General features: G+C 72.0%; 100 protein-coding genes and 1 pseudogene (2 of these 101 only partly in view). 44 read left to right on the top strand and 57 right to left on the bottom strand.

From position 1 onward, the window contains the following. From ACFVWY_RS02660 to ACFVWY_RS02675, 4 genes are all read right to left on the bottom strand, one after another. Positions 1-410, bottom strand: the 5' end (the start) of a protein-coding gene (locus ACFVWY_RS02660; RefSeq protein WP_389866568.1) for a trypsin-like peptidase domain-containing protein. The gene continues 3,898 nt to the left of window position 1, outside the view; only the first 410 of its 4,308 coding nucleotides appear in the window; the start codon lies at positions 408-410; the stop codon falls past the left edge of the window. A 366-nt stretch (positions 411-776) separates the two neighbouring features. Continuing rightward, complete coding sequence (locus ACFVWY_RS02665; RefSeq protein WP_389866571.1) at positions 777-1,235, bottom strand: hypothetical protein; 459 nt, start codon at positions 1,233-1,235, stop codon at positions 777-779. 23 nt (positions 1,236-1,258) lie between these two features. Next, a complete protein-coding gene (locus tag ACFVWY_RS02670) occupies positions 1,259-2,080 on the bottom strand; it encodes a class I SAM-dependent methyltransferase (RefSeq protein ID WP_389866573.1) in 822 nt (273 codons plus the stop codon). Positions 2,081-2,251: 171 nt separating this feature from the next. Continuing rightward, positions 2,252-3,124: a prepilin peptidase gene (locus tag ACFVWY_RS02675; protein WP_389866575.1), complete on the bottom strand. Its 873-nt coding sequence runs from the start codon at positions 3,122-3,124 to the stop codon at positions 2,252-2,254. 103 nt (positions 3,125-3,227) lie between these two features. On the opposite strand from ACFVWY_RS02675, the gene ACFVWY_RS02680 reads away from it, so the two are divergent. Further along, a complete protein-coding gene (locus ACFVWY_RS02680) occupies positions 3,228-3,611 on the top strand; it encodes a DUF192 domain-containing protein (protein ID WP_389866577.1) in 384 nt (127 codons plus the stop codon). 39 nt (positions 3,612-3,650) lie between these two features. On the opposite strand, the gene ACFVWY_RS02685 is transcribed toward ACFVWY_RS02680, so the two are convergent. Beyond that, positions 3,651-4,235, bottom strand: coding sequence for a helix-turn-helix domain-containing protein (locus ACFVWY_RS02685; protein WP_389866580.1), 585 nt, complete (start codon positions 4,233-4,235; stop codon positions 3,651-3,653). Positions 4,236-4,456: 221 nt separating this feature from the next. Between ACFVWY_RS02685 and ACFVWY_RS02690 the strand changes: the two genes are divergently transcribed. From ACFVWY_RS02690 to ACFVWY_RS02710, 5 genes are all read left to right on the top strand, one after another. Next, positions 4,457-5,605 (top strand): zinc-binding dehydrogenase, encoded by a 1,149-nt coding sequence (locus tag ACFVWY_RS02690; RefSeq protein WP_389866581.1) that lies wholly within the window; start codon positions 4,457-4,459, stop codon positions 5,603-5,605. Further along, complete coding sequence (locus tag ACFVWY_RS02695) at positions 5,602-7,029, top strand: APC family permease (protein ID WP_389866584.1); 1,428 nt, start codon at positions 5,602-5,604, stop codon at positions 7,027-7,029. The genes ACFVWY_RS02690 and ACFVWY_RS02695 overlap by 4 nt, the downstream gene beginning before the upstream one ends. Positions 7,030-7,233: 204 nt before the next feature. After that, a complete protein-coding gene (locus tag ACFVWY_RS02700) occupies positions 7,234-9,240 on the top strand; it encodes a hypothetical protein (protein WP_389866586.1) in 2,007 nt (668 codons plus the stop codon). A gap of 72 nt (positions 9,241-9,312) precedes the next feature. Then, positions 9,313-9,897, top strand: coding sequence for a hypothetical protein (locus ACFVWY_RS02705; RefSeq protein WP_389866589.1), 585 nt, complete (start codon positions 9,313-9,315; stop codon positions 9,895-9,897). A gap of 20 nt (positions 9,898-9,917) precedes the next feature. Continuing rightward, complete coding sequence (locus ACFVWY_RS02710) at positions 9,918-10,367, top strand: DUF3592 domain-containing protein (RefSeq protein ID WP_389866590.1); 450 nt, start codon at positions 9,918-9,920, stop codon at positions 10,365-10,367. 54 nt (positions 10,368-10,421) lie between these two features. On the opposite strand, the gene ACFVWY_RS02715 is transcribed toward ACFVWY_RS02710, so the two are convergent. The 3 genes from ACFVWY_RS02715 to ACFVWY_RS02725 form a co-directional block, all read right to left on the bottom strand. Continuing rightward, positions 10,422-11,150 (bottom strand): Imm52 family immunity protein, encoded by a 729-nt coding sequence (locus ACFVWY_RS02715; protein WP_389866593.1) that lies wholly within the window; start codon positions 11,148-11,150, stop codon positions 10,422-10,424. A 58-nt stretch (positions 11,151-11,208) separates the two neighbouring features. Next, positions 11,209-13,602: a Tox-REase-5 domain-containing protein gene (locus tag ACFVWY_RS02720; protein WP_389867085.1), complete on the bottom strand. Its 2,394-nt coding sequence runs from the start codon at positions 13,600-13,602 to the stop codon at positions 11,209-11,211. Between the two features lie 175 nt (positions 13,603-13,777). Further along, positions 13,778-14,371, bottom strand: a complete 594-nt coding sequence (locus ACFVWY_RS02725) for a hypothetical protein (RefSeq protein WP_389866595.1) — start codon at positions 14,369-14,371, stop codon at positions 13,778-13,780. 287 nt (positions 14,372-14,658) lie between these two features. Between ACFVWY_RS02725 and ACFVWY_RS02730 the strand changes: the two genes are divergently transcribed. Next, positions 14,659-15,162 (top strand): DinB family protein, encoded by a 504-nt coding sequence (locus ACFVWY_RS02730; protein ID WP_389866598.1) that lies wholly within the window; start codon positions 14,659-14,661, stop codon positions 15,160-15,162. Between the two features lie 22 nt (positions 15,163-15,184). On the opposite strand, the gene ACFVWY_RS02735 is transcribed toward ACFVWY_RS02730, so the two are convergent. Beyond that, on the bottom strand, positions 15,185-16,054 hold the full coding sequence (locus tag ACFVWY_RS02735; protein WP_389866601.1) for an LLM class F420-dependent oxidoreductase: 870 nt from the start codon (positions 16,052-16,054) through the stop codon (positions 15,185-15,187). Between the two features lie 1,007 nt (positions 16,055-17,061). Between ACFVWY_RS02735 and ACFVWY_RS02740 the strand changes: the two genes are divergently transcribed. Beyond that, positions 17,062-19,425 (top strand): MFS transporter, encoded by a 2,364-nt coding sequence (locus ACFVWY_RS02740; RefSeq protein WP_389866604.1) that lies wholly within the window; start codon positions 17,062-17,064, stop codon positions 19,423-19,425. A 105-nt stretch (positions 19,426-19,530) separates the two neighbouring features. Beyond that, positions 19,531-20,103 carry a dihydrofolate reductase family protein gene (locus tag ACFVWY_RS02745; RefSeq protein WP_389866606.1) on the top strand — a complete coding sequence of 191 codons (573 nt, stop codon included), beginning with the start codon at positions 19,531-19,533 and terminating at the stop codon, positions 20,101-20,103. Between the two features lie 202 nt (positions 20,104-20,305). Here ACFVWY_RS02745 and ACFVWY_RS02750 read toward each other — a convergent pair whose 3' ends face one another. Next, the gene (locus ACFVWY_RS02750) at positions 20,306-20,806 is read right to left on the bottom strand and encodes an ATP-binding protein (protein ID WP_389866609.1); all 501 of its coding nucleotides are present in this window, start codon (positions 20,804-20,806) and stop codon (positions 20,306-20,308) included. Positions 20,807-21,126: 320 nt separating this feature from the next. On the opposite strand from ACFVWY_RS02750, the gene ACFVWY_RS02755 reads away from it, so the two are divergent. Beyond that, a complete protein-coding gene (locus ACFVWY_RS02755) occupies positions 21,127-21,978 on the top strand; it encodes a DUF5753 domain-containing protein (protein WP_389866610.1) in 852 nt (283 codons plus the stop codon). An 11-nt stretch (positions 21,979-21,989) separates the two neighbouring features. Further along, positions 21,990-22,181 (top strand): hypothetical protein, encoded by a 192-nt coding sequence (locus ACFVWY_RS02760; protein ID WP_389866613.1) that lies wholly within the window; start codon positions 21,990-21,992, stop codon positions 22,179-22,181. A gap of 72 nt (positions 22,182-22,253) precedes the next feature. Here ACFVWY_RS02760 and ACFVWY_RS02765 read toward each other — a convergent pair whose 3' ends face one another. The 14 genes from ACFVWY_RS02765 to ACFVWY_RS02830 all read right to left on the bottom strand — a co-directional run bounded on the left by ACFVWY_RS02765 (position 22,254) and on the right by ACFVWY_RS02830 (position 34,250). After that, entirely contained in the window at positions 22,254-22,901 is a 648-nt protein-coding gene (locus ACFVWY_RS02765) for an OmpA family protein (protein ID WP_389866616.1), read from the bottom strand. Positions 22,902-22,908: 7 nt separating this feature from the next. Then, entirely contained in the window at positions 22,909-23,523 is a 615-nt protein-coding gene (locus tag ACFVWY_RS02770) for a hypothetical protein (RefSeq protein ID WP_389866618.1), read from the bottom strand. Between the two features lie 31 nt (positions 23,524-23,554). Next, a complete protein-coding gene (locus tag ACFVWY_RS02775; protein WP_389866620.1) occupies positions 23,555-24,169 on the bottom strand; it encodes a pilus assembly protein TadG-related protein in 615 nt (204 codons plus the stop codon). Further along, complete coding sequence (locus ACFVWY_RS02780) at positions 24,169-24,399, bottom strand: Flp family type IVb pilin (protein ID WP_376683531.1); 231 nt, start codon at positions 24,397-24,399, stop codon at positions 24,169-24,171. The genes ACFVWY_RS02775 and ACFVWY_RS02780 overlap by 1 nt, the downstream gene beginning before the upstream one ends. A gap of 266 nt (positions 24,400-24,665) precedes the next feature. Continuing rightward, positions 24,666-25,763, bottom strand: coding sequence for a response regulator (locus tag ACFVWY_RS02785; RefSeq protein ID WP_389866622.1), 1,098 nt, complete (start codon positions 25,761-25,763; stop codon positions 24,666-24,668). 52 nt (positions 25,764-25,815) lie between these two features. Next, entirely contained in the window at positions 25,816-27,132 is a 1,317-nt protein-coding gene (locus ACFVWY_RS02790; RefSeq protein WP_389866624.1) for a sensor histidine kinase, read from the bottom strand. Between the two features lie 50 nt (positions 27,133-27,182). After that, positions 27,183-28,070: a DUF5936 domain-containing protein gene (locus ACFVWY_RS02795; protein ID WP_389866627.1), complete on the bottom strand. Its 888-nt coding sequence runs from the start codon at positions 28,068-28,070 to the stop codon at positions 27,183-27,185. 14 nt (positions 28,071-28,084) lie between these two features. Next, positions 28,085-29,023 carry a type II secretion system F family protein gene (locus ACFVWY_RS02800; protein WP_389866629.1) on the bottom strand — a complete coding sequence of 313 codons (939 nt, stop codon included), beginning with the start codon at positions 29,021-29,023 and terminating at the stop codon, positions 28,085-28,087. A gap of 10 nt (positions 29,024-29,033) precedes the next feature. Then, complete coding sequence (locus ACFVWY_RS02805; protein ID WP_389866631.1) at positions 29,034-30,371, bottom strand: CpaF family protein; 1,338 nt, start codon at positions 30,369-30,371, stop codon at positions 29,034-29,036. A 57-nt stretch (positions 30,372-30,428) separates the two neighbouring features. Then, positions 30,429-30,827 carry a TadE family protein gene (locus ACFVWY_RS02810; protein ID WP_389866633.1) on the bottom strand — a complete coding sequence of 133 codons (399 nt, stop codon included), beginning with the start codon at positions 30,825-30,827 and terminating at the stop codon, positions 30,429-30,431. Further along, positions 30,824-31,294: a TadE/TadG family type IV pilus assembly protein gene (locus tag ACFVWY_RS02815; protein WP_389866634.1), complete on the bottom strand. Its 471-nt coding sequence runs from the start codon at positions 31,292-31,294 to the stop codon at positions 30,824-30,826. Before ACFVWY_RS02815 ends, ACFVWY_RS02810 begins: the two co-directional genes overlap by 4 nt. Before the next feature lie 3 nt (positions 31,295-31,297). Next, the gene (locus ACFVWY_RS02820; protein ID WP_389866637.1) at positions 31,298-32,593 is read right to left on the bottom strand and encodes a CpaE family protein; all 1,296 of its coding nucleotides are present in this window, start codon (positions 32,591-32,593) and stop codon (positions 31,298-31,300) included. A gap of 7 nt (positions 32,594-32,600) precedes the next feature. Beyond that, positions 32,601-33,308 carry a Flp pilus assembly protein CpaB gene (gene cpaB, locus ACFVWY_RS02825; protein ID WP_389866640.1) on the bottom strand — a complete coding sequence of 236 codons (708 nt, stop codon included), beginning with the start codon at positions 33,306-33,308 and terminating at the stop codon, positions 32,601-32,603. A gap of 75 nt (positions 33,309-33,383) precedes the next feature. Beyond that, complete coding sequence (locus ACFVWY_RS02830) at positions 33,384-34,250, bottom strand: hypothetical protein (RefSeq protein WP_389866643.1); 867 nt, start codon at positions 34,248-34,250, stop codon at positions 33,384-33,386. A 748-nt stretch (positions 34,251-34,998) separates the two neighbouring features. On the opposite strand from ACFVWY_RS02830, the gene ACFVWY_RS02835 reads away from it, so the two are divergent. After that, positions 34,999-36,735 carry a chitinase gene (locus ACFVWY_RS02835; RefSeq protein ID WP_389866645.1) on the top strand — a complete coding sequence of 579 codons (1,737 nt, stop codon included), beginning with the start codon at positions 34,999-35,001 and terminating at the stop codon, positions 36,733-36,735. A 201-nt stretch (positions 36,736-36,936) separates the two neighbouring features. After that, positions 36,937-39,210, top strand: a complete 2,274-nt coding sequence (locus tag ACFVWY_RS02840) for a protein kinase (RefSeq protein ID WP_389866647.1) — start codon at positions 36,937-36,939, stop codon at positions 39,208-39,210. Positions 39,211-39,567: 357 nt separating this feature from the next. Here ACFVWY_RS02840 and ACFVWY_RS02845 read toward each other — a convergent pair whose 3' ends face one another. The 3 genes from ACFVWY_RS02845 to ACFVWY_RS02855 are packed head-to-tail and all read right to left on the bottom strand — an operon-like array spanning position 39,568 to position 41,744. After that, the gene (locus ACFVWY_RS02845) at positions 39,568-39,978 is read right to left on the bottom strand and encodes a RidA family protein (RefSeq protein WP_389866650.1); all 411 of its coding nucleotides are present in this window, start codon (positions 39,976-39,978) and stop codon (positions 39,568-39,570) included. Positions 39,979-39,984: 6 nt separating this feature from the next. Next, a complete protein-coding gene (locus ACFVWY_RS02850) occupies positions 39,985-40,743 on the bottom strand; it encodes an IclR family transcriptional regulator (protein ID WP_389866652.1) in 759 nt (252 codons plus the stop codon). Continuing rightward, positions 40,740-41,744 carry a sugar kinase gene (locus ACFVWY_RS02855; RefSeq protein WP_389867087.1) on the bottom strand — a complete coding sequence of 335 codons (1,005 nt, stop codon included), beginning with the start codon at positions 41,742-41,744 and terminating at the stop codon, positions 40,740-40,742. Before ACFVWY_RS02855 ends, ACFVWY_RS02850 begins: the two co-directional genes overlap by 4 nt. Before the next feature lie 404 nt (positions 41,745-42,148). Between ACFVWY_RS02855 and ACFVWY_RS02860 the strand changes: the two genes are divergently transcribed. Together ACFVWY_RS02860 and ACFVWY_RS02865 are read left to right on the top strand one after the other, a co-directional pair. Next, positions 42,149-43,474 (top strand): amino acid deaminase, encoded by a 1,326-nt coding sequence (locus ACFVWY_RS02860; protein WP_389866654.1) that lies wholly within the window; start codon positions 42,149-42,151, stop codon positions 43,472-43,474. A 37-nt stretch (positions 43,475-43,511) separates the two neighbouring features. Beyond that, positions 43,512-45,140: an amidohydrolase family protein gene (locus ACFVWY_RS02865; RefSeq protein WP_389866657.1), complete on the top strand. Its 1,629-nt coding sequence runs from the start codon at positions 43,512-43,514 to the stop codon at positions 45,138-45,140. Positions 45,141-45,147: 7 nt separating this feature from the next. Here the strand turns inward: ACFVWY_RS02865 and ACFVWY_RS02870 are convergent, their stop codons facing one another. Beyond that, the gene (locus ACFVWY_RS02870) at positions 45,148-45,984 is read right to left on the bottom strand and encodes a siderophore-interacting protein (protein ID WP_389866660.1); all 837 of its coding nucleotides are present in this window, start codon (positions 45,982-45,984) and stop codon (positions 45,148-45,150) included. Between the two features lie 94 nt (positions 45,985-46,078). Between ACFVWY_RS02870 and ACFVWY_RS02875 the strand changes: the two genes are divergently transcribed. Beyond that, entirely contained in the window at positions 46,079-46,906 is an 828-nt protein-coding gene (locus ACFVWY_RS02875) for a TetR/AcrR family transcriptional regulator (RefSeq protein ID WP_389866662.1), read from the top strand. A 195-nt stretch (positions 46,907-47,101) separates the two neighbouring features. On the opposite strand, the gene ACFVWY_RS02880 is transcribed toward ACFVWY_RS02875, so the two are convergent. After that, positions 47,102-47,968, bottom strand: coding sequence for a serine protease (locus tag ACFVWY_RS02880; RefSeq protein ID WP_389866665.1), 867 nt, complete (start codon positions 47,966-47,968; stop codon positions 47,102-47,104). 410 nt (positions 47,969-48,378) lie between these two features. On the opposite strand from ACFVWY_RS02880, the gene ACFVWY_RS02885 reads away from it, so the two are divergent. The 5 genes from ACFVWY_RS02885 (at position 48,379) to ACFVWY_RS02905 (ending at position 53,699) form a co-directional block, all read left to right on the top strand. Continuing rightward, positions 48,379-49,590: a pyridoxal phosphate-dependent aminotransferase gene (locus ACFVWY_RS02885; protein ID WP_389866667.1), complete on the top strand. Its 1,212-nt coding sequence runs from the start codon at positions 48,379-48,381 to the stop codon at positions 49,588-49,590. A gap of 77 nt (positions 49,591-49,667) precedes the next feature. Further along, complete coding sequence (locus ACFVWY_RS02890) at positions 49,668-50,066, top strand: hypothetical protein (protein ID WP_389866669.1); 399 nt, start codon at positions 49,668-49,670, stop codon at positions 50,064-50,066. 184 nt (positions 50,067-50,250) lie between these two features. Then, positions 50,251-51,354 carry a hypothetical protein gene (locus ACFVWY_RS02895; RefSeq protein WP_389866670.1) on the top strand — a complete coding sequence of 368 codons (1,104 nt, stop codon included), beginning with the start codon at positions 50,251-50,253 and terminating at the stop codon, positions 51,352-51,354. Between the two features lie 28 nt (positions 51,355-51,382). Then, complete coding sequence (locus ACFVWY_RS02900) at positions 51,383-53,065, top strand: substrate-binding domain-containing protein (protein WP_389866672.1); 1,683 nt, start codon at positions 51,383-51,385, stop codon at positions 53,063-53,065. Then, positions 53,052-53,699 carry a hypothetical protein gene (locus ACFVWY_RS02905; RefSeq protein ID WP_389866675.1) on the top strand — a complete coding sequence of 216 codons (648 nt, stop codon included), beginning with the start codon at positions 53,052-53,054 and terminating at the stop codon, positions 53,697-53,699. Before ACFVWY_RS02900 ends, ACFVWY_RS02905 begins: the two co-directional genes overlap by 14 nt. A 35-nt stretch (positions 53,700-53,734) precedes the next feature. On the opposite strand, the gene ACFVWY_RS02910 is transcribed toward ACFVWY_RS02905, so the two are convergent. Together ACFVWY_RS02910 and ACFVWY_RS02915 are read right to left on the bottom strand one after the other, a co-directional pair. Beyond that, positions 53,735-55,501, bottom strand: a complete 1,767-nt coding sequence (locus ACFVWY_RS02910; protein WP_389866678.1) for an Ig-like domain repeat protein — start codon at positions 55,499-55,501, stop codon at positions 53,735-53,737. 276 nt (positions 55,502-55,777) lie between these two features. After that, positions 55,778-57,601 (bottom strand): phosphoenolpyruvate carboxykinase (GTP), encoded by a 1,824-nt coding sequence (locus ACFVWY_RS02915; RefSeq protein WP_389866680.1) that lies wholly within the window; start codon positions 57,599-57,601, stop codon positions 55,778-55,780. A gap of 212 nt (positions 57,602-57,813) precedes the next feature. Here ACFVWY_RS02915 and ACFVWY_RS02920 point away from each other — a divergent pair, with 212 nt between their 5' ends. Together ACFVWY_RS02920 and ACFVWY_RS02925 are read left to right on the top strand one after the other, a co-directional pair. Continuing rightward, complete coding sequence (locus tag ACFVWY_RS02920) at positions 57,814-58,512, top strand: hemolysin III family protein (protein WP_389866682.1); 699 nt, start codon at positions 57,814-57,816, stop codon at positions 58,510-58,512. A gap of 62 nt (positions 58,513-58,574) precedes the next feature. Further along, positions 58,575-59,237, top strand: coding sequence for a TetR/AcrR family transcriptional regulator (locus ACFVWY_RS02925; protein WP_389866685.1), 663 nt, complete (start codon positions 58,575-58,577; stop codon positions 59,235-59,237). Between the two features lie 297 nt (positions 59,238-59,534). Here ACFVWY_RS02925 and ACFVWY_RS02930 read toward each other — a convergent pair whose 3' ends face one another. After that, positions 59,535-61,550: a thioredoxin domain-containing protein gene (locus ACFVWY_RS02930; RefSeq protein ID WP_389866688.1), complete on the bottom strand. Its 2,016-nt coding sequence runs from the start codon at positions 61,548-61,550 to the stop codon at positions 59,535-59,537. A 196-nt stretch (positions 61,551-61,746) separates the two neighbouring features. Here ACFVWY_RS02930 and ACFVWY_RS02935 point away from each other — a divergent pair, with 196 nt between their 5' ends. Further along, the gene (locus ACFVWY_RS02935; RefSeq protein WP_389866691.1) at positions 61,747-62,313 is read left to right on the top strand and encodes a Uma2 family endonuclease; all 567 of its coding nucleotides are present in this window, start codon (positions 61,747-61,749) and stop codon (positions 62,311-62,313) included. 171 nt (positions 62,314-62,484) lie between these two features. On the opposite strand, the gene ACFVWY_RS02940 is transcribed toward ACFVWY_RS02935, so the two are convergent. The 5 genes and pseudogenes from ACFVWY_RS02940 to ACFVWY_RS02960 form a co-directional block, all read right to left on the bottom strand. Beyond that, positions 62,485-64,158: a DUF262 domain-containing protein gene (locus tag ACFVWY_RS02940; RefSeq protein WP_389866693.1), complete on the bottom strand. Its 1,674-nt coding sequence runs from the start codon at positions 64,156-64,158 to the stop codon at positions 62,485-62,487. A gap of 2 nt (positions 64,159-64,160) precedes the next feature. Continuing rightward, positions 64,161-65,186, bottom strand: coding sequence for a hypothetical protein (locus ACFVWY_RS02945; RefSeq protein WP_389866695.1), 1,026 nt, complete (start codon positions 65,184-65,186; stop codon positions 64,161-64,163). Further along, positions 65,176-66,438, bottom strand: a complete 1,263-nt coding sequence (locus tag ACFVWY_RS02950; protein ID WP_389866699.1) for a DUF3696 domain-containing protein — start codon at positions 66,436-66,438, stop codon at positions 65,176-65,178. Before ACFVWY_RS02950 ends, ACFVWY_RS02945 begins: the two co-directional genes overlap by 11 nt. 451 nt (positions 66,439-66,889) lie before the next feature. Continuing rightward, positions 66,890-67,045: pseudogene (locus ACFVWY_RS02955) on the bottom strand (DUF255 domain-containing protein); the annotation flags it as partial. 144 nt (positions 67,046-67,189) lie between these two features. Next, positions 67,190-69,007 (bottom strand): flavin-containing monooxygenase, encoded by a 1,818-nt coding sequence (locus tag ACFVWY_RS02960; RefSeq protein WP_389866701.1) that lies wholly within the window; start codon positions 69,005-69,007, stop codon positions 67,190-67,192. A gap of 190 nt (positions 69,008-69,197) precedes the next feature. On the opposite strand from ACFVWY_RS02960, the gene ACFVWY_RS02965 reads away from it, so the two are divergent. After that, on the top strand, positions 69,198-70,217 hold the full coding sequence (locus ACFVWY_RS02965) for an SMP-30/gluconolactonase/LRE family protein (RefSeq protein ID WP_389866704.1): 1,020 nt from the start codon (positions 69,198-69,200) through the stop codon (positions 70,215-70,217). A gap of 13 nt (positions 70,218-70,230) precedes the next feature. Here the strand turns inward: ACFVWY_RS02965 and ACFVWY_RS02970 are convergent, their stop codons facing one another. Further along, complete coding sequence (locus ACFVWY_RS02970; protein WP_389866707.1) at positions 70,231-70,821, bottom strand: TetR/AcrR family transcriptional regulator; 591 nt, start codon at positions 70,819-70,821, stop codon at positions 70,231-70,233. A gap of 137 nt (positions 70,822-70,958) precedes the next feature. Between ACFVWY_RS02970 and ACFVWY_RS02975 the strand changes: the two genes are divergently transcribed. Further along, positions 70,959-74,228: a tetratricopeptide repeat protein gene (locus ACFVWY_RS02975; RefSeq protein ID WP_389866709.1), complete on the top strand. Its 3,270-nt coding sequence runs from the start codon at positions 70,959-70,961 to the stop codon at positions 74,226-74,228. A gap of 173 nt (positions 74,229-74,401) precedes the next feature. Here the strand turns inward: ACFVWY_RS02975 and ACFVWY_RS02980 are convergent, their stop codons facing one another. Both ACFVWY_RS02980 and mca read right to left on the bottom strand, forming a co-directional pair. Further along, the gene (locus ACFVWY_RS02980) at positions 74,402-74,638 is read right to left on the bottom strand and encodes a hypothetical protein (protein ID WP_389866711.1); all 237 of its coding nucleotides are present in this window, start codon (positions 74,636-74,638) and stop codon (positions 74,402-74,404) included. A 1-nt stretch (position 74,639) separates the two neighbouring features. Next, positions 74,640-75,521, bottom strand: coding sequence for a mycothiol conjugate amidase Mca (mca, locus tag ACFVWY_RS02985; RefSeq protein ID WP_389866713.1), 882 nt, complete (start codon positions 75,519-75,521; stop codon positions 74,640-74,642). 112 nt (positions 75,522-75,633) lie between these two features. Between mca and ACFVWY_RS02990 the strand changes: the two genes are divergently transcribed. Then, on the top strand, positions 75,634-76,050 hold the full coding sequence (locus ACFVWY_RS02990; protein ID WP_389866715.1) for a DUF4307 domain-containing protein: 417 nt from the start codon (positions 75,634-75,636) through the stop codon (positions 76,048-76,050). 207 nt (positions 76,051-76,257) lie between these two features. Continuing rightward, positions 76,258-76,755, top strand: a complete 498-nt coding sequence (greA, locus tag ACFVWY_RS02995; protein WP_352273436.1) for a transcription elongation factor GreA — start codon at positions 76,258-76,260, stop codon at positions 76,753-76,755. A 102-nt stretch (positions 76,756-76,857) separates the two neighbouring features. Here greA and ilvA read toward each other — a convergent pair whose 3' ends face one another. After that, the gene (ilvA, locus tag ACFVWY_RS03000) at positions 76,858-78,087 is read right to left on the bottom strand and encodes a threonine ammonia-lyase (protein WP_389866717.1); all 1,230 of its coding nucleotides are present in this window, start codon (positions 78,085-78,087) and stop codon (positions 76,858-76,860) included. A 166-nt stretch (positions 78,088-78,253) separates the two neighbouring features. Between ilvA and ACFVWY_RS03005 the strand changes: the two genes are divergently transcribed. The 3 genes from ACFVWY_RS03005 to ACFVWY_RS03015 all read left to right on the top strand — a co-directional run bounded on the left by ACFVWY_RS03005 (position 78,254) and on the right by ACFVWY_RS03015 (position 79,589). After that, the gene (locus ACFVWY_RS03005; protein WP_389866719.1) at positions 78,254-78,751 is read left to right on the top strand and encodes a MarR family winged helix-turn-helix transcriptional regulator; all 498 of its coding nucleotides are present in this window, start codon (positions 78,254-78,256) and stop codon (positions 78,749-78,751) included. A 98-nt stretch (positions 78,752-78,849) separates the two neighbouring features. Beyond that, the gene (locus ACFVWY_RS03010) at positions 78,850-79,344 is read left to right on the top strand and encodes a sigma factor-like helix-turn-helix DNA-binding protein (protein ID WP_389866721.1); all 495 of its coding nucleotides are present in this window, start codon (positions 78,850-78,852) and stop codon (positions 79,342-79,344) included. Beyond that, positions 79,341-79,589: a hypothetical protein gene (locus ACFVWY_RS03015; protein ID WP_389866722.1), complete on the top strand. Its 249-nt coding sequence runs from the start codon at positions 79,341-79,343 to the stop codon at positions 79,587-79,589. Before ACFVWY_RS03010 ends, ACFVWY_RS03015 begins: the two co-directional genes overlap by 4 nt. A 228-nt stretch (positions 79,590-79,817) precedes the next feature. On the opposite strand, the gene ACFVWY_RS03020 is transcribed toward ACFVWY_RS03015, so the two are convergent. Beyond that, positions 79,818-80,963, bottom strand: coding sequence for a cystathionine gamma-synthase (locus ACFVWY_RS03020; RefSeq protein WP_389866724.1), 1,146 nt, complete (start codon positions 80,961-80,963; stop codon positions 79,818-79,820). A gap of 68 nt (positions 80,964-81,031) precedes the next feature. Between ACFVWY_RS03020 and ACFVWY_RS03025 the strand changes: the two genes are divergently transcribed. Together ACFVWY_RS03025 and msrA are read left to right on the top strand one after the other, a co-directional pair. After that, positions 81,032-82,135 (top strand): hypothetical protein, encoded by a 1,104-nt coding sequence (locus ACFVWY_RS03025; RefSeq protein WP_389866725.1) that lies wholly within the window; start codon positions 81,032-81,034, stop codon positions 82,133-82,135. Between the two features lie 88 nt (positions 82,136-82,223). Further along, entirely contained in the window at positions 82,224-82,889 is a 666-nt protein-coding gene (msrA, locus tag ACFVWY_RS03030) for a peptide-methionine (S)-S-oxide reductase MsrA (protein WP_389866727.1), read from the top strand. Between the two features lie 20 nt (positions 82,890-82,909). On the opposite strand, the gene ACFVWY_RS03035 is transcribed toward msrA, so the two are convergent. The 3 genes from ACFVWY_RS03035 to ACFVWY_RS03045 form a co-directional block, all read right to left on the bottom strand. Further along, the gene (locus ACFVWY_RS03035) at positions 82,910-85,069 is read right to left on the bottom strand and encodes a tetratricopeptide repeat protein (RefSeq protein ID WP_389866729.1); all 2,160 of its coding nucleotides are present in this window, start codon (positions 85,067-85,069) and stop codon (positions 82,910-82,912) included. Between the two features lie 96 nt (positions 85,070-85,165). Beyond that, complete coding sequence (locus tag ACFVWY_RS03040; RefSeq protein ID WP_389866731.1) at positions 85,166-85,726, bottom strand: hypothetical protein; 561 nt, start codon at positions 85,724-85,726, stop codon at positions 85,166-85,168. Positions 85,727-86,130: 404 nt separating this feature from the next. After that, a complete protein-coding gene (locus ACFVWY_RS03045; protein ID WP_389866733.1) occupies positions 86,131-87,111 on the bottom strand; it encodes a MarR family transcriptional regulator in 981 nt (326 codons plus the stop codon). Between the two features lie 863 nt (positions 87,112-87,974). Between ACFVWY_RS03045 and ACFVWY_RS03050 the strand changes: the two genes are divergently transcribed. Next, positions 87,975-88,409: a peptidase inhibitor family I36 protein gene (locus ACFVWY_RS03050; RefSeq protein ID WP_389866735.1), complete on the top strand. Its 435-nt coding sequence runs from the start codon at positions 87,975-87,977 to the stop codon at positions 88,407-88,409. Between the two features lie 142 nt (positions 88,410-88,551). Beyond that, complete coding sequence (locus ACFVWY_RS03055; RefSeq protein ID WP_389866737.1) at positions 88,552-88,947, top strand: YrdB family protein; 396 nt, start codon at positions 88,552-88,554, stop codon at positions 88,945-88,947. 112 nt (positions 88,948-89,059) lie between these two features. On the opposite strand, the gene gdhA is transcribed toward ACFVWY_RS03055, so the two are convergent. Next, the gene (gene gdhA, locus ACFVWY_RS03060; RefSeq protein ID WP_389867089.1) at positions 89,060-90,439 is read right to left on the bottom strand and encodes an NADP-specific glutamate dehydrogenase; all 1,380 of its coding nucleotides are present in this window, start codon (positions 90,437-90,439) and stop codon (positions 89,060-89,062) included. A 209-nt stretch (positions 90,440-90,648) separates the two neighbouring features. Then, positions 90,649-90,831, bottom strand: coding sequence for a hypothetical protein (locus ACFVWY_RS03065; RefSeq protein ID WP_389866739.1), 183 nt, complete (start codon positions 90,829-90,831; stop codon positions 90,649-90,651). A 296-nt stretch (positions 90,832-91,127) separates the two neighbouring features. Between ACFVWY_RS03065 and ACFVWY_RS03070 the strand changes: the two genes are divergently transcribed. Next, positions 91,128-92,669, top strand: coding sequence for a hypothetical protein (locus tag ACFVWY_RS03070; protein WP_389867091.1), 1,542 nt, complete (start codon positions 91,128-91,130; stop codon positions 92,667-92,669). A 245-nt stretch (positions 92,670-92,914) separates the two neighbouring features. On the opposite strand, the gene ACFVWY_RS03075 is transcribed toward ACFVWY_RS03070, so the two are convergent. Together ACFVWY_RS03075 and ACFVWY_RS03080 are read right to left on the bottom strand one after the other, a co-directional pair. Further along, a complete protein-coding gene (locus tag ACFVWY_RS03075; RefSeq protein WP_389866741.1) occupies positions 92,915-93,934 on the bottom strand; it encodes a carbon-nitrogen hydrolase family protein in 1,020 nt (339 codons plus the stop codon). Between the two features lie 475 nt (positions 93,935-94,409). Beyond that, on the bottom strand, positions 94,410-94,922 hold the full coding sequence (locus ACFVWY_RS03080; protein ID WP_389866743.1) for a hypothetical protein: 513 nt from the start codon (positions 94,920-94,922) through the stop codon (positions 94,410-94,412). A 63-nt stretch (positions 94,923-94,985) separates the two neighbouring features. On the opposite strand from ACFVWY_RS03080, the gene ACFVWY_RS03085 reads away from it, so the two are divergent. After that, positions 94,986-95,582, top strand: a complete 597-nt coding sequence (locus tag ACFVWY_RS03085) for an RDD family protein (protein ID WP_389866745.1) — start codon at positions 94,986-94,988, stop codon at positions 95,580-95,582. 332 nt (positions 95,583-95,914) lie between these two features. Here ACFVWY_RS03085 and ACFVWY_RS03090 read toward each other — a convergent pair whose 3' ends face one another. Then, on the bottom strand, positions 95,915-97,177 hold the full coding sequence (locus ACFVWY_RS03090; protein WP_389866747.1) for an Ig-like domain-containing protein: 1,263 nt from the start codon (positions 97,175-97,177) through the stop codon (positions 95,915-95,917). 276 nt (positions 97,178-97,453) lie between these two features. Beyond that, positions 97,454-97,855 (bottom strand): hypothetical protein, encoded by a 402-nt coding sequence (locus ACFVWY_RS03095; protein ID WP_389866749.1) that lies wholly within the window; start codon positions 97,853-97,855, stop codon positions 97,454-97,456. 107 nt (positions 97,856-97,962) lie between these two features. Between ACFVWY_RS03095 and ACFVWY_RS03100 the strand changes: the two genes are divergently transcribed. Together ACFVWY_RS03100 and ACFVWY_RS03105 are read left to right on the top strand one after the other, a co-directional pair. After that, a complete protein-coding gene (locus ACFVWY_RS03100) occupies positions 97,963-98,286 on the top strand; it encodes a hypothetical protein (RefSeq protein WP_389866751.1) in 324 nt (107 codons plus the stop codon). Positions 98,287-99,092: 806 nt separating this feature from the next. After that, the gene (locus tag ACFVWY_RS03105) at positions 99,093-103,121 is read left to right on the top strand and encodes a CARDB domain-containing protein (protein ID WP_389866753.1); all 4,029 of its coding nucleotides are present in this window, start codon (positions 99,093-99,095) and stop codon (positions 103,119-103,121) included. Between the two features lie 150 nt (positions 103,122-103,271). On the opposite strand, the gene hutH is transcribed toward ACFVWY_RS03105, so the two are convergent. The 5 genes from hutH to ACFVWY_RS03130 form a co-directional block, all read right to left on the bottom strand. Next, positions 103,272-104,822: a histidine ammonia-lyase gene (gene hutH / locus ACFVWY_RS03110; protein WP_389866755.1), complete on the bottom strand. Its 1,551-nt coding sequence runs from the start codon at positions 104,820-104,822 to the stop codon at positions 103,272-103,274. 77 nt (positions 104,823-104,899) lie between these two features. Beyond that, complete coding sequence (locus ACFVWY_RS03115; RefSeq protein ID WP_389866757.1) at positions 104,900-106,057, bottom strand: diguanylate cyclase domain-containing protein; 1,158 nt, start codon at positions 106,055-106,057, stop codon at positions 104,900-104,902. 114 nt (positions 106,058-106,171) lie between these two features. Continuing rightward, a complete protein-coding gene (locus ACFVWY_RS03120; RefSeq protein ID WP_389866759.1) occupies positions 106,172-106,984 on the bottom strand; it encodes an enoyl-CoA hydratase/isomerase family protein in 813 nt (270 codons plus the stop codon). 90 nt (positions 106,985-107,074) lie between these two features. Further along, positions 107,075-108,247: an adenylate/guanylate cyclase domain-containing protein gene (locus ACFVWY_RS03125; RefSeq protein ID WP_389866761.1), complete on the bottom strand. Its 1,173-nt coding sequence runs from the start codon at positions 108,245-108,247 to the stop codon at positions 107,075-107,077. Positions 108,248-108,499: 252 nt separating this feature from the next. Further along, entirely contained in the window at positions 108,500-109,366 is an 867-nt protein-coding gene (locus ACFVWY_RS03130) for a biotin--[acetyl-CoA-carboxylase] ligase (protein WP_389866762.1), read from the bottom strand. A gap of 155 nt (positions 109,367-109,521) precedes the next feature. Between ACFVWY_RS03130 and ACFVWY_RS03135 the strand changes: the two genes are divergently transcribed. From ACFVWY_RS03135 to ACFVWY_RS03150, 4 genes are all read left to right on the top strand, one after another. Continuing rightward, entirely contained in the window at positions 109,522-111,105 is a 1,584-nt protein-coding gene (locus tag ACFVWY_RS03135; protein WP_389866764.1) for an acyl-CoA carboxylase subunit beta, read from the top strand. A 14-nt stretch (positions 111,106-111,119) separates the two neighbouring features. Further along, positions 111,120-111,350, top strand: a complete 231-nt coding sequence (locus tag ACFVWY_RS03140; protein WP_389866765.1) for an acyl-CoA carboxylase epsilon subunit — start codon at positions 111,120-111,122, stop codon at positions 111,348-111,350. Positions 111,351-111,422: 72 nt separating this feature from the next. Then, the gene (gene mmpB / locus ACFVWY_RS03145; protein ID WP_389866767.1) at positions 111,423-111,551 is read left to right on the top strand and encodes a morphogenic membrane protein MmpB; all 129 of its coding nucleotides are present in this window, start codon (positions 111,423-111,425) and stop codon (positions 111,549-111,551) included. A gap of 143 nt (positions 111,552-111,694) precedes the next feature. Beyond that, positions 111,695-112,306 (top strand): Maf family protein, encoded by a 612-nt coding sequence (locus ACFVWY_RS03150; protein ID WP_389866769.1) that lies wholly within the window; start codon positions 111,695-111,697, stop codon positions 112,304-112,306. Positions 112,307-112,358: 52 nt separating this feature from the next. On the opposite strand, the gene ACFVWY_RS03155 is transcribed toward ACFVWY_RS03150, so the two are convergent. Further along, the gene (locus ACFVWY_RS03155) at positions 112,359-112,811 is read right to left on the bottom strand and encodes a hypothetical protein (RefSeq protein ID WP_389866771.1); all 453 of its coding nucleotides are present in this window, start codon (positions 112,809-112,811) and stop codon (positions 112,359-112,361) included. A gap of 409 nt (positions 112,812-113,220) precedes the next feature. Between ACFVWY_RS03155 and ACFVWY_RS03160 the strand changes: the two genes are divergently transcribed. Next, on the top strand, positions 113,221-113,500 hold the 5' end (the start) of the coding sequence (locus ACFVWY_RS03160) for an acetyl/propionyl/methylcrotonyl-CoA carboxylase subunit alpha (RefSeq protein ID WP_389866772.1). 1,475 nt of this gene lie beyond the right edge of the window; 280 of the gene's 1,755 nt are visible here — the first part of the coding sequence; the start codon lies at positions 113,221-113,223; its stop codon lies off the right edge, out of view.

Below are 113,500 nucleotides of genomic sequence, written 5' to 3' on the forward strand. Positions count from 1 at the left end.
GCGCGCAGGGTGCCCCGCACCCAGACGCCGTGATCCGCGCCGTTCGGGTGTCCGAACGCACGGAACGGGTGTCCCCAGACCGCGGTCCCGTCGACGAGCCTCACCGGCCTCGCGCCCTCGACGGGCCGGTCCAGCCGCAGCAGCGCGACATCGGCTCCCCCGTGGCGCCAGGAGACCACGCTCGCCCGCGCGGAGGGACGGGCGGACAGGAGCGGGAAGTCGAGGTTCACCGGCCCGCGGGGGGCCTCGTCCACGGACGCCGGGAGACCGAGGGCCTCTTCGACGACGTGCGCGCAGGTGCACACCAGGTCTGCGGCGACCAGGAATCCGGCACCGGCCACGTCTCCGCCGAGGGAGTACATCCGCACCTGCGAGGCCCCCAGAACGTCACCCCGCAACTCCGCGGCCATGGCGCTGCTCCCTTCGCGTCCGGACAACGTACCTACGTTCCACCGCCGTTGGGGGAAAGACAACGCGCCGCGCTGGTACGGCTGTTGAGCCCTGAGGTACGCGCCGGACGAGAGGAGCGGGCACCGTCCGCGGGCACGTCGCCCTCAGGCGGACCACGGAGACCGGCCTGATCGCCGACGCCCCGCTGCCCGACGGGCCTGCCGGGGACGCGGCCTGGGCCCCGGGCCTCTGGCGGACGGCCCGTACGCCGGCGCGACCGCGCCGAACGGCGCGGGCGCGTGCGTGCCCTCGCCTCACCAGCGGCGCCAGCCGGTTCGTGGCCGCCGTGGACGCGGCCCGAAGGGCTCCGCACGCCGTCCGGGGGCTCAGGTGGGGGACGGGGCGCCTCGGTGGCCGCGGGTGAAGCGGATCGCCACGGTGTCCCCGCCGCCGACCACGAAGCTGCCGCCCTCGCAGCGGATGACGGCCTCGCGCACCTGGCCGTTGGTGTCGCCGCGCTCCTCGGTGCGCAGGACGGTCCAGCCGCCGTCGGGCGGCCCCGGCAGGCCCGCCGGAGCGGCGAACTCCCACTGCCCCGACGGTACGCACCAGTCGGGCAGCCGCGGCCAGGCGCCCGGCCCGACCCGCAGGCTCCCGTCCGAGGCACAGGTCAGCAGCAGCGACTGGCCGTCCGCGAGCAGGAACTCGGCGGCCTCCGGCTCCGCCAGCAGCCCCTCGGGACGGTAGAAGACACCGAGCACCCCGACGATCCGCGCGCCGCTGAGCCAGTCGGCCCTCCGCTGCCGCGGAACCCGCGGCAGGCCCTCCTCGTTGTCCGCCCTCATGGCCGACTCCCTCCCCCAGGCGCTCACCGTCCAGGGTCGCACCCTCCGGCCCCCCGCGCCGGGTCCGCCGGTTTGCGCGCCTCGATCAGGAACCGGGTGGTGTGGGCGGTGAACGGCCCCCGGGTCTCGATCAGATGGTGCAGTTCGGCGAGCCGGGGCCGGTACTCCTCGACGGTGAAGCCCGGCACCATCCAGATCACCTTGCGCAGGAAGTAGACGACGGCGCCGATGTCGAAGAACTCGGTACGCAGCCGCTCGGCACGCAGGCCGACGACCTCCAGCCCGGCCGTCCGGGCCGCCGCGCGGGCCTGTTCGGGGTCGCGGGCGCCGCGCACCTCGGGGGGCTGCGGTCCGAGGAAGTACTCGACGAGCTCGAAGACGCTGGCCGGGCCGACCTGTTGGGAGAAGTAGGTACCGCCGGGGGTGAGCACCCGGGCGATCTCCGCCCACCAGGTGGTCACCGGATGGCGGCTGACCACCAGGTCGAAGGCGTGGTCGCCGAAGGGCAGCGGGGGTTCGTCCGGATCGGCGACCACGGCCGCTCCGCGCGGGTGCAGCAGCGCGGTGGCGCGGGCGACGTTCGGCGGCCAGGACTCGGTGGCGACGGTGAGGGGCGGGAGCTTCGGTACGGAGGCGAGCACCTCGCCTCCGCCGGTCTGGACGTCGAGCGCGGCCGTGGCCCGGCCCATGCGCTCCGCCATGGCGCGGGCGTACCCCCAGGAGGGGCGCTGCTCGGTGGCCCGGCCGTCGAGCCAGGAGAAGTCCCAGCCGTCGACGGGGGCGGCGGCGGCCTCCGCGACGAGTGCCTCGAACCGTGCGCGTTCTGTTTCGGGTGCTGCGGCCATACGGGAATGGTGTCAGCGGGGCGCCGGGCGGCGCGACTCATATGTGGCGCGACTCGCACGCGGCACGGCTCATACGCGGCACGACCCATACGCGGCACGGCTCGTGCGCGGCACGGCTCGTGCGCGGCACGGCTCGTGCGCGGCACGGCTCGTGCGCGGCGCGGCTCGCGGTCAGGCGGCCAGGGCGCCGAGCAGGATGCCCAGCAGCGCGCCCGTGATCATGAAGGGGCCGAACGGAATGCCGGTCTTGCGTCCGGCCCGCCTCAGGACCATCAGCCCGAACCCGTACGCCGCGCCGAGCAGGAATCCGGCGAAGCCCCCGGCGAAGACCATGGCCCAGCCGTACCAGCCGAGGACCATGCCCAGGGACAGGGCGAGTTTGACGTCGCCGAAGCCCATGCCGTTCGGGTTGATCACGAAGAGCAGGAAGTAGAAGCCGCCGAGGGCGGCGCCGCCGAGCAGCGCGGAGAGCCAGGAGCCCGCGTGTTCGGGGAGGAGCGCCGCGAGGCCGAGGAGCACGGCGGCGGCCCCGGCCGCGGGCAGGGTCAGCCGGTCGGGCAGCCGGTGGACGCGGCGGTCGATGGCCGCCAGGAGTACGGCGACGGGGGCCAGCAGCAGCCAGGCGGCCAGTTCCGGGCGGGTTCCGGTGGCTGCCGCGAGGGCCGCGCAGGACACCGCGGTGACGACGGGGACCAGGACGCCGGGGGCGTACCGCGCGGGGTGGCGCGTGGCGCCGGGACGGGCGGCCGGCCCGGCGGGCTGTTCGGCGGAGCCCGCGTCCGGCTGTCCGCCGGAGGCCTCGGCGGGGCCGTCCGCAGGGCTATCGGCGGGGCCGGGGACGGGGACGGCCGGGGCCGTGGCGCAGGCCGCGCAGCGGGTGGAGCCGAGCCAGCCGCGGGCGGCGCCGGTCAGCGCGTGGCCCGCCGGGCAGGCGTCACGCCAGGGTTCCTCCGGTTCCACGGAGAACCGGTAGGCGGCACGCGGGACCAGCAGTCCGGCGACCGCGCCCCAGAGTGCGGCGAGCACTGTCAGCATGGCGTCCACAGGGCGACCCTAGGCGGGGGGCCGGGCGCGGGTCATGGGTCCTGGGGCCCACCGCGTACGGTTCCGGACCCAGCGGCCGTCACCTGGCGCTACCTTCTTGGCCATGGCTCAATGGCGCAATGGCAGAGGTACGTTGACGGTCACCGACGGACAGGGCGGGCGGGGTGAGGCGATACCGCTGCGGATCGCGGCCTCCTACCGGGCCCGCAGCCGCGGTCTGCTCGGGCAGGACGGGATCGACGGCGCCCTGATGATCACCCCGTGCGGGAGCGTGCACAGCTTCCGGATGCGGTTCACCATCGATGTGGCGTACCTGGACCGGAAGTTCCGGGTGGTGGCGGTCCACACGATGAAGCCCGGACGGCTGGGCCTGCCCCGGCTGCGGGCCCGGCACGTGATCGAGTCGGAGGCCGGGACGATGGAGGGGTGGGGCATCCGGCCGGGGGCCGTGGTGACGGTCGAGCAGACCGCGACCGACCGGACGTGACCGGCCGGACACCTCCGTACGACCCGCGCCGGGCCCCTGCTACGGCCTGAGCTTCGTGCGGGAGAGCGGGAGGGCCGGGGCGATCGACCAGAGGACCTCGGCCTCCTGCGCGCCGGGGTTGTCCCAGGCGTGCGCGGCCCGCGCGGAGAACGTCGTGGAGTCGCCCGCCTCCAGGAGCCTGGGCTCGCCGTCCACGGTGAGCCGCAGTACGCCGCGTACCAGGTACGCGAAGACCGTCTCGGCCTCCAGGCTGTACGCGCCGCCGGAGCCGCCGCCGGGCCGCAGGATCGTCCGCATGACCTGGACGTACCGTTCCTCGGCGGGGGTGAGGAGGAACTCCTCGATGCCGTGCCCGCCCATCTCCAGCCGGGCGCCGATACCGCCCTTGACGACGTCCTGGTCCGGATAGTCGAAGAGCGTGGCGATGCCGGTGCCCAGGGCCTCGCAGATACGGATCAGGGTCGGGACGGAGACCGAGGTCTTGCCGCGCTCGGCGAGGCTGAGGAAGCCCTTGGTGACACCCGCCTCCTCGGCGACCTGCGCCAGCGTCAGCCGCTGCGACTGGCGCAGTTCGCGCAGTCGCGGACCGATCGTGGACATGTGGGTGTCAGCGGCTTCGGACATGGCGGACACGCTACCTGTCGGAGAGGTCACGGGCAGTGGCGGGGGAGAAGCAGGTCACAAGGCTGCACAAAGGGTCTTTACCCATCGAGTTTAGTGCTGTAAAACTTGACGAAAGTTTAATGGCGCTAAACAAGACGCCCTGGCGGACCTCCGTGCCGCCCCGACGGCCGTATGCGCCGCCCCTCCCCCGTTCCGTTCCGCACCACCCGAGGAGTAGGCCCATGAGCTCCCCGTCCTTCCAAGAGAGCACCGCGCGCACGGTGCGCGGCGTCGTCTTCCGCTCCCCTGGCCAGGAGGTGACCGTCGCCGATGTCACGCTGGCCCCGCCCGGCCCCGGCGAGGTCGAGGTCGCCGTGACGGCTGCCGGGGTCTGCCACTCCGACCTGCACGTCATCCGCGGCGAGTGGGACCACCCGGTCCCGGTCGTGCTGGGCCACGAGGGCTCCGGCGTGGTCACCGCGCTCGGCGCGGGCGTCACCGGCCTGGCGGTCGGCGACCACGTGGTGCTGTCCTGGGTGCCGTCCTGCGGCGAGTGCCGCTTCTGCCTGGCCGGGCGGCCCGCCGCGTGCAGCCTGGTCGCCGAGGTCGTGGCGCCCGGCGGCGTGCTGTACGACGGGACCAGCCGTCTCTCCGTCGACGGCGAGAGGGCCCACCACTACCTGGGTGTCTCCTCCTTCGCCGAGCGGGTCGTGGTTCCGGCCTCCGGCGCCATCAAGGTCCGCGAGGACGCGCCGCTCGACGTGATCGCCCTGGTCGGCTGCGCCATCGCCACCGGGGTCGGCGCGGTCCGCAACACCGCGGGCGTCGAGGAGGGCGCGACCGTCGCCGTCATCGGCTGCGGCGGCGTGGGCCTGTCCTGCGTGCAGGGCGCACGGCTGGCGAAGGCCGGCCGGATCGTCGCCGTCGACGTCGTCCCGGAGAAGCTGGAGCTGGCCCGCAGGCTGGGCGCGACGGACGCGGTCGACGCCCGTGACGGCGATGTCGTCGAGGCGCTGCGCGCACTGGTCCCCGAGGGTCTCGACTACGTGTTCGACGCGATCGGCAAGATCGAGACCACCGAGCAGTCCATCGCGGCGCTCGGCCAGGGCGGCGCCGCCGTCATCGTCGGCCTCCCGCCGACCGGCCGCACCGCCCGCTTCGACCCGCTCGCGCTCGCCGAGGCCGACCAGCGCATCCTCGGCTCCAACTACGGCTCGGTGGACGCCGCCCGCGACATCCCCGCCCTGGTGGACCTGGTGGTGTCGGGCGAGCTCGACGTGGAATCGATGATCTCGGCGCGGCGCCCGCTGCACGAGGCGGGCGACGCCCTGGCCGACCTCGCCGCCGGTCACGCGCTGCGCCAGCTGCTGATGATGGAGGACCGGACATGAGCACCGCCGGAAAGCAGACCGCCGCCCCGCCGTCCGACGGCCTGGCCCACCGCTCCGTCTCCACCTTCGAGGTCGGTGCGCAGAGCGTCGCGAACGTGGCGCCCAGCGCCGTCATCGCCTTCGCCCCCGCCAGCATGGCGGCCTCCGCGGGCAACGGCGCCTGGTTCTCGTTCTTCCTGGCCATGGCCGCCGTGCTGGCCATCGCGTACTGCATCTGTGTCTTCGCCCGCAGGCGGGCCGGGGTCGGTTCGCTGTACGCGTTCTCCCGGCTCTCGCTCGGGGCGCCCGGCTCCTTCGTGACCGGCTGGGCGCTGCTGATCGGCGCGGTGTGCATCGGTTCGGGTTCGCTGGCAGGCGCCGGGTACTACACGGCGCGCGCCCTCGACCAGATCGGCATCGGGATCTTCACCGGGATCACCGGGCAGATCCTGCTGGATGTGCTGCTGGCCGCCGTCGCGATGCGGCTGACGATCGCCAGTGTGCGGACGGCGGCGCGGGTCGCCTCGGTGCTGGAGGTCGTGTCGATCGTCCTGATCGTGGTCGTGCTGCTGCCCGCGTTCTTCAAGAGCGGCAACATCATCGACACCGACCAGCTGAGCCTGAGCGGTTCCACCCTCGACGGCATCGTCTTCGCCGTGGTGCTGGGTGTGCTCGGCTTCGTCGGCTTCGAGGGCGCCGCCTCGCTGGGCGCCGAGGCCACCGACCCGTACAAGGCGATCCCCCGCTCGGTGATGGGCAGCGCGATCCTGGCCGGGGTGCTCTACATGTTCGCCACGTACGCCCAGGTCGCCGGGTTCGGCGGGGCGGACGCGCTGGGGAAGAGCTCCGACCCGATGGACGAGCTGGCGGAGATGTCCGGGCTCGGCTTCCTGAAGTTCTTCCTGCACGCCGGGTTCGCCGCCTCGTTCGTGGCCGTGGTGATGGCCTGCATCACCGTCGCCGCCCGGCTGCTGTTCGGCATGGCGAACGAGGGCGTGATGCCCGCCCGGCTCGGCCGCGCCCACCCGCGCCACCGCACCCCGTCCGCCGCGATCTGGGTCATCACCCCGTTCGTCGTCGTTCCGGCGGTGCTCGTGGTCGGCGCCGGGACCGCACCGCTGAACGCGACGTCGTACATCGACACCATCGGTGTCTTCGGCTACATGCTCAGCTACACCCTGGTCTGTCTGGCCGCCCCGCTGTTCGTGCGCCGGATCGGGGCACGGGGGCTGCTGGTCACCTGGCTCCTCGGCCTGATCGGGGCCGCCGCGATGGTCTACGTCTTCTACCGCAACCTGTGGCCGGTCCCGGAGTTCCCGCTGAACGTGCTGCCGTACGTGTTCGTCGGCGCGCTGGTCGTCGGAGTCGTCGGTTTCGCCGTCCTGAAGGTCCGCCGCCCGGAGGTCGCCGAGCGCGCCGGAACCTTCGCGGACGATCTGGACTGACCCCCGACGGGGCCCGCTCCCCCGATGCCCCGCCCCTCCCGCACCCCGCGGGCGGGGCGGGGCATCACGCGTTGGGCCCGACTTTGGGGCCAAGGGCCCAGGTCACCCGGCTCGTACACCCGTACGCTCACGGCCACGCCCGCATCCCGAACCGCGGGCTCACGCAGGGCAAGCAGGGCGAGCGGGCGTCGGAGAGGAAGAGCCGTGACTGGTGGCGGGGGCTGGGGAAGTGGAGGCAGGGGCCATATACCTCCCGGGAGCCGGGGCGGTGGCTCCGGCGCGGGCAGCGGAGCGTTCTTCGCGCTGACCCGTAGCTGGGCGGCCGGCGCGCTGGTCTACATCGCCGCCGGATATCTGGTCTCGCGCGGGCTCGTCGAGCTGCTGGCCTCGGACGAACGGCTCTCCAGCTTCGGCTGGCGGCTGGCGCTGCTGCACGTACCCAACGTCATCACGACCCTGGTCACGGTCCTGGCCTCCGCCCGGGTGCTGCCCGAGGAGCACCGCGACTCCCGGGTGAAGTCGCTCAGCGCCGCGCTCGCCGTGCCGGTGGCCGCACTGGTCTACGGACTCGCCGTGTCCTGGCACCTGGTGGGCGTCGAGGGCGCCTTGATGCCGGTCGTGTCGGTGGTGACCGGCGCTGCCGCGGGCCTGGCCGTCGACCGGCTGCTGGAGGACCGCGAGGAGGAGGCGCCCGCCCCGTACCAGCCGTACTCCTGGCGGGACGGCGGGGCCACCGCCATGGAGTACCTCGGGGTGGTCGTCCTGGTGGTCACGCTGATCGGCGCCATGTCGATGGCGGGGGTCGGCGGGCAGATCGGTGAACGCATCCGCTGTGCGATCAGCGCGATGGGCGGCGGCGGGGGCGGCTGCTCCAGCGGCGGCGGCAACGGCACCGACACCACCGCGAAGCCGAAGACGGACGCCGACTACGAACCCAAGATGTGCCAGGTCTCCAGCGTCTCCGACACCGTCGGCGGCAAGGTGAAGATCGGCTGGTTCGAGTGGGGCAACGAGTACGGCTTCCAGCAGAAGGTCAGCCAGGCCAACACCGATGTGAACGGCGACGGCAAGGTCGACGAGAACGACAAGCTCGTCTACATGACGTTCACCGACGCCGCATCGGTCGGCGCCAACGCCTCCACCCCCGGCGTCAAGCTCGGCAAGCTCGGCAAGGCGGACGTCGACGTCGGCGGCGGCATCAAGATCACCAACGGTGACACCTGGGTCTTCAAGAGCGAGGAAGAAGCTCAGAAGATGCGGGACGACATCGAGGAAATGAAGATGTGGGAGACCTCCACCAAGTACAGCGGCGGCTACGGCGGTGGCTGGTACTCCGGCATGAAGTGGGCCGACAAGAAGAAGGACGTCGAGAAGAAGATCGGCGACAAGAAGATCTCGTACTCGACGATCGGCCTCAACGCCTACGCGGACGGCGGACTCTCCATCAGCGCGGGCGACGACTCCAAGCTCGGCGCGAAGCTCGGCGGCAAGGCGAAGTTCTCGCCCGAGGTGACCATCACCAAGGACGACGTGAACGGCAACGAGTCGTACACGTACACCGCCAAGCTCGAACTGGAGGGCAAGGTCAGCGGCACGGCGGGCCCGCTGGGCGGCACGGCGGGGGCGAAGGACAGCCGGACCGGGGCGGTCACCGTCACCCGTGACCAGAAGACCGGGAAGATCGTCCGCATCGACATGACCCAGACCGTCGAGGGCACCTCGACGTCAGACAAGGGCGACGTCAGCGGCGACAACGGCAAGAAGGACGGCGACAAGCGCGGCGGCAAGGTCAGCGGCACCGACTCCTCCGGCGAGACCGGCATCCAGGTCAGGACGAACTCGATCGTCTTCGGCAAGGACACCGACCAGGCCACCGAGGACAAGCGGGCCGTCGCCGAGCAGTGGCTGGACGGCTCCGGCAACAACACCGCCCCCTTCGAGTACCTCTTCGGCGATCACACCATGGAGAACAAGCCGGCCGGGACCGACCCGTTCGAGCAGCTGATGTACCAGGACGGCCTGTCGAGCACGATGAACTACAACGGCCAGACGGACGCCCAGGAGTTCGGCTTCGAGGTCTCGCTCGGCATGAGCCTCGGGTTCTCGATCTCCGACGAGCACAAGAAGGAGACCCTGACGGACGCCCAGTTCCTCGGGGCCCCGCAGGGCGACAAGCGCTCCTATCTCCCGTACAGCTACTGCGCGAAGTAGCGGTACGGAAGGATGGACGCGGAGCACCCCGGCCGCGACCGGCACGCAGGCACGACGAAGAGGCGATGGGCGATGACGACGACACAGAAGATCCACCGGGCGATCGGCGCGACTGCTGCCGCCGCCATCGGCCTCGTCCTGCTCACCGGGTGCGGCGGCGACTCCGCCGCCCTCCCGGAGGGCTGGGACAAGCTCGACACCAAGAGCCTCTCCGTCGGCTACCCCGGCGACCAGGGGTACAAGGAGCAGCCCGAGGCCGAGCTGGCGAAGGGCAACGCGGCCGTCGCGCTGAAGGAGGAGAGCGGGCTGCGCACCGGCATGGTCTCGGTGCAGCTCGACTTCGCCACCGGTGTGGACGACGCGGGCGAGGCCGCGGCCGCGGCGGGCGCCGGCATCGGGGTCGGCGCCACCCGCAAGGCCACCGAGGACGTACGGCTCACGGGTCCGGAGAGCGCCCGCGACGCCCGCCGGATCGACTACGAGTTCACGTCGAGCGGCGAGGACCGGACCCCGGCCCAGGGCACCCGGATGACCGGGGTCGTGGTGGCGGGCGTCGATTCGAAGAAGGTGCCGTTCGCGGTGCGGATCAACGCGGTCAAGGGCACGCTGAGTACGAAGGACCTCGACGCCTTCGTCGACTCGATCACGGTCAAGTAGCGGATCGGGGGCGCTCGTCCATGCAGATGCTGCCCGGCGGCACAGCCACCTTCCTGCTGCTGTTCGGCCTGTTCCTCGGCGCGTTCGCGGTGCGTTCGGCCCTGCGGCTGAGCCGGGTGCTGCGGCTGCTGCGCCACGGCGAACGCGCCGAGGGGCGGTGCGCCGGGCGGCGCACGGTGGACCGCGGGCCGGGCGTGGAGCGCAGCTACGCCACCGAGTACGTCTTCGCCTTCCGTACCGGCGACGGGCGCGACATCGAGTTCACCGACCACGCCCCGGGCCCGTTCGGCTTCGAGGCCGGGGCGCCCGTCCGGGTCAGCTACGACCCGGCCGATCCGGCGCGGCGGGCCACGGTGGCCGGGCCGGGAGCGTGGGGTCCACTGCTGATGCCCGCGCTGTTCACCGGGGTGCTCGGGGCGTTCGCGGTGGGGCTGCTGGCCGGTTTCGCGGCGATGCGGGGCTGGATCTGAGACGGTACGCGGTCTCCGGCCCCGGTCCGCGAAGGACGGGGCCGGGACCGGCGGTCAGAAGCGGTCCCGGTCGAACGGCGTCGGGAGCTTCTCCAGCGCCCCGGCCTCCCGCAGCCGCTCGTTCGCCCCGATGACCGCAGCGGTCTCCGCGGTCTTCGTGCCGCCGTACGTGAGGTCGATGACCAGACCGCCGTGCGCGGTGCGGACGTACGTTCCGGGCAGGGAACCGGGGGCGAGGGCGGCCCGCCCGGCGGAGAGGAAGACCGCCCGGCCGCACCTGGGGTCGCTGTTCGCCAGGTCGAACCGCTCGGCCACCGCCCGGTACTGGGGCCGGTCGTACACCTGTCCGGTGTCGAACTCCCAGATCTCCGCGAGGAGCCGCAGGATCTCCGGGGCTCGGCGGATCACCTGGGCGGTCTCGTCCACCTCGCGCGAGCGGAAGGCGAGCGCGACGGAGTTCACCGCGTACCGCGAGGTGCTGCCCGCGTGGACCGCCAGGGACACGTGCGCCGTACCGGGGTTCCGTGCCCACAGCGACGACGTGTAGCCCGCCACGTCGAGGTCGGGGCCCGTGTTCTTCCGCTCGATGTACTCCGCCAGCGCGGCGGCCGAGGGCTCCAGCACGGGATCGGACGGGAGGTCGTCACCGGCTTCGTGCCACTGGCCGAAGGTCGGCCCGTCGATCTCCCCGAGCGCGGTGAGCGTGCCGGCCCAGCGCTCGGCGATGGCGGGTACGGATTCCCCGCGAGGGCCCCAGAGGCCGTTCACCACGACGTTCAGCACGACACGCTCTCCCTCGGACTCGGGCCCCGGTTCGCAGTTCGCCACCCCCGTCCGGCGCTCAGCCGATCACGTCGCCCGGGGTGTTGATCACCTTAACCGGGATGCCCCGGTCCTCGAACATCTGCCGGGCCGCCTCGGCGACGTCCGGGTCGGACAGATGCCACTCGACCGGCTTGCCGCGGGCCGCGTCGACCTGCCGGGACGCCTGGTCGGCCCAGCGGTTGGCGATGTCGGTGTTGAGCGTCCCGGTGTCGGCGTTGTAGTACTTGGGGTTCTTGTACCCGTACTTCGCCTCCAGGTAGGTGCCCCGCGAGGCGTCCCAGCCGTCGAAGTCGACCGGCTTGCCGGTGAGCTTGTCCAGCGGGACGCGGTACTCCTTGCCGCGGCCCACCTTGGAGATCTGTTCCTGGTAGCGGGCGCCCATCTCGGTCGGGTAGTTCCAGACGCCGGGCTTGATCTCCTGCCAGTTCCCGGTGCCGCCGTCCTTGGACCCGGTCGTCGGGTCCTTGAGGTCCGTGTACCAGGCCGGCTTCGGTTCGTTCTGGCCGGCTTCCAGGGACTTCTTGCGCTTGGCCTCCTTGGCCGCCCTGGCCGCCTCGTCGGCCTGCTTCTGGGCCTCGTCGGCGGCGGCCTTCTTCTCCGGGTCGACCTCGTCGCACGCGCCCATGAGGAAGCCGACGGGCACGGAGCCGGGCGGCGCCGCCAGTACGGCGGTGCCGGAGCCGGACGCACCGACGGCGGGGCCGCCCTCGTCCGCAGCACCCTCCGGGACACCGTAGGGAACGCGGAGACGGCCGCCGATGCCGACGGTGCAGCCCTTGAGCCCGGCCTTCTCGGCGGCTTCGTCGGCGTGCTGCTGCGCTTCCTTCGCGGCCTTCTCGGCGGCGTCGACGTCCCCCGCCTTGGCGGCCTTCTTCGCCTTGCCCGCGGCCTCGCCGGCCTTCTCCACGAACTCGCCGAGCTTGCCGAGTTTCCCGAGCTTGCCCAGCTTTCCGAGCTTGCCGACGAGCTTGCCCTCGCCGTAGCCCGGGATGAACAGCGAGCCGATGTTCCACAGGCCGGTGCCGATCGCCTGGCCCTCGTCGCCCCGGTTCCACATGTCCCGGACCTCGTCGCCGATGAACACGTCGTCGAGGACCGTCAGGCCGGTGCTGCCGGACGCCTTCGTCCAGTCCCAGAGCGCGCCGAGGTAGTCGCCCTTGTCCCACTTGTCACCGGCGCCCTTGGAGTCCTCGCTCCACTGGTCGCCGAGGCTCTTGCCGTAGTCCTTCAGGCCGTCCCAGGCCTTGATGGGGTGCAAGACCGTGTCGATGGTGCCCGTGATGTCGCCCCACAGGCCGTCGCCGATCAGGCCCTCGAAGAAGCCGCCGGTCTGGTGCGCGGCACAGGAGAAGAAGGCGCCGACGCCGGAGGTGCAGCTCTCGCCGGGCTCGTCGTCCCCGTTGTCGCCGCCGCTGTCGTCCTGGTCGTCGCCGCCGTCCGGTTCCCCGGAGCTGTCGGTGTCGTCGCCGCCGTCGTCGACCTGGGTGACGTCGTCACCACCGGTGCTGCCGGAGTTGCCGGAAGCGCTGGAAGCGCTGGAGTTCCCGGAGGCGCCGGAGCTCCCGGAGCCACCCGTGGTGCTGGAGTTGCCGGAGCCACCCGTGGTGCTGGAGTTGCCAGAGGCGCCCGTGCTGCCCGCGGCGCCCGAGGTGCTGGTTCCTCCGGCCGTGTCCGCGCCCCCGGCGGTGTCCGCGCCCCCCGCCGAATCCGCGCCGCCGGAGCCCTTGGCGGGGCCCGCCTCCACGTTCCCGCTGCCGGGCGCCGGGCAGGCGCTCCCGGTGAGGCGGCAGATCGCGTCCTGCATCCCGCCGGTGATCTGGGCGCCGATCCCCGTGACGACGAGCCCGCCGATGAGGGCCACGACGACCAGGACCATGCCCAGGTACTCCATCGCGGTCTGGCCCTCGTCCCGCCGCCACCGGATCATGCGCGCGAGGCTGAACCGCCGGTGCGGCGCGCGCTGCCCGAGGGGAAGGCCGAACCAGTCGCGGGCGCCCGGCCGGAACAGCAGGACGACGACCACGACCGGGATCACCAGCTGGGTGACCCCGCGCGCACCGCCGTCCCCGATGTTCGCCAGGGCGCCGAGGGCGAGCCAGACGTGCACGGCCAGCAGCCCGCGCCGTACCCAGGTCCCGCCGGTCCGTACGTAGAGCGAGAGCACGAAGGCCACCGTGCTCGGCAGCGCCGCGTACAGCAGCAGTCCGAGCAGCTGGCCGTCGATCACGTCGACCGACGACGCCACCGTCAGCACACCGATGCCGCCGAGGGCCGCGGCGGCGAACAGCAGCCGTACGAGGATCAGTACCGCCTGAAGGGGGCGCGGCAGCGACTGCCTGCCTCCGTACCCGCCCGTGACGACGCCGCCACCGGCTCCGGGGCCGCCGCCCGCGACCGCGATTCCACCCATGCCAGACACGACGAGTCCCCCAGCTTGCCGGTGTAAGGCCAGAGTTCAGCCACTCCACGCATCCGACCACACCGGCACCCTTCGGGGCATGGGCCTCAGGGCCCAATGCAAGGCTCAAAGTCACCGATTGCGGCCCGCACGGACCCGAAGCGGCGGAACCGGCCCCCTCCCGCCGTTACCGGACGGGCACCTCGCTGCCGAACAGCATCCAGGGCGACTGGTCGTACGAGGCCACTCCGGCCAACTGCGGCTGGGTCGCGGCGATCTGGTGCCGCACTGCCAGGGTGTCGGGCCAACTGTCGAAGTACGTCGTGCCGTTGATGACGACGCCGCTCCAGTCCGTGGCCCCCGAGGCGCCCTCGCGGTCGACGACGAAGCCGATGCAGAGCACCGAGGCGCGCCCGATCGCCTCCCGGATCGCCCGCGCGGCCACCTCCTGTTCGTCCCGGGTCAGACCGCCGAAGCCGAACTCCAGGGCCACGACCCCATCCCGCATCCGGCGGACCCGCGCGGCCACGCCCGCCCCGCTGTCCACCCACAGCATGAAGTCGACGCTGTCGAGCCGCTGGAGACCGGCCAGGAGGACGAGCTGTTCCCTGGTCACCCACGACGGGGTGCCCCGTGGCCCCGGCCCCGGGCCGAGGAGCGTGATCCGCCGGGTGACCGGATGGCTGAGCCGCAGCCCCGCCGCGTCGAGATCGCTGAAGAGGCACTCGGAGTCCGGGCGGCTCCAGCCGAGGTGGTACGAGTAGAAGAAACCGTCACTCATCGACACATCACCCCATGAAAGACAGGTGGGAGCGTGCAGTTCAGGTGCGCGCGGGCACGCCGGACGGGCGCACCTTCCGGGCGCCTGCCAAGGGGACTCGCAGTTGGTCGTTCACGAGCCTAGCCAGGCACGATCCCCCGGGCGTGGGCCCAGGGGCCCACGGCCGGACCCCAATGCCCGCCCCCGCGCACCGGCCGCCGCACAGCCGCCGCACAGCCCCGGACGGCTCCTCCACGGCGGCGGAATCCGGTGGACAACGGGTACCCCGTCGCGGATCGTGTACGCCGATGACACGCACCGACACGCCTCCCGCCCGGGACGAGCGCACCCAGCTGGCCACCTTCCTCGACTACGCACGCGACACCGCACGCGCGAAGTGCGAGGGCGTCTCCTTGGACAACGCCCGCCGGGCCCCGCTGCCCGGCTCCCCCCTGATGACCGTCGCCGGGCTGGTCAACCACCTGAGCTGGGTCGAGTACTACTGGTTCGAGGTGGTCTTCCTCGGCGGCGAGGACGAAGGGCCGTGGACGGAGGAGGACCCCGACCGCGAGATGCGCGTCGCGCTGGACATGCCGCTCGACGACGTACTGGCGCTGTACGCGGAGCGCACCTCCCGCTACCGGGAGCTGGTCGCCTCCCACGGCCTGGACACGCTGGCGGTACGCCCGCGCGACGACGGCCGCCACCCCGATCTGCGCTGGATCGTCCTGCACCTGATCGAGGAGACCGCCCGGCACAACGGCCACCTCGACCTGATCCGGGAGATCGTCGACGGCACGACCGGCGTGTAGGCCCCCGGCCGCGCCCCGCCGTTCACCCCAGCGCGGTGACGGCGGGGACGAGGTGTTCGGCGACCTGGTGGGTGAAGCTCACCGGGTGCCGGTCGGGCAGCAGCTGGATCTCGGTGACGCCCAGGTCCGCGTACGCCCGCGCGTCGTCGAGGAAGGCGGCCGGCCGGTCCAGCACCGGGCCGTTGTACAGCACGGTCTTGGTGAGGGCCGCGTAGTCGCGGTCCTCTGCGGCACAGTGGGCGCGCAGGACGTCGAGCTTGTGGGCCACCTCGTCCGGGCCGGTGGCGAAGAGGTTGCAGGCGTCGCCGTAGCGGGCGACCAGGCGGAGGGTCTTCCGCTCGCCCCCGCCGCCGATCATGATCGGCGGGTGTCCGCCGATCGGCTCGGGCACGCAGAGCGTCTCGGCCAGCTGGTAGTGCCTGCCCCGGAACGGCCCGTTGTCGTCGCTCCACATCTGAAGGCAGATCCGGATCGTCTCCTCCAGCCGCTCGAAGCGTTCGGCGACCGGGACGACCGGCACGCCGAGTCCGTACTGCTCCCGCTCGTACCAGGAGGCGCCGATGCCCAGCCGGGCCCGGCCGCCCGAGAGCACGTCGAGGCTGGTGACGATCTTCGCGAGGAGGCCGGGATGCCGGTACATCACGCCCGTGACCAGCAGGCCGAGGGGCATGCGTTCGGTCAGCGCGGCCACGTAGCCGAGGGTGGTGTAGCCCTCCAGCATGGGTTCGTCGGGGACGCTGCGCCCGGTCTCCATCTGGAAGTAGTGGTCCATCACGGTGAAGGACGCGATCCCCGCCTGCTCGGCGATCCGCGCCGTCTCGGCGAGCGTGGGCGCGATGAGCGCGGGGTCGGCCGGTGTCGAGTAGTTCCAGTAGTGCAGGCCGAGCTTCATGTCCCGTCTCCCTTGCCGCCTCCGTCGCCGCTCCTGTGGGCCGTACACGGTCGGCTGCCACGCTACGCGGGGTGACCGGCCACCGGTATCCGGGCGGGGCCGGACGGGTGACGGCGGCGATCCCGCCGGGCCGTGGCCCTCAACTCCCTTACAGGCCAGCCTGCTTGATGAACCCAAGACCTCCACCCGCACGCCCCGCGTCCCAACGCGGAGCGATGGCGTCCACCGGCGGGCCCCGGGACAGGACACCGCCCACGGCCGGGACGACCGAAGGGCCCGCAGCTCCGGGCCCGGTTCCGGCGCGGGACCGACGCCGCCCAGCCCGTCGGCACCCGGCATACGGCGCCGGTGCCCGACGCGGACACCGAGGCGGCGGTGCCGTGCGTCGCCACCGGTTACGCCCCCGGCGCGCCGGGCCCGACGGCCCCGACCCCGCGCGGCAAGGACGGCAGGAACGGGACGCACGACAGGAGCGGCCAGGACGGTCAGGACAGCCAGGACGGTCAGGACGGCCGCCCGGACAGCACCGGCCCGAGAACGGGGCCCGGCTCCAGCTCCGACACCAGCTCCGTGTCCGTGTCTGTGTATGTGTCCGGCTCCGGCTCCGGCTCCGCACAGCGGCCAGCACATCGGCTCCACCAAGGCCACCGTGGACAAGGCCCCTTCGAACGGCCTGCGCTACGGCATCAAGGCGGGCCCGCTCTGCACTAGGGTCTTTCGTTTGGATCAGGCTGGATCAGGGAGCGGGGGCTGGTGCGTGCAGCTGCAAGGCGGAGGAAGGAGCCGACGCGGAGCGTCGGTGACTGACGACAACGCGGCAGATGTGCGTGCCGGCCCCCGCGAGCCCGGCATGATCCAAACGAGAGGCCCTAGCTCCCCCGAGGGGGCGTCCCTCACCTGCACGCCCCGTCCCGGGGCAAGGGATACCGCTACGCCCGTTAAGGCCCCCCTGTCACGCGAAACGTTCCGGCAACCCGCCACCACGGCTTGGATACCTCAACTACCTTATGGCCGTGGACCAGTTGAAAACCGAAGACCCTCTTCACATCGGCCCCTACCGTCTGATAGCCCGGCTGGGCGCGGGCGGCATGGGCCTGGTGTACCTCGGCCGTTCCGAGGCCGGACGGACCGTGGCCGTGAAGGTGGTGCAGGCCGAGCACGCCCAGCATCCCGAATTCCGCAGACGGTTCGCGCGCGAGGTAGCAGCCGCCCGCCGGGTGGGCGGTACGTGGACGGCGGCCGTGCTCGACACCGACACGGAGGCACGGGTGCCCTGGGTGGCGACCCAGTACATCCCCGGGCCCGATCTCACCTCGGTGGTCGCCCGGGACTTCGGCCCGCTGCCCGAGCACTCGGTCCGCGTCCTCGCCAACCGGCTGGCCACCGCCCTGGAGTCGGTGCACGCGGCGGGGCTGATCCACCGCGACCTCAAGCCGTCGAACGTGCTGGTGACGGTGGACGGACCCCGCGTGATCGACTTCGGCATCGCACGGGCCATGGACAGTCTCGCCGGGGACAGCCTGCACACCCGTACCGGGATGCTGATCGGCTCCCCCGGCTTCATGTCCCCCGAGCAGGTGCGCGGCATCGACCTCACCCCGGCCAGCGATGTGTTCTGTCTGGGCGCCGTGCTCGTGTACGCGTCGACCGGCCGCCTCCTGTTCGGCGCCGCGGAGACCGGGCTGAACGCCCATCTCTTCCGCGTCGCGGAGGACGAGGCGGACCTGACCGGCGTACCGCCCTCGCTCGTCGGGCTCGTACGCGACTGCCTGCACAAGGACCCCGCCCGGCGTCCCACGCCCGCCGAGGTCGCCGCCCGTACCGCCACCGGACCGGACGGCGCCACCGGACCGGACGGCGAATGGCTCCCCGGCACGGTTCTGGCCCAGCTCGGGCGCCATGCCGCCCAGTTGCTCGACTTCGCCCCGGAGACCCGGGGCACCGCGTCCCCGCCGCCGTCCCCGGACCCGCGCATCCCGGCCCAGCCCCAGCACCCCGCGCAGTCCCCGTCCCCCTCCCAGCCGGTGCCTCCTTCGCCCGCGTACACCCCGACCACACCGGCGGACCGGCAGCCCTCGCCATGGGTCGGCCCCTCGGCGGACGTGCCGCCCGGCACCCCGCCCCCTGGACGGTGGCGCGGGCTCGGTGTCGCGGCGGCGGCGCAGCTGCTGGTGGCGATGGGCACGGCGTCCCTCACCACCGCGCTTCCCTCCATATCCGTCGACCTGGGCGCGGCACCGCATCTGTTCGCCTTCACCACCGCGCTGGCCTTCGCCCTCGTGCTGCCACTCGGCGGGCACCTCACCGACCGGCTGGGCCGCAAGCGGGTCCTGACCCTCGGCCTGGCCGGTGTCGCGGCGTCCTTCGTGCTCGTCGGGCTGGCCGCCTCCACCACCGCGATCTTCTGGTCCACCGTCCTGCTGGGCGCGTGCGCCGCGCCGGTCTCCACGGCCGCGCTGGCCCTGGTGTCCGCCGACTTCACCGAACCGCGGGAGCGCGGCAGGGCCTTCGGGCTCTACGCCGCGGCGGCAGGCGGCGGCATCGCCTTCGGCGCCTTCACCGAGGGGTGGCTGCTCCAGGCCGCGAGCTGGCGTACCGGCATGTACGCCGTCGGCCTGCTCTCCGTGATCCTCTCGATCGTCGCGGCCTCGGTGGTGCCCGACCACCCGGCCGACGCGCCCGCCCGCGCCGACGTGCCGGGGCTGTTCCTCGCCACCGCCGGGACCGTCCTCGCCGTCAGCGGCTTCGGCTACAGCGGAGCGATCGGCTGGGCGCCCCCGTACGCCCTGGGGATCGGGATCATCGGCGTCCTCCTGCTGCTTGCCTACGGGAGGCGGCAGTTCCGCGCGGACCACCCGCTCGTACCGGCGCACGTCCTCAGGGAACCGGACCGGCTCTGTGCCTGCCTGGCCCTGCTGGCGCTCGGCATCCCACTGCCGCGGCTCTGGTTGTACCCCTTGGGAAGCCTGCTGCTGATGGCCCTCCTGGCCCTGCTCACCGCCACGCAGGTCTCGGCCCGCTTCCAGCACCGGCTCGACCCGCGCGCCCTCGTCGTGCCGGGGCTGGTGCTGTCGGCGCTCTGCACGGCACTGCTCACGTCGGGGGCCGTCGGGCCCCTGCCGGTCCTTCCGGTCATGGGCATCGCTCTCGGCCTGGCCCTGCTGCCGCTCTACGCCACCGCCACCGGCCGGACCGCGCCGCGCCACGCGGGCGGCACCTCGGCCCTGGTCCTTGCCGCGCCCCTGATCGGCGGCCACTTCACCCCGTGGGGATCAGACGAGATCGTGAACGGGTACGCCGCCGTCGGCCTCACCCTGCTCGCGGGCCTCCTCGCCGCCCTGCTCATCAAGGCGAGGGCTCCGCGGACGTAGTCCACTCGCCCGGACGGCCGGCCGATGAGTTCCGCCGCTGCCCGCAGTCGTACCCGTAGAAGAATGCTGACGCACCACAGCACACCTGACACGGGAGACTCCGACATGCGCACCCTGATCAGCACCGCCTTCGTCTCGCTCGACGGCGTCATGGAGGCGCCCGGCGGCGAGCCCGGGTACCGGAACGCGGGGTGGACCTTCAAGGACATCACGTTCGTACCCGAGGCCTTCGAGATCAAGGGCCGCGAGCAGCAGGAGGCCACCGCGATGCTGCTGGGCCGGGCCAGCTACGAGGCGTTCAGCCCGGTCTGGCCGGACATGGCGGAGTTCGCCGACTACCGGGCGATGCCGAAGTACGTCGTCTCCACCACCCTCACCGGGGACGATCTGGTCCAGAACTGGGGCGAGACCACGATTCTGCGCTCGCTCGACGAGGTGGCCGCGCTGAAGGAGACCGAAGGCGGCCCGGTCATCCTGCACGGCAGCGCCTCCCTCAACCGCGCCCTGTCCGACGCCGGTCTGATCGACCGCTACCACCTGCTGGTGTTCCCCGTCCTGCTCGGCGCGGGCAAGCGCCTGTTCAGCAGCACGGACAAGGACGCCCAGAACCTGAAGCTCGTCGAGCACGAGGCGTACTCCAACGGCCTCCAGAAGAACGTCTTCGACGTCATCCGCTGACCGCGTGCGGGCCGTCCGGGCCCGGCCCGCACGGCCCCGCACGCCCCGCACGCCCCGTCCGGCCCCGCACGCCCCGCACGGTCAACGCCTCGCACCTGACCCGCAGACCGAAGCCGCACCCCGTTCCCGTCGGCGCCCCGGCACCCCGGTGTCCCGGTGTCCGGTGTCCCCACCGGAGACGCCGACAATGCGGACGCTGCTTCTAGCGGGGCAGCATCACCCACGATTTGGTCCCGTGATGCGGGAGTTCCGCGTCCTCGATATCCCACTCCCCGCCCCAGTCGTCCACGACAGCTGCCAGCAGCCAGAGCGCGCGACGCCGCCGCGCCTCGCAGAGCGCGGCCACATGAGGCCGGTCATGCCGCGCGTGCTGATCCCAGACCAGGATGCGCACCGCGTCCTCCCTCTGACGCAGCGAGACGTAGATCTCCCGCCCCTGGCCGATCCGGGCCCCGATGGCCACCAGCTCGTGCACCACGTGCGTCGCGGGCCAGGCGTACCGCCCCAGACCATGCGCCTCCAGCGCGGCGGCCACCACCGTGCGCCCGACGAACGGGCTGCGCACGTCACCCGGCAGCGTGAAGCTCAGCCTGAAGCCCCGCCGGGCCGCCTCCCCCGGAAGCGGGGCGGACCGAAGGTACGGAACCGGCGTCCCGATCTCCGCGGCAACCGGGCAGGGCGAGGCGAGCGAAGCTGTGTGCATGACTGACTCCCTTACATGGACGGCACGTTGACGCGTCTCTTCTTCGCGTGGGCGCGCTCGAATGGCTCACACGGATGCGACGGCGGGCGAGCGGTGGCCTTGTCTCCCCGGCGCGATGCCGCCCCTCCCGGGGCAGGAGGCTGCGGGCAGGACCGCGCGATGCACTTCCGACTCGACGACCTTGTGTGAGTGGTGCGTGACCTAACGTAGCGCAGCATTGGCACATGTGCCTTTACTTTGGAGGCAATTACCTCCCGCTTGTTGGACTGGACGGCTTCACAGCGGCAGACTGTGCCCACCGTCCGCAGGAGAGAGAGCCCATGCCGAGCAGTTCCACTCCGACAGAGCGCCAGAAGCGGCTCGGCGCTGAGTTGCGCAAGATGCGCGTCGCCACCGAGGCCACGACGACGTACGCGGCAGGGCTGTTGGGCGTTGACCGGACGAAGGTCTCCAACATGGAGAGTGGCGTCCGGCCCATCACGTCTGCTCGCGTCCGCACACTGGCCTGCAACTACGCCTGTGCAGACGCGGACTACGTCGACGCGCTCGTGGACATGGCGGAGCAGCGTGAGAGCGGCTGGTGGGAACAGTACCGGGGCACACTTCCATCGGGCCTCCTGGACATCGCCGAGCTCGAATGGCATGCGCAACGGATCCGTACGGCGCAGACCGTTCATCTCCCGGGCCTGCTGCACACCGACGGATACGCTCGCGCGGTGTTCGGCGCCGTGCTGCCCGAGCTGTCCCGCCTGGAAATCGAGTTGAGAGTCGCGCACCGCATGGAACGGCAGCAGGTACTTGAGGGCGAGACTCCCACCGACTACGTGAGCTACGTGCACGAAGCCGCCCTGCGCATGCAGTTCGGTGGCCGGGCCGTCACTCGTGAGCAGCTGCTTCACCTGTGCGAGATGTCAGAGCGCGAGCACATCGATGTACGAGTGATCCCCGTGGATCGCGGCGCGTTCCCTGGAGCCGGACACGCGCTCCTCTACGCCCACGGAGTTGTGCCGCAACTCGACACCGTGCAACTCGACTCGGCTCATGGACCCGAGTTCATGCACGCAGAGGCGCAGCTCACCAAATACCGCGCGCACCTGGACTGGATGGCGGAGGCATCGCTGTCCCCCTCCGATTCCAGAGACTTCGTGCGCGCCGTCTCCCATCAACTCTAAGGATGGCCAGCATGCCCGAGATCAATTGGGAAGAGCCGTACTGCGGCGAGGGAAACAACTGCTTCCGGCTCGGCACCGACGACGACGGCAACGCGTTCATCGCAGTCCGAGGCGCGGAGGACCACTTCCTCACCGACACCCGCGAAGCGCTCCGCCAGATGATCCTCGACATCAAGGCAGGCAAGGCCGACCACCTCCTGTAGGCGGAACACGGCAGGGGCCCGGCACCGCGATGCACTCGCGGTACCGGGCCCCTGTCGCTGTGGCGCTGTTCCTCAGGAAGACGTGCCGCGCGGGAAGGAGACCTCCACGCGCCGGTTCTTCTTCCGGCCTTCCTCCGTGCTGTTGTCGGCGATCGGGTACTGCTCGCCGTAACCGCGGATCTCGAAGCTGATGCCCGCCAGGTCCTTCGCCAGCACCGCGTGCACGGCGTTGGCGCGCTGCTTGGACAGGACGTCACCGTGGGCCGACGAACCGAGGTTGTCGGTGAAGCCGAAGACGCGCACCTTGGTGGCGTTCTGCTTCTTGATCTCGGCCGCGATGGCCGCGATACGGGAGTTGGCCGCGGGGCTCAGCTTCGCGCTGTCCTTGCCGAAGAGGACTTCGGCCTGGAGCGCGAACTTGACGTTCGCATTGGTGTCCTCGCGACGCTCCTCACCGCCCATGTCCTCGACGACCTGAACGACGTCGAGGACCCGGGCGGGGGCGAGGGTGGCACCGTCGACCATCTTGAGGTCGGAGTCCTTGCCGTCCACCGCGACGGGCGGCGTCTCGGACGCCTCGGTGCCCGGCGGTACGCTCGGCCCGTCGTCGGCCAGAGCTGCCGAGGCGCCCATGACGGACGTCCCGGCCATCAGCACGACGGCCGCGACCGCCATGCCTGTCAGCTGAATCGGACCCCGTCGCCTGCGCGTGCTCGTCATTTCGACATCACCCGGAAATCTTGAGCGACGTGGTGGCGAACGTCGGCAGGTTGAAGTCGACCTCGGTCGTCGCCGCCGGCGGCGCCGGGAACTGCATGAACACCGGTACGGATGTGCCGGGCTGGACCGCGGACATGCCGGTCGTGCACAGGCAGCGGCCGTCGGTGTCCCGCAGGATGTAGTAGCGCTTCTTGCCCGCCTTGTCCACGAGCGTCGCGCCACCGACGGAGTTGAGGTTCTTGCTGACGATGATGGACTCGCCGCCAGCCCAGGCGGACGGGTTGACCGGGGCCTGCCCCTGGTTCTTCAACTCGCCCTGGACCGTGACGAAGCCGCCCGCGTCCCGCTTCACCTGATTCACGACCAGAAGCATGCCCTTGTCGCCCCTGGCTTCTGCGAGCTTCACATTCGGGTCCACCTTCTCCCCGGCCGCGGTGTCCTCCTGCTTCTCGCCCTTGTCCTCCTCGGAGGACTTCGGGGAGTCGGGCGAGGACGGCGTGCCGGAGTCCTTCGTCCCGCCGCCGTCCTCGGCACCGCAGCCGGTGACGACCAGGGCCAGGGCCGCCACCAGTGAGGCGGCGGCCACTGCCCTTCGAGACTTGATGGAGCGCCGAATGCTCATCGCTTCTGATTCCTTTACTCGTCGTTCTCTGTCAGCTGTCGACCAGGTGCACGTCAAAGAGGGTCTTGCTCACCGCGGACCAGGGCGGAGGGCTCTCCGGACTGATCGTGAGCATCTGTCCCCCTCGGCAGGAGAAGAAGTACATGTCCTGGACGCCGTCGTCGTTGTAGTCGACGGATCGCCACCGGGGGCAGCGCCACTCGATGACCGCGGTGGCATGACCATTGGCGAACTTCCGCTTCATGCCGGGAACCACAGACGCACCCACAGGCTTGAGGGTCTTGACCTTGACGCTGATCTTGTCCCGCTCGCCCCCGGGCGAAGCAACGCACCCGGGAGGAACGACCTTGGCCTCGTTCGCCGCGGCGTACGAGTGAGCCGCAGGACACCCCAGAACCGGATGGCCCTGGAGGAACATGTCCAGGGTGCCCCCGGGCAACGAGGCGTAGAAAGGAGCCCCGAACAGTTCACGGGACTGCTGCGCGGCAGCCACCGCGGCGGCATCCGCCGCACCCTGGGCTCCATTACGCAAGGCAGAGGCCTTACCGACGGTAAAGAAGGCAAACGCGAGGAAGAGCAGGCCCGCCACCATCACTACGTAGATGGGGAAAGCCTGCCCTGCCTCGCCGCGAAGTTTCGCGGTCATTAGCCGGCCTTGATCTGCGAAACCAGGTCGGAGATCTTGCTCGAGATCGAGCCGCCGATACCCGAGGCGGCGATCGCGCCGATGATCGCCACGACCACCAGGATGATGCCCAGGTACTCGAACGCCGTCTGACCGCGGTCCTTGTTCTCGAAGCGCTTCTGGATGGCGCTGACCGTGGTGTTGGCCCAGCCGTTGACGCGGACGGCGGTCTTCAGGGTGATGTTCGACATGGTGTTCCCCTCCGGGTTCGGCCGACCGGTAGCCGGCCGACTCGCAAGTTTCTTGGGTGTCGCCTGCGGAACCGGCTTCCTCCTGGCCGGTGCCGCTGGCGACATGAGAAACATACGGCGACGAGCCTCGCTCGCCGGAGGGCCCCAGGGCCCATTCCCGGGCCCAAAGCGTCAGTTGGGTCTGCGGCACCCCCGCGGACCGCTCGGGCCCACACCCTGCCACCGGCCCGCTCGTGTTCTTCCTCCGCTGCTGCCCCTGCGCCTGCTCAGCCACGGCGACCACCGGCCCCGTGTGCCCCATTGCCCGTCGCGGGTGCCGTGCCCAGCCAGCGGGCGATGGCCTCGCTGCGACTGGTGCTGTGCAGCTTGGTGAAGATGCGGTTGATGTGGTTCTTGACCGTCTTCTCGCTGATGAAGCAGGTGGCGGCGATCTGCTGGTTGCTCATGCCGGACGCGATCAGCTCCATGACCTCCACCTCCCGCGAACTCAGCCCGTACTGCTGCCTGTTGAGTGACGCGCCGGGTTCCCCGGCCATGGAAGACTGTGCCACAACTGGTTGCATCTGCGAAAGACCCTGAGGTGTGCGGACCGGTCGCGGCGCAGGTGGCGCCGGTTCGGACCGGGGTGCGTGCGCGGGCGCGCCGTGTTGCTGAACGAAACTCGGGGCGTGACCGTCGTAGCCGGGGCCCTGGTAGGGAACGCCGGTGGTCAGCGCTGTTCCGAGCCCTTCGGGCAGGGGCCCCGAACGCGGCCCGGGGCCTTGGCGCATATGGGCGAGCAGGGCATTGGCGGCGGTGGCGGTGAAGTGGGCCCGGCCGTCCTTGGTGTCGCGTACGGCCTGCACCAGCTGGTCGGCGGTGAACTCGCCGTGGACGAGGTATCCGCACGCCCCCAGCCGCAGCGCCTCGTGGACGATCTCGTTCTCACGGCTGTAGGTCAGCATCATCACGGGTGCAACCTGCACCAGGTGCGGCAGCGCGGATATGCCGTCGACTCCGGGCATCCGGACATCGAGCAGAACGACGTCCGGACGGTGCCGCACGGCCATGTCGTAGGCCTGGCGGCCGTCCGTGGCCTCCGCCACGACCTCGATGTCGTCGCGTCCGGAGAGCAGGACGCCGAGACCGGCGCGGACCACGGGATTGTCGTCCGCGACGACGACCCGCAGGGCGCCCGGTCCCGCCATGGGCGCGGCAGGGGGGAAGGGAGGCAGGGGCTCGGATGCCGCGGACTGCTGGGGAACGGGGAAGGCGGGAGAGCTGGGCTCCGAGGTGAGCGGTGTGACATGCGAGGACGTGTGCTGGGACGCGTGGTGCGGTGCGGCCCAGTTCTGGCCCGCGGTGTGGGAAACGTCGTCCGGCATCTGCGACCTCCTCTCAGGGTTCTCGGGGGGGTGGGTGGGGCGTATGAACGGTTCAGTCGTACGGCCCGGCTCCGGAGGTGGCGAGCAGAGCGGCGATCGGGAGTTCCAGGCGGACTTCGGTGCCCTTGGCCGCCTGGCCCTTGCCGATACGGATGCGGGCACCGATGGAGGCGGCGCGCTCGACCATGCCGACCAGGCCGAAGTGTCCGGCGTGCCGGAGGTCGTCGAGGGTCGTGCCCGGGGGCAGGCCGCGCCCGTCGTCGTAGACGCTGACGCGCAGCACGTCGCCCTTCACCCCGGCGAGGACGACGAGGTAGGTGGGGTGGGCGTGGCGGTGGGCGTTCTCCATCGCCTCGGAGGCGATGGTGAGCAGCTGGCGGGCGACGACCTGGGGTACGGGCGGGATCGGTGCGTCGTCGAGGAGCCGGAAGGTGGCGGCGAGCTCGTGCCGCTGGGTGAAGTCCTGGACCCGGGCCCGGAGTTCGCGCTCGACGTCCACACCGCCGTCGAGTCCGGACTCGCGGCGCAGGTCGGAGAGGAGTTCTCGGGACTCGGCCGCGGCGCGGCGGGCCGCGCGGGCGACCAGTTCGGCCTGGTGTCTGACGGTGAGCGGGTCCATCCGGCCGGAGGAGACGGCCAGGCCGTCGGCGGCCAGGGCCAGCCCGTGCAGGGTCTTGGCCACCGAGTCGTGCATCTCCCGGGCGAGACGGGCCCGCTCGCCCTCCACGGCCTCGCTGACGGCGAGTCGTGCCCTCGTCTCGGTGAGTGCCTGGCTGGCGGAGCCGAAGCGGAGGAGGAGGTTGCGCAGGGTCACTCCGACCGCCCCGGCGATCACGCAGAAGCCGGGGAGGAGGAATACCGTCGCGTTACCGGCCTCCAGCTTGGGATCGGTCCCGTACACGCCGAGGACGATCGCGGTCTGGAGCGCCGCGAAGACCGCGGCGCCCCGCCAGCCGTAGACCAGTCCGGCCAGCAGCGGGGTGCAGACCGTGACGTAGGCGAGGGTGGACTCGGGAGTGGCGGTGATCAGCAGCAGCGCGCCGAAGAAGGCGTCTATGCCGAGCAGCCAGGGGTGGCGCAGCAGGACCGGGCCGAAGCGTTCCCAGTCGCGGAAGAGGACGTAGCTGCCCATGAAGGTGACGAGTACGGCGGCCCCGATCAGCCAGGTGGCGAGGCCCGAGGCGGCGTGGTCGATCGCGAACGGCGTGGCCACCGCGATCATGGCGAGCCGGAAGCCGAAGACCTGGCGGCACATCGCCTGGAGCGCGTTGAGCTGGATCGCGAACGCCGGGCGCGATCCGGGGTCGGCGATCGCCTGACGCACCTGTGCGTTCAGTCCGGCGTGGATGCTGCCGAGCTGGAAAGACATGAGCCTGTCACCTCCTTCCGGTGGCTCTGCCACCACCCGCCACGGTCACGTCATCCGCCCATGAGGGTGCTGAAGTCGACGTTGACGCCGTAGACGAAGCCGACGGTCAGCATCACGAGGGTGCCGGGAAGGAGGAAGGTGGTGACCGCGAAGGTGGCCTTGGGGACTGCCCTGGCCGCCTTCCGGCGGGCGTTCTGGGCGTCGGTGCGCCGCATGTCGTTGGCGATCTGGATCAGTGTCTCGACGATCGGGGCACCGAGTTCCTCGCCCTGCTGGAGCGTGGTCACGAACATCGCGACCTGCTCGGAGTCGTTGCGCTTGCGCAGTTGCTCGAAGGCCTCGCGACGGCTGACACCCATGTCCATCTGGCGCAGGGTGATGCGCAGCTCGTCGGCCCAGGGGCCTTCGTACTTCTCGGCGACCCGCGCCAGGGCCTGCCGGAAGCCGAGTCCGGCGGAGACGACGACGGCGAGCACGTCGAGGAAGTCGGGAAGGGTCCGGTCGATGTGGTCGCGGCGGATACGGACGGCGGACCAGATGCCGACCTCGACCCAGAAGATGCCGAAGGCGATCAGCACCAGGGAGAGGAAGACCTGCCCGCGGATGATCATCGAGAACGCGCCGAGCAGACCGAGCCCGCCGTAGACGGCCCGGCGCGCGGCGTAGCGGTCGATGGTCAGACCGCCCGGGTTACCGGCCATGTCGATCTGTCGGCGCTTCTTGTTGACGGCCTTGGGGCCCATCATCCGGAGCACCATGGGCGCCCAGCGCATGCCGAGGCGGTCGATTCCGGAGCCGACCGCACCGGTACGGGTGGAGCCGACCTCCAGCGCGATCGCGAGGTCGCCCGGGAGTTTCGCGTCGGCCCGGTACATGCGGATGCCCGCGATGGCCCCGAAGACCGCGAGTCCTATGACGCCTGCCAGCAGCAGATCCATGTGTGCGTCGCCCTTCAGACGTCGATCTTGGAGAGGCGGCGGATCACGATGAATCCGATCGCGTACAGGGCCAGGGAGACGATCACGGCGACCTGTCCGATGAACGCTCCGGTCATGCGGTCGAGGGCGCCGGGCATGACCGCGTTCATCAGGAGCATGGCGCCGAGACCGAAGGCCGGAACGGCGTAGGCCGTGACCGTCACCTGGGAGAGCTGGGTCTTGACCTCGCGCCGGGTCTCCTTGCGCTCCTCCAGCGTCTCGGTGAGGTTGCGCAGCGAGCTGACGACCGTACCGCCTGCCCGGTTGGACAGGACGAGCGTGGTGACGAGGACGACGAGTTCACGGGAGGGGAGCCGGTCCGTCAGCTCGCTCATCGCGTCCTCCAGCGGCTCGCCGACGGCCAGGCGCCGGGAGACCCGGGCCAGCTCCTCACCGGCCGGGTTCTCCATCTCGTCGGCCGCCATGCCGATGGACGTACGCAGTGCCAGGCCCGCCTGGGTGGCGTTGGCGAGGATGCGGGCGAGCTCGGGGAGCTGGTTGATGAAGTGTTCGGTGCGCTTGGTCCGTTGCCAGTTCAGGAAGGCGTTGGTGCCCCAGAGGCCGATGAGGGCGGCCACCGGGCCGAAGAAGCTGGCGAGCATCGACGAGGCGATCATCCACAGCCCGGCCATGGAGACGACCGCGTAGACGAAGAACTCGCCCGGGGTGATCTCCAGACCGGTGGCGGCCAGTTTCAGTTCGAGCTTCCGGCCCAGGCCGGTCTTCCGCAGTCGGCTGTCCAGCGCCCGGAACCGGCGACGGCGGCCGGTCTCCGGTATGTGTCCGGTGTGCGAGAGGCGGTCCACCAGGGCGTCGCGGTCGGCCTTGCCGCCGCTGTAGGCGTGCAGGCCCGCGACGCCGGCGACGCCGGCGAGCAGCGTCGCGCCAATGGTGAGCAGAGGGAGATTGGTCATGGCTCGGTACCTAGTTGGCCTCTCGGGTGGCGAGCTGTTCGGCGGAATCGGCGACCCCGAAGGCCTGCGGGATGGGCTGGCTGGCCATGTAGAGGCGCTCGGCGATCTTGCGTGGGAGCGGGAGGTAGGAGAACTCGCCGTTGATCCGTCCTTCGGCGTCCATCGGCTGGGCGTTGAACTTCGCGACGGTCACGATGCGGTAGGGGTCGCGCCCGTGCGAGTCGAGGACGGCGATCTCGGTGATCTTTCGGGAGCCGTCGGCGTGCCGGGTGAGCTGGACGATCACGTCGACGGCGCTGTTGATCTGGTCGTGCAGGGCCTCGAAGGGAATCTCGATCTCCGACATCGACGCCAGCGTCTGCAGACGCATCAGCGCGTCCTCGGCGTTGTTGGCGTGGACGGTGGCGAGCGAGCCGTCGTGACCGGTCGACATCGCCTGGAGCATGTCGAGCGACTCACCGCCACGGACCTCACCGACGACGATGCGGTCGGGGCGCATACGCAGGGAGTTGCGGACCAGGTCGCGAATGGTGATCTGGCCCTTCCCCTCGACGTTCGCCGGGCGGGACTCCAGCCGGATGACGTGGCTCTGCTGGAGCTGGAGCTCGGCGGAGTCCTCGATGGTGACGATGCGCTCGCTGTCGGGGATGAGGCCGGAGAGCGCGTTGAGGAGCGTGGTCTTCCCGGTGCCCGTGGCGCCGGAGACGATGACGTTGAGCTTGGCCTGGACGAGCCCGGAGAGCAGGATCAGCATCTGGTCGTCGAGCGACCCGACGTTGATCATTTCCTGGAGCGTGAAGGCCCGGGGGAACCGTCGGATCGTGAGCGTCGCGCCGGTCAGGGACAGCGGCGGGATGATCACGTTGACACGTTCACCACTGGGTAGACGCGCGTCGACCATGGGGTTCGACTCGTCGACGCGGCGGTTGACCGTCGACACGATGCGTTCGATGGTCTGCATCAGCTGCTCATGCGAACTGAACCGCATCGGCAGCTTTTCGACACGGCCGCTGCGCTCGACGAAGATCTGGTCGGGCCCGTTCACCATGATTTCGGTGATGGAGGCGTCCTCGAGGAGCGGTTCCAGGATGCCGAGACCGAGTGCCTCGTCGACGACCCGGCGGATCAGCTGGGTGCGTTCGACGGTCGAGAGGACGGGCCCCTCGCGGCTGATGATGTGGCTGAGTACGCGCTCCAGCCTCGCCCGCCGGTCTGCGGCGGCGAGCGAGGACATCTCCGCCAGGTCGATCTCCTCGAGCAGCTTGGCGCGGTAGGTGGCCACCATGTGGCTGTCCTCCCGCGCCCCGCCGTTCTTCTCGGGGGCGGTCATGCGTGCCCGCAGACTCATTGCGTCACTCCTCGTTCGGAAAAACTGCGGTGCCCAGTCGTGCGGGGCGGGCGCCGGTCAGCCTCTCGGCATGGTGGAACTGCGCTCGGCCCAGCCCCAGTCGTCGATACCCGGCACGACGGAGGGAATCCTCACGCGGGTGGTGTACGTCACTTCGTCGTACCCACCGCTGCTGGTGAACTTCGAGTTCTTGTAGCTGCCCAGCCAGTCGCTCATCGCGTCACGCCCCGCCTGCTCGGAATCCCCGCGCGGCACGTCCTGCGTGGCGGTGCGTGCCGCCGCGCGGGCACCCGTGCCCGCCTGGTTGGCGGCGTACGCGGCGACGCCCAGCTGGATCGCGAAGAGGCCCACCAGGAGCAGCAGCGGGATGAAGCCCATGTACTCGATGGCGACCTGGCCGCGGTCCCGGCGGGCCGCGGCGGACTTGCCGCCCGGTGTCCGTACGCGCATGCTCATCGCTTGGCCTCCAGCGGCGACGCGGCGTTGCCCTCGATGGTCATCGGCCAGTTGAGTACGCCGGGTACCAGGACCGGCACCCGGAGCTGCACCGTGGCCTTGTACAGCGCCCCGGAGCTCTCGCATCTGGTGCGCTTCATCGACTTCCGCCAGACCGGCGGCAGGTCCTCCTCGGCCGCATCGCGGCAGGACTGCCCGCGGTACGAGCCCTGGGTGATGGCGCCCTCGTGCGCCGCCTGGTCCGCCGAGTTCCCCGCGAGGGAGAACGTGTAGCCGATGAGGGCGCACTGCCAGAGTGCGATCAGCAGCAGGATGATCAGCGGGGTGACGCCCAGGAACTCGATCGCGGTCTGGCCGCGGTCCCGGTCGCGGGCGGAAAGGAGGGTGCGGATCCCGGTGCGGGCCGGGACGGCGTCACCGCGCCGCCCGCCGCGTATCTCCGTGTCTCTCGTCTCGGTGAGTGTCATTGGTCAACTTGCCCCCTGGGTCGTCGCCCGGTTCCGGGCACCGTCGCGGTCGCGTCGGCGCCCGATCGAGCCTCGGTCGTTCTTGAACTTCGCGGTGCTCTTCGCGCTGTTCTTCTCGGCCTTCTCAGGAACCTTGACGATGCCCAGCTCGCCCGCAAGGGCCCAGAGGGCCTGTTTGACCGTGCTCTTGGAATCGAGCTCGTGCAGCCGTCCCGCGTCGACCACGCTCTGGAGTTCCTTGAAGTTCGCGGGAACGGCCGTGTTGGCCGTCGTGGTGCCGGTGATCTTCTCGATCAGCTGCGGCTGGATCTCGGTGTTGCGGATGAAGCGGTTGACGACGGTGACCGTCTCCTCCGCCTTGCGGATCTGGAGCCGGTCCCACATCCGTACGACCCGCTTGGCCCCGCGCACCGCGATCACGTCGGGCGTGGTCACCAGCAGCGAGGTGTCGGCCATCTCGATGGCCGCGGCGTTGGCGCCGTTGAGCTGGCTGCCGCAGTCGATGACCACGACCTCGTGGCGCGAGCGCAGGGCGCTGACGATCTGCCGGGCCGAACGGTCGCTGACCTCCTCGGCGCTCTCGCCCTCGCCGGGCGCCAGCAGCAGCGCGAGGCCGGTGCCGTGACTGAACACGGCGTCGGCCAGCACCCGCGGCGAGATGTCGGTGATCGTCGACAGGTCGACGATCGACCGGCGGAACTGCACGTCCAGGTACGAGCCGATGTCCCCGGCCTGGAGGTCCATGTCGACCAGGGCGACGGTGCGCCCGGACGCCTGGGCCGCCAGGGCCAGCTGTACGGCGGCGACGGTGGTGCCGACCCCGCCCTTGGCACCGCTGACCGTGATGACCGTACCGCCGGGACCGGTGAAGACATCGGTCCCGGAGGTCAGGTGGCGGCGTACTCCGAGGGACCACTGGGCCGCGGATTGAACCCGGTTGGCCAGTTCTTCGTAACTGAGGGGGAGGGTGACGACACCGCGCGCACCCGACTCCATCGCGGACGAGAACAGACCGGGGGTGACATCGGCGGTGATCAGTACGACCCCGATGGCGGGGAAGCGGAGGGAAACCTCCCGGATCAGCTCCAGCGCCGGCACCGGCCCGATCCGCTCGTGGACCAGCACAACCTCGGGCAGGTCATCGAGCGATTCGCCCGCGAGCCGGGCGAGGGTGTCGATGAGCTGCGTCGAATCACTGACCGGTGCGGCCGGCTCCGCTTCGGGGAGCTGGCTGAGCAGGGTGGTGACGGATCTGGCCGCGTCGATGTCACCGACGGCCGGGAGGATCCTCGTGGTCATTCGATCCTCACTTGTCCTTGTCGAGGGTGTAGGTGCGGTCCCCGGGACGGATGGTGCTGTCGCTGCCGGAGGCCAGCAGCGCGAGGCGTACGTGCTCCGCGAAGGACTCGGCGTAGGCGATGCGCTGGGTGTCGAGCGTGTTCAGGGCGAAGGTGATCGGGACGGCCTCGGTGCCCATGTTGGACTTGCCGTCCTGGCTGGGCTCCAGGGCGGTCAGCTTGCCGACGTCCAGGACCTTGGCGTTGGAGACGATGACCTTCGACTGGGAGGCCTCGCCGTCGCGCTCACCGGCGAAGGTGGCGTAGATGTTCACGGTGGCACCGGGGGTGATCTTGCCCGCGACACCGGTCGCGGCGTCGATCATGATCGCGATCTCCTGCTCACCGGGCTGGAGCTCGGGGCGGCGCTGCATCATGTCGGACTGGAGCAGCGAGCCCTTGCGCAGCTGGGTGACGGCGATCTTGCCGTTCACCTCGGAGAGATCGGTGACCGCGTTGCGGGAGAGCCAGCGCTTGGGCATCGAGACCTTCTCGAACTGCCCGGCGGTCAAAGCGGTGTAGGGCGCCACATCGGACTTCAGCTGGTAGGCCGAGACCTCGGGGCCGACCTTGGAATTGACGTCACTGATCACCGAGAGCACGCCGGCGAAGGCGCCGAAGGCGCACAGAACCGACAAAAGCAGGAGTATCACGCCGCGGCGCTGACGGGAGTTCATGGGCCGGACAACCTCGTTCGATTCGGATGCATGGGGCAGCGGACGGAAGGGCGTCTACGGAGGAAAGCGGAAGCGCTAGGCGTGTGGTGGCGCGAGCGCTTCATGGCTGAGGACACCGGCGGAGTGCAAGCGGTTCTCGGTCGCGGGAAGCGGGGAGGAGCAGAACCCGCAACGATCACCGATGAGTTCCATGCGGCACCAGTGGCAGTTCTCACGGCGCACGGAGGCCACCAATTGGTACAGGACGGAGAGGTCTGGCAGATAGGCGGCGAATTCCACCAGTTTCCCGGTCCCCCACCACGACGGGGACTGGGACGGAAGCGCGGACTCCTGAATGGCCTGGACCTGCCACGCGGGTGCGAGGGTTTCCTTCACCCACTCGGACTGCGACTGGCCTTTGGCGGTCATGAGGTGCGTGCCGAATTCGGGGCCAGCCGGCAGATCGGACTTCGGACCGACCGTGACGAGCTGCGGCTCGGGGCCCGTGACAACGGCGAACAGGGAGCCCGGCACCCAGGACTTGGCATGGGTCTTGAGGTCGACCGGCACGCGGTCGAACTTGGCGACCGAGTGGAGCAGGGCACCCGCGTGGATGTAGTGCGTCAGCAGCCGGGCGGCGGAGGCGACCACCCCGGGACTGAAGTCACAGATCGACAGCTGGCGCAGCTGCCTGACGAGCACGGCGACGCCCAGCGGCGGGAGGTCCACCTTGACCAGGGCGATGCGGTCGCTCTCCAGGACCGAGCGCACGGAGTAGAGCCTGCGCTCGTGGGCGGGCGAGATGCTGGACGGGTAGACCGCGACGACGTAGCCGTGCTGCTCCAGCAGTACGTGCATGTCACCGATGGCCATCTCCAGCGCCTGGGCGTCCGGAGCCTGCAACAGGGCGGCTGTCGGTGTCTGCTGATCGGTAGGAGGAAGTACCAGATCAGCACTGGTCACTGCTATTGCGGTCGGCACGCTGTTCCCCGTTTCGGCTCCGGCCGGACGCCGGTCATGGCGTCGGCCGCAATCGCTCCTGCTCCGCGGTCTGGCTCAGCACTTTATCCACGTCCTACCTGGCAGAGAACACTTTTCGAGGGGCATTCCGACAACACATGCGAGGCGCCCGCGTAACACCCGCGTGCTAAATCGGAGCAAATCGAAAATCGTCAAATTCCGTACCACTGCGGAGGGTTACCGTCCCGCCTTCCCGCGGTCCGGGCAGGACCTTCATCGGTGCACGTCAGCGTGGACACGGCAGGAATGGCGCGTCCCGCACGACCGCCGCCGACGGTCCGGACGCTCACTGTCCGAGCACCCCCGCAGGATCGCTCGAACAAGGTTACGGAAGGTCAACAAAACGTCAATGCATGGCCACGAGAACGTGACTTCGCGGCCGTCGGAGGGCAGCGGCCGGTGCACGGGAGGGCCCGGCGCGCGGCGTAAGCGGAGTGCGCGCGGGGCGGTCGCGGTGACGGCCCGGGGGTCGCCCGGCACGGGCGGCGGACCCGGTTCCTCCCGCCAGAGGTCTTGACAACTCTATTGGTCTGGACCAGTTTTGTCGGCCAGCGGTGGCCACCGTTCCCTCTGCTCCACATCCCCGTCTTCCCCTCGTCACCTTCCGGTCGACCCGGGCGGCGCCGGTCCACCCCGCCGACCCGCCCGGCCGCTCCCGGCAGGTACCACCGACTCCCCACGGAGGCAGCAAGTGGAACGTTCCCCCCTCGGTGCCCGCAGAACCCGCGGGCGCCGAAGCCGCGTCGGGCGCGGTGCCGCCACCGCCGTCCTCGCGGCCGCCGCGCTGACCGCCACGGGTCTGGTCTCCAGCGCCCAGGCCGCCGACATCAACGTCGCCAGGAACGCGGGCTTCGAGTCCGGGCTCGCCAACTGGACGTGCACCAACGGAAGCGGCACCACCGTCTCCTCCCCCGTGCACGGCGGCACCGCCGCCCTCAAGGCCACCCCGGGCGGGCAGGACACCGCGCGCTGCTCCCAGACCGTGTCCGTGAAGCCCAACTCCACCTACGCGCTCAGCTCCTGGGTGCAGGGCGGTTACGCGTACCTCGGCGCGAGCGGCACCGGGACCACCGACGTGTCGACCTGGTCGCCGGGCTCCTCCGGCTGGACCCAGCTGAGCACCAGCTTCAAGACCGGCCCCAGCACCACCTCCGTGGAGGTCTACACGCACGGCTGGTACGGGCAGGCCGCCTATCTGGTCGACGACCTGTCGGTGAACGGCCCCGACGGCGGGGGCGGTTCCGACCCCGACCCGACCGTTCCGTCCGCCCCGGCCGGTCTCTCGGTCGGCACGACGACCACCACCTCCGTCGCGCTGTCCTGGAACGCGGTGTCCGGCGCGACCGGCTACACCGTCTACCGCGACGGCCAGAAGGCCACCACGGCCACCGGGAGCTCCGCGACCGTCACCGGGCTGAGCGCCGACACGGCGTACCAGTTCACGGTGACGGCCACCAACGCGGCTGGCGAGTCCGTCAAGTCCGCCGCGGTCAGCGCCCGTACGGCCAAGGAGGGCGGCGGCAACCCGAACCCCGGCACCTCCGTGCCCAAGCACGCGGTCACCGGCTACTGGCAGAACTTCAACAACGGCGCGACCGTGCAGAAGCTCAGCGACGTGCCCGCGAACTACGACATCATCGCGGTCTCCTTCGCCGACGCCACGGGCACACCGGGCGCGGTCACCTTCAACCTGGACACCGCCGGGCTGAACGGCTACACCGTTGACCAGTTCAAGGCCGACATCAAGGCGAAGCAGGCGGCCGGGAAGAACGTCATCATCTCGGTCGGCGGCGAGAAGGGCACCGTCTCCGTCAACAGCGATGCCTCGGCGGCCAACTTCGCCAACTCCCTCTACACGCTCATCCAGGAGTACGGCTTCAACGGCGTCGACATCGACCTGGAGAACGGCCTCAACTCCACCTACATGACGAAGGCGCTGCGCTCGCTGTCGCAGAAGGCGGGCTCCGGTCTCGTCATCACGATGGCCCCGCAGACCATCGACATGCAGTCGACCGGCGGCGAGTACTTCAAGACGGCGCTCAACATCAAGGACATCCTGACCGTCGTCAACATGCAGTACTACAACAGCGGTGCGATGCTCGGCTGCGACGGCAAGGTCTACTCGCAGGGCTCGGTGGACTTCCTCACCGCGCTCGCCTGCATCCAGCTGGAGGGCGGCCTCGCCCCGTCGCAGGTCGGTCTCGGAGTGCCCGCCTCCCCCAGCGCGGCGGGCGGCGGCTACGTCTCCCCCTCGGTCGTGAACGCGGCCCTGGACTGCCTGGCCTCCGGCACCAACTGCGGTTCCTTCAAGCCGTCGAAGACGTACCCGGACATCCGCGGTGCGATGACCTGGTCGACCGCCTGGGACGCCAAGTCGGGCAACGCCTGGTCCAACGCGGTGGGCCCGCACGTCCACGGCCTGCCGTAGCCACCGGCCGGCCACCACGACCGGCAGCGCCGCCGCTCCCCCGGCGGCGCTGCCGCACGTGCGGGACATGTCCCGGACCGGCAACAGAGTGACCGGGACGGCCCCCCTCCATGGCTGTTCGGGCATGCTCGTGTCACCGTGAGGAGGCTCAGGTGCGGTGTGACGGGGGGACAGGACATGACCGGGGCGCGGATTCAGGCATTGAGTGAGGACGATCCCGCGACGCTCGGGCCGTACCGCCTGATCGGGCGGCTGGCATCCGGCGGCATGGGACGGATCTATCTGGCCGCGGACGACGCCCGCGGCCCGGGGCCCGGGGGGCGGAGGACCGACGGGCAGCCGCCCGGCGGGCGGGGGCTCGTCGCGGTGAAGACACTGCTGGCCGAGGGCGAGGTCAGCACGGTCGACCGGCGGCGCTTCGCCCGCGAGGTGGCGCTGGCCCAGCGGGTCGACAGCGCGTTCACGGCGCGGGTGCGGGACGCCGACGCGGACGCCGAGCGCCCCTGGATGGCCATCGACTACATCGCGGCCCCCTCGCTCGCCGAACTGGCCCGCACCTGCGGGGTGCTCCCCGCCTCGGCCGTACGGTGGATCGCCGCCGGGACCGCGCAGGCACTGGTCACCCTGCACGGGGTGGGCATCGTGCACCGCGATGTGAAGCCGCAGAACGTGCTGCTGCCGCTGGAGGGCCCCCGGGTCATCGACTTCGGCATCTCGCACGCCAGCGACCTCACCCTCACCGGGCTCACACTCGGCACGATCGCGTTCACCTCGCCGGAACAGGCGCGCGGCGAGGCGTCCACGGCCGCCTCCGACGTGTACTCGCTGGGCGCGACGCTCTTCCTCCTCGCCACCGGGCGCCCGCCCTACCGCGCGGACGGCGACACCCTGCGGCTGCTGGCCCGCGTCCAGCGCGGCGAGCTCGACCTGACCGGGCTGCCGAAGGAACTCGTCGCAACGGTCCGGCCCTGCCTGGACGTCGACCCGGAGCAGCGCCCCGAGCCCGCCGAGCTGCTCGCCCGGTTCCGCCGGGCCCAGGCCGGAATGCCCGCGACGCGGGGCGGCGCCCGGTGGCTGCCGCCGCGGTGGACGGCGCTGATCGGCGCGTACGCCACGCAGGGGCTGGAGCTGGCGGACAGGCGGCGCACCCGGCCGTCCGCTCCGGCCGCTGGGCGGCGCACCGCCCAGCAGCGCACCCGGGTGGTGCCGCCGCCCCGGCCCACGCTGATCTACTCACCGGAGCGGCAGGCCCGCGCGGACCGCGACCGGGCCCGCCGCCTCGACCGCACCCGGCAGGAGATGGCGGCCCTCGCGGAGCTGGCGGAGCGGCAGCGGGCGGAGCAGGCCGAGCGTGAACGCGAGGAAGGCGAACGGGCCGAGCAGGCCGAACGGGAACGGGCGCAGCGTGTGGAGCGGCAGCGCGCCGAGGCGGCCCGCAAGGAGGCCGAACGCCTCGAACGGGAGCGGGTGGCGCGGGAGAAGGCCGCCCGGGAGCGGGAGGCCCGGGAACGCGCCCAGCGCGAACGCGCGGAACGCGAGCAGGCCGAACGGGCCGAGCGCCAGCGGGCGGAGCGGGCGCGCCGTGCCGCGCGGGCACGCTCGGCCGCCGCCTCCTCCCCGTCCTCCTCCCCCTCCTCCTCTTCGCCGTCCGCCCCGTCGCCCTCCTCGAACGCGAGCGGCTCCTCGGGCGGTTCGTCGAACTGGGGCTGGCTGGTCGCCCTGATCGTCATCGGTCTGCTGTTCTGGCAGCCCTGGGACCGCGCCACGTCGTCGGACAGCTCGGGCTCCTCCGCCTCGGCCAGCGCCGGATCCGTCGCGGGTGCCGGACTCGGCTCCCGTACGCACGACACCGGCACGGACGATTCCGGCACGGACGCGTCGAATACGGACGCGTCGAGTACGGACGGTTCCGGCGGCGACGACGAGGAGCCCACCCCGACGCCGACGCCGACCCCCACACCCACCCCGACGCCCACTCCGGACGCCACCGACCTGGCCTTCGCCGCGGTGCACGCCGGTGACTGCCTCGACGTGTACAACGACGGGCACGGCACGATGAGTTCCACCCGGCCGGTCCGGGTGGGCTGCCGTGCGTCGAACGCGTACATGCACGTCAACCGGGTGAGCACCGCTGCCGGGGCCTCCAGTTCGTGCGACAGCGGGGCGGGCTTCACCTGGTGGCGCAAGTCGGGTGCGGACGGCGTGGTGCGCACGCTCTGCCTCGACCGGGTGTACCAGGTGGGCCAGTGCTTCCCGGCGAAGGTCAACGGGGCCACCAACGCCGATCTGACGGTGGTGTGGAGCTGCAACGCGTCGACCGTGCCGGTGGCCGGACAGTCGATCCTGCGGATCACCGGCTACTACCGGGCGCCCGCGCAGGGGTCGAACTGGACCTGCCCGGCCGGAAGCGGTGAACGGTTCTGGTACTGGCCGGTGAACCACGGCAAGAGCCTCATCTGCGCCTCGGCGGCGTGACCGGGCGCGGGGAGATCCGCTGCGCCACGGTCAGAGGTCCCGGTGGGCTTCGTCCGTCCCGTGCCGGGCAGCGCGATTCCCGGGGCGGCGCCGGTGAGCGGTCCGGCGTCGGTCAGCGGTCCGGCGTCGGTCAGCGGTCCGGCGTCGGTCAGCGGTCCGGCGTCGGTCAGCGGGAGGATGCCACTGGTGCGGGGTGGTGTCCCGGCCGGTGGGGGGGTGCGGCGAGCGGTGTGGGCGGCTCCGTTGCCGGTGACGGCTCCCGGGTGCGGGGAAGCGTGGCACGGCGCCCCGTGGAGTGGAGCGCCGTGCCGTGTTCGGTGGTGCGGTGGTGCGGTCGCGCCCCGTGGGCCAGCTGGTTCAGCCGAGGACCGCGAGGGCGTCGATCTCGATCAGCAGGCCCTTGGGGAGGCCGACGTAGACCGTCGTGCGGGCGGCGGGGGGCGCGGTGAGGTTCTGCTCGGCGAAGTAGGTGTTGTAGAGCTCGTTCATCTCGGCGAAGTGGTCCACGTCCGTGAGGTAGACGCGCATCATCATCACGTCGTCCCAGCTGGCGCCGCCCTCCTCCAGGATCGCCTTGACGTTGGCGAAGGTCTGGAGGGTCTGCTCGCGCAGGGTCGGACCGGCGGGGGTCGGGGCCCGGCCCTCCACGGCGGGCAGGAAGCCGACCTGCCCGGCGACCTGGAGGATGTTCCCCTTCTTCACCCCGTGCGAGAACTTCGCGGGGGGCGTGGTGTGGGTGCTCGGGGTGAGGGCGATCTTCTCGGTCATGGCAGTTCAGGCCTTCTTGGGTCGGGTGGTGCCGGAGTACTCCCGGCTGATGGATTCGGCGGTGCGGCGCACCAGCGGGAGCAGGGTGAGGAGTTCTTCGGCCGTGACGACGACGTTGGGCGCGGAGACCGACATCGCGGCGACGGCCCGCCCGTCCGTGCCCCGGATGGGGGCGGCGACACAGTTGATGGACTCCTCGTGGCCACCGAGGTCGGTGGCCCAGCCCTGTTCGCGGACGACGGCCAGTTCCTTGAGGAACGCTCCGGCGTTCGGGGTCGAACGGGACGTGTACATGGGGTAGTCGAGCTTCTCGGCGACCGTGCGCCGCTCGGGTTCGGGAAGGTCGGCGAGGAGCAGCTTCGCGACGGCGGCGACGGTGATCGCGACGGGCTTGCCGATCCGTGAGTACATCCTGACGGGGTAGCGGCTCTCCACCTTGTCGATGTAGAGCACCTCCTGCTCCTCGTACACCGCGAGATGCACGGTGTGGCCGCAGCTCTCGTTGAGTTCGACGAGGTAGGGGTGGGCGATCTCCCGTACGTCGAGGTTCTCGACGGCCTCCTGGGCGAGGGCGAAGAGGCGGGCGCCGAGCCGGTAGCGCTGGTCCTGCTGGCGGTGGACGAGCCCGTGCTCGTGGAGCGTACGGAGCAGGCGCAGCGCGGTGGACTTGTGGACGCCGAGCCGCTCGGCGACCTGGCCGAGGTCGGCGGGCCCCTGGGCCAGCAGGGGCAGGATGCTCAGCGCCCGGTCGACGGTCTGGCTCATGTCGTACGTACCTCCTGGTCGTCCCCCGTCCAGCCGGGGCCGAGACGAAGTCTCCCCCAGGCGGTGTCGTCCAGTGCGGCAAGGGCGTCGGCGTGCGCGCGGGCGGGGGGTTCGGTGAGGTCGCCGGGGACGGTGAGGACGGCGGCGGCCATCAGGTGGCCGTGGCGGGCGCGGTCGCGCACCGGGAGGCCGCGCAGAGTGGCGGAGAGGAACCCGGCGGCGAAGGCGTCGCCCGCGCCGACGGGGGCGACGACGTCCACGCGGAGGGCGGGGACGGTGGTGACGGTGTCGGTCCCGGTCCCGCTGTCCGAGAAGACCGTCACCCCGTCCGCGCCGCGCTTCACGACCAGGACGGACGGCTCGGGCAGTGCCGCCCGGACCGCCTCCGCGCCGCTCGTCCCCCACGCCTCCTGCGCCTCGTCCTCGCCGACGAAGACCAGGTCGCTGCGGCGGGCCAGATCCAGGAGGACGTGGGGGGACGCGTCGGTGCCGCGCCACAGGCCGGGGCGGTGGTTGACGTCGAAGGAGAGTGCCGGACGGCCGGGGCGGGGCTCCGTCAGGTGGTGGAGCAGGGCCCGGCAGTCGGCGGAGAGCGCGGCGGTGATCCCGGACAGGTGGAGCATCCGGGCCGTGGGCAGCGACGCGCGGGGGACGGTGTGCGGGGACATCGCGGAGGCGGCGGACCCGGCCCGGTAGTAGGCGACCTCGTGCGCGTCGGTGGCGCGGTCGGTGGCGGTGCGGAAGTAGATCCCGGTGGGCCGGGCGGGGTCGCGGCGCACCCCGGAGGTGTCGACCCCGTAGTCCGCGATCGCCGCGACGAGATGGTCGCCGAAGCCGTCCGCGCCGACCCGGCTGACCCAGGCCGTCCGGTGCCCCGCGGCGGCCAGCGCGCAGGCCACGTTGGACTCGGCGCCGCCGATGCCGCGGTCGAAGGAGGGGACGTCGGCGAGGCGTCCGGGCCGCGACGGCAGGAACGTCACCATCGACTCACCGAGGCACACGACGTCGGTGGTGACGACGGCGGTGGCGTCGGTGGTGGTGACGACGGCGGGTCTGGCCGGGGTTGCGGACACTCGGGGCTCCTCACAGCTGCGGCGGACGGTGGTCCGGGATACGGCACGGGCGCACGCCGTGAACCGCGGGCGTCGGCTCGGATGGTAGACAGCGACAAGCGTTCTACGCAATGGGCGTTGCGGAGAGCGCAACCCTGACGGTGGCGCCGGTGAAACGGTCCCGCCCCCACATCCTTCGCGGCCGGTTCACAGCCGACGTACGGTCGGGGGCGGGCGCGGGGCTCCGCGCCCGTCGTTGACCGGACGTCCACGCGAGTGCTAGACAACCCTGAGCGTCATGCGCAATGACCATTGCATATAATGCAACGGACGAGTTCCCGAGGAGGACCCCCTTGGCCGCCCAGCAGCCCGCCGAACAGTCCGTGACGCCCTTCACCGAAGCGGCTCCCGCCGGTGGGACGGCCCTCACCGGCGAAGTGGTCGACCACCGCTTCAAGGCGCTGCCCCCCGACGCGGAAGGCCTGACCGTCGGAGCCCTCGCCGCCCAGCGGCGCAACCTCTACACCGGCGGCTTCACCACCCCCGTACTCGCCCTGTCCGCCGAATCGGTCGCGCACAACCTCGCCCTGCTGCGTACGTACGCCGAGCACCACGGCCTGGCCTTCGCCCCGCACGGCAAGACGTCCATGTCCCCGCAGCTCTTCGCCCGCCAGCTGGAGCACGGCGCCTGGGGCATCACCGCGGCGGTGCCGCACCAGGCGCGGGTCTACCGGGCGTTCGGCATCCGGCGGATCTTCCTCGCCAACGAGCTGGTGGACGCCGCGGCGCTGCGCTGGCTGGCCGGGGAGCTGGACGCCGACCCGGAGTTCCGCTTCGTCTGCTACGTCGACTCGGTGCGCGGTGTCGAGCTGATGGACACGGCGCTGCGCGCGGCGGGCGCCTCCCGGCCCGTGGACGTCGTCGTGGAGCTGGGCGCGGGCGAGAACGCCCGCACCGGGGTCCGTACCGAGGCCGGGTGCGCGGCCGTGGCCGACGCGGTGGCCGCGGCCGGGACGCTGCGGCTGGTGGGCGTGGCCGGTTACGAGGGCGAGGTCCCGGAGGCGACCGGCGAGCGGGTACGCGACTGGCTGCGCCGCCTCGTCGCGCTGGCCGTCGCCCTCGACCGCGCGGGCCGCTTCGCGCCCGGCGAGCCGATCGTGGTCAGCGCGGGCGGCAGTGCCTGGTTCGACGCGGTGGCGGAGGTGTTCGCCGACATCCCGGAGCTCTCCGCGCCCGTGCTGAAGCTGCTTCGCTCGGGGGCGTACGTCTCGCACGACGACGGGCACTACCGCCACCTCACCCCCTTCAACCGGATCCCGGAGGAGGGCGCCCTCCGGCCCGCGTTCCGGCTGTGGGCGCAGGTCGTCTCCCGCCCGTCCGCCGAGCAGGCCTTCCTCAACGCGGGCAAGCGGGACGCGGCGTACGACCTCGACCTCCCCGAGGCGCAGCTCGTGCGGTCCGGCCGGGACGGCTCGGTCCGCCCCGCGACGGGCATCACGGTCAGCGGACTGTCCGACCAGCACGCCTGGCTGCGCACCGGGCCGGACGCGGAGCTGGAGGTGGGCGACTGGGTGGGGCTGGGCCTCTCCCACCCGTGCACCGTCTTCGACAAGTGGCAGCTGATCCCGCTGGTCACCGAGGACGGCACGGTCACGGAGTACGTCCGCACCTTCTTCTGATCCACGCCCCCGCCCCCGCCCTTCAGGAGCCGCCCCCATGGACCTGGTCATCCGCAACGCCCACGTCGTCGACGGCACCGGCGCCCCCGGCCGCCGCGCCGACGTGGGCGTCCGCGACGGCCGGATCGCCGAGGTCCGCCCGGAGGGCGCGGCGGGCCCCCGCCCCTCCGGGCGCCGCGTCCTGGACGCCGACGGGCTGGCCCTCACGCCCGGCTTCATCGACATGCACGCGCACAGCGACCTCGCCCTGCTCCGCGACCCCGACCACAGCGCCAAGGCCGCGCAGGGCGTCACCCTCGAAGTGCTCGGCCAGGACGGCCTGTCGTACGCGCCGGTCGACGACCGGACGCTTGCCGAGGTCCGCCGCTCCATCAGCGGCTGGAACGGCGGCGCGCCCGAGGACACGAGCATCGACTTCGACTGGCGCACCGTCGGCGAGTACCTGGACCGGCTGGACCGCAACTTCGGCGGGCGGGGCATCGCGGTCAACGCCGCCTACCTGATCCCGCAGGGCACCGTCCGGATGTACGCGATGGGCTGGGAGGACCGCCCCGCCACCGCCGCCGAGCTGGACCGGATGCGGGAGCTCGTGGCCCGGGGCATGGCGGAGGGCGCGGTCGGCATGTCCTCCGGCCTCACCTACACCCCCGGCATGTACGCGGACGACTCCGAACTCACCGCGCTGTGCCAGGTGGTGGCCGCGCACGGCGGCTACTACTGCCCGCACCACCGCTCGTACGGAGCGGGCGCGCTCGACGCGTACACGGAGATGGTCCGCCTCACCCGGGACGCGGGCTGCCCCCTCCACCTCGCCCACGCCACCATGAACTTCGGCGTCAACAAGGACCGGGCCCCCGAGCTGCTCGCCCTGCTCGACGAGGCCCTCGACGCGGGCGCCGACATCTCGCTCGACACCTACCCGTACACCCCCGGCTGCACCACCCTCGTCGCGATGCTGCCGAGCTGGGCGAGCGAGGGCGGACCCGGGGCCCTGCTGGACCGCCTCACCGACGACGCCACGGCGGAGCGCATCCGCCACCACGTGGAGGAGCTGGGTTCGGACGGCTGCCACGGGGTGCCGATCGAGTGGGACACCATCGAGATCTCGGGGGTGACCGCGCCCGCCCTCGCCGACCACGTCGGCCGCACCGTGGCCGCCTCCGCCCGGCTGCGCGGCGAGACGCCCTGGACGACCGCGCGCCGCCTGCTGACCGAGGACCGGCTCGGCCCCACGATCCTCCAGCACGTGGGCCACGAGGAGAACGTACGCCGGATCATGCGCCACCGGGTGCACACCGGCGGCAGCGACGGCATCCTCCAGGGCGACAAGCCGCACCCCCGCGCCTACGGCACCTTCCCGCACTATCTCGGCCGGTACGTACGGGAGCTGGGCGTCCTGACCCTGGAGGAGTGCGTCGCCCACCTCACCTCCCGCCCGGCGAGGCGGCTGCGCCTGACCGACCGGGGGTACGTCCGCGAGGGCTACCGCGCCGACCTCGTCCTCCTCGACCCGCTGACGGTGGCCGCGGGCTCCACCTTCGAGGCGCCGCGCACGCTGCCGACGGGCATCCCTCACGTCCTGATCGACGGCCGCTTCGTCATCGAGAACGGCCGCCGCACCCAGGAACTGGCGGGCCGCGCCGTCCGCGGCACGGGCACCCGGTGAGCCCGCCTCACTCCCCCGCCTGCTCCTTCGCCCAGGCCAGGTCCTCCTCGGTCGGGGCGTCGTCCTGGGTGAGGCTGCGCCGCCAGTAGCCGGTGAACTCCACGGCCTCGCGGTCCATCCCGCGCTCCTCGACCAGATGGCGGCGCAGCGCCCGTACGGCACCCGCCTCACCGGCCAGCCACGCGGCCCCGGCCCCCTCCGGCAGCCGGGCCGCCCGCACCGCGTCGGGCAGCGCCCCGCCCCGGTTCCGGTGCACCCAGTGCACGGCCACCTCCGCCGCCGAGGGCAGCGGACGCTCCTCCGCCGCGTCGGCGACCTCGGCCCAGACGAGCGCCCGCGCCCCGGCGGGCAGGGACTCAAGGAGGGTGCCGAGCGCGGGGAGCGCCGCCTCGTCCCCGGCCAGCAGCAGCCAGTCGGCGGCGGGCAGCGGGCGGGCGTACAGCGACGAGGGGCCCACCATGCCGAGCACATCGCCGGGGCGTGCCTCCCGGCCGAAGCGGGCGGCGGGCCCGTCATCGCCGTGGAGCACGAAGTCGACCGTCATCACCCCGGCCGCCCGGTCGTGGCCGCGCACGGTGAAGCTCCGCATCAACGGCCGCTCGGGCCCGGGAATCGCCAGGTACGCCGCGTACCAGCGCATCCCGTACGTGTCGTCGGCGTCCGGCTCCGGCAGCCGGGGCAGGGCCTGGCCCGGCCTCGGGAAGCAGAGCTTCATCTGCTGGTCGGGCCGGTCCTCCAGCAGCTCCGCCAGCGCGTCCCCGGTGAAGGTGACGCGCGCCGTCCGCGGGGTGACCCGCTCGACCCCGACGACCCGTACGTATGACACGGCCAACGCCTGACCCATCGCCGCCCCCACCTCTCCGGTGATCGCTCCGCCTGATACCTTACGCTGTAAGGAATTATCGGGTGAGGTTACTTTACGGCGTAAGGAGTCGCAAGTGGTGGTCTTTGCCGGACAGGGCGACGCCCGGCGTTCGATGTCCCTGCTGTGGCGCGCCGGACCGACCGGGCAGTCCGCGCGGCGCCCCGCCCCCGGCCAGAAGCCCGGCCCGAAACCCAAGCTGAGCGTCGACGCGATCGTGGCGTCCGCGATCGCGCTCGCGGACGCCGAGGGGATGGCCGCGCTGTCGATGCGGGCGGTGGGCGCACGGCTCGGCCGCACGGCGATGGCGCTCTACACCTACGTCCCCGGCAAGAGCGAACTACTGGACCTGATGTACGACCAGGTCCACGCCGAACTGCCCGCGGACTACCCGGACGACGGCGACTGGCGGGCCGGCCTGACGGCGTGGGCGCACGACGGCCTGGAGTTCCACCTCCGCCACCCCTGGGTGCTCCAGGTCTCCCAGGCCCGCCCGGTGCTGGGCCCGCACGAATACGCGGGACTGGACACCCTGGTGCGGCTGCTGCGCGCGACCGGGCTGGACCCCCATGTGCTGCGGCGGCTGATCGGCACGCTGTCCCACTTCGTGCGCGGCTGCGCGGGTACGGTCGCCGAGGCGCGGCAGGCCGCGGCGGCGACGGGCGAGCCGGACGAACAGTGGTGGTTCGCGCGCTCGGCGCTGCTGGCCGAGGTGGCACCCGACCTCGCGGAGCGCTGTCCGCACCTCGCGGCACTGGAGGGCGCGAGCGCGCCCCGGGAGATGACGCCGGACGAGGAGTCGGTGCCGTACCTGGAACGGGAGGCGCGGGCGACCTTCGAGGCCGGGCTCGGGGTGCTGCTCGACGGGATCGCGGCGGCCGTCGACCGTGCGGCGAAGAGCTGAACGCGAAGAGCCGGACCCAACGGACCGGGCACGAAGCGCCGGACGGCCCCAACGGACCGGCGCGCCCGCCACGCACGACCGGCCACGCGCGACCGGCCTCGCGCGACAGGCCCGGCGCGGCCGACGGGCGGCGCGTCACCGCCGCGACGCCCCACGGCAACAGCGGGCATCGCGGCGGCGAAGGGGTTCACACGGTCAGGGCTTCGGCAGAACGCACCCGGCGCGGTTCAGGTCGAACTGGTTGCCGGGGCCGATGCACGGCACGATGCCGTACGTCTCCTGGGCGTAGTTGATGCCCTGGCGCACCGTCACGGTGCCGCTCTCGTCGACCTCGCACGGGTTGTTGTCCGTGCACCGCTGGCCGTCCTCGTTGCCGGTGTTGTTGACGGCGACGACCTTGCCGGTCGCGTTGTCGATCACCGGGGAGCCGGACGTACCGCCGATGGTCTGGCAGGCGGAGGTGTAGCGGACCGAGTCCTTCCAGGTCCACGAGCCTTCCTTGAGACGGTAGACGAAGCCGTCGACGTTGCAGGCGTACGTACGCTTCCAGTAGCCGGACACGACCGTGATCGCGGTGCCCTGGACCGGGTGCGCGGAGTTGAGCTCCAGCGCCTTGATGCCGTACGTGCTCTCTATCTGGGCGTAGGTGGAGGTGAGCTGATAGACCGAGATGTCGGTGTCGGTCATCGTCCCGTACGCGATCTTGCTGGCGCGCAGGGTGCCTACGCCGGTTCCCGACGCGTTCAGCAGGGTGAAGCTGCGCGTGGACGGCCGGTCGCGGACGACCTGGCCGGGCGCGGGAAACCCGGTCTCCATGCAGTGCCCGTTGGACAGCACCAGCGCGGGATCGCCCGGCTGTGAGCTGGGAGTGCGGACGACGGAGCCGGAACAGTTGCTCAGCGCCACGGTCCCGGCGAAGTTGACCGCCTTGGGCTTGACCGTCTCCTTGGCGGTGACGGGCGCCGCTCCGTCGCCGGCCGCGACGGTGGCGGCGGTAGCGGGCGCGACACCTGCCCCGAGGAGCAGAACGGAGAACAGCGCACCGACGAGAGGCTTCTTCATGGGGGGTCCTCTCAAATGACCTGGGCAGAAGCCCGACGGCCCCGCCCACCGAAGTCTTGCGAATTGACATGCGCATGTTGGCGCACAAGAGGACCCCCCACAAGGGTCGGTTTCAAGCCGTTCCGGGCCGTCTCGACGGACCGCCCCGGCGAACCCCGCGCGAGCCGCCGCGCCTCACCGCGTCCCCGCCCCGGCCCTCGCCCCGTGGCGCATCTCACCCGTCCGGACCCGTCACGGCCGCGCTCCGGTGCATTCGAAGCCACGGCGGCGCTCCCGCCCGGCGTTCCCACGGTGCCGGGCGGCGGGCACATGGCGATGGAAGACGGCACCGGGCGGGGCGGGCCGCCGGGCCGGGCGTTTGGGGAGGAAAGCCCCGGCGACGGGTGCGGGGCGGCCGTAAGCTCCCGGGCATGCAGGTCACCCAGTCCACGAAGCTCGCCAACGTCTGCTACGAAATCCGGGGCCCGGTGCTGGAGGAGGCGATGCGGCTGGAAGCGGCCGGTCACCGCATCCTCAAGCTGAACACCGGCAACCCCGCCGCGTTCGGTTTCGAGTGCCCGCCCGAGATCCTTGAGGACATCCTGCGCAACCTCTCCGGGGCGCACGGCTACGGCGACGCGAAGGGGCTGCCGTCCGCGCGGCGGGCGGTGGTGCAGCACTACCAGACCAAGGGCATCGCCCTCGACGTCGAGGACGTCTACCTGGGCAACGGCGTCTCCGAGCTGATCCAGATGTCGATGCAGGCACTGCTCGACGACGGCGACGAGGTGCTCGTCCCCGCCCCGGACTATCCCCTGTGGACGGCATCGGTATCACTGGCCGGCGGCACGGCGGTGCACTACCGGTGCGACGAACAGGCCGACTGGATGCCGGACCTGGCCGACATCGAGCGGCGGATCACCGACCGCACCAAGGCCCTGGTGATCATCAACCCGAACAACCCGACCGGCGCGGTGTACGACGAGGAGATGCTGCGCGGGCTGACGGAGATCGCCCGCCGCCACAGCCTGGTGGTCTGCTCCGACGAGATCTACGACCGCATCCTGTACGACGGCGCGACCCACACCCCGACCGCCGCACTCGCCCCCGATCTGCTGGTGCTCACGTTCAACGGGCTCTCCAAGAACTACCGGGTGGCCGGATACCGGTCGGGCTGGCTGGCCGTGTGCGGCCCGAAGGCCCACGCCGCCTCGTACATCGAGGGGCTGACGATCCTCGCCAACATGCGGCTCTGCGCCAACATGCCCTCGCAGCACGCCGTGGCCACCGCGCTGGGCGGGCGCCAGTCGATCGACGATCTGGTGCTGCCGGGCGGGCGCATCCTGGAGCAGCGGGACGCCGCTTACGACCTCCTGACTCGGATCCCGGGCGTGACCTGCGTGAAGCCGAAGGGGGCGCTGTACCTCTTCCCGCGCCTGGACCCCAAGGTCTACCCGATCAAGGACGACCGGCAGATGGTGCTCGACCTGTTGCGGGCCGAGAAGATCATGGTCGTGCACGGCACCGGCTTCAACTGGCCGGAACCCGACCACTTCCGGGTGGTGACCCTGCCCACGACCGAGGACCTGACGGACGCGGTGACCCGGATCGCGCACTTCCTGGACGGATACGGCCAACCGTAGAGAGCTCTTTCGATCGCAGATAACTTTAGACTGATTCCAATGTAGGATGGACCTACTGCACTTCCAGGAGGCCGTCCATGTACGAACCGATCCGCACCAAGTCGGTCCACACACCGGCTGACCACGCCGGCGACTTCCCGGGCCGCTCCCGTGAGGAAGAGCTGGACATCCAGCTCGCCGGGCACCTGGCCGCACTCCTCGCGGTCACCGACGAACTGGGTCTCGGCGCGGCGGGCGACCGCATCGCCGCACAGGTCGCCCGGCTGCGGGGCGCACCGCCCGCCCGGCACGCCGGCCGGACCGCCGCCCCCGCGTCCGCCCTGCACCGCCGCGCACACGCCCTCGCGGGCCGCGCGCTGGTGGTCGCCGCGTCGCGCGCCGACACGGCCGCGGCGATCCTCGCGGCCGAGCGCATGGACGCCCACGCCGCGGCGCTCGCCGCCCCCGCGCCGACCCCGCTGGTCGGCGCCCGCTGACGGCCCCGGTCCCCGCGGCGTCCAGGCGCGCGGACCGGGCGCCCCCCACCACTGAAGCGGACCAGGCGCCCCCACCACTGAAGCGGGCCGGGCGTTCGCACCCTGAAGCGGGCCGGGCGTTCGCGCCCCCGTTGCGTACTGGGATCAGCGCTTCACCTCTCGTCCACCCGACTCGGCCCGGAATGTGGGTTTCCGCGAGCAGGCTTCGGCTGTGAGACGCATCGTGGGAATCATTCTGGCGGTGCTGCTGATCGGCGGGGTGGCCATAGCCGTCGCAGCGGGCCGCGACAGCAAGGACCCGAGCACGGCACCGAGGACCGTGCGGGGAGTCATCGGTTCGGAGAAGGCCGAGTTCTTCGCCGATCCCGACGTGGTGAAGGCCCTCGCCGACCGGAGGATCGTCGTCAGGGCGGAGACCTCCGGGTCCTGGGCGATGGACCGGCTCTCCCTCAAGGGGTACGACTTCGCCTTCCCCGGCTCGAAGGCCCCGGCCGACGACCTCCAGCGCCACTCGGCCGTCACCGGCGGACCGCTCCGCCCCTTCTACTCCCCGCTGGTCGTCGTCGCGCACCGGGCCGCCGCCCAGGTCCTGGCCGCCAACGGCCTCGCCGCGCTGAACGGGCACACCAGCGGAAAGCTGCTGATGGGGCCCTACCTCCGGGCCGCCCGCGCCGACCGGACCTGGCAGCAGCTCAAAGGGGCGGCGAAGCACGCCGAGCTGACCGGCACGGTGTTCATCACCAGCACCGACCCCGTCTCGTCCAACTCCGGCGCCCTCTACCTCGCCGCCGCGTCCTACGTCGCCGACGGCGGCCGGGTCGCCGCCGACAGCGCCGCGATCGGCCGCACCGCCCCGCTCCTGAGAAAACTGATCCAGGTCCAGGGAGCCCAGCAGACCAGCAGCGACGCCCCGTTCCGGGACTTCATCAGCGGGGTCGGCAACCCCCTGGTGCTGGTGTACGAGTCCCAGGTCGCCTCGCTGCTGATGCAGCGGCAGGACGCCGGTGACCTGGTCCTCCTCTACCCCGACACCACCGTGTCCAGCGACCACACCCTGGTGCCCCTGACCGCCGAGGGCCGACGGCTGGGCGAACTCCTCTCCACCGACCCGAAGTTGCGCAGGCTCGCCGTACGCCACGGCTTCCGCCCGCAGGGCGCCGCGGCCGAGTTCACCGCCGCGACCGCCGGTCACACCGGTTACATCGACCAGAAGCTGACCGGGGTCCGCCAGGCGCCCGTGCCCACCGCGACGGTGCTGCGCGCGATGGCCCGGCGGACCCGCGGCTGACACCCACGCCTCCCGGGAGACCCCAGCCATGACCCCAGAGCCCCGGCCGCTCCCCCTCGGGCGGCCCCGGACGACCGCGCAACCCCGCCCGGGGCGGCCGGGAGGGCCGCGGCGCCGGGCACTGCGCCCGCTGCTCGCCCTGCTGTCCGCCGCCGTCCTCCTCCCCCTGGGCGCCTGTTCCGGCCCGGACGGCGACAGCGCCTCCGCCGGGGCCTTTGGGCACCGGGACGGCGGGCAGCGGCCCGGCACCCTGCGCATCCTGGCCTCCAGCGAACTCGCCGATATGAAGCCCCTGCTGGAGGAGGCCCGCAAGGCCACCGGGATCACGGTGCGGCCCACCTGGACCGGCACCCTCGACGCCGTCGAACAGCTCGGCTCCGGCACGGCGGACCGGGCGTACGACGCGGTCTGGCTCTCCTCGAACGACGCTCTGCGGCTGCACCCGGACGCCGCCGCGCACATCACTTCGGAGACCCCGCTGATGACCTCGCCGGTCGCCCTCGGGGTCCGTCCGGCGACGGTGAGGCGCCTGGGCTGGCGCCCCTCGGAGGTGACCTGGCCGCAGGTGCACCGGGCGGTCGCCGAGGGCCGTCTCACGTACGGGATGACCGACCCGGCCCGCTCCCACTCCGGCTTCTCCGCGCTGGTCTCGGTCGCCTCCGGGCTCTCGGGAGCCCAGTCCGCGCTGACCGACGCCGATGTGCGCGGGGCGGCCGGGAAGCTGAAGGAGTTCTTCGCCGGACAGCGGCTGACCTCCGGCTCCTCGGGCTGGCTGGCCACCGCCTACGCCCGGCGCGGCACCGTCGACGCACTGATCAACTACGAGTCGGTGCTGCTCTCCCTGAACCGCGACAGCCACACCGGGCTGACCGTGATCCGCCCCCGCGACGGGGTGCTGACGGCCGACTACCCGCTCAGCGCGCTCGCCGCCGCCACCCCCGGGGCCAAGGACGCGGTCCGCGCGCTGACCGCGTACTTCCGCAGCCCCGGCGTCCAGCGGAAGCTGACCCGGGACACCTTCCGCCGCCCGGTCGTGCCCTCGGTACGGCCCGCGCCGCCGCTCGCCGCCGACGCCCGGCGCGAACTGCCCTTCCCCGGTTCCCGTTCCGTCGCCGACGGGCTGCTGCACGCCTACGAGAACAAGCTGCGCCGCCCCTCGCGCACGGTGTACGTGCTGGACACCTCCGGTTCGATGGCCGGGGAGCGGCTGAAGGCGCTGAAGGCGGCGCTGACCGGGCTGACCGAGGACTTCCGGGAACGCGAGGAAGTCACCCTGCTCCCGTTCGGCTCGTCCGTGAAACGGGTCCGCACCCACACCGTCGATCCGGCCGACCCGCGCCGGGGCCTGGACGCGCTCCGGGCGGACACCGCCGCGCTGAGCGCCGGGGGCGAGACGGCGATCTACTCCAGCCTGAAGTCGGCGTACGAGCGGATCGGGGAGGACACCGAGTCCGCGTTCACCTCGATCGTGCTGATGACGGACGGCGAGAACACCAGCGGCGAGACCGCCCGCGGTTTCGCCTCCTACTACCGCGCGCTGCCCGAGGCCCGCCGGGCCACCCCGGTCTTCCCGGTCGTCTTCGGCGACTCGGACCGGGCGGAGCTGGACCGGATCGCCGGCATGACCGGCGGCCGTCTCTTCGACGCGACGAAGGAGCGGGGGCCGGGTTCGCTGGACGGCGCCTTCGAGGAGATCCGTGGCTACCAGTAGAAGCGGGCCGAGAACGCCGGGCGGGGGGCTCGCGGGCCGGGCGCTGGCCTGCCTGGAGTCGCGGAAGAACCTCGCCGGCTGCACCGGCGGGCTGGCGGGCCTCGCCCTCACCTTCACCGGGCTCGCCGGGGCGTACTGGCCCGTGGTGGTCGCCGGGCTGTACGCGGCGGGCGCGCTGATCGCGTCGCCCGAGCGCCTGCCCGCGCCGGAGTTCCCTGACGCGTCGTCGCGGCTGGACGCGGTGCGGGAGGACTTCGGGACGCTGCGGGAGTACCTGGACGCGGTGGAGCTGCCGCCCGCCGCGTCCGGCCGCCTCACCGAGCTGCTGGAGCTGCTGGACGGGCTCCTCGCCCCCGGCTGGATGTCCAGGGCCCTGGCCGCCGACCCGGGGGGCGTCCACCTCCTGTCCCGTGCCGTGCACCAGGACGTCCCGGAAGCGGTCGACACCTTCGTACGGACCCGTTGGTGGACACGGATCGCGCCCGGCGCGGAGCCGCCCGAACGGCAGCTGGAACAGCAACTGGCCCTGCTGCACCGCGAGGCGGCGGCGCTGGCGGCCGGGCTGCGGGAGACGGAGGCCCGCCGCCAGCGGTCCCACACCCGCCATCTGGAGGACCGGGGCCGGAACGGATAGTCCCGGCCCCGGGTTCCACCACGGTGCCGCGGGCGTCAGTTGCGGACGCGCACCGTCGCCGACGCCGTCGCGCCGTCGTGCAGCTCGTCACCGGCGTAGCCGATCTCGTACGTCACCTGGCCCGCGGCGCGCGGCAGGTCGTGGACGGTGAAGCTGCCGTCCGCGGCGACGGCGGCCGAGGTCAGGGTGCCGGTGCCCTTCCGGTCGGTGCGCACCACGGAGAGCGTGATCCCGGCGGGGAGCGCCCTGCCCCGGCCGGTGAGGGTGCCGGTGATCGTCAGCCCCTCGCTCTTGACCGCCTCCGCGGGGGCCTGGAGCGTGACGGTGGTGGGGGCCTTGGCGACGGTGACGGCGAGGGTGACGTCCTCGGCCGGCCGGTGGGTGATGTCGCCGGTGAAGGAGACGGTGTACGTGGCGTCGCCGACCAGGGACGGAACGTCGAGGACGGTGAACGAGCCGTCGGCCTCGGCCTCGACGGCGGCCAGCTTGCGGTCGCCGTTGGCGTCGTGCCGTACCGCCGTCACCCGGACCGGTTCGGCGGGGGCGGGCCCGTCCAGTTCGAGGCGGCCCCTGATCCCGGCCGGTTCGCCGACGACGGGCTGCCCCGGGGTGGTGGAGAGCCCGCCGGTGAACCGGGAGTCGTACTGGGCGGCCGGGGGCTGGATGACGTGCAGCCAGTACTCGGTGCCCGCCCTGTTGGTGGTGACGGCGAACAGCCGCGAGCCGTCCGCCGACCAGCCGAGCCCGCGCGGCGCGACCCGGTCCCCGTCCAGCGCGCCTTCGAAGGCGAACTCCAGCGGGGTCCGGCCGGACGCCGGGTCCGCGGGCTGCACCAGCAGGTCGGGCACACCGCCCGTGGCGGTGGCGCCGCGCGCGATGTAGGTGCCGTCCCCGCTGAAGGCGACCGCGGACGCCGTGGCGCCCTCGGGCAGCGGCTGGTACGCGACCGGCGCGTCGGACAGGTCGGCGGCCTCCAGGAGCCGGGTGCCGTACGCGGCGTCGGCGACCGCGATCCGCCGCCCGTCGGGCGACTGCGCCACGTCCTTCATGTCGAGCCCGCCCTGGCCCTGGGCGTCCGCGAACCGGCGCTGCGGACCGCGTACGAGCGTGTCGCCGGTCGCGTCGAAGGTGGTCACGAAGGGGTCGGTCTCGGCGGCGGTGCGGGTCTGCGCCATCACGAAGCGGTCGGGGACCTCGGGGTCGCTCTCCAGCCGCAGCCTGCTGGCCGCGTTCCACCCGGTGTTGACCAGCTTGCTGTCCGCCGTGCCGTACAGCGTGCTCCGGAAGGCGGCGCAGTCGGTGCCGTTGTACGGCGTCTCCGCGTGCCACGGCTTGCCCCCGGCGACGGCGACGTCGCGCGGGCACATCGGGGCGGTCGCGGTGGCGACCGCGCCGGTGCGTTCCCAGGTCACGGTGTCGAGGGCGAGGACGGCCGAGGACTGCGAGACGTAGAGCGTCCCGCTGTCCGCGCTCAGCGCCATCCCGGACGGGACGGTGCCGACGGACACCGATCCCGTCTTCTGTCCCTCGAAGTTGTAGATGTGGACCACGTTGTTCGTGGTGCGGTCCTGTCCGTCCGTGACGTAGACCCGCTCGTGCACCGAGTCGACGACCATCGCCGCGTACGAGGACATCGGCAGCTTGGCCACGGTGTCCCCGGGCACGGCACCGTCCGCCGCGCGGGCGACGGGCGGGGCGAGCGCGGTGAGGCCCGCGGTGCCGAGTGTCAGCGCGACGAGCGTCGCCGCGATGCGTACGGAGTGCTGCTTCCCACTCGGATTCCTGCTCGGCTTCCTGTTCAACTGAGTCCCCCACAGGCTCTGTTGCCCCGGCCGACCAAGCCGGAGCATATGTGAAGGATCATCGAAGCGTTGTGAAGGCCCTGTGCGCAACTCCCGGGCGATCCACGGATGTTCCACGCGAAAGCCGCCGAAAAGGGGGCGGCCCCCGGAATCGTGAGGGGATTCCGGGGGCCGTCGTGCCGCGGCGGGCTGTTGACCCCACAGGTCAGGGCGGACGTCCGAGGCCCGGCCGCGGGGGCGTGCGGGGCGCACCCGCGCGGGTGCGCCCGGGTGGCGTCAGCCCAGACGCTCAACCAGCGCGTGGTACTCGTCCCACAGCGCCTTGGGCGTGTGGTCGCCGAAGGTGTTGAGGTGCGCGGGGATCAGCGAGGCCTCCTCACGCCAGACCTCCTTGTCGACGTCGAGGAGGAAGTCCAGGTCGGCCTCGGAGAGGTCCAGGCCCTCGGTGTCGAGCGAGCCCTTGGCCGGCAGGACGCCGATCGGGGAGTCGACGCCCTCGGCGCGGCCGTCGAGGCGGTCGACGATCCACTTCAGGACGCGGCTGTTCTCGCCGAAGCCGGGCCACACGAACTTGCCCGCGTCGTTCTTGCGGAACCAGTTCACGTAGTAGATCTTCGGGAGCTTGGACTGGTCCTTGTCCGCGCCGACCTTGATCCAGTGGTTCATGTAGTCGCCCATGTTGTAGCCGCAGAACGGCAGCATGGCGAACGGGTCGCGGCGCAGCTCGCCGACCTTGCCCTCGGCGGCGGCGGTCTTCTCGGAGGCCACGTTGGCCCCGAGGAAGACGCCGTGCTGCCAGGTGAAGGACTCGGTGACCAGCGGGACCGCGGAGGCGCGGCGGCCACCGAAGAGGATGGCCGAGATCGGCACGCCCTTCGGGTCCTCCCACTCCGGAGCGATGATCGGGCACTGCCCGGCCGGGACCGTGAAGCGGGCGTTGGGGTGGGCGGCGGGGGTGTCGGACGCGGGCGTCCAGTCGTTGCCCTTCCAGTCGGTGAGGTGGGCCGGAGCGGTCTCCGTCATGCCCTCCCACCAGACGTCGCCGTCGTCGGTGAGCGCGACGTTGGTGAAGACGGAGTTGCCCCACATCGTCTTCATGGCGTTGGCGTTGGTGTGCTCGCCGGTGCCGGGCGCGACGCCGAAGAAGCCGGCCTCGGGGTTGATCGCGTAGAGGCGGCCGTCCTCACCGAAGCGCATCCAGGCGATGTCGTCGCCGATGGTCTCCACGGTCCAGCCGGGGACCGTCGGCTCCAGCATGGCGAGGTTGGTCTTGCCGCAGGCGGATGGGAAGGCCGCCGCGACGTACTTCGCCTCGCCCTGCGGCGGGGTGAGCTTGAGGATCAGCATGTGCTCGGCGAGCCAGCCCTCGTCACGCGCCATGACGGAGGCGATGCGCAGCGCGTAGCACTTCTTGCCCAGCAGGGCGTTGCCGCCGTAGCCGGAGCCGTAGGACCAGATCTCGCGGTCCTCGGGGAAGTGCGAGATGTACTTGGTGGAGTTGCACGGCCACGGAACGTCCTCCTGGCCCTCCTCCAGCGGGGCGCCCAGGGTGTGCACGGCCTTGACGAAGAAGCCGTCGGTGCCGAGCTCGTCCAGCACGGCCTGCCCCATGCGCGTCATGGTGCGCATCGAGACGGCGACGTAGGCGGAGTCGGTGATCTCGACGCCGATCGCGGAGAGCGGGGAGCCGACGGGGCCCATGCAGAAGGGGACGACGTACATCGTGCGACCGCGCATCGAGCCGCGGAAGACACCCTTCTCACCGGTGAAGATCTCCCGCATCTCGGCGGGATCCTTCCAGTGGTTCGTCGGACCGGCGTCCTCCTCCTTCTCGGAGCAGATGAACGTACGGTCCTCGACGCGGGCGACATCGCTCGGGTCGGACGCGGCGTAGTAGGAGTTCGGGCGCTTTTCCTCGTCCAGCTTGGTGAAGGTGCCCTTGGCGACGAGCTCCCCGCACAGGCGCTCGTACTCGGCCTCGGAACCGTCGCACCAGACCACCTGGTCGGGTTCCGTTATCGCCGCGATCTCGTTCACCCAGGAGATGAGCTCCGGGTGACCGGTGGGAAGAGTGGGGGGAGCCGCGATGTCGCGCGCCACGATCGCTCCTTGTTGAGGGTGTCTGCTTGGTAGGTGCCCCGTGGGGGCTGCGACCCGGATGCTTCGACCCCTTCGAATCTTGCTGGCGCTCATCCGGTGCCGACCGCACTCATTTGATCATCCGCCCGTTTCGCCCATATGTCCAGGGGGCCGCACACGTGAGCATCGCCACTCCGATCGGTTACCTACGGTCGCGTAGGTACGATGCGGGAATGACTGCTGCCGCTGCCGCACCCGCCCCCGCTGGGCCGGAACCAGCCGAGTCCGACGCCCTCCCGGTGAAGCCGCGGATGCGCGGCTGGCTGCATGCCGGGATGTTCCCCGCCGTGATCGTCGCCGGGGTGGCGCTGATCGCGTTCACCGACAGCTCCCGCGGCCGGATCGCCTGCGGGATCTACACCCTGACCGCCTGTCTGCTGTTCGGCGTGAGCGCGCTCTACCACCGGGGCACCTGGGGGCCGCGCGGCGAGGCGGTGCTGCGCCGCCTCGACCACGCCAACATCTTCCTGATCATCGCGGGCACGTACACGCCGCTGACCCTGCTGCTGCTCCCCGACTCCACCGGCACGCCGCTGCTCTGGGCGGTCTGGGCGGCGGCCGCGGCCGGGATCGCCTTCCGGGTGTTCTGGGTCGGCGCCCCGCGCTGGCTGTACACACCGTGCTACCTGGCGATGGGCTGGGCCGCGGTCTTCTTCCTGCCCGACTTCATGCGGACCGGCGGCATCGCCGTGCTGGTCCTGGTGGTCGTGGGCGGCCTGCTCTACAGCGCGGGCGGGGTCATCTACGGCATCAAGCGCCCCAACCCCTCACCGCGCTGGTTCGGCTTCCACGAGGTGTTCCACTCGCTGACGCTGGCGGCGTTCGTGGTGCATTACGTCGGCATCTCGCTGGTCGCCTACAACCACCGCTGACCGCGCGTTCCACCCGCCGCGGGGCGGTGCCGGAGGCCACCGGATGCCCGACAATGGCCCCCATGGCCGCCCTCCCCCGAACCCCCTCCGTTCCTTCCGCTTCTTCCGCTTCTTCCGCTTCTTCCGCGCCCGGAGCCGCGAAGGGCGTCGGACTGCGCGAGCGCAAGAAGCTCCGGACGAGGACCGAGATCCGCCGGGCCGCCTACCGCCTCTTCTCCGAGCAGGGGTACGAGGCGACGACGGTCGAGCGGATCGCGGCGGCGGCCGAGGTGTCCCCCAGCACCGTCTCCCGCTACTTCCCGGCCAAGGAGGACATCGTCCTCACCGGCGAGTACGACGCGGCCCTGGAGACCGCGCTGCGGGCCCGGCCCGCCGGTGAGCCGCCGCTGGAATCGCTCCGGCACGTGCTGGCCCGAGCGCTGACGGACCTGACGGCCGCCGAGGACCGGGAGCTGCGGCAGCGCGCCCTGCTGCTGGCCCGCGTCCCCGCGCTGCGGGTCCGCACGGCGCAGGGTGTCGCGGGCACCGCCCGGGTGCTGGCCTGCGCCTTCGCCGCCCGTACCGGCCGGACCCCCGGCGACCTGGCGGTCCGGGTGTCCGTCACGGCGGCCCTGGGCGCGCTGCGCGAGGCGGTGCTGTACTGGGGTGAGCGGGGCGGTACGGAGGATCTCGCCGCCCTGGTCGACGAGGCGGTGGCGGCCGTGGCGGCCCCGCTCTCCCCCTGACGCGGACACGCCCCCTCCCCCGCCGGGCAACGGGAACCTCCGGGAGAACGGGATCAGGCTGTCGGGGACGGTCCCGGCGGCCCCGGCAGGGCCGCGCACGGGGCTCCGTCCGCGGAACCCCGGCACTCACGTCCCTGAGGGCCGTCCCGTAATCCCTGGTGGATCAGGGTGCGGCGTCAGACGCGGTGCATCGCACGGCGGAGGGACGCCCGAATACTGGATGTATCCGGGCGTCCCGACAACGCGGCGGGGTGCCGTGGCTGACGCCGCACGCCCGCCAGGATTACGGGACGGCCCTTAACGCCGCGCCCCGACCTGGCGGGCCAGCTCCGCCGCGTCCGTCGTCGGCGCGCCGCACACGAAGCGGCGGCAGACGTACGCCGTCGGCGCCCCGCCCGTCATCGGCCGGTCCACCAGCAGCGGGAACTCCGCCCCGCCGGTCTCCCCCGCCGCGACCACCGCGCCCGGCGCGGTAGCCAACAGCGCCGTACGGTGCAGCTCACCGCCGACCGGACCGGCGACCGCGATCTCCCGCACCCCGTCGAGGAGCGCCTCGGCCACCGCCAGCCCCCAGCCGACGAACCGGGGCACCCGGGGCCCCAGCGCCTTCACCACGCCCAGCGCCCGCTCCGCGGCGGTCCGGTGCGCCTCGGAACCGGTGTGCGCCGCGTACGAGAGGAGCGCCCCGGCCGCCGCCGTCCAGCCGGCCGGGACGGCGTTGTCGGTGGGGTCCTGGGGGCGGCGGATGAGCTGTTCGGCATCGTCGGCGGTGTCGTACAGCTGGCCGCCCTCGCCGGTGAAGTGCGCCAGCACGAGGTCGAGGAGGAAACCGGCGAACTCCAGCCAGGCCCCCTCCCCGGTGACCGCGGCCAGGGCGAGGAAGCCCTCGGCGACATCGCCGTAGTCCTCCAGCACCCCGGCGGTGTCGCCCGCCCGCCCGTCCTTCGAGGTACGGGTCAGCCGTGCGGTGTCCCCCATGTGGAGCCGGACCAGCAGGTCGGCCGCCTCGGTGGCGCGCTCCACCAGGTCGGGCCGGTCGAAGTAGGCCCCGGTCTCGGCGAGCGCGGCGATGGCCAGCCCGTTCCAGGCCGCCACCACCTTGTCGTCCCGGCCGGGGCGCGGGCGCGACTCGCGCGCGGCCAGCAGCCGGGCCCGTACGTCGGCGACCCGGTCCGCGTCCGCCACCCCCTCCCCCGCGAGCCGGAGCACGGAGGACCCCTCCTCGAAGGTGCCCTCCTCGGTCACCCCGAAGTACTCGGCGGCGAAGGCGGCGTCCTGCTCGCCGAGCACCTCCCGCAGCTGCGCGGGCGTCCAGACGTAGTACGCGCCCTCGACGTGCCGCCCCGCCCCGTCCTCGCTGTCGGCGTCCAGCGCGGAGGCGAACCCGCCCTCGGCGGTGCGCAGTTCGCGCACCATGAAGTCGGCGGTCTCCAGGGCGACCCGCCGGGCCAGCTCGGAGCCGGTGGCCCGCCACAGGTGCGCGTACACCCGGCAGAGCAGCGCGTTGTCGTAGAGCATCTTCTCGAAGTGCGGCACGACCCACTCCCGGTCCACCGCGTAGCGGGCGAAGCCGCCGCCGAGCTGGTCGTAGATCCCGCCCCCGGCCATCGCCCGGCAGGTGTCGGCGGCCATCTGGAGGGCGCCCTCCGCCCCGGTGCGGGCGTGGTGGCGCAGGAGGAACTCGACGGTCATCGACGGCGGGAACTTCGGCGCGCCGCCGAACCCGCCGTGCTTCTCGTCGTAGTCGCGGGTCAGCCCGAGCAGTGCCTGCGAGAGCTCCGGCTCACCGGGCAGCCCCTCCCCGCCGTGCACCAGGGAGCGCCCGCCCAGGTCCCGGACGATCCGCGCGGCGACCTCGGCGACCTCCTCCCGCCGCCCGGACCAGGCGGCCGAGACCCCTTCGAGCACCTGCCGGAAGGACGGGCTCCCGTGGCGGGGCTCGGGCGGGAAGTACGTACCGAAGTAGAACGGCTCCCCGTCCGCCGTCATGAACACGGACATCGGCCATCCGCCCTGTCCGGTGGCCGCCTGCACCGCCTCCATGTAGACCGCGTCCACATCGGGCCGCTCCTCGCGGTCCACCTTGACGTTGACGAAGTGCTCGTTCATGTACGCGGCGGTGGCCTCGTCCTCGAAGCTCTCGTGCGCCATGACATGGCACCAGTGGCACGAGCTGTACCCCACGCTCAGGAACACCGGCACATCCCGCCGCCGGGCCTCCGCGAAGGCCTCGGCCGACCACGGCCACCAGTCGACCGGGTTGTCCGCGTGCTGAAGCAGATAAGGCGAGGTCACACCAGCCAGCCGGTTCATGGGGCCCAGCCTCTCACAGCGCCTGACGCGACCGATGAAGCCTTCACGGGGTCGCTTAGCTTGGCTGAATTACGCTTGTGGGCCATCACGCGGTGGGCGGCCTCATCCCCTCCCGGCCGGGCAGCCGGACACCTCGGAACAGTAGGCTGGGCGCAGCGGCGCCGGACCTGCCGAGGCTCCTCGAAGGAGGTACACCATGACCGCCGAGATGGTGGCGCCCGAGTGGATGCGTTCGCAGATCAGCGCGGAACAGTACGACTCCTGGTCCGAGGAGCAGTGCGTCGGCATCGAGATCGTGGACGGGATGGTCGCCGTGGGCCCGAGCGCCTCCAAGCGCCACAACCGGCTGGCCCGCATCCTGGCCAACGCCCTGGACGCCGCCGCGGGCCCGGACTGGAACGCAGACACGGACTTCGACGTCCGCCTGCAGGACGTCCCCCTCACCAACCGCCGTCCGGACGTCATCGTCTACCGGGCGGAAACCATCGACCTCACGCCCACCCGCCCCGAGCACGTGCTCCTGGTAGTCGAGGTCGTGTCGCCCGGATCGGAAACCACTGACCGGATCGTGAAGGTGGACCAGTACGCCAAGGCAGGCATCCCCTTCTACTGGCGAGTCGAGCAGGCCGCCACCGGCGTCCCGATCGTCTACACCTACGTCCTCGACCCCGCCACCAAAACTTACCGGGACGGCGAGATGTACACCGGCACGGTGAAGGCCACCGCGCCCTTCTCCATCACGGTTGATCTCGGGGACGCGTAAGGCGCCGAAAGGCCGCCCCGTCACGTTGGCGGACGGTCGCACCAACAGGGCAGCTGGAGGGCAGGGAAGGTAAGCCGATCCTCACGAGTCGATTCGCCATGCCGACTGCCTCTCCAGGCAGGAAAGCCGCGTTGTGCCTTCGACGCTGTACAAGCCTGGACTCGCTACCCCTCACTCGGTGTCGATGTCGGCCTCTCCGGCCTCCTTGTCGGCCGACTTGATGCCCAGACTCTCGATGAACTGCCGCTCCTTCGCGGCCAGTTCGTGCTGGCGGGCGAGGATGAACTCGGTGAACTCGTCGACCTTGAGGTGCTCGATGGACGCGAGGCTGACTCCGTGTGAGTCCAGGATGTCGGTCCTCCCGTCCTCCGCGAGCCTGATGAGCGCCTGCCGGATCGACACACCCGCTGGCGTCGTCATGACGATCCGGTTGGCGGGACTGGACGCCCCTGGGACTCTGCTCTGGGTGATGACGTGTCGATAGGTCTCGCTGTGCGCTGTCGCCAGCTGCTCCAGCACGTTGGCGGTGCCGCCGTCGGGGTTCTTCCGCTCTGGGAACGTCTGCAGATCCCAGAGGAGGTAGGCGCGCACGCGCGCACTGCGCAGGTCGAAGCGCTCAGGGAAGGAACGGGCCCGCTCACCGGAATAGCTGAGTCCGCCCTCTCCCCGGGCGAAGGCCTTCATCTCCTTGATGAATTTCCGGACCTGGGTGGTGGTGGACCCGGCGAAGGTGCCAGCCAGGGACGTGGTCCAGAACCAGTTCCGGAGCTTGACCCGCTGCTCCGCTTCAACCTTGTCGGAGAAGTGGAAGAAGACGGCGAGCAGCATGATCTGGATGTTGTAGGGAACGAGGCGGGCCAGCGGAACCCGGACCTCCTCCTGTAGGAACTCGACCACCTGCTGGAGGATCAGGTCGGTGTCCTTCACCGCGGCCGTGAGCTGATCCTGGACCTTGCGGGCCATCGTCTCCCAGGAGGTGTCCCGCTGCACGTCCTCCTCGCCGGACAGCGCGAGGACGGTCTGGAAGATCGTCATGATCGGGATCTCACCGAATCCCGAAGCGGCGACCCGCCCCTTGATCTCCTCCATCTCGTCGCTGAGCGTCGTCTCCGAGCCGATGGTCCCGTATGTCAGAGCCGAGACCATCTGGTCGGGACGCATCTTCTGGCCGCTGCTGTTGATTCTGGAGAAGACCTCGATGGCCTGCTGGAGAGTGCCGCCCTCCATGCGCACCACGGAGACCTTGTAATTCTTCACCCGCTTCGCAATGCGCTCGCTCTCCTTGGTGAGGCGGTCGGCCTCCTCCCGGGAGTGGTCATCGGACAGCATCCGTGCGTATTCGAGGAAGTCCAGGGTCCCCAGTACGGACCGCATGGGCAGGAGGTGGCTGGGCACCGTCTCGCCGCTCTTCCAGTGGCGGTAACGCACACCGTCGTGTTCCGACCGGACGAGCGGCCGGTAGACCCACCACATCCAGTCCTCCTGGCGCGCGGACCGCGGGGCGTCGGCCGAGCGATGGAGGACGCCGAAGAGCGTCGAGAGCCGCTGATGACCGTCCAGGACGTAGGCGACCTTCGCCCCTTCCGGTGCCGGCGGAATGCTGCGCCCACCGATGGTGTCGAGACTTTCGAGCGGCATGGGCGTCTCCCAGATCAGTAGGCTGCCCATCGGGTAGCCGCGCTCCATGCTGTCGAAGAGCTGGAGCATCTGCTCGGGGCGCCACAGGAACGGGCGCTGGAACTTCGGCACCCGCAGCTCGCCCTGCGCGATCCGCTCCAGGACCTGCTCCAGGAAGTGGACCTCCGGCACCACGGAGATATCCTTGACCACCTCGATGTCTCCCATGCTCAGATCACGCCCCGAATCGTTTCGAACATCGATCGCAATTCCTGTTTCGCTCCGGGGCCCAGGCCGTCCAGGTCCCGCTCCGATATGCCGCCGCCCATCACCTCTTGCAGGAACAGCCCCGGCAAGTCCGTTCCAAATCCCTCCTGGAGGGTGATGAGATCCCGCTCCGCCACTTCGTCGTACAGATCGCCGTGGCGCGGGGGGATGACGTAGGTGCTCCCCGCCTTCCCGGAGTGGCGCCCCTTCTGGTCGGCGCCCTTCTTCGGCTTCCCCTTGAATCCGTGCTTCATGTCGAAGTGGGCGCGCTGCTCGGGCGAGAAGGTCTTGAGGGACTCCAGGCGCTTGGCCATGGAGGACATTCCGACGGTCTTCTTCGGCTGCCGGGCCAGGACCCGGTTGGGGATGTAGTTCTCCATCTCCCGGAAGCTGAGGACGTGCGCGCTCACACCTTCGCGGGCCGCGGCTTCGGCTTTCTCGTGGTTGCCGGTCTGGTCCGTGGGGTGGAAACTGTCGCTGTCGATGACGAGGACCACACGCTTGGTCCGGGAGAACTGACCGGCCTGCTCGACGGCATGCCGGGTCGCCCCGTCCTTCCCGCCTCCGTTGTACACGCCGAGGCGGCTGCCCTTCTTGGCGTCGACGACGTCCTCGCAGCCCAGCAGGCGCGCGAGCGCCTCGATCATCTGCCAGTCGTAGATCGCGTTCTCCACGACCAGCACGGCCGGCCGCTCCAAGTCGCCGATGTCTGCCGCTAGCGTATCGCCAGCCACCCTGACCACTCCCGTGGTCCCGCTGTGCGGCGCCCAGGCCTGCGCCATGCTCGCCTTTTGTGCGAGCAGCAGGTAGACCTGCGCCAGGACCGGGACGTGACGCTCCAGGAACGCGTGGACGGCCTCCACGTCATGCGGGGAGATCACCCACTCGTGCCGCGCCTCTCTGAAGAACCTGATCAGCTTCAATACGAGCTCGGCGTTCTCGTCGCCCTGACAGTCCTTCAGGAGGTCGACGGGAATCTCAACGCGCATCGTCGATCCGATTCGCCTGCGCGTCCGCGAGGGCGCGCACCTCCTCGAAGTCCTCCGCGAAGACCCCCCGCGGCCAGTAGTCGAGGTTGCCGAGGGCGTCCACTTCGATCTTCCGCAGGGTGGCGGCCCCCTCGGCTTGCTCGACGAAGTAGATCTTCACGTCCTCCGGCGCCAGCTTCCGCTCCGCAACCCGCCGGCGCATCCGGAGGAGGAAGTTCTCGCTGTGCGTCTCCACCAGGAAGCGCACCTGCGGCTCCTGCACGGCGTCGACGTAGAGATCGGCGATCGCGGCGTGCGCCGAAGGGTGCAGATGAAGTTCGGGCTCCTCCACGATCTCGATCACCGGCCCGGCAGGCGGTTCCACGCGGTCCGCGGCCCGCTGGATCACTATCGGCAGGAACTGGATCACACCGGTGCCGACGTCGTCGATGTGGACGACGAGATCGGGGTCGCGCAGGGAACGCAGCTTGGGGATGTGCATCCCGGAGCCGACGTCGGTGACTTCGAGGTGCCACCCGGGCAGGATGCTTTCCAGCAGGGTGTTCACCTCACGGCCGATCAGACCACGCCCGGACATCTCGTCTGCGGCGAGCATGCCGAGCGCTTTCTCGCCCCGATAGCCGACGCTGCCCAGGGTCCGGGCCGGAGAACGGAAGAAGCGCTCCGGGCTCTTCCTGAACGGACCCAGATACCGGATCTCGTCGAGGCCTTCCCGGATGAGCCCGGTGACGCCGCTGACACCGCCGACGGCGTCCGGCCAGTCGGCCGGATCGGGCAGCAGCCCGCGAAATCCGACCTTGGCCTCCTGGCCGTCGACGAGATAAGCGCGCTTCTCCGGGGAGTAGGCGTCGACACCGGCGATCCAGGAGAGGTCCGCGGCTTCCGACCCGCAGGAGATCCGCACCGAGGAGACCAGCTGCGTTCCGTGGTTAGCGATGTTCTGGACCTCGGCGACGGCCCCGACGGCCTCGCCATCCTCGCGCCCGATCGACACGCCCAGCCGGATGTGCCCATGGGGTGACGAGCCGTGGATCAGATCGGCGAAGGAAGGAGTGAAGCCCTGGACCAGATCCAGGTCCAGAGGGTGCGGGGAGTCGCCGCGGATACCGAGTGAGAGGAGCGGGAGCGCTCGCACGACCGCGCTCTTGCCGGAGTTGTTCCGCCCGAGCACGATGGTGATCTTGCCGAGCGCCACCTCCTGCTTCTCCCTGAAGCAGCGATAGTTCTCCAGCGAGAACCTCTCCAACGACACCTGGGCTCCGTTCGCTCACACCATGTCCGGCGCACGCCGCCCTGACGGCCCGTCGACGTGGCTACGGCAATGATCTCAGACGGTGGAAGCTCGACACTCGAGTTTCACTCTTCCCCGCTGCACAGATGCCCGACGTCTGCCTCGGAGTTCCAGCTATCCGGCAAGGCCGTGAGCCTCCGTACAACACCCCTCCCCCTGAGCTGCAACGATGCTACGAGCCTAAGCTCCAGGAAGCACAGCGGGCCGATCACCTCCCCCAGGGTCACGGGTGGGTCCGACTCTGGGACCTCCTGGATGCGACTTGCGCCGGATGCCTTGTCACATCCGTCAACTTGCGGCCCGCTTGGGCCCGTCATGTCCACCTCCAGGCGGCCACCACCTTCTGAGTGTGTCGCCCCGTGTTTTCAGACGGCCGCAAGAGCCGCGGTCTACTCGGTTGACGAATTCACTGGCACCAGTGCCACGAGCTGTACCCCACGCTCAGGAAGACCGGCACGTCCCGCCGCCGGGCTTCCGCGAAGGCCTCGGCCGACCACGGCCACCAGTCGACCGGGTTGTCCGCGTGCTGAAGCAGATGGGGCGAGGTCACACCAGCCAGCCAGTTCATGGGGCGGCCCAGCCTCTCACCGCGCCCATCCCTCTCGCGGGGACCACACGGACTCCGTCGCGCCCGGCCGGACGGCGCCGGACCGCGCCGGGGCGGGGGCGTCCCCCGGCCGCGCGCCGGGCCCGTCCGGCACGGGGCCTTCGGTCACGGGCGCGGATGTTCCGGGCCGGTCCTCGCCCGGAGGACTTCGCCCATGGACTCCTCGCGCCACTGTTCCAGGAGTGCGTGGAAGGCGACGGCCCCGTGCGGGTAGGCCGTCGGGCCGTTGGGCCTGCCCCGGCCCTCGCGGTTGTAGTAGCCGGGGGTGCACTCGGCGTGGAACCACTCGTGGTCGGGGGCGCCCTCGGCCAGGACGGCGATCCAGGCGTCCTCGGTGCCGGGGGACGGTTCGATGAGGGCGTTCCCGGCCTCGGCCGCCGCGACGAGGGCGGCGGCGTGGCGGGCCTGCTCGTCCAGGATGTGGGTGAAGTTGACGCTGCTGGCGTTCTGGAGGGAACCCATCTGGATCAGGTTCGGGAAGCCGCTGCTGGTGAATCCGTGGAGCGTGCGCGGGCCCCGTCGCGCCCACCGGTCCAGCAGTTCGACGCCGTCCCGGCCGCGGACGGGGAGTCTGCCCGAGTGGATGCCGGAGGTCCCGACGTTGAATCCGGTGGCGAAGATCAGGCAGTCCAGTGCGTACGGGACGCCGCCGACCATGACCCCCTGTCCGGTGACGCGCTCGATGCCGTGGGTGTCCGCGGTGTCGACCAGCGTGACGTTGTCGCGGTTGAACGCCGGGTAGTACAGGTCGGAGAAGGTGGGGCGCTTGCAGGCGTAGCGGTACCAGGGCTTGAGCCCCCGCGCCGTCCGCGGGTCCGCGACGGTCTGGTCGACGCGGGCGCGGAGTTCGTTCATCTTGGCGGCGTCGGCGGTCTCGTAGGCCGCTTCGAACGCCTTCCGGTCGCCGTGGCGCCGGAAGCTGGGCAGGAGTTTCTCCAGCAGACCGGCCGACTCGGTCCACCGGTCCGCCACGAGATCCTGTTCGGCCTGTTCTCCGGAGACGATGCGGAGGTAGTTCTCCCGCCGTCTGCGGGCCCAGCCCTCGCGGTCGGCGCCGACGTCCTGGGCGGTGGTGCGGCGGTTGGCCCGTACGTCCACGGTGGAAGGGGTGCGCTGGAAGACGTAGAGGTGCCCGGCGTCCTCCGCCAGCATCGGGACGACCTGGACGCCGGTGGCGCCGGTGCCGATGATGCCGACGCGCTTGCCGGCGAGGCCGGTCATGCCGCCTTGCGGAGTGCCGCCGGTATAGGCGTAGTCCCACCGCGAGGTGTGGAACGTGTGCCCCTCGAAGTCCTCGATCCCGGGAATTCCGGGGAGCTTCGGGTCGGTGAGGGTACCGGTGGCGCTGACGACGTACGTGGCCTGGAAGACGTCACCGCGGTCCGTCGCCACGACCCATGTCTCCGATGCGTCGTCCCAGGTCAGGGCAGTAACAGCGGTGGAGAAGAGGGCGTCCGCGTAGAGGTCGGACTTCCGTGCGATCCGCATCGCGTGGCGGCGGATCTCGTCACCGGGGGCGTACTTCCACTCCGGGACGTAGCCGGTCTCGTCGAGCATCGGCAAGTACACGTGGGATTCGATGTCGCAGTGGATGCCCGGGTACCGGTTCCAGTACCAGGTGCCCCCGAAGTCGCCGCCCTTCTCGACGATCCGGATGCGCTCCACACCCCGCTGCCGCAGGTGCGCCCCGGCGAGTATGCCGCCGAAGCCGCCCCCGATCACGGCGACGTCGACGGCGTCACGGAGCGGCTCGCGCGCGTCCGGCCCGGTCGTGTAGGGGTCCGCGGCGTAGTAGCCGAACCCGGCGTCGGCGTCCCGGTACTGGGCGGCGCCATCGGGGCGGACACGCCGCTCCCGTTCGAGGCGGTATCGCCGCCTCAGCGCGGCCAGCTCATCGGCGTCGGGTATCTGATGGCTCGTCATGTCGCATTCCCATTCTGGGCAGTTGGGCCGCTCCGGCGGGTGACGGTCGGCTACCGTAGCAAGTACCGGACAACACTGTCCGGTTGCGGTGCGGCGGTACGGCGGAATTCGGCCAGATGGCGTCCGCCCCTTCGCCGCGCACGCGTCCCGGACCTGCGGACACCTCGCAGCAGACAGGAAGAGTGATCCCATGCAGCGGCTTTCGGCCCGGTCCTTCGCCGTGCTCACCACGGTCGGGGCACTGCTCCTCACCGGATGCGGTACGGAGATCGCCAGCCCCGGGAAGACGCCGTCGTCCGCCACCGCGGGCAGGACCATCCGCGCGCAGAAGGTGATGCGGCTGACCCAGCCGCACGCCGAGACCGCGATGACCTTGCTGGAGGGGCCCACGTTCGACGGGAACGGCGGGCTGCTCGTCGTCGACGTCACCGCGCCCGGGGGCAAGCCCAAGGTCATCCGTGTGGACGTGGGGAGGAAGACCTCCCGCGCGGTCCACACCGACGACCGGGGGGCCTACACCTCGGCACAGTTCAGCCCGTACGACGGACGGATCTACCTCAGCGACTTCTCGCACGGCGAGATCGTGAGCCTGGCCCCCGACGGCAGTGATCCCCGGACCTTCTTCTCGGGCGAGATCGACGGAGCGCGGATGAACCCCGACGACATCGCCTTCGACCGGAGCGGCAACCTGTACCTCAGCGATTCACGCGGCCTGTCCGAGGGCGAGGCGCTCGGACGCGTGGTGCGGATCGACCGCGAGGGCGGGAAGGCCACGGTCCTGGCCGAGGGTCTGGCCGCTCCGAACGGGATCTCGTTCGACTCGGAGTACCGCGGACTGTGGTTCAGCGAACTCACCGAGAACAGGATCTCGTACCTGCGTCTCGACCAGGAGGGAAGGGTGACGTCCCGGCACACCGCCATCCGGGTGAACGGCGGAATCGCGCAGACCGACTCGATCGCGGTGGACGCGGACGGCAACCTCTACCAGGGGCTGCACGGCCGGGCGGCGATGGCCGTGTACGACCGCAACGGTGAGCGGCTGGCGACGGTCGAACTCCCCGCACGGACCGAAGGGCTGGAGTCGGCGACGAACGTGGCCATCACACCCGGCGGAACCAGGGCCTACATGACCGTCAGCGGTCCTGCCGGGGGATATCTCTACGCCTTCGACGCCCTCGCGGCGGGCACCCGTCAGTCCAACGGCGGCTGACACCCGCCCTGGCTCAGCCGCCGAACGCCCGCACCGGCCCCAGCTCGACGCCGAGCAGCCGCCAGGCGGCCAGCGCCCGGCGCTCCCGCTCCTCGCGGGTGGGGCCGGTGACCGCGGCGGAGACCATGGCGACCGCGAGCGTCAGGTCCTGCGCGCCGCTCAGCCGGTGGCCGTCGGGCAGCCGTCGCCGCAGCGCGCGCTCCACGCGCCCGGAGAGGCCCACGGCGTGGGCGCGGATGTCCGCGCGGCCGGCAGGCCGGTCGGTGTGCAGCAGGCCGATGAAGGCCGACGACTCGGTCAGGTGCCAGGTCAGCACGCCGAGGACGTCGGCGAAGGACATGCCCGCGGTCCCGGCCGCCCGCTCGATCTGCCCGACGTTCTCCTCCAGTACCGCGGCCACCGCGGCGGTCCGGTCCGGGAAGTGCCGGTACAGGACGCCCTGCCCGACCCCGGCCCTGCGCGCGATCGCGGACAGCGGCGCCTCCAGACCGTGCTCCGCGAAGATCTCCCGGGCGGCCGCGACCAGCGCGGCCCGGTTACGGACGGCGGCCTTCGGCCCGTCGTTCGCGGGCCGCCGCCCGTCCTGCCCGGTCTGCTCCGTCATCCCGGAAGCGTACCCAGCGGACCCGGCTCCCCCTCCGCGCGGCCCGGCCGCCCCCGGTGCGGTGCCTCGCTTCGTCGCATCGCGGACAGGAGACTGGGCAGGGGCAAGGAGTATCACCGAAGCCGAAGGGGACACTTGTGCGGGACAATCATCGCGCCGAGGCCGAGGGGCTGTTGGTACGTGCCGTCGAGGAGGAGGTACGGCGTTCGGGCGGCCGGTCCGATGCCGGGTCGTTGACGGCCCGCGGGCGTGCGGCCCTGGACACGCTGGCCGGTGCGGCCGCGGAGGAGTACGCCGCGTACGTCCGGGCGCTGGACGCGGACGAGGCCGGGGCGCGGCCGTTGGCGGGACGGCTCAGCCGGGCGACGCTGGGAACTCCCCTGCTGGTCACCGGAGTCTCCGCGGTCGCCGCCTTCGGCGCGGACCTCGCGTTCGGTACGGCCGCGGGGCCCGCGCTCGGCGCGGGTGCGGTGGTCGCGGTCGCGGGCGCCACCGCCACCGTCGCCCGCGCCACCGCCTCGCACTGGCCCGCCGCCCACCGCAGGGCCGGGGCGGCCGGACAGCCCGGCGGGACCGAGCAGTTGCGGCTCCAGTGGCTGGCGGCGCTGGAGGTACGCGGCATCCGCCCCTTCCTCGACCAGCAGCGGATGCTCACCGCCTCCGCCCGCACCCCGGCCCAGCAGGTTCCGCAGCAGTCGCGGACCGCCCCGGCGCCGGGGCGCCGCGCGGACCGCAGCGCGGCGGCTCGAACCCGGGCGCTGCTGGAGCAGTCGTTCGGCCATCTGCCCGCGTGCGAGGGGCCGTTCGCGGGGCGGCGCGGTGAGCTGGAGCAGATCGCGCGGTGGGTGCGCGAGGCCCGCGCGTCGACGGAGACCAAGCCGACCGTCGTCGTGCTGCACGGCGCGCCCGGTTCGGGGCGGACCACGCTCGCGGTGCGGGCCGCGCACAGCCTGAAGGACCTGTTCCGCGGCGCCTGCGTGGTGGATCTGCGCGGCGGTGCCGGGGAGGCGCCGCTGCCGACCCGCGACGCGCTGCTGCACCTGCTGAACCGGCTGGGCGCCCCCCGTGAGCAGTTGCTCTTCCGGGACGGTGCGTCCGGCGCCCCGGGGACGGACCCCTCGGCCCGCGGCTCGGCGGAGCAGCAGGTGCGGCGGCTGGGCGAGCTGTACGAGCGGCATCTGACCGGCACCCCCGTGGTGGTGGTGCTGGACGACGCCGCCGACGTGGCGCAGGTGGGCGCACTGGTACCCGGGCGTTCGGACAGCCTGGTGCTGGTCACCGCCCGTGAGCCGCTGGAGCTGCCCGCCGGTCTCCCGGCCCGGGTGCACCGGCTGCCGGTCGGCCCGCTCGACGCGGCGGGAGCGGAGGAACTGCTGCGCGAGTCGGCCGGGGCGCCGCAGGAGGGTCCGTACGACTCGCGGGGGACGGAGGCCGTCGCCGGACTGTGCGGCGGGCTGCCGCTCGCCCTGCGGATCGCGGGCTCCTCGCTCGGTACGCGCAGCCCCGGCACGCTCGCCGCGGACCTCGCCGGGTACGAGCGGGTCCAGCCGGTGGAGCGGGCGTTGTGGCTGCGCTACACCGACCAGTCCGAGCAGGCGCGGCGGCTGCTGCGCCGTCTCGCCCTGGCCGGGCGGGCGAGCCTCGGGGCCGCCGCGGCGGCGGCGCTGCTCGCCGCCGACGAGCAGGAGGCCGAGCGGCTGCTGACGGAGCTGGCCGGGGCCGGGCTGCTGAGCCGGGTCCGGGGCTCGCGCTACCGGCTGCACGACCTGGTGCGCTCCTTCGCCCTGGCGCGGCTGCGGGACGAGGAGGAGACGGCGGAGCGTACCGCCGCGCAGGAGCGGCTGATCCGCAGCTACGCGGACCTGGCCGGGGCGGTGATCCGCATGGTGGACGGCAAGATGTCCACCCGGGCCGGTCAGTTCGGCTCGCACGGCTTCGCCTCGCTGGACGCGGCGCTGAGCTGGCTGGACCACGAGTCGAGTTTCATCACTTCCGCGCTGCGGCACGCCGAGGGCGTCGACCAGCGGGCGGTACTGGATCTGCTGGGCGCGCTGTGCGACTACTGCCTGCTGCGCGGCGACCTCTACCGGCTGGGTGAGATCAGCGAGCTGACGCAGGCGGTGGACAAGGGGCTGCTGGAGCGGTCGGTGCAGTGGCGCACCGGGATCGCGGCGCGGCAGCTCGGCGAGCTGGACAAGGCCCGCACCACCCTGTCGTCGGTCGTCGGCCTCTACCGCGAGGCGGAGAACGACGCGGGTACGGCGCTGGCGCTCTGCTCGCTCGGGATCACCCTGCACCACCAGGGCAACCTGACCGAGGCGTCGGCGCGGCTGCGGGAGGCGATCGGGCTCCAGTCCTCGGCGGAGCAGGCGGAGGACCGGGCGTGGTCGATGCACGCGCTGGCGGCGGTGGAGCGGGACCGGGCCCGGATCGCGGAGGCGCTGGCCCTGCTGGAGGCGGCGCTGGTGCTGCACCAGGAGGGCGAGTCACTGCACGGCGAGGCGTGGACCCGCTTCCAGCTCGGCCAGACGCTGCTGCGGATGGGCCGGGTGGCGCGGGCCGAGGACGCGCTGCGCGAGGCGCTGGAGCTGTACGGGCGTACCCGGGACGAGCGGGGCGAGGCGTGGGCGCTGACCCAGCTGGCCCGCGCCCGGCTGCTGGACGGCGACGCGGCCGAGGCGGTGGAGCGGCTCGGGTCGGCGCTGGCCCGGCACCGGGACAACGAGGACGCGCGCGGTGAGGCGTGGACGCTGTTCTACCTGGGCCAGGCCCTGGAGGAGGAGGGGGACGCCGACGGGGCGGTCCGGCAGCTGGAGCGGGCCCGCACGATGTTCTCCCGGATGCGGGACGGGTACGGGCTGGCGTGCGCCCGTCACCACGCGGGCCGGGTCACCCGGGACCAGCGGGCCGCGCGGACCGGGAACCTCCGCAACTCCGGGTTCGCCCGCCAGCTCCTGGTGGACGCCCGCGCCGACTTCCGGCGCATCGGGGTGACCCACGGCGAGGCGTGGACGTGCCTGGAGCTGGCGTTGATCGACGCGGGCAACGACCGGGCCGGTCAGGCGCTGGAGCTGTGCGGCGAGGCGGTGGACCTGTTCCGTGCGTACGGGGACACGCGGGGCGCGGACTGGGCCCGTTTCCTGCGGTGCACGCTGCTGCCCTACGCGTCGCCGGGCGGCAGTGAGGTGGGCACGGTGGTGGCCCAGCAGGAGCTGGCGGAGCTGCTGGAGGCCGGGCATCCGGCGCGCGACGGCCAGCTGGTCGACTGCGCGGAGGCCTTCACGGTGGTGCTGAACCGCGGGGTCGATCTGGAGGACGGCTGGCAGGCCTGGCGTCTCGGCATGACCCCGTCACGCCACGCCCGGGACGTCATGGGCGTACCGGTCCCGGCCTCGTACAGCGCCTGAGGCACGGCGTACGGCCGGCGCCCGGAGCGGAACACGGCGTACGGAACGGGGCGCCCGGAGCGAAACAGGGCGCCAGGAACGGAGCGCGAGGTACGGAACGGCCCCGGTACCGGGGGAAGCCCCGGTACCGGGGAAAGGGTGCCGGGGCCGCCCGCTCGGTGTTACTTCCCCTGTTACTTCCCCTTGGCGGAGCCCGGCCCCGCGGCGGCCCCGGCCGGCACCGCGTCCGGGTCCGGGGCCTCCTCGAAGTCGACCTTGCCCATGTGCCGGTTCATGGACTTCATCAGCAGCCACACGCCCACGGCGAGTGCCGCGAAGACGATGAAGCCGAGAACGCCGGGGGTCACCTTGTTCTTGTCGAGCTCAGCGGCAAGCGGAACGAGATCGGTCAGTGCCTGGGTCGCGTACATATCAGGCATTGTCGCGGATGCCCGCGAAGAGGTCGCTCTCGGGGAGGGAGGTATCGACGAGGGACTTCGCCAGCTCGTACTCCTCGGTCGGCCAGACCTCCTTCTGGATGTCCATCGGCACGCGGAACCAGCCGCCGTCCGGGTCGATCTGCGTGGCGTGCGCGATCAGCGCCTTGTCGCGGATCTCGAAGAAGTCCGCGCACGGGACGTGCGTGGTCAGCGTGCGCTCGTCGCGCTCGAACTCCTTCCAGCGCTTGAGCCAGTCCCCGTACGGCGACTCCAGGCCGCGGGCCAGCAGCGCCTCGTGCAGCGCGACCGTGCGCGGCCGGTTGAAGCCCTGGTTGTAGTAGAGCTTGCCCGGCTGCCAGACCGGGCCGAACTCCTCCTCGGGAAACCTCTCAGCGTCCGCCGCACCATCGAAGGCGATCATCGTGATCGTGTGGGTCATGATGTGGTCGGGGTGCGGGTACCCGCCGTTCTCGTCGTACGTCGTGATGACCTGCGGCCGGAACGTACGGATGCTGCGGACGAGGCGGCCGGCGGCCGTCTGCTCGTCCTCCAGCGCGAAGCAGCCCTCGGGAAGCGGCGGCAGGGGGTCGCCCTCGGGAAGTCCGGAGTCGACGAAGCCGAGCCACTCCTGCTCGACGCCCAGGATCCCCCGGGCCTCGTCCATCTCCTTGCGGCGCACCTCGTGGATGTTCTCCTCGATGTACGGGTCGCCCTGGAGCTTCGGGTTGAGGATGGAGCCGCGCTCGCCTCCCGTGCAGGTCACCACCAGCACGTCCACCCCCTCGGACACATACTTGGCCATGGTGGCCGCGCCCTTGCTCGACTCGTCGTCGGGGTGGGCGTGGACGGCCATCAGTCGCAGCTGCTCGGTCAAGACTCGATCCTCAGTGATTCGGCATGTGGGCAGGCTTCTATAGTGACCGAACCGGGGGGCGGAAAATTCCTCGATCCTCGGGACGGGGATCCCCGGCACGGGAGGCACGATCATGACCGCGGTGCGCGAGACGACGGTGGAGAGCCGCTATGGCCGCTCCGCGGACCAGCAGGCGGATCGCAAGCTCAAGATCATCGGGTCGGTGCTGGGCGTCGCCCTCATCGGCGTCGTCGGCTGGATCGGCTACGACTACGTCTCCGGCCAGGGCATCAGCGCCGAAGTGATCAAGCGCAAGGTCGTGTCGGACCAGCGGGTCGACGTCCACCTTGAGGTCCGGAAGGACAAGGACGTCCAGGGCTACTGCACCCTGCGCGCCCGGCATGAGGACGGCGGCGACGTGGCCCGCAAGGACTTCCGTTTCGACGAGCGCACCGACCGGATCGACCAGGTCCTGACCCTGCGGACGACGGCCAGGGCGTCCAGCGTGGAGCTGGTGGGCTGCACCGCCGACTCAGGGGGCGCGCGCTGAGCCGCGCCCCGGTCCGCACGCCAGCACGCGCGCACCTGAGCTGAACGCTCGTTTCCGCCCTGACCTGCGTAGACACGGTCCGGACGTTTTACCTTCTCCCCCTTTTCCTGGGGAATTGTTAGGCTCGTGGTTTCGCCCACCCGTCGTGGCACATGCTTACGGGTAGGGCGATGCTTTGTATTCACCAGTACCGACGAGGAGCACCCTGTGACCCAGACCAGCGAAAACGTCACCTGGCTCACGCAGGAGGCGTACAACCAGCTCAAGGCCGAGCTGGAGTACCTGTCTGGTCCCGCGCGCACGGAGATCGCCGTAAAGATCGCGGCGGCCCGTGAGGAAGGCGACCTGCGCGAGAACGGCGGGTACCACGCGGCCAAGGAGGAGCAGGGCAAGATGGAGCTCCGGGTGCGCCAGCTGACCCAGCTCCTGGAGCACGCGAAGGTCGGCGAGGCGCCGGCCGACGACGGCGTGGTCGAGCCCGGCATGGTCGTGACGATCGCCTTCGACGGCGACCCGGACGACACCCTGACCTTCCTGCTGGCCTCCCGCGAGTACGCGAGCTCGGACATCGAGACGTACTCCCCGCAGTCGCCGCTCGGCACCGGCGTGAACGGCAAGCGCATGGGCGACGACGCCGAGTACGAGCTGCCGAACGGCAGGATGGCCATGGTGAAGATCCTCTCGGCGAAGCCGTACACCGGCTGATCCGCCCCCGCACCTACGCCGGAGCCCCCGGTGGACGTACGCGCGTACGTCCACCGGGGGCTCCTCGGGTGTGCGGCGCCGCCCGGCCCCGGGCCGTCGCGCTCAGTCCACCGCGAGGTACCCGGCCGCGCGCAGCGCCTCCGAGACCTCCGCGCAGTGCTCGGGCCCCTTCGTCTCCAGCTGGAGCTCCACCTCGACCTCGGTGAGCCCGAGCCGGGGGTCGGTCCGTACGTGGCCGATGTCGAGGACGTTGGCGTCGGCCGCCGAGAGCACGGACAGCAGCGTGGCCAGTGCGCCGGGGCGGTCGGTCAGCCGCAGGCTCAGGCTCAGGTAGCGGCCGGCCGCCACCATGCCGTGGGTCAGGACGCGCTGCATGAGCAGCGGGTCGACGTTGCCACCGGAGAGCACCGCGACCACCGGCCCGTGAAACGCCCCCGGCTCGCTCAGCAGGGCCGCGACCGGGCTCGCCCCGGCGGGCTCCACCACCAGCTTCGCCCGCTCCAGGCAGAGCAGCAGCGCGCTGGACAGCTCGTCCTCGGAGACCGTGCGCACCTCGTCGACCAGGTCCCTGACCAGGTCGAACGGTACGTCGCCGGGGCGGCCCACCTTGATGCCGTCGGCCATCGTGTGCGGCGCGTCGATGGACATCGGGCGGCCCGCCGCGAGCGAGGGCGGGTAGCAGGCCGCGCCCTCCGCCTGCACCCCGACGATCCGTACGTCGGGCCGGAGCGCCTTGACGGCCACCGCGATGCCCGCCGCCAGGCCGCCGCCGCCGATCCCGACGACGATGGTCCGCACCTCGGGGCACTGTTCGAGGATCTCCAGGCCGACGGTGCCCTGTCCGGCGATGATGTCCGGGTGGTCGAAGGGATGGATGAAGACCGCGCCGGTCCGCTGCGCGTACTCCTGCGCCGCGGTCAGCGTCTCGTCGACGACATGCCCCTGGAGCCGGACCCGTGCCCCGTACTGGCGGGTGGCGGCCACCTTCGGCAGCGGCGCCCCGAGCGGCATGAAGACCGTGGCCTCCACACCGAGCAGCGAGGAGGCGAGGGCGACGCCCTGCGCGTGGTTCCCCGCGCTCGCGGCGACGACCCCGGCCGCCCGCTCCACCGGGGACAGGCCCGCGATCCGCACGTACGCGCCGCGCAGCTTGAACGAGCCGGTCCGCTGGAGGTTCTCGCACTTGAAGTGCACCGGCGCGCCGACCAGCTCGCCGAGGTGGCGGCTGCCCTCCATGGCGGTCGTCCTGGCCACCCCGGAGAGCATCTTCTGCGCCCCCAGGACGTCATCGAGGATCACCGGAGGGCAGGGGCCGGTCACACGGAGGTTCATCTCTCAAGTCTCGCAGCCCTGACGGCCCCTTCCGCCCGCCCGCCGCCGCGTCCGGCCCCCTCCTGAACCGTTGTCCACGGGTTTGTGCAGCACTGGTACGCGTTGCCCGGTGGCCGCGTACTGTGTCCCCCACCCACCCGCCAACGTACGGAGAGAGCTCCCGGCCATGACCACTCAGGACGCCCCCGAACCCTCGGGTTCCGATCGCGTACTCGACGCCCTGCAGCACCAGGTCGCGGTATTCGCCCGCCGTGCCGAACAGACCCGCCTCGGCGGTATCGGCCAGGTGCGCAACTCCATGGACCGGGCCGCGTATCTGCTGCTCAACCGGCTGGACCGGGAAGGTCCGATGGGGGTCAAGGCGCTCGCCGCGGGCATGGGCATCGATTCCTCGACCGTGACCCGGCAGGTCGCGCCGCTCGTCGACACCGGCCTGGTCAAGCGCACCTCGCATCCGGAGGACGGCCGGGCCGTCGTGCTCCAGCTGTCGCCGCGCGGCCAGGCCCGGCTGGACGAGGTCCGCGGCTCCCGGCGCGCGCTGATGACACAGGTGACGGGCGACTGGACGGACGAGGAGCGGGACACGTTCTGCACGCTGCTCACCCGGTTCAACGCCTCGCTGGCCGCCCGGCAGACCGCGCACCAGGCGCAGTCGGCCACCTGACGGCGGGCCGGGCGGCCCGGCGGCGGAGGGGCCGCGACCGCTTCCGGCCGTTGCACACCTCTTGACCCGGGGCACCGCGCCGGGCTCGTATGTGGACTGTGCGAGAGCGCCAGACGGGCCGGGAGCGGCGCCGCGCCCAGGAGTTCGAGACCTTCGTCGGGGGCGCGGCCAGCCGTCTGCTGCACACCGCCACGCTGCTGACCGCCGAGCCGATGCGGCCCCCGGGCGCCAATCCGCGGGCCCAGCGGCTGCTGACGGCCGCGCTGGCGCACACGTACGCGCGGTGGGAGCGGCTGCGCGGCGAGGATCCGTACGACCGCACGCGGCGCGAGCTGGCGGCGCGGTTCTCCCGCGAGGTCTGGCGCCATCACCGGCCGCGCGGCGGAGTGCTGGAGATACTGACGCCCCTGGAACGCCTGGTGCTGGTGCTGCGGCTGTACGAGGGGGTCGCGGAGGAGCAGACCGCGGCCCTGCTCGGGGCTCCGGTGGAGCGGGTGCGGGCGATCTGCAACCGCTCGGTGGCCACGATGCGCGGCACCCGGCCCCCCACCGTGCGGCGGGGCGTGCCCGGCCTGCCGGGGATGGTGCGATGAGCCGGTCCGGTGACCGTGAGGAGCAGGTCCGGCGGATGCTGGACGGCCCGCATCCGCAGGTGCCCGTGGAGCTGGGGCGGCGGGCGGCGGAGCGCGGCGGCCGGTCGCTGCGGCGGCGGCTGGCCGTCCGCCGGCTGATGGTGCTGGTGGCGTGCGTGGCGGTGCTGGCGTTCGCGGTCTGGGCGTCGCGCACGCACCCCTGGGAGGTGCCTCCGTCCGAGACGACCCCGCTGGACGGCTGGTGAGCGTCCCGGACGGGCCGCCTCCGCCTGGAGGACGGTCCGTCCGGGAGCGGACGCGTACGGCGTGGCCTAGGGCCTCTCGTTTGGATCATGCCGGGCTCGCGGGGGCCGGCACGCACATCTGCCGCGTTGTCGTCAGTCACCGACGCTCCGCGTCGGCTCCTTCCTCCGCCTTGCAGCTGCACGCACCAGCCCCCGCTCCCTGATCCAGCCTGATCCAAACGAAAGACCCTAGCCGAGTGCCTGGGTCAGGTCGGCGAGCAGGTCGTCGGCGTTCTCGATGCCGACGGACACGCGGACGAGGTCGGCCGGCACCTCCAGCGGGGAGCCCGCCGCCGAGGCGTGCGTCATCCGGCCCGGGTGCTCCACCAGCGACTCGACGCCGCCCAGCGACTCGCCGAGGGTGAACAGCCTGGTCCGGTTGCAGACCTCGACGGCCGCCTCCTCGCCGCCCGCGACCCGGAACGACACCATGCCGCCGAACGCCTTCATCTGCTTGGCGGCGATCTCGTGGCCCGGGTGCTCGGGCAGGCCCGGGTAGAGGACCTGGGTCACCTTGGGGTGCCGGGTCAGCAGGTCGGCGACCTTGGTGGCGTTCTCGCTGTGCCGGTCCATGCGGACGGCGAGGGTCTTGATGCCGCGCAGCACCAGCCAGGCGTCGAAGGGCCCGGCGACCGCGCCCATCGCGTTCTGGTGGTATGCCAGCTCCTCGGCCAGACCGGCGTCGTCGGTGATCAGCGCGCCGCCGACGACGTCCGAGTGGCCGCCCATGTACTTGGTGGTGGAGTGCACCACCACATCGGCGCCCAGCGCCAGGGGCTGCTGGAGGTACGGGCTGGCGAAGGTGTTGTCGACGACGAGGCGGGCACCGGCGGCGCGGGCCACTGCGGCGATCGCGGCGATGTCGGTGATGCCGAGCAGCGGGTTGGACGGGGTCTCCACCCAGATCGCCTTGGTGCGGGGGGTGATGGCCGCCCGGACCGCCGCCACGTCCGAGGTGTCGGCGACGGAGAACTCCACGCCCCACCGCGAGACGACCTTGGCGAACAGCCGGAAGGTGCCGCCGTACGCGTCGTTGGGGATGACCACGTGGTCGCCGGGGGCCAGCAGCGTACGGAGCAGGCAGTCCTCGGCGGCGAGGCCGGAGGCGAAGGCCAGACCGCGGCTGCCGCCCTCCAGGGCCGCGAGGTTCTCCTCCAGCGCGGTGCGGGTCGGGTTGGCGCTGCGGCTGTACTCGTAGCCGCCGCGCAGCCCTCCCACTCCGTCCTGCTTGTACGTGGACACCTGGTAGATCGGGGGAACAACGGCCCCGGTCAGGGGGTCGGCGGTGTTCCCCGCGTGGATCGCGAGGGTTTCGAAGCTGTGCTGATCACTCATGGGGCCCGAGCGTAGTTCGTCGTGAGGGCGCTCACAGGGCTACCCGGCCGTCCGGTGACAATGGGGGCATGGAGATTCTCTGGTTCCTGATCGCCCTGTGCATGCTCGCCGCGGTCGTCGGCCCCTTCGTGCTGCGCCGCCGGGGCGGAATCCGCCAGGTCGCGCCCGGTTCGCCGGACGCCGCCGACCCCGAGACGTACGGCTTCGTCCGCCAGGAGGAGCTGGATGTCCGGCTGCCGGGCCCGGACCGGGATCTTCTCGACGTGCTCGACGTCGTGCAGCGCACCCAGGACTGGCGGGCGGCCTCGCAGTTGCTGGCCGGTACGCCCAAGGAGGGCGAGGTGCGGTGGCAGCGGGTGCAGGCCTTCGCCGGCGCGGCCTCGCTGGAGCTGGCGCGGCGGCCCGGTGCCGGCGGGGCCTGGCTGCGTACGTGGCGGGCGGAGGCGCCGAAGGACGCGGGCGGTGCCGCGGTGCACGCCGAGTTCCTGGTGCAGCAGGCGTGGCGTTCGTCGACGGCGGGAACGGACGACTTCCGGATCATCCTGGAGGAGGCCCGTACGGTCTGCGGCGAAGCCGCCCTGCTGGCGCCGGGCGACCCGGTCCCGTACCTCGTGGAGCTGGCGGTGGGGCGCGGACTGGGCTACTCCCCCGAGGAGTTCGACCGGCTCTGGGCGAAGGTGATCGACCGGGCCCCGGCGCACATGGGCGCGCACATCGCGGCACTGCACTACTGGTGCGAGAAGTGGCACGGCTCGCGTGAGGACGCCGACCGGTTCGCCACCGCGGCCGCCGCCCGCGCCCCGCAGGGTTCGCTGCTGGCGGCGCTGCCGCTCTTCGCGGTGTACGAGCACCTGCCCGAGGTCAATCTGGTGCAGGGCTTCTACCGGGGCGCGGTGGTGACCAAGGCGGTCGAGGGCGCCCTGTTCGCGGTGCACGCGGCCCGCCCGGACGACCCGATGCTCGCGCACGTACGCCACCTGCTGGTCCTGTTCCTGGTCCGGATGGAGCGCTGGGCGGAGGCGATGGACCAGCTCGTCCGCATCGACGGACACGTGGGTGCGCTGCCGTGGACGCAGGACCCCGACCCGGCCGCCGAGTACGCGGTCTACCGGGCGCTGGCGGTGGCCGGTTACGAGGCCAACGGCGGCAGCGCGGCGACGCTCTCCCGGTAGCCGGTACCCGGCCGGACGGCCCGGCCGGAATCCTCCGCGCCCCCGCCACGTTGTACGGACCGCAGACCCATCCCAGGAGGAGCCCCGCATGTTCCCGCACCGCCGCACCCCGCAGCTCCCCGCCCGCGAGGAGGCCCTGAAGGGACGCCCGGTCCCCGAATTCTCCGTCCCCTCCCGCCACACGGTCCTCGGCAACCCGCTGCTGGGCCCGTACCCCGAGGGCCTGGAGGTCGCGGACTTCGCGCTGGGCTGCTTCTGGGGTGCCGAGCGCACGTTCTGGCAGCGGGACGGAGTCTGGACGACCCTCACCGGCTACCAGGGCGGCTACACCGAGAACCCCGCGTACGAGGAGGTCTGCTCGGGCCTGACCGGCCACACGGAGGCCGTCCGTGTGGTCTTCGACCCGAAGGCCGTGTCGTACGCGGAGCTGCTGAAGCTCTTCTGGGAGTCCCACGACCCGACGCAGGGCTTCCGCCAGGGCAACGACGTGGGCACCCAGTACCGCTCGGCGATCCACACCCACTCCCCCGAGCAGCAGGCCGCCGCACTCGCCTCCCGTGACGCCTACCAGAAGGTCCTGACGGCCGCCGGTCACGCCACGATCACCACGGAGATCCTCCCGGCCGGGGACCGCCCCCTGTGGCCCGCGGAGCCGTATCACCAGCAGTACCTCGACAAGAACCCGGGAGGCTACTGCGGCATCGGCGGCACGGGCCTGTCCTGCCCGGTCGGGGTGGCCCCGGCCGAGGGGTAGGGGACGGGCCCGCGCGGTTCTCACGAGGGCGGCCCTCCTTCCAGAGCCGCCCTCGCCCGCGCGAGGTTGTCGCGGCAGATCACCGTGTCGGGATGGGTGCGGCCGAGTTCCCGTTCGTGCCGGGCCAGCACGGCTTCGAGCAGCGGGACGGCCCGCGCCACGTCGCCCGCGCGCTCGTAGGCGTAGGCCAGGTTGCCGCGGCTGATCAACGTGTCGGGGTGGGTGTCCCCGAGCACCCGCTCGCGCTGTGCCAGCGTGGCTTCGTGCAGGGGGACGGCGCGCGCGGCGTCACCCGCGCGCTCGTAGGCGAAGGCCAGGTTGTTACGGCTCCTCAGCGTGCCGGGGTGGGCGTCGCCGAGCACCCGCTCACACTGCTCCAGCGTGACCTCGCACAACGCGACGGCACGCCCCACCTCACCCGCGCGCTCATAGGCGTAGGCCAGGTTGTTACGGCTCCTCAACGTATCGGGGTGGGTGTCCCCGAGCACCCGCTCACACTGCTCCAGCGTGACCTCGCACAACGCGACGGCACGTTCCGCCTCACCCGCGCGGGCATAGGTGGAGGCCAGGTTGCCGCGGCTGGTCAGCGTGCTGGGGTGGGTGACCCCGAGCACCCGCTCGCACTGCTCCAGCGTGACCTCGTACAGGGAAACGGCCCGCGCGAGGTCGCCCGCGCGCTCGTATGCGTAGGCCAGGTTGTTGTGGCTGACCAGTGTGTGGAGGTGGGTGTCGCCGAGCACCCGCTCACGCTGCTCCGCGATGCGTTCGAGGAGCGGGAGGGCGCGCGCCATCTGCTCGGCCCGCAGGGCGTGGGCGACGGCGCGGTCGAAGAGGCCGGAGGCCTCGGTCGCGGCGTCGGCCGGGGGGAGGTGGCTGGCGAGCGCGGTGATGTGGGGCATCAGCTCCTCCCACTGCCGTGTGACGGCCGGCAGCGGAGCGTCCGGCGGCGGGAGGGCGGCCAGGAGCGCGAGTTCGGCGCCGGTCCTCCCGGTGGCGGAGCGGTCGGCGCCGGTGGTGGAGGTGCGCAGGACGACCTGGAGGAGACGGTGCACGCCGAGGGTGGGGCCCGAGAGCGTGATCATGTTGTAGGCGTGCAGTACGCCGAGCGCTTCGTCCACCGCGTCCTCGGCCTCGTCCTCGTCGGCGCCGGGGGCCTGAGCGCGGGCGAGGGGCGTCATGAGACTGCGGGGGATGTTGTCCGGGGCGAGCCAGGCGGCGGTGGCGAGGAGGGCCACGGCCAGCGGGTTGCGCTCGCTGATGGCCTGGAGCGACTGGTTCCAGACGCGGGCCACGGTCCGCTCGGGGTCGATGCCCTCGGAGCTCTTGGACAGCATCCGCGGCAGCGCCCTCCGGTACGCGGCGATGTCCTTGCCGGTCTGGTGCAGGAAGGCACCGGCCTGCTCCAGGCCCAGGGGCAGGTATCCGAGTTCGGCGGCGAGGGCTTCGGCCTCCTCGCGCTGCTCGGGGGTGGGTGCCTGGCCGTTGTAGGCGATGTTGCACAGAAGGTCGGCGGACCTGGCGGGGTCGAGGAGGCCCAGCGGCAGGGTGGGGCCGATCGCGTGCCAGCCGGTGGCCTTGCGGCTGGTCGCCAGATGGTGCCCGCCGGGCAGGGAACCGAGGTAGGGCCGCAGGTGGTCCGGGTGCTCGACGTTGTCGAAGACGAGCAGCCAGCCCGGGTGGTACTGAAGCCAGGCCACCGCCCACGCCGTACGTTCCTCCGCTGTGGCGTCGAGGGCCCAGTGCGGGCACAACCGGGCGGCCAGCGCGCCGAGTCCGCTCTCGATGAGTTCCGGCGTCTCGGCGTTGATCCACCAGACGAGGGTGTAGGTGTGCCGGTACCGGACGGCGTAGCGCAGGGCCAGGGCGCTCTTGCCGATGCCGCCGAGCCCGTGCACCGCGCCCGTCTGTGTCACCGCCGCGTCGCCGGAGCCGGTCAGCAGCTCGCGCAGCCGAGTCAGCGCGTCCTCGCGGCCGACGAACTCCCCCGAGACCGAACCGGGCAGGTTGGCCGTGCGGGGCGGCGCATCGGCCTCCTTCGCCGAGCGCGCCGTTTCGGGCGGCAGCACCACCAGGCGGGCGTGGTCGCCCGACACCGCGTACGCGATCGACCGCGCGGCAATCGACCTCTCGCCCGCCGCCTCGACACCGGACGGTTCGGGAACGGCCCCCGGCACGCTCATCTCCGTACCCCCGCCTTCCTTCTCCCGCGGATGTCCCAGTCTGGCTCACCGGCGTCCCCTCGTGGGCGGTTCCCGGCGCCCGCTTCGGGACGCCGCTCAGACGTTCCGGCCGCCGTAGCGCGTCCGGTACCAGGCCACCTGCTGGGCCGTCATCGACGAGGCGATGGTGTGTACGTCACCGAGGCGGGCATCCCCGCGTCGGCGTTCGCCCGGCTCATGGGACCGGAACACCAGGACGGACACCTGGGAGGCCGGTTGCCAGTGCAGGCTGTAGGCCGGAGCGTTGGAATCCGGGACGTTCTCCAGGTGCACTCCGCGCCTGGCCATCAAGCGTTCCAGTGAGTCGAAGCGCAGGTGGCGGGCGAAGCGGCCGTACCGCTCGCGGATCTCCCGGTTGACCGTGCCGCCGCCCAGCGAGAGCCGATGCACCTGAAGGGTGAAGTGGTGCCCGGTCCAGGGCTCTTCGCGCGATGCACGGCACCAGAAGAATTCGGCCATCCCGTAGTCGCGCCACATGGTGTGGTGGCCGAGGGAGGTTTCGGCGAAGTCGTCGCCCAGGATCGCGGTGACCTGATCGGGGCTGTCCATCGGCCCGGCTCCGAGGACGGTTCCGGAGGTGATCACGTCCATGTAGAACGCGAGGGAATACGGAGTCAACTGATCGGTTCCTCAACGCGGTCGGTGAGAGTCGGTCAATGGTGGCCGCACACGGGAAGACCGACAACCCTGCGGGCGGCCCCGTGTTCGGCCCTGTCTTCGTCCTCGAAGGCCCTCGGATCTCGACCCTCAGACCTCGACCCTCAGACCTCGGGCCTCAGACCTCGGGCCTTGGACCTCGGGACTCAGGAGCCGCTGTCGGGCGGCAGCCGCGAACCAAGCGTACGCAACGCCCACCGCCCCCACCTGCCCGGCGACCACGCCCGGTCGCGCGTGAGGATCAGGAAGAGCTCCGGGCCGGGCACCGCACGTCGGACGGCGCCCGCGTCCCCAACACGGCCTGAGTGGTCACCCCGACGCGCGGCCCCGCCCCTGCCCGCACGTGGCAGGGGCGCCCCTGCCGCTCAGGGCGCCGTGCCGGGTTCGCGGCAGGGGCGGCAGAGCCCGTCGCGGAAGGCCTCGGGCCGTCCCGGTACGCCGCATTCGGTGCACTCCGGCATCAGCCGCCGCACGGGGGCCGCCGGGGCGGGCGGTACGGGCGTGGCGGGCAGCCGGGGCGGGAGCTTGTCCCGCAGACGACGACGGACCAGCCCGAAGGGCGAGCCGACCCGCTCGGGCAGCCCGGCCGTCAGCGCGTGCGTGAGGTAATCGGCGTCCACCCCCCGCGCGAACCAGGCGGCGGCCAGCTCCTCCAGCGCCGCGCAGTCCGCCGCCGACAACGCCAGCCGGGAATCCCTGCGCCCCAGCAGCGCCAGCGCCGCGAAAGCGGGCGAAGGCCCCCGCCGCGACTGATGCTGGTGCTGGTGCTGGTGCTGGTCCTGCGGCTGCGGCTGCGGCTGGTGCTGGTACTGCGGCTGCGGCTGCGGCTGCGGCTGCGGCTGCGGCTGCGGCTGCACGGTGCGCTGCCGCGGGACCACCGGGGCAGCCACTGCCGCAGGGGCAAAGTCGGGCTCGCGCGCAGAGGCCGGAGCGGGCTCCACCGGCCCCGCCACGGGCCCGTACACGAGAGCCGGAGCGAGCTCCACGGACCCCGCCTCGGGCCCCGCCACGGACGCTGCCACGCCTCCTGCCACGGGCTCCGCCTCTGGCTCCGGCGGCGCCGAACGGCGCTCCTCGGCGGCGAGGAAGGCGTCCCACCACTCGTTGTCGTGGGCGATCCGCGACCAGAACGTCCGCGTCACCCACCGCACTTGGCCATCCTCAGCGCCCAGACAGCGGACATGACGCAGATGACCGGCCACACCCAGGGCCCGCAGCGCGCTGCCCACCGCCATCTGCCCGTACAACGGCTGGCTCCTGGCCAGCGACTTGATGTCCATCGCGGCCCCCTCCGGCAACGCGTCCACGTACCCGGCGATATGACGCTCCCGCACCGGCAGCAACACGAAGTCACCCGCACGCGGCGGGCCTTGCTCCGCGACGGAGCGCTTTCCGTAACCGGGCTTCGCCTTCGGATGCGGACGCGAGGATGCGGGGGCCAGCAAGGCAGGGCTAAGGTCGGGAACAACCACGGGATCGTCTTTCTAGAGGGTGCGATCTTGGGGCCAGACCCCGGGCAGTGCGCTAACACTGTGCCGGGGTCGTTTCGTTCGCACCGTAAGCAGTCGCGACTCTGCGCCGCAACTCAATCACCACTAGTCATACTTGCTGGCCGTGACGGGGCAGGGAGGCGGGGAGGTTTCCCCAACCACCCCTCTTAGCACCCCGGTTGGTACACACCGCTCGAATCCCGGAACCCGGGGACCGGCCCCCGGATCCCGAAGCTCAAGCCCCGGCCCCACGCCCACCCCGCACGCACGAAAGAGTGAACAACCCCCCTCCGGGACTCGGGGCCCGAGCCCCGGGATTCGGGATTCGGAATTCGGGCGGCGAACGGGGCCCTCAGGGAGGGCCGCGCCCGACGGCCCGCACTCACCGCACCCGCACGGTTCGCGATACGACCGGTCGGGTACAGCGACAGGTTCGGCCCGCGCCCCGCAGGGGCGGCGAGGAGGTGCCACATCTCGGCATTCGCGCTGGTCAGGGCCAGTGCTGGGCGGTCACCTCAGGAGTCGGCGTGACAGACACGCCAATATGACGACCTACAGTACCTATTGATATACGGACCGTAACTTCTGTCGCAGGTGGAGACACCCACCGTGGATTCCCACGGTTTCCGCCGCCCCGGCCGGTGTTCGCCGCCGGGGGCGGCCCGTTCCCCTGCGCGCCCGGCGCTGCCGGGCGGCCAGTCCCTTGGAGAGACGAGAGAATGACGACCCGTTTCCCGCGCCCCGGAAGAATCGCTCGCGCCGCCGCCTCGGCGATCGCCGCCGTGGCCGTCGCGCTGCTGCCCGGTTCCGCGAGCGCCAACACCGCCGCCTATCTGCCGCCCGGCGTGGTCAAGCTCCAGGACAGCGAGCCGTGCCCGCCCGCCACGCTCTGCCTGTACCGCGACTACAACGACCAGGGCCCGGCCTACGGTATCGGCGCGGGCTTCCCCGTCGACCTGCATGCGCTGCCCATGAGTGGCGGCGTCCACGGACCCAGCGCGGCCAACGAGGTCTCGTCGTGGGTGAACAACACCAGCCACGTCGCCGTTCTCCTCGACGCGGACAGTGACACCGTCCGCCCGCTCTTCCCGCACCAGCTCCTCCAGGAGCCGCCGCGGACGAACGACACGGTCGACTTCGTCGCCTGGGGATAGTCGTCGGGAGCGTTCCGGGGCCGTGGCCGTCTTCCCTCAGCGGATGGCGGCCACGGCCATGGAATGCGCCGTGGCGGGAATCGTGACGGGAGTCGTGACATATGCGGTGACCTGCGTGTCCTTCATCGGCGAGGATGAAGCCATGACAAGCGCAGAGCGTGGCGGTCCCACCGCACTGGAGGGGCGTCCCTGGTACGCGGCCAATGAGGTCCTGGCGTTCCTCGTCGAGCTGGCGGCGCTGGGAGCACTGGCCTGGTGGGGGGTGGCCGCCGGGGACGGGGTGGTGGCCCGGGTGCTGCTGGGGGCCGGGGCTCCGGCCGTCGCCGCTGTGGTGTGGGGGCTGTTCGCCTCGCCCAAGGCCCGCTTCCGGCCGCCGATGGCGGGGGTGCTGCTGGTCAAGGCGGTGGTGCTCGGGGGTGGTGCGTACGCGGTGCACGCGGTGGGGCATTCGGTGGCGGCGGTGTGCTTCGCCGTGGTGGTGGTCGTGAACACCACGGTGGCGGAGAGCTTCCGGCGGCGTACCGGATACCTGGCCTGACCGGCGGGCCGTGCCTCGTACCCCGCTCCGTGCCCGGACGGGGAAGGGCCCCGGGCCCGGCCGCGTGGGGCGGCGGCCGGGCCCGGGGGCGTTCAGAAGGTGCCGGGCCGGGTCAGATCAGGCCCTGGGCCAGCATCGCGTCCGCGACCAGCTCGAAGCCGGCGATGTTCGCGCCGACCACGTAGTTGCCGGGGCTGCCGTAGCGCTCCGCCGTGGTGTAGCAGGAGTCGTGGATGTGGCGCATGATCTGCGCGAGGCGCTCCTCCGTGTGGGCGAAGCTCCACGAGTCGCGGGAGGCGTTCTGCTGCATCTCCAGGGCGCTGGTGGCGACTCCGCCCGCGTTGGCCGCCTTGCCCGGGGCGAAGGCCACGCCCGCCTCCTGGAGGACCCGTACGGCCTCCGGGGTGGTCGGCATGTTGGCTCCCTCGGCGACCGCCTTCACCCCGTTGCGCACCAGGGCGACGGCGTCGGCCTCGTGCAGCTCGTTCTGGGTGGCGCAGGGCAGCGCGACGTCCACGGGGACGTTCCAGACGCCCGTTCCGGCGACGTACTTCACGTGGCTGCCCCGGCGCTCCGCGTACTCGGAGATACGGCCGCGTCCGGTCTCCTTGATCTCCTTGAGGAGGGCCAGGTCGACGCCCTCCTCGTCCACGACGTAGCCGCTGGAGTCGGAGCAGGTCACCACGGTCGCACCGAGCTGCTGGGCCTTCTCGATCGCGTAGATCGCGACGTTGCCGGAACCCGAGACGGCGATCCGCTGGCCGTCGAGGGACTCGCCCCGGCTGCGGAGCATTTCGGCGGTGAACAGGACACAGCCGTAGCCGGTCGCCTCGGTACGTGCCTGGGCGCCGCCCCAGCCGAGGCCCTTGCCGGTGAGGACGCCGGACTCGTAACGGTTGGTGATCCGCTTGTACTGGCCGAACAGGTAGCCGATCTCCCGGCCGCCGACGCCGATGTCCCCGGCGGGTACGTCGGTGTATTCGCCGAGGTGGCGGTGGAGCTCGGTCATGAACGACTGGCAGAACCGCATGATCTCGGCGTCCGAGCGGCCCTTGGGGTCGAAGTCCGCGCCGCCCTTGCCGCCGCCGATGGGCATGCCGGTGAGCGCGTTCTTGAAGATCTGCTCGAAGCCGAGGAACTTCACGATGCCGAGGTTGACCGAGGGGTGGAAGCGCAGCCCGCCCTTGTACGGGCCGAGCGAGCTGCTGAACTCGACGCGGAAGCCGCGGTTCACGTGGATGTCGCCGGAGTCGTCCGACCACGGCACCCGGAAGATCAGCTGGCGCTCCGGCTCGCAGACGCGCTCGATGATCCGGGCGTCCACGAACTCCGGACGCTGTGCGAGGACCGGGCCGAGGGTCTCCAGGACCTCGCGGACCGCCTGGTGGAACTCCCTCTCGCCCTGGTTGCGCCGGAGCACCTCTCCGTACAGCTTCTCGATGAGGCGGTTCTCGTTGGCGTGCGGGGTTACGGATTCAGGGGTGGCCTGCATCTGGGTCAAGACCTTCCGTCGATGGGCATGGCGCGCGACGACACCCCCGTCCCGGAAGGTGTCAGCGGTCCCCCTCCCCATTGAGGGCGTCGCTCGACATCGCACGCTCTGCGGCTCACGGAAGCGACGTACTGAACCGTTGTGGCGGACCGATTCTCCCAGCTACCCCCGGAGTCCGTGCAAGGGCATCTCCCCTGGTGGACCGGTTCCTATCCGTGAGCCTCCCCGCGGCGCCCGCCGCGCAGCATCCACAGGCCCGTGCCGGAGGCGAGGACGAAGACGCCGGAGACCACGCTCAGCACGATGTGCAGGGCGTTTTCCTCCATCAGGAAGTTGAGTGAGACGTTCGCGGCGATCGCGCCGAAGAAGACGAGCCAGAGCAGGGCCTTCATGGGATTCCTCCGTGCCGTTCCATGTCGTGGTGTGATCACCATTCTGGTGACGCGGGGAGTCCGCCGGAATGGAGCTGTCACCCGGCCTCGTGGTGTAGCGGGCTGCACCCCTGCCGCGCTCTAGGGTTCTCCGGGTGGCGATCACCGAGAGCACCGGCACGCGCGACGCGGTGACCGGGAGGAGCACCCGGCCGGATGCCGGACCGGGCGACGGGCCGGATGCCGGACCGGGCGACGGGCCGGGTGCCGGACCGGGCGACGGGCCGGGGCGGTGGTGGGCGGCGGACCAGTGGCGGGTGCCGGGGATCGCGGTGCTCGTCTCCCTGCCGCTCCACCTGACGTGGGCACTGGTGCTGGCGACCGGGGGCGGCGACCTGGCGGCGCAGTTCGCCTGGGCCGGTTTCGTCGCGCGGCATCCGGGGTCCGCGTACAACCTCTCCTGGTACGGAGGGGCGCACCCCGCCAACTACAGCCTGCTGACCCCGCATCTGATGGCCGCGTTCGGGGTGCGGACGGTGACCGTGGCGGCGGGGGTCGGCGGGGCGTGGGCCGTGGGGCGGCTCTGTGTGCGGGGCGGGGTGCGGTGGCCGGTCGCGGTGGCGGTGCTCGGCTCGCTGACGCTCTGGTGCAACGCGGCCTCCGGGCGGACCACGTTCGCGGTGGGCGTCGCGCTCGGGCTGGTCGCGCTGCTGTCCGTACGGCGCCGTGCGGGCCTCGCGGCGGGGTGGGCGGCGGTGGCGACGGCGGCGAGCCCAGTGGCGGGGCTGTTCCTGGTGGTGGTGGGAGCGGCGTACGGGCTGGGCGGGCGGTGGCGGCGGGCGGGGGCGCTGGTGGTGCCGCCGTTCGTGCTGGTGGCCGTCACGACGCTGGTGTTCCCGTTCACCGGGGAGCAGCCGATGGCGGCGGGCCGGCTGTGGGTGCCGCTGGTGGCCTGTGCGGCGCTGTGGTGTGCGGTGCCGCGCGGGAGGGGGCTCGGGGTGCTCCGGCGCGCGGCGGCGGTCTACGCGGCCGGGGTCGTCCTGACCTTTCTGGTCGCCTCGCCCATCGGGACGAACGTGGAGCGGCTGGTGGGGGTCGCGGGGCCGCCCGTGCTGCTCGTGGCGCTGGGGGTCCGTGCCACGGGCACGTGGGGGAGGCGGCTGAGGGCGGCGGTGCTCGGCGGGGTGCTGGTGTTCACCTCGGGGTGGCTGGCCGACCGGACGGACGACGATCTGCGCGTGTCCACGGCGGTGCCCGCCTGGGCGCGGCACACCGACGGTGTGGTCACCGCGCTGCACCGGCTGGGCGCCGGGCGGACGCGGGTGGAGGTCGTCCCGGCCCGCGACCACCGCGAGGCGACCCTGCTGGCGCCGTACGTGAACATGGCGCGCGGCTGGAACCGGCAGCTGGACGTGGAGCGCGGGCGGCTCTTCTACGGCGAGGGGCCGGGCCCGGCCGCGTACCGGGCCTGGCTGGAGCGGTGGGCGGTGGGTCTGGTCGTGCTGCACAACGGCAGGCCGGACGGCCCGGCCGAGGCGGAGGCGGCGCTCGTCCGGCGCGGCGCCGCCTGGCTGGAGCCGGTGTGGCGGGACGCGGAGTGGCGGATCTACCGGGTGCGCGGGGCGGTGCCGCTGGTCTCCGCGCCGGGCACGGTCGTACGCGGGGACGACGCGTCCCTGGTGGTGCGGATGCCCGCCGCCGGGTCGGTGACGGTACGGATCGCCCCTTCGCCGTGGCTGCGGGCGGGCGGCGGCGGGTGTCTGCGGGCGGAGGGCGGGTGGACGCGGCTGACGGTGCGGCGGGGCGGGGAGTACCGGCTGGACGCGCCGTACCGGCTGTGGCCGTTCGGGAGCTGCTGACGCGCCGTGGCGGCCGTGGCGGTTCGGGAGCGCGCGTACCCGGCGGTGGGAACCACAGGCACCCACGTGCCGGGCGGCGCGCTGCGGCCCACCCGGTCCACTCGGCCTGCTCGGTCCGCTCGGTCCGCTCGGCCCGCCCGGTCCACTCGGCCTGCTCGGCCTGCTCGGTCCACTCAGACCGCCCAGTCCGCCCAGTCCGCCCAGTCCGCCCAGACCGCCCGGTCCGCCCAGACCGCCCGGTCCGCTCAGTCCTTCCCGTCCTCGGTCCCGGGTCCGTCGTCGTCCGGGGAGGCGGGCCACCGGCGGACGCCCTCGTCGTGCCAGAGCGGCCGGTGGTCGACCCGCAGCCCGAGGATCTCCGGTCGCGCGTAGTGGCCGCGCGAGTCGACCCACACCTTGACGGCGTCGAGGTCGTCGAGGTCGATCGTGGCGGTGACCAGGCGTTCCCCGGAGCCGGTGTGCGGGCCCGCGAGGTACTGGGTGAAGGGGTGGATCACCGCCGACCAGCCGCCGCCCTCGGTGATGTGCTCCTGCGGGCCGAGCGCGGACTCCATCCAGTCCAGACACGTACGGTCGACGGGGTTGCCCGCGGAGACCACGAACGCCTGGGCGGTGAGAGCGTGGGTCTTCATCATCGCGTCGATCTGTCCGTCGGCGACGGCCTCGAAGCCAGCCATGGTGGACAACCCGGGCCAGGCCGCCGCGTGGATCTCCTGCCCCTGGACGATCAGGGCCTGCCGGGCCAGGTTCATGGTGTGCTCCCAGCAGGCCAGTCCGCCGATCCGGCCGAGCGTGCTGTCGAACACCCGGAGCGTGGCGCCGCCGCCCTGGGCCCACACGATCCGTTCCGCGTAGGTGGGCTGGAGCTTGCGGTGCACGCCGAGCAGGGCCCCGTCGGGGTCGATGAAGACCTGGCTGTTGAAACAGGTGCGGGTGCCTTCGAGGCGCTCGCTGACGCCGAGGACCACCCCGGCTCCGGCCCGTCGGCAGGCCGACTGGATCCGGGCGATCTGAGGTCCCGGCACCTCCACGGAGGCCCCGGCGTAGGCGGCGTTGGCGGCCTGCTGGTCCAGCGGGGCGTACGCCTCGATCCAGTACGGATAGCCGGGCACGAAGGTCTCCGGGAACACCAGCAGGTCGATGCCTTCCCGGCCGGCCTGTTCGATGAGGGCCACGGCCTTGTCGACCGTCGCCTCGGTGTCCATGAACACGGGTGCGGCGTGGACCGCCGCGACCGTTCGGCGCCTGGCGGCGGGAGAGGGCATGGGGTCCTCCGTACGTGGTCGGGTGGCCCGGGGGCGCGGGCCCGTCGGCGAACGGCGGATGAGCAGCGGCTCCCGGGCCCGCCGCCCGGACACACCGGCCCCCCTGCCCTGTGCGGGGCCGCCGACCGCGCGGACGCGGCCGGGAAAGACGCCGGTCGCGCGCAGTGTGACACGGCCGGCCGCCGCCCGTACGGGACTTCGCCGCAATCCCCGTCCGGCGCGAGTCCCGGAACGTCCTCGCACCGGCGGCGTCGGCCTCTGCTGGAACGGGTTCGCCTGGACTGCCGCCCGCAGGCCGTCGCGGGGACAGCCGCTAGGGCCTCTCGTTTGGATCATGCCGGGCTCGCGGGGGCTGGCACGCACATCTGCCGCGTTGTCGTCAGTCACCGACGCTCCGCGTCGGCTCCTTCCTCCGCCTTGCAGCTGCACGCACCAGCCCCCGCTCCCTGATCCAGCCTGATCCAAACGAAAGACCCTAGTCGGTGACGCCGAGGTCCTCGCGCATCAGTCGGCGCAGGGCGCCGAGGCGGGTGTCGGCCGCCTTCAGGTCGGCGAGGGCCCGCTCGACGTTCTCGCCCTCCCGGGCCACGCCCCGGTCCAGGCGTTTGACCAAGGCGTCCGAGCCCGCGAGGACCCGGTTGGCCTCGCGGGAGGCCCGCAGTATCCGTTCCGGAACGATCATCTGGGCCTCGGCGTAGCGGTCGCGGTGGTCCAGGCGGGCCTCTTCGAGCTGAGCGCGTTCATGCTCGGTGTAGACGCCGTCCCGGATGCGGTGCAGGGCGTCCTTGAGAAGGGTGTGGAACTGACGGGACGCCCGGTTCATGGCCGTGTACTGGGCACGCCGTTCCTCGAACCGCCGTCGCTCGTCCGCGAGCCGGACCTCCTCGGCACGCTGACGCACGGTCAGGCGCTGCGCCAGTACGGGGGCGAGGAGGGTACCGAGCACTCCGACTACGGCGGTGATCATGGCGGTGACGGCAACAGTCATGGGGGCGAGAGTAGGGGCGTCCGCCCAGGCTCCGGGCGGCGGATCTTCGGCGATGATTCGGCCATGACGAATTCACGGGGTGAGGGGCGCAACCGGAACTTCTCCGGGCAGCGCACCGCGACGCGCGTGCCGCCGCGCGTGGGCGAGATGCGGCGCTACCTCGCCGTCGGCCTGGACTGCTACCTGTGCCTGGTCACCGCCGGTCTGCTGGCCCGGCCGCACATGGACACGGCCACGGCCGTCGAGGCGGCCGGCCTGCTGCTCGGTCCGGCGCTCGCGTTCTCCTTCCTCAACCACGTGGTGCTCACCTCACTGGCCGGAGCGGGTGCGGGCAAACTGCTCATGGGGATACGGGTGGTCCGGATGCCCGACGCCGGGCGCCCGGGGCCCTGGACGCTGGCGCGGCGCTGGCTGTACGGGCTGTCCTCGGTGCTGCTGCAACCCTGGTACGGGCTGCGGTCGTTGTTCACCGCCTCCTTCGGGCCGGGAGCCGCGGCCGGGGCCCGGACCGGAGCCACGGCCGGAGCCGGAGCCGGCTGCGGAACCGGACCCGGGGCCGCAGGGCGCGACGTGCTCGGGCGCGCCGACCCGCTGGGCGTGCGGCAGGTCCGCCGCAGAGATCTCGCCGCCCATCGCGCCGCGGCCGCCGCGTACCGCTGAACCGGTCCCCTGGCCCCGTACCTCCACGCGCCCGTGCGTTCACGCCCCCGTCGGCCCCCGTCCGACCCCGCCGGCCCCCGTCCGACCCCGCCGGACCCCGTCGGACCGCCGCCGGACCGCCGCCGGACGGAGCGGACGACGATGACCGGCGCGAGGCTCTGGAGCGGTCGTGGCGGGGGATGTGAGGCCGCGAGGAGAGCCGGACGGGAAGTCGCGGGAACGCCAGAGGCGGCGGTGCCCGGATCCGGGAAGGAATCCGGGGCGCCGCCGCCTCCGTACGGGAAGAAGGACCTCAGGGCCGGAAAGGGATCAGACCCCGGGCCGGGAGGGGATCAGGCCCCGGAGCCCGCCGTCCACTGCGCCCAGCTCATGTTCCAGCCGTTGAGGCCGTTGTCCGGGGAGATGGTCTTGTCCGGGGAGTTCTTGACGATGACCACGTCACCGACGAGGGAGTTGTTGTAGAACCAGGCACCGGGCTGGTTGGCGTCGCCCGCGCCCTTCACGTCGGCGAGGCCGACACAGCCGTGGCTGGTGTTCGCGCTGCCGAAGATCGAGCGCGCGCCCCAGTAGTTGCCGTGGATGAAGGTGCCCGAGGTGGAGAGCCGCATGGCGTGCGGCACGTCCTTGATGTCGTACTCACCCTTGCCGTCGGAGTCGGTGAAGCCGACGGTCGCACCGTTCATCCGGGTCTCCTTGAACTTCTCGGAGATCACCATCTGCCCGTTGTACGTGGGGTTGTCCGGGGAACCGGAGGAGATCGGGATGGTCTTGATCGTCTTGCCGTCCTGGGTGACGGTCATCATCTTCGTCTTGGCGTCGACGGTCGAGACCTGGTTGCGGCCGACCTTGAAGGTGACCGTCTTCTGCTGCACGCCGAAGACGCCGTCCGCGCCCTCGACCCCGTCCAGCGCCAGCTTCAGCGTGACGGTGGAGCCGCCCTGCCAGTAGTTCTCCGGGCGCAGGTCGAGACGCTGGGCGTTGAACCAGTGACCGGCGACCTGCTGGCCGCTGCTGGAGGTCACGGTGATCCCGGACTGGACGGCCTTCTTGTTCGTGATCGCCTTGTTGAAGTTGATCGAGACCGGCATGCCGACGCCGACCGTGGAGCCGTCCTCGGGGGTGAAGTTCCCGATGAAGCTGTTGGCGGGCGAGACGGTGGTGAAGGAGGTGTTCTCGTGTGCCTCGCGGCCCTTCGAGTCCTTCGCCGTGGCGTTGATCTTGTACGTGGTCGAGCGCTCCAGCTGCGCGTCCGGCTTCCAGCTCTTGCCGTCGGCGGCGAGCGTGCCCTTGACCTCGCCACCCTCGGTGCTGGTCATCGCGACCTGGGTGAGCGTGCCCTTGGCGACGGTGACCGCGGCGTCGTTGTTGATGCTCGCGTTGGTCGCACCGTTCTTGGGCGAGATCGTTATCTGGGCCTCGGACGCGTCCTCGGCCGCCGCCTTGTCGACCTCGGAGGCCTGTGACTGCTTCGAGCCGTCGGCGCCGCCACCACCATCGTCGTTGCAGGCAGTGAGTACCAGAACGCCGCCGAGCAGTGCGGACGCGGCCATGAGGCCCCTGCGCCGCTTGCTGTCCGTCATCACACGCTTCTCCATCGTTGCCGAATCCCCAAAAACCCCGAGCGGAGCCGCCGCACCGGCGAAACCCGTCAATGGTCCTAGAACCCGTGGGTAGAGTCCTCCGTTCCACATCCGCGAAAGATGTGGGGAACAACACTCATCGACGCGCCCGCGACCGCGGTGGTTCCCGATGCCGGCCGCACACCGGCGACCAGCGGACGGAACGGCCCCGGCCCGTGTACGGAACGGGCCGGGGCCGGTGTTCACCAGCTGTCGGTCCCGCCGCCCGCGGCGACGTGACCGACGTCGTTCTCATCCATTGTGCGGGACGCCCGCAACCCCCTCCCCGCCGTCCTCCGCACGGTCGTCCGCGTACGTGTCCGCCGTGTCGTCCTCGGCGTCGAACTCCCAGGCGTCCGGGTCCTCCGGGTCGTAGTCGACGGATTCGCTGCTCCAGGAAGCCTGGGCGATCTCGACTCCGGGTACCCCGCTGACCAGGTCGAACGGGTCGACGAGCGAAGCGAGGGCCTCCGCGTCGTCCTCCCGTACGGCGGCCTCGGCGCGCTGGCGTTCCCCGGCGGACTCGCCGCCCGGCTCCCCGTACTCGGCGGCGATCGATTCCAGTGCGGTGCCGCCGAGAGCGGCGGAGTCCGTGATCTCCAGCACTATTTCGACACGAAGCCGTACGAAACGCGCTGACTCAGATGTGCTCATGCGCCGGAGCGTAAGCTCCCCGGACCCCCGGCTTTCCCGCGACCCGCTGCTTTCACTAGCATCGGCGCACTTGCTGAACTCACGGCTGTGACAAGGGGATCGATTCCGTGGCCGCCGCTCGTCGCCCGCTCCTGACCTCCACCGCCGCGGCCGCTCTGCTGGCCGCACTGTGGTTCGTTCCGTCCGCCAACGCGACGGACGAGCCGGCCGGTACGGGGCAGGCGCGGGAGAGACTGGCCGTCACCGCCCGGACCCCCGCGTCCGCACCGGGGCTGACCGGCGCCGAGGCCGGAGGCGAAGCGGGGGGCGGGACCGGGACCGCAGCCGGGGTCGACACCACCCCGTACCTGATCGGCGGGGTGACGGCCCTGGGCATCGGCGCCGCGTTCGCGCGCACCTCGCGCGGCGCCTCGGCTCCGCTGCGGGGCTGAGGCGTGGTGGAGCCCCTCGGTCAGCGGGACCGTCCGCCCGGCCCCCGGTAGCGCGTCGGCCTCCTCCGGACCCGCTCGGCGGCGCGCTGGCAGGCGCCGTCGGCGAGCACCGCCGCGGCCTGGCGCCGGGCCCCGCACCGGGCGAAGCCCTCCGTAAGGCGCCGGACCGTCCCCCTCCGGGTCGAGCGCCGTCACCGTCCCGCGCCCGGCCGCTCCCGCGGCGTGCGCGCGGGACGCATGATCTGCCGCGTCTCGCCCGCCGTCGCCGCTTCCGGGCGTGCGCGCGGGACGCTCGCGGCGAAGGCCGTGAACCCGGCGGCGTCGCTCCGATCCGGGCCCAGGGACCGAGCGGCCAGGCGCTCGCCGAGGCGCCGCACGGCATCGCCACAGCTGGCCGAAGAGGATGCCCATCGGGCGGTGCTCACGACAACGACCCGCCGGAAAAGGGGACTTCGCTCCAGACCGGCCAGCACGTCGGCCGCCGTGCGACGAGCCCGCCGCGTCCGTCCCGTCCCACGTCGCGGGGCGGGACAGCCAGTTACAGCGGGCCAAACGACCCATCGCACGTATCTTTCGGTGGATTTCCCCGGCCCGGCGCGTCCCGTACGCCGCCTTCCCGCCCCGCCATCTGCTCTCCTCGGGCCAACCCAACCGATGGCGACAGGGAGTGACGGATGCGACACCATGCGCGGTCGGGTCTGCCGGGAGGCGGACCCGCCACGGGTGCCGGGGGAGCCGGGGCCCGCCTACGCGGGCGGCGCCGGAGAACCGCCGTATGGGCGGTTGCCTGGGCCACCACACTGGCCATGACGGTCGGCCAGGGAATCGCGACGGGCGTGCCGGACGGCCCGCGGGCAGGCTCCGCGGCCGTCTCCCCCCGGGCGAGCGCGCTGCCGGCCTGGCCCTGTCCGTCCGACCAGCCGACCGGCTACACCTTCCAGACCCTGCCGGCCGAGGGCGAGCCCCCGCCGCGGATCACCCAGATCGACCCGTCCTCCGGCGGTGTGTCGGCGGCCGGTGAGACCGCGCTGGGCATGGAGGCCGTCGGCTACAACCCGCTCGACGAGTACTTCTACGGAGTCCAGGTCGACGACCCCACCCACCAGGTCTTCCGGGTCGGGGAGAGCGGCGCCCTGGAGCCCGTGGGCTTCGACGCCCCGTTCGCCCCGGTCGCGGGCGACATCGATCCGCAGGGCCACTGGTGGATCATGAGCGACTCCGGCCAGTGGGCCGAGATCGATCTCTCCCCCAGCTCGCCCGCCTACGGCGTCGTCCTCGCGTCGGGTGACGTCGGCCAGCAGGCGCCCGGCGACTGGTCGTACATGGACGGCCCGAACGGAACCGGCCTGTACGGGCTCCGGGGCGCCACCAGCGCCCCGCCCGCGCACCTGGTGTTCTTCAGCCCCGACACGCAACAGCTGGACGACCTCGGGCCGGTGGCCGGGGACTACCCGTCGTCCCTCTTCCGGGCCACCTTCACCGACGGCACGTACCTCTACGGGATCTCCGACCGGACCCTCGTCCGCATCGACCTGGGCGCGCGGACCGCGTCGGCGATCGGTGAGGTCCCGGAGACCCAGCAGGACGGCGCCCAGTGCGCGCTGCCCGTGGCGGCGGCGAACCTGTTCCTGACCAAGCAGATCCACGGCCGCAACCACCCCGACGACCAGTTCAAGATCGGGGTCTTCGACGACACCGGCAACCTGCTGACCTCGAACACCAGCCAGAACGGCGACGACGTCGTCACCGCCCCGCCGGTGCCGGTCGAGCCGGGCCGCACCTACCACCTGTTCGACCACCTGACGAACGACTTCTTCCCGCCCTTCCCCGACCAGTACCACTCCGAGGCCCGCTGCACCGACGACACGGGCAACGAGCTGCCGCTGGAGGGCGGGCCCGGCGACTGGACCTTCCGCGCGGTGCGGTCCGGGGAGATCCACTGCGTCATCGACAACTTCGCCGTCGGCCAGGCCTCGATGGACCTGGTGAAGGAGGTGGACCAGCAGGCCGCCGCACCCGGCGACGTGCTCCACTACACCTTCCACGTGACCAACACCGGCACCACCGTGCTGGACCACGTCGCCGTCGACGACCCGCGCCTCGGCGCCCACTTCGACTGCGGGCCGATCCTGCCGGGCGAGGTGCGGGTGTGCGGTGCCACCGACTACCAGGTCACCGAGCAGGACGCGGACGAGGGCGCCGTCACGAACGACGCCCACGCCAGGGGCGAGGCCACCAACGGCCAGGTGACCGAGGCGGACAGCTCGGCGAGCGTCTACGTGCTCCGGCCGAGCCCCGAGATCAGCGTCGACAAGAGCGTCGACCCGACGACCGTGAACGCCGCCGGGGACCAGGTGACCTACCACTACCAGGTGGCCAACACCGGCACGTCCTCGCTGAATGACGTGGCGCTCGACGAGCACGGCTTCACCGGCACCGGCCCCCTGTCCGCGCCCTCCTGCCCCACCACTTCCCTCGCCCCCGGCGAGGTGATGACCTGCACGGCCACCTACACCGTCACCCAGCAGGACATCGACGCGGGCGGGATCGACAACGCGGTCACCGCCATGGCCGTCGACAACTCCGGCCAGGTCGTCGAGTCCCCGGCCGATCAGGCACGTGTCGAGGCGGAACGGTCGCCGGGGATCGACGTCAGCAAGACGTCGGACAGCGGGCCGATCACCCAGCCCGGCCAGGAGGTGCGGTACACCTACACCCTCACCAACACCGGCAACACCACGCTCTCCCACGTGCAGACCCAGGACATCGAGTTCACCGGCCACGGCCAGCTGCTGCCGCTGGACTGCGGCGGGTGGGACCACACGCTCGCACCGGGTCAGTCGGTGTCCTGCCACAGCAGCTACGTCACCGAGCCACTGGACGTGGACCAGGGCGGCTTCACCAACACCGCCCAGGTATCCGGGTTCTCCCCGGACGGACAGGAGGTGGTTGCCCAGGACAGTGACACGGTGCTCATCAACCGGGAACCCGGACTCGCACTGCGCAAGTCCGCCGCACCCGACGCGCCCGAGGACTTCACCGTCGGCCAGGAGATCACCTACTTCTACGAGGTGGTCAACACCGGCAACACCACCCTGGACGACATCGCGATCGACGAGACGGAGTTCACCGGCAGCGGTCCGAAGCCGGACGTGTCCTGCCCCGAGGGCTCCCTCCCGGCGGGCGGATCCCAGACCTGCACCGCGGCCTACACGCTGACCCAGCAGGACATCGACCAGGGCACCGTCGCGAACACCGCGCACGCGACCGGCACCTCCGCGGACGGCGAGGTCACCTCCAACACCGGCTCCGTCGTCCTGGAAGGGCCACCGGCCCGGCCGGGCCTGTCGCTGGAGAAGTCGGTGAGCCCGGCCTCGGTCGACGCCGCCGGACAGCGGGTGACCTACTCCTTCCGCGTCAGGAACACCGGCACCACCACCCTGCACGGGCTGCACATCGTCGAGAACGGCTTCAGCGGCACGGGGGGCTCCCCCGAGGTGTCCTGCCCCGTCACCACACTCGCACCGGGCGCCGACACCACCTGCACCGCCGCCTACACGGTGACGCAGGCCGACATCGACGCCGGAGCGGTGGACAACACCGCCACCGCCGCCGCTCTCGAGCCGGGCGGGGAAGACGTCGTCTCCGAGCGGAGCGGCAGCGTGCTGACCACGACCGGCACCGCCGGGCTGCGCATCGCGAAGACGGCCGCGCCGGGCACCGTGTGGGCCGCGGGCGAGACCGTCGCGTACGAGTTCACGGTGACCAACACCGGCTCCACCACCCTGGTGGCGCCCCGCGTCGTGGAGAGCGCGTTCAGCGGCAGCGGCGGCGCACCGGCCGCCGCCTGCCCCCAGGAGCCGATCCCGCCGGGCGGGAACGTCCTGTGCACCGCGGGCTACACCGTCACCGACGAGGACATCGCGGCGGGCCAGATCACCAACACCGCGCACGCCGTGGCGACCCGGACCGACAACGCCGAGAACGTCACGTCCCCGAACGCGGATGCCGCGGTGAGCGTCTCGCGGGCCTCACTGGCCTTCGACAAGAGCGTCAGCCCCACCAGGGCCGCCGTCGGGGAGACCGTGACCTACGCGTACAAGGTGACCAACACCGGTAACGCGGCCGTGCACGACCTGCGCGTCCTCGACACCGCCTTCACCGGCACCGGGGTCCGGCCTGAGGCGTCCTGCCCCGTGACCGAACTGGCCGCGGGCGCGTCCACCACCTGCACCGCCGTCTACACGGTGACGGCCGCCGACGCCACGGCCGGCCGGGTGGACAACACCGCGCACGCCACCGCGGTCAACGGCATCGGCGCGGTCGTCGTCTCCCCGGGCGACTCCGCACGCCTCACCGCCACCGGTTCCGAGCCGGAGCAGGGCTCGCTGAGCCTGGTGAAGAAGGCGAAGGTCGAGAAGAAGGGCGGCGGTCACTGCTCCTCCGGCGGCAAGCACGGGGGCTGCTCCTCGCGCGGCCCGTCCGGCGGCGGCGGTGGTGGCGGCGGCACGGACACCGCCCGGCCCGGCGACGTCATCCACTGGGAGCTGACGGTCACCAACACCGGCGAGACCACCCTGCACGACGTGACGGTCATCGATCCGACCGGCGGCAAGGTCACCTGCCCGGAGACGACCCTCGCCCCCGGCGCGTCGATGACCTGCACGGTCCCGCCGCACACGGTCACCGAGGAGGACGCGAAGGCCGGTCGTGTCACCGACACGGCCACCGCCCGCGCGCTCACCCCGAACGGCACCGAGGTCGCCTCCGCGAAGGCCACGGCCACGGTCGAGGTGAAGCGCTCCGGAAAGGACGGGCCCAAGAAGTCCGCCTAGCCGGAACCCGGCCACCGGGACCATGAACGGGCCCGCGTCCGGCGCTCCTCCCAGGAGCCCGGACGCGGGCCCTCTGCCGTCACCGGTCGGCCCGGCCCGCTCCGGCCCTCAGAACCCCGCTCCGGCCCGCTCCGGCCCTCCCCGGCCCCTTCAGGCCAGCGGCCCGGTCACCGCCTCGACGGCCTCGACCAGCTTTCCGGCCCGTACGAACGCGTCGGTCCCGGCCAGGTCCGGCGCGAGGAAGCGGTCCGGTCCCGGCCCCTGCACCCCGGCCGCCCGCAGCGCCTCGACGGCGGCCCGGGAGGCGGGCGCGGGCACCAGCCCTTCGGCGGCGCGCAGTTCGACGGCGCGGGTGGCCGCGTAGAGCTCGACGGCCACGATCCGGGTGAGGTTGTCCACCGCGGTACGGAGCTTGCGCGCCGCCGACCAGCCCATCGAGACGTGGTCCTCCTGCATCGCGGAGGACGGGATCGAATCGGCCGAGGCGGGCACCGCGAGCCGCTTCATCTCGCTGACCAGGGCGGCCTGGGTGTACTGGGCGATCATCAGGCCCGAGTCCACCCCGGCGTCGTCGGCGAGGAACGGCGGCAGCCCGTGCGAACGGTTCTTGTCCAGCAGCCGGTCGGTGCGGCGCTCGGTGATGGAGCCGAGGTCGGCCGCGACGATCGCCAGGAAGTCGAGCACGTACGCGACGGGCGCGCCGTGGAAGTTCCCGTTCGACTCGACCCGGCCGTCGGGCAGGACCACCGGATTGTCGACGGCGGCGGCCAGTTCGCGCGCGGCGACGGTCGCGGCGTGGTCGAGGGTGTCCCGGCCCGCGCCGTTCACCTGGGGCGCGCAGCGCACCGAGTAGGCGTCCTGGACCCGGGGCGCGTCGTCCTGGTGGTGACCGGTGAGCCCGGAACCGGCGAGCACCCGCAGCATGTTGTCGGCGCTGGCGCCCTGGCCCGGGTGCGGGCGGATGGCGTGCAGCTCCGGGGCGAGCACCTTGTCCGTGCCGAGCAGCGCCTCCAGGGAGAGGGCGGCGGTGATGTCGGCGCAGGTGTAGAGGGCGCGCAGGTCCGCGAGGGCCATCACGAGCATGCCGAGCATGCCGTCGGTGCCGTTGAGGAGGGCGAGGCCCTCCTTCTCGCGCAGCTCGACCGGGGTGATGCCGTGGGCGGCGAGCAGTTCGCCGGCGGGGCGCACGGTGCCGTCCGGGCCCTCCGCCTCGCCCTCGCCCATCAGCGTCAGCGCGCAGTGCGAGAGCGGGGCCAGGTCCCCGGAACAGCCCAGCGAGCCGTATTCGTGGACGACCGGCGTGATGCCCGCGTTGAGGACATCGGCCATGGTCTGCGCGACCTCGGGACGTACGCCGGTGTGCCCGGAGGCGACCGTCTTCAGCCGCAGGAACATCAGCGCGCGGACGACCTCGCGCTCGACGCGCGGCCCCATGCCCGCGGCGTGCGAGCGGACGATGTTGCGCTGGAGCTGGGCCCGGAGGTCGTGGCCGATGTGCCGGCTGGCCAGCGCCCCGAAGCCGGTGGAGACGCCGTACACCGGCTCGGGCTTGGCGGCGAGCGCGTCCACGATCTCGCGGGCGGCGGCGAGCGCGTCGAGGGCGGCGGGCGAGAGCTCGACGCGGGCGTTGCCCCGGGCCACGGCGATGACGTCCTGAGCGGTGGTGCCGGACGTCCCCACCACGACTGTATGCATATCCATATTCAGAAGCGTACGGATTGAATCCCTTCATGTCACTAGTGGTCGCGCGGTTGACCCCTTACCGGCCGACGGGACACTCAGGGACGGCTGCCGCGCAGGTGGCGGCGTTCGTGCGCGTGCCGGGGCGGGGCGTCGGCCAGCCGGATCGCCTCGTCGTCGCGCCCCGCCACCACCGGCACCGTCGAGCGGGCCGCCTTGGCCCGGTACTGGGCCGCGTCCGCCAGCCGGAACAGCCGCCGCGCCGACACCACGGGGCCGACCGGGTCACCGGTCGACGCGATCCCGCACGCCACCCCGTCACCCAGCTCCAACTCGGCCGCACGCTCGCAGAGTTCGGCAGCCACCCGGATCACCTCGTCCTCCTCCGGCCCCACCGCGAGCAGGCAGAACTCATCCCCGCCGAGCCGCGCCGCCAGCGCACCCGGCAGCATCGCACCGCACCGGGACAGCACCGAGCCGAAACGTTCCAGCAGCCGGTCGCCCACCGCGTGCCCATGGGTGTCGTTGACCCACTTCAGTCCGTTGAGGTCGCACACCACCAGGCTGACCACCGAGCCGTCCGCCCGGTGCCGCTCCACCGCCTCCTCCAGCCGGACGTCCACGGCGCGGCGGTTGGCCAGGCCGGTGAGCGGATCGGTGAACGCGAGCCTGCGCACCTCCTCCAGCCGTTCGGACTGGGAGATCCCCGCGGCGACGACCGCGGCCAGCACGGTCGCGAAGGCCGCGTCCGCCCGGTCGAACACCGGCGCGCCCAGGGGCCGCGCCACGTACAGCTCGCCCCAGGCCCGCCCGTGCAGCACCACCGGCGCGACCACGCAGCAGCCGCGCCCGCGCCGGCGCAGCGCGGCCACCCGCTCCCGCCCGTACCCACTGCCGTACTCCCGGCCAGCGCCCGGCGCCCCGTCCGCCGGTCCGTCGGCGGTCTCCACCCAGGCGTCCGGCTCACCGCCCCCGGCCCACCGCTCATGCAGGAACTCGGTGATCTCCGGGAAGCGGTACACCGGGTACACCTCCCCCTCGGGGAACTCCTCCTCCCCCTCGGCCCGTTCGCCCGCGTTCACCAGAACGCGCAGCCGGCCGGGCCCGCGCTCCCACACCGAGAGCGCGGCGAAACTGCCGCCCAGTGCCTCGCACGCGCCCAGCGCGGCCGCTCGCCACGAGCCCCGCGGGGTGTGTGCCGCCGCCATCGCCTGCGCCAGCGCCACCACGGCCCGCAGCCGCGCATCATCACCCATCGCTACAGCTTATGTACCTTTGCGGAGATTCGATCGATTCGACCACGCACCGTGAACACTCCGCCCATACGGTCACGCTGCGCGATCGCCCGGGGGCCGCCGGACCGGACCGCGTCACTCGCCGGGCCAGTTCGGCTTCCGCTTCTCGTTGAACGCGGCGACTCCTTCGGCCCGGTCTCCGGAGAAGGCCACCGACCGCCAGGCGGCGTCCTCCACTTCGAGCCCGGCGCGCAGATCGAGGCCGTGCCCCAGCCGCAGCGCCCGCTTGGCCGCCCGCAGGCCCACGGGGGAGTTGGCGGCGATCCGCCCGGCCAGCTCCAGCGCGGCCGTCCGGTCCCGTCCGGTCTCCACCAGCTCGTCGACCAGCCCGAGTCCGTGCGCCTCGGCGGCCTCCAGCCGGCGGGCCGTGAAGACCAGCTCGGCGGCGCGCGCCGCACCGACCCGCCGCGGCAGTAGCTGCGTACCACCGCCGCCCGGGATGACCCCGACCGACACCTCGGGCAGTCCGACCACGGCGGTGCGGTCGGCGACGATCACGTCGCAGGACAGCGCCAGCTCGAAACCACCGCCGAGCGCGAAACCGTGCACGGCCGCGACGGTCGGCATCGGCAGCTCCAGCACCCCGGTGTACGCGGCGCGGGCGGTGGGGCGCTGGCGCAGCAGCTCGGCGTCGGTGAAGGAGTTCCGCTCCTTCAGGTCCGCGCCCACGCAGAAGGCCCGCTCGTGGCTGGAGGTGAGGACGGTGACGCGCACGCCGGGGTCGGCGGCGAGCGTGTCGCAGGCGGCGGCGATCGAGCGGGCCATGTCCGTGGACACCGCGTTCATCGCCCCGGGCCGGTCGAGGACCAGCTCCGCGACGTGCTCCTGCCCCTCGTGGACCCGTACGACGACGAACTCCCCGAACCGCTGCTCGGACGTGACGGCCATGACTTCACCCCTCCGGTTAACGAGCGTTACCGGTGGGATCCTATGGCGCGTCCCCGACAACCGCTCCGGGGCGGGGTCGCCGGGCCGGGTTCAGGAGGTGGTGCGGCGCGCCAGCAGCCAGGGCTCCACCACGCCGAGCCCGCGCACCGGGCGCTGCCACATCGGCTGGAGCCCGTAGCGGTACGTCGGCACGGAGACCGGCGCGCCGCCCTCGCGGCGCTCCTTCTCGGCCACCGCGGCCAGCTCCGCCGCCGCCACCTCGGAGGCCGGGGCGTCACCGGTGCGGGTCAGCTCCTCGGCGAAGGCCCCGTCCACCAGCACGGCGTCCTTCGGCGCTATCGAGGTCAGCCGGCTGGCGAGGTTCACCGTCGTGCCGAAGACATCGCCCATCCGGGTGGTGACCGTGCCGAAGGCGATGCCCACGCGCAGGGCGGGCATGGTCTCGTCCGGCGTCATCGCCTCGATCAGGCGCAGCGCGATCTCGGCGGCGGTGCCCGCGTCGTCGGCGGCGAAGAGGACCTCGTCACCGAGGGTCTTGATGAGGCGGCCGCCGTGCGCGGCCACCAGGTCGGCCGAGGTGGTCTCGAAGGCCTCGACCAGCTCGCCGAGCTCCTCCTCCTCCAGCCGCCGGGTCAGCCGGGTGAACCCGACGAGGTCGGCGAAGCCGACGGCGAGCCGACGGTCGACCATCTCCTCGTCGTCGGCGGCCTGGACGACCCGCCCGGTGGCGGCGGCCAGCTGGCGCCGCCACACATAGACCAGGAACTCCTGGAGCTCCGGCAGCAACAGCTCGATCAGCGGGTACGTGACCTCGGTACGGGTCATTCCGGGCTCGGGCGGTTCGGTCAGCCCCTCCAGGAAGGAGTCGATCTGCCACTCCGCGAGCCGGGCGGTGGTCTGCCCGGTGGACCGGGCCACCTGGATCGCCATCGGCTCGCTGAGCAGCCCCGCCTCGACGAGACCGGCGAGCCGCCGCAGCGCCAGCACGTCCGCCTCGGTCAGCGCCTTGGCCTGCCCGATGTCGGCGAAGCCCATGGCCCGCCAGAACCGGGAGGCCAGGTCCATCGAGACCCCGGCGGTCCGGGCCGCCTGGAACGGCGTGTAGCGACGGTCGGCGCCCAGGATCAGCTGTTCCAGCCGAATCGCGAGCGGGTCGTCGGTCGGCTCCGCCGTATGGTCGACTTCGTGATGCGGTGTCGCGTGGACCGAGGGTTCCGAGGGGGGCTGTGAGCCCGCACCGGAGGTCGTGTCGTCGACGGTCACCAGCCGCCTCCTGCCCGTTCCCTGCGCACTGCCCTGCCGATCTGTCCGTCGGTGGATCGAGTCAACGATACGGCAGGTGTGCCGTGGCTCACGCCGGTACGGCCTCCCGGAATGTTCCCGGGCGGGCCGCGGGAGGCGGAGGGTTTCGGCCGGTGAGGGGTCGGCGAGGGGTGTGCGGGAGGGCGTGGATTCACCCACCGGGGTGTCCCGGGGGCGGCTGCGGCGCCGCCTCGGGGCGGCCCCGGGCCCGTGTCAGACCAGGCCGCCCGCCACGCCCCTGAGGTGGACGATGTCCCCGGCCGACACGGTCTCCCGCGTGCCGTCCTGTGCGGCCACGACCAGCCGCCCGTCGCCGTCGACCGCCACGGCCTCGCCGACGAGGGTCCGGTCGCCGGGCAGCTGGGCCCGCACCGTCCGGCCGAGGGTCGCGCAGCCCGCCGCGTACGCCTCCTGGAGGCCGCTGGCCGCCGCGTCACCGCCCGCCGCACACCACTGGCCGTACCAGTGCTCCAGCGAGCGCAGCACGCCACGCAGCAGCGTCTCGCGGTCGGTGGAGACGGCCCCGGCCAGGGCCAGCGAGGCCGCGGTGGGGGCGGGCAGCTCCTCGGCGCGCAGGGAGACGTTGAGGCCCATGCCGATGACGACGCCGTCCCCGGCCCGCTCGGCCAGGATGCCGCCCGCCTTGCGCTCCGCCCCGTCCACCGTGACGAGCAGGTCGTTGGGCCACTTCAGCGCCGTGTCGACGCCCGCCGCCCGCGCCAGCCCGGTCGCCACGGCGACCCCGGTCAGCAGCGGCAGCCAGCCCCACCGCTCGGCGGGGACGTCGTCCGGCTCCAGGTAGACGGAGCAGAACAGGCCCGAACGGGCCGGAGCCGTCCAGGTGCGGTCGAGCCGCCCCCGCCCCGCGGTCTGCTCCTCGGCGACGAGCACGGTGCCCGTGCCGAGGCCGCCGGCCGCGCGGCGGGCGAGGTCGGAGTTGGTGGAACCGGTGCTCTGCACGATGTCGAGCGAGGTCCACAGGCCGCCCGGCCGCAGCAGCCCGCGACGGAGCGCGGGAACGTTGAGGGGCGGCCGGTCCAGGTCGGACCAACGGCTCCGTGGCGTATCCGAAGGTGTCATGCAAGCCAGACTAGGTGTGGCAAACGACGCACTGCCGATCCGTATCCCCGCCGATACGCTACGGATCAGTAGGTGTTCAGCACCTGATCAACGAGTGTCCAGCACCTGATCAGCAGCACAGCCGTCCCCGTGACCAGGCAGGGAGCCGCCACCCGATGTCCGAGCCGGAAGAGACCGACATCCACACCACCGCGGGCAAGATCGCGGACCTGCAGCGCCGCATCGACGAGGCGACGCACGCGGGCTCCGCACGCGCGGTCGAGAAGCAGCACGCCAAGGGCAAGTTGACCGCGCGGGAACGGGTCGACCTGCTGCTCGACGAGGGTTCCTTCGTGGAGCTCGACGAATTCGCCCGGCACCGCTCCACCAACTTCGGCATCGAGAAGAACCGCCCGTACGGCGACGGCGTCGTCACCGGCTACGGCACCGTCGACGGCCGCCCGGTCTGTGTCTACTCGCAGGACTTCACCATCTTCGGCGGCTCGCTCGGCGAGGTCTACGGTGAGAAAATCGTCAAGGTGATGGATTTCGCGCTGAAGACCGGCTGCCCGGTCATCGGCATCAACGACGGCGGCGGCGCGCGCATCCAGGAAGGTGTCGCCGCGCTGGGTCTGTTCGCCGAGATCTTCCGCCGCAACGTCCACGCGTCCGGTGTCGTCCCGCAGATCTCGCTGATCGTCGGCCCCTGCGCGGGCGGGGCGGTCTACTCCCCCGCGATCACCGACTTCACGGTCATGGTCGACCAGACCTCGCACATGTTCATCACCGGCCCCGACGTCATCAAGACGGTCACCGGTGAGGACGTCGGCTTCGAGGAGCTGGGCGGCGCCCGCACCCACAACACCACCTCCGGGGTGGCGCACCACATGGCGGGCGACGAGAAGGACGCCATCGAGTACGTCAAGTCGCTGCTGTCGTACCTGCCTTCGAACAACCTGTCCGAGGCACCGGCCTTCCCCGAGACGGCGGACCTCACCACCACGGACGAGGACCGCGAGCTCGACACCCTCATCCCGGACTCGGCGAACCAGCCGTACGACATGCACGTCGCCATCGAACACGTGCTGGACGACGGCGAGTTCCTGGAGACCCAGGCCCTGTTCGCGCCCAACATCATCACCGGTTTCGGGCGCGTCGAGGGCTACCCGGTCGGCGTCGTCGCCAACCAGCCGATGCAGTTCGCCGGGTGCCTGGACATCAACGCGAGCGAGAAGGCCGCCCGCTTCGTCCGCACCTGCGACGCCTTCAACGTGCCCGTGCTGACCTTCGTCGACGTCCCCGGCTTCCTGCCCGGCGTCGACCAGGAGTACGGCGGCATCATCCGGCGCGGCGCCAAGCTGATCTACGCCTACGCCGAGGCGACCGTCCCGCTGATCACCGTGATCACCCGCAAGGCGTTCGGCGGCGCGTACGACGTCATGGGCTCCAAGCACCTGGGGGCCGACATCAACCTCGCCTGGCCGACCGCGCAGATCGCCGTGATGGGCGCGCAGGGCGCGGTGAACATCCTGCACCGGCGCACCATCGCCGCGGCCGAGGACCAGGAGGCGACCCGCGCCGAGCTGATCGCCGACTACGAGGACACCTTGCTCAACCCGTACGTGGCGGCCGAGCGCGGCTACGTCGACGCGGTGATCATGCCGTCCGACACCCGCGCGCACGTCGTGAAGGGGCTGCGCCAGCTGCGGACCAAGCGGGAGTCGCTGCCCCCGAAGAAGCACGGCAACATCCCCCTCTAGAAAGGGTCCTGGCCATGATCAAGGTCGTTCGGGGCAACCCGACCCCCGAGGAGCTGGCCGCCGCGCTGGCGGTGGTGCGCGCCCGGACGGCGACGGCGGCGGCGTCCGGCACCTCCGCCCCGGGCGACGCCCTGGGCGACGCCCCGGCGCTGCCCGGCCAGTGGTCCGACCCGGGGCGCATCGCCCGGAGCACCCGGCACCTGCCGGGACCGCGGGCCTGGGCCCGGACGTACTGGCCCGGATAGGACGCGACCGGCCGTACGCCTGAGTACCCGTACTCAGGCGTACGGGTCACCGGGGCGGGCAGGATCGTTTCCATGCTGTGGTCCGACCCGGAGAACAAGCCCCCCAAAGAACTGCGCGAGGCCCAGGACATGATGCGCCGCGCGGGGCTGCTGCTCGCGCTCGCGATGGTGGTCGGGATGTTCGTGGCCGGTCTGCGCTGAGCGGTCCGCGGGGCGCGGCCCGGCCCCACGCGGCGCACACGGCTCTCCCACCCCGCGCGCCCCTCCCCACCCCGTACGGCTCCCCCGCCCCGTACAGCCCTCCCGCCCCATGCGGCTCTCCCGCTGCGCGCGGCTCTTCTACGATGGCGCGTATGACTGATCAGCGCCGTCTCGTGCTCGCCTCCGCCTCCCCCGCCCGTCTCGGCCTGCTGCGGCAGGCCGGTTTCGCGCCCGAGGTGATCGTGAGCGGTGTGGACGAGGACGCGCTGAGCGCTCCGACCCCGGCCGCGCTGGCGCTGGTCCTCGCCGAGGCCAAGGCCGCCGCGGTGGCGGGCCGCCCGGAGGCGGCGGGCGCCCTGGTCATCGGCTGCGACTCGGTGCTCGAACTGGACGGCGAGGCGCTCGGCAAACCCGCCGACGCCGAGGAGGCCACGGCCCGCTGGAAGTCCATGCGCGGCCGGGCCGGGGTGCTGCGCACCGGCCACAGCGTGACCGACACCGCGACCGGGCGCACCGCGTCCGCGACCGCCTCCACCACCGTCCGCTTCGGCGAACCCACCGACGCCGAGGTCGCCGCCTACGTGGCCACCGGTGAGCCGCTGCACGTCGCGGGCGCCTTCACCCTGGACGGCCGCTCAGCCCCGTTCGTCGACGCCATCGAGGGCGACCACGGCAACGTGATCGGGCTCTCGCTGCCGCTGCTGCGCCGGCTCCTGGGCGAGCTGGGCGTCTCCGTCACCGACCTCTGGGTCTGAGGCCCGCGGGCCCCGGGACGCGGGACGCGGGTTTCCGGACACCGGGGCCGGGTCAGGCCGCCGCCGGGGCGTCCCTCCCGGCGGCGCCGGCGGGCTCCTCGGCTGCGCCGGTCCCGTACGCCACCAGCGTCAGCACGATCAGCCCCAGCACCACCATCATGCAGGCGAACGCCGCCCAGCCGACCAGCCCGACCGTCAGCGCGCCCAGCACTCCGTGCGCCACGGCGCAGAGGATCAGGACGACACGCGCGAAGCGGCCGGGAGCTCGGTCACGGATTCCGGCCACCAGCAGAAGCACCCCGCACAGCAGCAGGTAGCAGCCGAAGACACCGCCCATCGCCCAGGTGCCGCGGGACATGACGGTGGGGTCCGTCCCGGCCAGCGACATGTCCTGGTTCTTGACGACGGTCGCCAGGATGCCGTTGATCAGCACGACGCCCACGGCCTCCGCGAACAACACGAGCGCGGCCACCATCGCCACCGGTCTGCGCACCACGGCGCCCACCCCCTGTTACCTGCAGTACGTGCGTCAGCGCGGACCCTACTAACGGGTAACGCTTCGTACAAGGGTCTGGTGATCATCCGTTCCGGACCGCGCTCGCGCCCCTCCCACCAGGGAACGTCCCACCAGCCCCATGCGCCACTCTCGTGCGCCGGGCAAAGAATCACTCCCCCATTAGTGGGGACTCGACAAAGAAATGCGGAGAGACGCAGGCCGTGCGAACAGAGACCTGGACCACACCTTGTGGCTACTGTGCGGTCATGAATCCCGGCGTACCGTGGTGCCACAAGGGATTTTTCGACTTGAGCAAGCCTCGAATCACACTCCGTGTGGGCAAGCTCACCAGTGGGGACGGGTCGTAGGGCCGTGTCGGTAGTCCCTAAACTCAGCTTGTTTCAAGGAGGGAGCCATCGTGCGCAAGGTGCTCATCGCCAACCGTGGCGAAATTGCTGTCCGTGTTGCTCGGGCGTGCCGGGATGCCGGGATCGGGAGCGTGGCCGTCTACGCGGACCCGGACCGGGACGCTCTGCATGTGCGTGCGGCCGACGAGGCATTCGCTCTGGGCGGTGACACCCCGGCGGCCAGCTACCTGGACATGGTCAAGGTGCTCCAGGCGGCCAAGGACTCCGGTGCGGACGCGATCCACCCGGGTTACGGGTTCCTGTCGGAGAACGCCGAGTTCGCGCAGGCGG

It is taken from the genome of Streptomyces sp. NPDC058195, from assembly GCF_042883525.1.
Taxonomy (GTDB): domain Bacteria; phylum Actinomycetota; class Actinomycetes; order Streptomycetales; family Streptomycetaceae; genus Streptomyces.

Excerpts from the sequence above, each read along its gene's own strand:
- ACFVWY_RS03080 (WP_389866743.1), bottom strand. The coding sequence starts at position 94,922 with ATGACTGTTGCCGTCACCGCCATGATCACCGCCGTAGTCGGAGTGCTC.
- ACFVWY_RS02710 (WP_389866590.1), top strand. The coding sequence starts at position 9,918 with ATGCAGATGCTGCCCGGCGGCACAGCCACCTTCCTGCTGCTGTTCGGC.
- ACFVWY_RS03150 (WP_389866769.1), top strand. The coding sequence starts at position 111,695 with ATGGCGCGTATGACTGATCAGCGCCGTCTCGTGCTCGCCTCCGCCTCC.
- ACFVWY_RS02990 (WP_389866715.1), top strand. The coding sequence starts at position 75,634 with ATGACCGCGGTGCGCGAGACGACGGTGGAGAGCCGCTATGGCCGCTCC.
- ACFVWY_RS02945 (WP_389866695.1), bottom strand. The coding sequence starts at position 65,186 with ATGCGCGTTGAGATTCCCGTCGACCTCCTGAAGGACTGTCAGGGCGAC.
- ACFVWY_RS02785 (WP_389866622.1), bottom strand. The coding sequence starts at position 25,763 with ATGCCGGACGACGTTTCCCACACCGCGGGCCAGAACTGGGCCGCACCG.
- ACFVWY_RS02940 (WP_389866693.1), bottom strand. The coding sequence starts at position 64,158 with ATGGGAGACATCGAGGTGGTCAAGGATATCTCCGTGGTGCCGGAGGTC.
- ACFVWY_RS02780 (WP_376683531.1), bottom strand. The coding sequence starts at position 24,399 with ATGTCGAACATCACCCTGAAGACCGCCGTCCGCGTCAACGGCTGGGCC.
- ACFVWY_RS02980 (WP_389866711.1), bottom strand. The coding sequence starts at position 74,638 with ATGTACGCGACCCAGGCACTGACCGATCTCGTTCCGCTTGCCGCTGAG.
- ACFVWY_RS02670 (WP_389866573.1), bottom strand. The coding sequence starts at position 2,080 with ATGGCCGCAGCACCCGAAACAGAACGCGCACGGTTCGAGGCACTCGTC.
- ACFVWY_RS03130 (WP_389866762.1), bottom strand. The coding sequence starts at position 109,366 with ATGACACCTTCGGATACGCCACGGAGCCGTTGGTCCGACCTGGACCGG.
- ACFVWY_RS03015 (WP_389866722.1), top strand. The coding sequence starts at position 79,341 with ATGAGCCGGTCCGGTGACCGTGAGGAGCAGGTCCGGCGGATGCTGGAC.
- ACFVWY_RS02805 (WP_389866631.1), bottom strand. The coding sequence starts at position 30,371 with ATGAGTCTGCGGGCACGCATGACCGCCCCCGAGAAGAACGGCGGGGCG.
- ACFVWY_RS03140 (WP_389866765.1), top strand. The coding sequence starts at position 111,120 with ATGATCAAGGTCGTTCGGGGCAACCCGACCCCCGAGGAGCTGGCCGCC.
- ACFVWY_RS03065 (WP_389866739.1), bottom strand. The coding sequence starts at position 90,831 with ATGAAGGCCCTGCTCTGGCTCGTCTTCTTCGGCGCGATCGCCGCGAAC.
- ACFVWY_RS03135 (WP_389866764.1), top strand. The coding sequence starts at position 109,522 with ATGTCCGAGCCGGAAGAGACCGACATCCACACCACCGCGGGCAAGATC.
- ACFVWY_RS03085 (WP_389866745.1), top strand. The coding sequence starts at position 94,986 with ATGACGAATTCACGGGGTGAGGGGCGCAACCGGAACTTCTCCGGGCAG.
- ACFVWY_RS02685 (WP_389866580.1), bottom strand. The coding sequence starts at position 4,235 with ATGTCCGAAGCCGCTGACACCCACATGTCCACGATCGGTCCGCGACTG.
- ACFVWY_RS03105 (WP_389866753.1), top strand. The coding sequence starts at position 99,093 with ATGACGGTCGGCCAGGGAATCGCGACGGGCGTGCCGGACGGCCCGCGG.
- ACFVWY_RS02725 (WP_389866595.1), bottom strand. The coding sequence starts at position 14,371 with ATGAGTGACGGTTTCTTCTACTCGTACCACCTCGGCTGGAGCCGCCCG.
- ACFVWY_RS02720 (WP_389867085.1), bottom strand. The coding sequence starts at position 13,602 with ATGGGTGGAATCGCGGTCGCGGGCGGCGGCCCCGGAGCCGGTGGCGGC.
- ACFVWY_RS02820 (WP_389866637.1), bottom strand. The coding sequence starts at position 32,593 with ATGACCACGAGGATCCTCCCGGCCGTCGGTGACATCGACGCGGCCAGA.
- ACFVWY_RS02740 (WP_389866604.1), top strand. The coding sequence starts at position 17,062 with ATGGCCGTGGACCAGTTGAAAACCGAAGACCCTCTTCACATCGGCCCC.
- gdhA (WP_389867089.1), bottom strand. The coding sequence starts at position 90,439 with ATGCAGGCCACCCCTGAATCCGTAACCCCGCACGCCAACGAGAACCGC.
- ACFVWY_RS02935 (WP_389866691.1), top strand. The coding sequence starts at position 61,747 with ATGACCGCCGAGATGGTGGCGCCCGAGTGGATGCGTTCGCAGATCAGC.
- msrA (WP_389866727.1), top strand. The coding sequence starts at position 82,224 with ATGTTCCCGCACCGCCGCACCCCGCAGCTCCCCGCCCGCGAGGAGGCC.
- ACFVWY_RS03090 (WP_389866747.1), bottom strand. The coding sequence starts at position 97,177 with ATGGAGAAGCGTGTGATGACGGACAGCAAGCGGCGCAGGGGCCTCATG.
- ACFVWY_RS02750 (WP_389866609.1), bottom strand. The coding sequence starts at position 20,806 with ATGCACACAGCTTCGCTCGCCTCGCCCTGCCCGGTTGCCGCGGAGATC.
- ACFVWY_RS02745 (WP_389866606.1), top strand. The coding sequence starts at position 19,531 with ATGCGCACCCTGATCAGCACCGCCTTCGTCTCGCTCGACGGCGTCATG.
- ACFVWY_RS02790 (WP_389866624.1), bottom strand. The coding sequence starts at position 27,132 with ATGTCTTTCCAGCTCGGCAGCATCCACGCCGGACTGAACGCACAGGTG.
- ACFVWY_RS02755 (WP_389866610.1), top strand. The coding sequence starts at position 21,127 with ATGCCGAGCAGTTCCACTCCGACAGAGCGCCAGAAGCGGCTCGGCGCT.
- ACFVWY_RS02930 (WP_389866688.1), bottom strand. The coding sequence starts at position 61,550 with ATGAACCGGCTGGCTGGTGTGACCTCGCCTTATCTGCTTCAGCACGCG.
- ACFVWY_RS02880 (WP_389866665.1), bottom strand. The coding sequence starts at position 47,968 with ATGAAGAAGCCTCTCGTCGGTGCGCTGTTCTCCGTTCTGCTCCTCGGG.
- ACFVWY_RS03095 (WP_389866749.1), bottom strand. The coding sequence starts at position 97,855 with ATGAGCACATCTGAGTCAGCGCGTTTCGTACGGCTTCGTGTCGAAATA.
- ACFVWY_RS03075 (WP_389866741.1), bottom strand. The coding sequence starts at position 93,934 with ATGCCCTCTCCCGCCGCCAGGCGCCGAACGGTCGCGGCGGTCCACGCC.
- ACFVWY_RS02695 (WP_389866584.1), top strand. The coding sequence starts at position 5,602 with ATGAGCACCGCCGGAAAGCAGACCGCCGCCCCGCCGTCCGACGGCCTG.
- ACFVWY_RS02765 (WP_389866616.1), bottom strand. The coding sequence starts at position 22,901 with ATGACGAGCACGCGCAGGCGACGGGGTCCGATTCAGCTGACAGGCATG.
- ACFVWY_RS02970 (WP_389866707.1), bottom strand. The coding sequence starts at position 70,821 with ATGACGGAGCAGACCGGGCAGGACGGGCGGCGGCCCGCGAACGACGGG.
- ACFVWY_RS03050 (WP_389866735.1), top strand. The coding sequence starts at position 87,975 with ATGACGACCCGTTTCCCGCGCCCCGGAAGAATCGCTCGCGCCGCCGCC.
- ACFVWY_RS03025 (WP_389866725.1), top strand. The coding sequence starts at position 81,032 with ATGGAGATTCTCTGGTTCCTGATCGCCCTGTGCATGCTCGCCGCGGTC.
- mmpB (WP_389866767.1), top strand. The coding sequence starts at position 111,423 with ATGCTGTGGTCCGACCCGGAGAACAAGCCCCCCAAAGAACTGCGCGAG.
- ACFVWY_RS03020 (WP_389866724.1), bottom strand. The coding sequence starts at position 80,963 with ATGAGTGATCAGCACAGCTTCGAAACCCTCGCGATCCACGCGGGGAAC.
- ACFVWY_RS02770 (WP_389866618.1), bottom strand. The coding sequence starts at position 23,523 with ATGAGCATTCGGCGCTCCATCAAGTCTCGAAGGGCAGTGGCCGCCGCC.
- hutH (WP_389866755.1), bottom strand. The coding sequence starts at position 104,822 with ATGGATATGCATACAGTCGTGGTGGGGACGTCCGGCACCACCGCTCAG.
- ACFVWY_RS03035 (WP_389866729.1), bottom strand. The coding sequence starts at position 85,069 with ATGAGCGTGCCGGGGGCCGTTCCCGAACCGTCCGGTGTCGAGGCGGCG.
- ACFVWY_RS02850 (WP_389866652.1), bottom strand. The coding sequence starts at position 40,743 with ATGAGCCAGACCGTCGACCGGGCGCTGAGCATCCTGCCCCTGCTGGCC.
- ACFVWY_RS02845 (WP_389866650.1), bottom strand. The coding sequence starts at position 39,978 with ATGACCGAGAAGATCGCCCTCACCCCGAGCACCCACACCACGCCCCCC.
- ACFVWY_RS02665 (WP_389866571.1), bottom strand. The coding sequence starts at position 1,235 with ATGAGGGCGGACAACGAGGAGGGCCTGCCGCGGGTTCCGCGGCAGCGG.
- cpaB (WP_389866640.1), bottom strand. The coding sequence starts at position 33,308 with ATGAACTCCCGTCAGCGCCGCGGCGTGATACTCCTGCTTTTGTCGGTT.
- ACFVWY_RS02680 (WP_389866577.1), top strand. The coding sequence starts at position 3,228 with ATGGCTCAATGGCGCAATGGCAGAGGTACGTTGACGGTCACCGACGGA.
- ilvA (WP_389866717.1), bottom strand. The coding sequence starts at position 78,087 with ATGAACCTCCGTGTGACCGGCCCCTGCCCTCCGGTGATCCTCGATGAC.
- ACFVWY_RS02925 (WP_389866685.1), top strand. The coding sequence starts at position 58,575 with ATGGCCGCCCTCCCCCGAACCCCCTCCGTTCCTTCCGCTTCTTCCGCT.
- ACFVWY_RS02800 (WP_389866629.1), bottom strand. The coding sequence starts at position 29,023 with ATGACCAATCTCCCTCTGCTCACCATTGGCGCGACGCTGCTCGCCGGC.
- ACFVWY_RS02760 (WP_389866613.1), top strand. The coding sequence starts at position 21,990 with ATGCCCGAGATCAATTGGGAAGAGCCGTACTGCGGCGAGGGAAACAAC.
- ACFVWY_RS02810 (WP_389866633.1), bottom strand. The coding sequence starts at position 30,827 with ATGAGCATGCGCGTACGGACACCGGGCGGCAAGTCCGCCGCGGCCCGC.
- ACFVWY_RS03005 (WP_389866719.1), top strand. The coding sequence starts at position 78,254 with ATGACCACTCAGGACGCCCCCGAACCCTCGGGTTCCGATCGCGTACTC.
- ACFVWY_RS02865 (WP_389866657.1), top strand. The coding sequence starts at position 43,512 with ATGGACCTGGTCATCCGCAACGCCCACGTCGTCGACGGCACCGGCGCC.
- ACFVWY_RS03055 (WP_389866737.1), top strand. The coding sequence starts at position 88,552 with ATGACAAGCGCAGAGCGTGGCGGTCCCACCGCACTGGAGGGGCGTCCC.
- ACFVWY_RS03120 (WP_389866759.1), bottom strand. The coding sequence starts at position 106,984 with ATGGCCGTCACGTCCGAGCAGCGGTTCGGGGAGTTCGTCGTCGTACGG.
- ACFVWY_RS02690 (WP_389866581.1), top strand. The coding sequence starts at position 4,457 with ATGAGCTCCCCGTCCTTCCAAGAGAGCACCGCGCGCACGGTGCGCGGC.
- ACFVWY_RS02870 (WP_389866660.1), bottom strand. The coding sequence starts at position 45,984 with ATGGGTCAGGCGTTGGCCGTGTCATACGTACGGGTCGTCGGGGTCGAG.
- ACFVWY_RS02705 (WP_389866589.1), top strand. The coding sequence starts at position 9,313 with ATGACGACGACACAGAAGATCCACCGGGCGATCGGCGCGACTGCTGCC.
- ACFVWY_RS02920 (WP_389866682.1), top strand. The coding sequence starts at position 57,814 with ATGACTGCTGCCGCTGCCGCACCCGCCCCCGCTGGGCCGGAACCAGCC.
- ACFVWY_RS02965 (WP_389866704.1), top strand. The coding sequence starts at position 69,198 with ATGCAGCGGCTTTCGGCCCGGTCCTTCGCCGTGCTCACCACGGTCGGG.
- ACFVWY_RS02730 (WP_389866598.1), top strand. The coding sequence starts at position 14,659 with ATGACACGCACCGACACGCCTCCCGCCCGGGACGAGCGCACCCAGCTG.
- ACFVWY_RS02795 (WP_389866627.1), bottom strand. The coding sequence starts at position 28,070 with ATGGATCTGCTGCTGGCAGGCGTCATAGGACTCGCGGTCTTCGGGGCC.
- ACFVWY_RS02775 (WP_389866620.1), bottom strand. The coding sequence starts at position 24,169 with ATGACCGCGAAACTTCGCGGCGAGGCAGGGCAGGCTTTCCCCATCTAC.
- ACFVWY_RS02960 (WP_389866701.1), bottom strand. The coding sequence starts at position 69,007 with ATGACGAGCCATCAGATACCCGACGCCGATGAGCTGGCCGCGCTGAGG.
- ACFVWY_RS02900 (WP_389866672.1), top strand. The coding sequence starts at position 51,383 with ATGACCCCAGAGCCCCGGCCGCTCCCCCTCGGGCGGCCCCGGACGACC.
- ACFVWY_RS02890 (WP_389866669.1), top strand. The coding sequence starts at position 49,668 with ATGTACGAACCGATCCGCACCAAGTCGGTCCACACACCGGCTGACCAC.
- ACFVWY_RS02885 (WP_389866667.1), top strand. The coding sequence starts at position 48,379 with ATGCAGGTCACCCAGTCCACGAAGCTCGCCAACGTCTGCTACGAAATC.
- ACFVWY_RS03115 (WP_389866757.1), bottom strand. The coding sequence starts at position 106,057 with ATGGGTGATGATGCGCGGCTGCGGGCCGTGGTGGCGCTGGCGCAGGCG.
- ACFVWY_RS02815 (WP_389866634.1), bottom strand. The coding sequence starts at position 31,294 with ATGACACTCACCGAGACGAGAGACACGGAGATACGCGGCGGGCGGCGC.
- ACFVWY_RS02735 (WP_389866601.1), bottom strand. The coding sequence starts at position 16,054 with ATGAAGCTCGGCCTGCACTACTGGAACTACTCGACACCGGCCGACCCC.